Annotated in this window: 93 protein-coding genes, 4 tRNA genes, 3 rRNA genes and 1 pseudogene (2 of these 101 cut by a window edge); 43 read left to right on the forward strand and 58 right to left on the reverse strand. The window is 52.4% G+C overall.

The window, feature by feature from the left end; genetic code table 11:
* The 6 genes from UNDYM_RS26975 to UNDYM_RS27000 form a co-directional block, all read right to left on the reverse strand.
* Positions 1-169: the start of an acetyl-CoA C-acetyltransferase gene (locus tag UNDYM_RS26975; protein ID WP_162043907.1), read on the reverse strand. Its footprint begins 1,013 nt before the window's first position; only the first 169 of its 1,182 coding nucleotides appear in the window; it begins with the start codon at positions 167-169; its stop codon lies off the left edge, out of view.
* Between the two features lie 75 nt (positions 170-244).
* The gene (gene aceK / locus UNDYM_RS26980; RefSeq protein WP_162043908.1) at positions 245-2,026 is read right to left on the reverse strand and encodes a bifunctional isocitrate dehydrogenase kinase/phosphatase; all 1,782 of its coding nucleotides are present in this window, start codon (positions 2,024-2,026) and stop codon (positions 245-247) included.
* Between the two features lie 10 nt (positions 2,027-2,036).
* The gene (locus UNDYM_RS26985; RefSeq protein ID WP_162043909.1) at positions 2,037-2,966 is read right to left on the reverse strand and encodes a pyridoxal-phosphate dependent enzyme; all 930 of its coding nucleotides are present in this window, start codon (positions 2,964-2,966) and stop codon (positions 2,037-2,039) included.
* 30 nt (positions 2,967-2,996) lie between these two features.
* Positions 2,997-4,181, reverse strand: coding sequence for an isovaleryl-CoA dehydrogenase (locus UNDYM_RS26990; protein WP_162043910.1), 1,185 nt, complete (start codon positions 4,179-4,181; stop codon positions 2,997-2,999).
* A gap of 85 nt (positions 4,182-4,266) precedes the next feature.
* A complete protein-coding gene (locus UNDYM_RS26995; protein WP_162043911.1) occupies positions 4,267-4,737 on the reverse strand; it encodes a PaaI family thioesterase in 471 nt (156 codons plus the stop codon).
* A gap of 182 nt (positions 4,738-4,919) precedes the next feature.
* A complete protein-coding gene (locus UNDYM_RS27000; RefSeq protein WP_162043912.1) occupies positions 4,920-5,315 on the reverse strand; it encodes a MerR family DNA-binding transcriptional regulator in 396 nt (131 codons plus the stop codon).
* Positions 5,316-5,482: 167 nt separating this feature from the next.
* Between UNDYM_RS27000 and UNDYM_RS27005 the strand changes: the two genes are divergently transcribed.
* A complete protein-coding gene (locus UNDYM_RS27005; RefSeq protein WP_162043913.1) occupies positions 5,483-6,556 on the forward strand; it encodes an MBL fold metallo-hydrolase in 1,074 nt (357 codons plus the stop codon).
* 65 nt (positions 6,557-6,621) lie between these two features.
* On the opposite strand, the gene UNDYM_RS27010 is transcribed toward UNDYM_RS27005, so the two are convergent.
* From UNDYM_RS27010 to UNDYM_RS27050, 9 genes are all read right to left on the reverse strand, one after another.
* Complete coding sequence (locus UNDYM_RS27010; RefSeq protein WP_162043914.1) at positions 6,622-7,095, reverse strand: nuclear transport factor 2 family protein; 474 nt, start codon at positions 7,093-7,095, stop codon at positions 6,622-6,624.
* Between the two features lie 12 nt (positions 7,096-7,107).
* Positions 7,108-7,458, reverse strand: a complete 351-nt coding sequence (locus tag UNDYM_RS27015; protein WP_162043915.1) for a GFA family protein — start codon at positions 7,456-7,458, stop codon at positions 7,108-7,110.
* 30 nt (positions 7,459-7,488) lie between these two features.
* A complete protein-coding gene (locus tag UNDYM_RS27020; RefSeq protein WP_162043916.1) occupies positions 7,489-7,920 on the reverse strand; it encodes a VOC family protein in 432 nt (143 codons plus the stop codon).
* A 110-nt stretch (positions 7,921-8,030) separates the two neighbouring features.
* The gene (locus UNDYM_RS27025; RefSeq protein ID WP_162043917.1) at positions 8,031-8,540 is read right to left on the reverse strand and encodes a hypothetical protein; all 510 of its coding nucleotides are present in this window, start codon (positions 8,538-8,540) and stop codon (positions 8,031-8,033) included.
* Between the two features lie 8 nt (positions 8,541-8,548).
* Complete coding sequence (locus tag UNDYM_RS27030) at positions 8,549-9,364, reverse strand: glutaminyl-peptide cyclotransferase (protein ID WP_162043918.1); 816 nt, start codon at positions 9,362-9,364, stop codon at positions 8,549-8,551.
* A gap of 173 nt (positions 9,365-9,537) precedes the next feature.
* Entirely contained in the window at positions 9,538-10,356 is an 819-nt protein-coding gene (locus UNDYM_RS27035; protein ID WP_162043919.1) for an anti-sigma factor, read from the reverse strand.
* A 13-nt stretch (positions 10,357-10,369) separates the two neighbouring features.
* Positions 10,370-10,885: a sigma-70 family RNA polymerase sigma factor gene (locus tag UNDYM_RS27040; RefSeq protein WP_162043920.1), complete on the reverse strand. Its 516-nt coding sequence runs from the start codon at positions 10,883-10,885 to the stop codon at positions 10,370-10,372.
* 43 nt (positions 10,886-10,928) lie between these two features.
* A complete protein-coding gene (locus UNDYM_RS27045) occupies positions 10,929-11,303 on the reverse strand; it encodes a hypothetical protein (protein WP_162043921.1) in 375 nt (124 codons plus the stop codon).
* A 216-nt stretch (positions 11,304-11,519) separates the two neighbouring features.
* Entirely contained in the window at positions 11,520-12,359 is an 840-nt protein-coding gene (locus UNDYM_RS27050) for a hypothetical protein (protein WP_162043922.1), read from the reverse strand.
* Positions 12,360-12,668: 309 nt separating this feature from the next.
* Between UNDYM_RS27050 and UNDYM_RS27055 the strand changes: the two genes are divergently transcribed.
* The 5 genes from UNDYM_RS27055 to UNDYM_RS27075 all read left to right on the forward strand — a co-directional run bounded on the left by UNDYM_RS27055 (position 12,669) and on the right by UNDYM_RS27075 (position 17,793).
* Positions 12,669-14,525 carry a glycoside hydrolase family 13 protein gene (locus tag UNDYM_RS27055; RefSeq protein WP_162043923.1) on the forward strand — a complete coding sequence of 619 codons (1,857 nt, stop codon included), beginning with the start codon at positions 12,669-12,671 and terminating at the stop codon, positions 14,523-14,525.
* 207 nt (positions 14,526-14,732) lie between these two features.
* A complete protein-coding gene (locus UNDYM_RS27060) occupies positions 14,733-15,866 on the forward strand; it encodes an aspartate-semialdehyde dehydrogenase (protein ID WP_232063613.1) in 1,134 nt (377 codons plus the stop codon).
* Between the two features lie 57 nt (positions 15,867-15,923).
* Positions 15,924-16,817, forward strand: a complete 894-nt coding sequence (locus UNDYM_RS27065) for a DMT family transporter (RefSeq protein WP_232063614.1) — start codon at positions 15,924-15,926, stop codon at positions 16,815-16,817.
* Positions 16,818-16,960: 143 nt separating this feature from the next.
* On the forward strand, positions 16,961-17,182 hold the full coding sequence (locus tag UNDYM_RS27070; protein WP_162043924.1) for a hypothetical protein: 222 nt from the start codon (positions 16,961-16,963) through the stop codon (positions 17,180-17,182).
* 20 nt (positions 17,183-17,202) lie between these two features.
* Positions 17,203-17,793, forward strand: a complete 591-nt coding sequence (locus tag UNDYM_RS27075; RefSeq protein WP_162043925.1) for a hypothetical protein — start codon at positions 17,203-17,205, stop codon at positions 17,791-17,793.
* Positions 17,794-18,035: 242 nt separating this feature from the next.
* Here the strand turns inward: UNDYM_RS27075 and UNDYM_RS27080 are convergent, their stop codons facing one another.
* From UNDYM_RS27080 to UNDYM_RS27110, 7 genes are all read right to left on the reverse strand, one after another.
* Positions 18,036-20,438: a TonB-dependent siderophore receptor gene (locus UNDYM_RS27080; protein ID WP_162043926.1), complete on the reverse strand. Its 2,403-nt coding sequence runs from the start codon at positions 20,436-20,438 to the stop codon at positions 18,036-18,038.
* 164 nt (positions 20,439-20,602) lie between these two features.
* On the reverse strand, positions 20,603-21,409 hold the full coding sequence (locus UNDYM_RS27085) for a helical backbone metal receptor (RefSeq protein WP_370529415.1): 807 nt from the start codon (positions 21,407-21,409) through the stop codon (positions 20,603-20,605).
* Positions 21,406-22,188, reverse strand: coding sequence for an SDR family oxidoreductase (locus UNDYM_RS27090; protein WP_162043927.1), 783 nt, complete (start codon positions 22,186-22,188; stop codon positions 21,406-21,408). Before UNDYM_RS27090 ends, UNDYM_RS27085 begins: the two co-directional genes overlap by 4 nt.
* Positions 22,189-22,244: 56 nt before the next feature.
* Complete coding sequence (locus tag UNDYM_RS27095) at positions 22,245-23,015, reverse strand: thiol:disulfide interchange protein DsbA/DsbL (protein ID WP_162043928.1); 771 nt, start codon at positions 23,013-23,015, stop codon at positions 22,245-22,247.
* 61 nt (positions 23,016-23,076) lie between these two features.
* The gene (locus UNDYM_RS27100) at positions 23,077-23,715 is read right to left on the reverse strand and encodes an SPOR domain-containing protein (RefSeq protein WP_162043929.1); all 639 of its coding nucleotides are present in this window, start codon (positions 23,713-23,715) and stop codon (positions 23,077-23,079) included.
* A gap of 52 nt (positions 23,716-23,767) precedes the next feature.
* Positions 23,768-25,480 (reverse strand): arginine--tRNA ligase, encoded by a 1,713-nt coding sequence (gene argS / locus UNDYM_RS27105; protein ID WP_162043930.1) that lies wholly within the window; start codon positions 25,478-25,480, stop codon positions 23,768-23,770.
* Positions 25,481-25,638: 158 nt separating this feature from the next.
* Entirely contained in the window at positions 25,639-26,169 is a 531-nt protein-coding gene (locus UNDYM_RS27110; protein ID WP_162043931.1) for a DUF6622 family protein, read from the reverse strand.
* Between the two features lie 207 nt (positions 26,170-26,376).
* Here UNDYM_RS27110 and UNDYM_RS27115 point away from each other — a divergent pair, with 207 nt between their 5' ends.
* Complete coding sequence (locus UNDYM_RS27115) at positions 26,377-27,285, forward strand: recombination-associated protein RdgC (protein WP_162043932.1); 909 nt, start codon at positions 26,377-26,379, stop codon at positions 27,283-27,285.
* Positions 27,286-28,186: 901 nt separating this feature from the next.
* On the opposite strand, the gene UNDYM_RS27120 is transcribed toward UNDYM_RS27115, so the two are convergent.
* The 7 genes from UNDYM_RS27120 to UNDYM_RS27150 all read right to left on the reverse strand — a co-directional run bounded on the left by UNDYM_RS27120 (position 28,187) and on the right by UNDYM_RS27150 (position 34,075).
* Positions 28,187-28,263: transfer RNA gene (locus UNDYM_RS27120), tRNA-Asp, on the reverse strand.
* Positions 28,264-28,295: 32 nt separating this feature from the next.
* A tRNA-Val gene (locus UNDYM_RS27125) sits at positions 28,296-28,371 on the reverse strand.
* Positions 28,372-28,571: 200 nt separating this feature from the next.
* Positions 28,572-28,684, reverse strand: a 5S ribosomal RNA gene (gene rrf, locus UNDYM_RS27130).
* A gap of 256 nt (positions 28,685-28,940) precedes the next feature.
* Positions 28,941-31,812, reverse strand: a 23S ribosomal RNA gene (locus UNDYM_RS27135).
* Between the two features lie 427 nt (positions 31,813-32,239).
* Positions 32,240-32,315: transfer RNA gene (locus UNDYM_RS27140), tRNA-Ala, on the reverse strand.
* A 42-nt stretch (positions 32,316-32,357) separates the two neighbouring features.
* A tRNA-Ile gene (locus UNDYM_RS27145) sits at positions 32,358-32,434 on the reverse strand.
* 112 nt (positions 32,435-32,546) lie between these two features.
* Positions 32,547-34,075, reverse strand: a 16S ribosomal RNA gene (locus tag UNDYM_RS27150).
* The 16S, 23S and 5S rRNA genes sit together here with 4 tRNA genes alongside, the layout of an rRNA operon.
* 979 nt (positions 34,076-35,054) lie before the next feature.
* On the opposite strand from UNDYM_RS27150, the gene UNDYM_RS27155 reads away from it, so the two are divergent.
* Positions 35,055-35,975, forward strand: a complete 921-nt coding sequence (locus UNDYM_RS27155) for a cation diffusion facilitator family transporter (protein WP_162043933.1) — start codon at positions 35,055-35,057, stop codon at positions 35,973-35,975.
* A 185-nt stretch (positions 35,976-36,160) separates the two neighbouring features.
* Here UNDYM_RS27155 and UNDYM_RS27160 read toward each other — a convergent pair whose 3' ends face one another.
* The 5 genes from UNDYM_RS27160 to UNDYM_RS27180 all read right to left on the reverse strand — a co-directional run bounded on the left by UNDYM_RS27160 (position 36,161) and on the right by UNDYM_RS27180 (position 44,604).
* Positions 36,161-38,953: a DUF1631 family protein gene (locus UNDYM_RS27160; RefSeq protein WP_162043934.1), complete on the reverse strand. Its 2,793-nt coding sequence runs from the start codon at positions 38,951-38,953 to the stop codon at positions 36,161-36,163.
* 122 nt (positions 38,954-39,075) lie between these two features.
* On the reverse strand, positions 39,076-41,676 hold the full coding sequence (locus UNDYM_RS27165; RefSeq protein WP_162043935.1) for a DNA topoisomerase III: 2,601 nt from the start codon (positions 41,674-41,676) through the stop codon (positions 39,076-39,078).
* A gap of 167 nt (positions 41,677-41,843) precedes the next feature.
* Positions 41,844-42,308: a DUF494 family protein gene (locus tag UNDYM_RS27170; RefSeq protein WP_162043936.1), complete on the reverse strand. Its 465-nt coding sequence runs from the start codon at positions 42,306-42,308 to the stop codon at positions 41,844-41,846.
* Positions 42,309-42,384: 76 nt separating this feature from the next.
* Positions 42,385-43,494 (reverse strand): DNA-processing protein DprA, encoded by a 1,110-nt coding sequence (gene dprA / locus UNDYM_RS27175; protein WP_162043937.1) that lies wholly within the window; start codon positions 43,492-43,494, stop codon positions 42,385-42,387.
* Positions 43,495-43,506: 12 nt separating this feature from the next.
* Positions 43,507-44,604 carry a LysM peptidoglycan-binding domain-containing protein gene (locus UNDYM_RS27180; protein ID WP_162043938.1) on the reverse strand — a complete coding sequence of 366 codons (1,098 nt, stop codon included), beginning with the start codon at positions 44,602-44,604 and terminating at the stop codon, positions 43,507-43,509.
* 161 nt (positions 44,605-44,765) lie between these two features.
* Here UNDYM_RS27180 and def point away from each other — a divergent pair, with 161 nt between their 5' ends.
* From def to UNDYM_RS27200, 4 genes are all read left to right on the forward strand, one after another.
* Complete coding sequence (gene def / locus UNDYM_RS27185; RefSeq protein ID WP_162043939.1) at positions 44,766-45,290, forward strand: peptide deformylase; 525 nt, start codon at positions 44,766-44,768, stop codon at positions 45,288-45,290.
* Positions 45,290-46,246: a methionyl-tRNA formyltransferase gene (gene fmt / locus UNDYM_RS27190; protein WP_162043940.1), complete on the forward strand. Its 957-nt coding sequence runs from the start codon at positions 45,290-45,292 to the stop codon at positions 46,244-46,246. The genes def and fmt overlap by 1 nt, the downstream gene beginning before the upstream one ends.
* 207 nt (positions 46,247-46,453) lie before the next feature.
* Positions 46,454-47,131, forward strand: coding sequence for a hypothetical protein (locus tag UNDYM_RS27195; protein WP_162043941.1), 678 nt, complete (start codon positions 46,454-46,456; stop codon positions 47,129-47,131).
* A 2-nt stretch (positions 47,132-47,133) separates the two neighbouring features.
* A complete protein-coding gene (locus UNDYM_RS27200; RefSeq protein WP_197740957.1) occupies positions 47,134-47,703 on the forward strand; it encodes a FlgO family outer membrane protein in 570 nt (189 codons plus the stop codon).
* Positions 47,704-47,790: 87 nt separating this feature from the next.
* Here UNDYM_RS27200 and nhaR read toward each other — a convergent pair whose 3' ends face one another.
* A complete protein-coding gene (gene nhaR / locus UNDYM_RS27205) occupies positions 47,791-48,702 on the reverse strand; it encodes a transcriptional activator NhaR (protein WP_162043943.1) in 912 nt (303 codons plus the stop codon).
* 163 nt (positions 48,703-48,865) lie between these two features.
* Between nhaR and UNDYM_RS27210 the strand changes: the two genes are divergently transcribed.
* Both UNDYM_RS27210 and UNDYM_RS27215 read left to right on the forward strand, forming a co-directional pair.
* A complete protein-coding gene (locus UNDYM_RS27210) occupies positions 48,866-49,549 on the forward strand; it encodes a Bax inhibitor-1/YccA family protein (protein ID WP_162043944.1) in 684 nt (227 codons plus the stop codon).
* A 3-nt stretch (positions 49,550-49,552) separates the two neighbouring features.
* Positions 49,553-50,509 (forward strand): TerC family protein, encoded by a 957-nt coding sequence (locus UNDYM_RS27215; protein WP_304941410.1) that lies wholly within the window; start codon positions 49,553-49,555, stop codon positions 50,507-50,509.
* A gap of 77 nt (positions 50,510-50,586) precedes the next feature.
* Here the strand turns inward: UNDYM_RS27215 and UNDYM_RS27220 are convergent, their stop codons facing one another.
* Positions 50,587-52,926 carry a DUF4214 domain-containing protein gene (locus UNDYM_RS27220; RefSeq protein ID WP_162043945.1) on the reverse strand — a complete coding sequence of 780 codons (2,340 nt, stop codon included), beginning with the start codon at positions 52,924-52,926 and terminating at the stop codon, positions 50,587-50,589.
* A 265-nt stretch (positions 52,927-53,191) separates the two neighbouring features.
* Entirely contained in the window at positions 53,192-53,830 is a 639-nt protein-coding gene (locus tag UNDYM_RS27225; protein WP_162043946.1) for a response regulator transcription factor, read from the reverse strand.
* A 404-nt stretch (positions 53,831-54,234) separates the two neighbouring features.
* Here UNDYM_RS27225 and metH point away from each other — a divergent pair, with 404 nt between their 5' ends.
* Positions 54,235-57,984 carry a methionine synthase gene (metH, locus tag UNDYM_RS27230; RefSeq protein ID WP_162043947.1) on the forward strand — a complete coding sequence of 1,250 codons (3,750 nt, stop codon included), beginning with the start codon at positions 54,235-54,237 and terminating at the stop codon, positions 57,982-57,984.
* A 76-nt stretch (positions 57,985-58,060) separates the two neighbouring features.
* On the opposite strand, the gene UNDYM_RS27235 is transcribed toward metH, so the two are convergent.
* Both UNDYM_RS27235 and UNDYM_RS27240 read right to left on the reverse strand, forming a co-directional pair.
* Positions 58,061-58,360 (reverse strand): hypothetical protein, encoded by a 300-nt coding sequence (locus UNDYM_RS27235; RefSeq protein ID WP_162043948.1) that lies wholly within the window; start codon positions 58,358-58,360, stop codon positions 58,061-58,063.
* Between the two features lie 185 nt (positions 58,361-58,545).
* Positions 58,546-61,419: a TonB-dependent siderophore receptor gene (locus tag UNDYM_RS27240; RefSeq protein ID WP_162043949.1), complete on the reverse strand. Its 2,874-nt coding sequence runs from the start codon at positions 61,417-61,419 to the stop codon at positions 58,546-58,548.
* Positions 61,420-61,705: 286 nt separating this feature from the next.
* On the opposite strand from UNDYM_RS27240, the gene UNDYM_RS27245 reads away from it, so the two are divergent.
* From UNDYM_RS27245 to UNDYM_RS27270, 6 genes are all read left to right on the forward strand, one after another.
* A complete protein-coding gene (locus UNDYM_RS27245) occupies positions 61,706-62,665 on the forward strand; it encodes a LysR family transcriptional regulator (protein ID WP_162043950.1) in 960 nt (319 codons plus the stop codon).
* Positions 62,666-62,721: 56 nt separating this feature from the next.
* Positions 62,722-63,741 (forward strand): transporter, encoded by a 1,020-nt coding sequence (locus UNDYM_RS27250; protein ID WP_162043951.1) that lies wholly within the window; start codon positions 62,722-62,724, stop codon positions 63,739-63,741.
* Positions 63,742-63,780: 39 nt separating this feature from the next.
* Positions 63,781-64,470: a nitroreductase family protein gene (locus tag UNDYM_RS27255; protein WP_162043952.1), complete on the forward strand. Its 690-nt coding sequence runs from the start codon at positions 63,781-63,783 to the stop codon at positions 64,468-64,470.
* Positions 64,471-64,505: 35 nt separating this feature from the next.
* Entirely contained in the window at positions 64,506-64,973 is a 468-nt protein-coding gene (locus UNDYM_RS27260) for a DUF4440 domain-containing protein (protein ID WP_232063615.1), read from the forward strand.
* A 197-nt stretch (positions 64,974-65,170) separates the two neighbouring features.
* Positions 65,171-66,454 (forward strand): HD-GYP domain-containing protein, encoded by a 1,284-nt coding sequence (locus UNDYM_RS27265; RefSeq protein WP_162043953.1) that lies wholly within the window; start codon positions 65,171-65,173, stop codon positions 66,452-66,454.
* Positions 66,451-68,847 carry a bifunctional diguanylate cyclase/phosphodiesterase gene (locus UNDYM_RS27270; RefSeq protein WP_162043954.1) on the forward strand — a complete coding sequence of 799 codons (2,397 nt, stop codon included), beginning with the start codon at positions 66,451-66,453 and terminating at the stop codon, positions 68,845-68,847. The genes UNDYM_RS27265 and UNDYM_RS27270 overlap by 4 nt, the downstream gene beginning before the upstream one ends.
* 80 nt (positions 68,848-68,927) lie before the next feature.
* Here UNDYM_RS27270 and UNDYM_RS27275 read toward each other — a convergent pair whose 3' ends face one another.
* Complete coding sequence (locus UNDYM_RS27275) at positions 68,928-69,689, reverse strand: tetratricopeptide repeat protein (protein WP_162043955.1); 762 nt, start codon at positions 69,687-69,689, stop codon at positions 68,928-68,930.
* 160 nt (positions 69,690-69,849) lie between these two features.
* On the opposite strand from UNDYM_RS27275, the gene UNDYM_RS27280 reads away from it, so the two are divergent.
* Positions 69,850-70,761 (forward strand): methylglyoxal synthase, encoded by a 912-nt coding sequence (locus UNDYM_RS27280; protein WP_162043956.1) that lies wholly within the window; start codon positions 69,850-69,852, stop codon positions 70,759-70,761.
* On the opposite strand, the gene UNDYM_RS27285 is transcribed toward UNDYM_RS27280, so the two are convergent.
* From UNDYM_RS27285 to UNDYM_RS27295, 3 genes are all read right to left on the reverse strand, one after another.
* Positions 70,758-71,528 carry a hypothetical protein gene (locus UNDYM_RS27285; protein ID WP_162043957.1) on the reverse strand — a complete coding sequence of 257 codons (771 nt, stop codon included), beginning with the start codon at positions 71,526-71,528 and terminating at the stop codon, positions 70,758-70,760. The genes UNDYM_RS27280 and UNDYM_RS27285 overlap by 4 nt on opposite strands.
* A 69-nt stretch (positions 71,529-71,597) precedes the next feature.
* On the reverse strand, positions 71,598-72,419 hold the full coding sequence (locus UNDYM_RS27290) for a YjfK family protein (RefSeq protein WP_232063616.1): 822 nt from the start codon (positions 72,417-72,419) through the stop codon (positions 71,598-71,600).
* Between the two features lie 4 nt (positions 72,420-72,423).
* Positions 72,424-73,290 (reverse strand): hypothetical protein, encoded by an 867-nt coding sequence (locus UNDYM_RS27295; protein WP_162043958.1) that lies wholly within the window; start codon positions 73,288-73,290, stop codon positions 72,424-72,426.
* A 116-nt stretch (positions 73,291-73,406) separates the two neighbouring features.
* Between UNDYM_RS27295 and UNDYM_RS27300 the strand changes: the two genes are divergently transcribed.
* Complete coding sequence (locus tag UNDYM_RS27300; protein ID WP_162043959.1) at positions 73,407-73,898, forward strand: phage regulatory CII family protein; 492 nt, start codon at positions 73,407-73,409, stop codon at positions 73,896-73,898.
* A 25-nt stretch (positions 73,899-73,923) separates the two neighbouring features.
* On the opposite strand, the gene UNDYM_RS27305 is transcribed toward UNDYM_RS27300, so the two are convergent.
* Positions 73,924-74,745: a DUF2314 domain-containing protein gene (locus UNDYM_RS27305; protein ID WP_162043960.1), complete on the reverse strand. Its 822-nt coding sequence runs from the start codon at positions 74,743-74,745 to the stop codon at positions 73,924-73,926.
* Positions 74,746-74,976: 231 nt separating this feature from the next.
* Between UNDYM_RS27305 and UNDYM_RS27310 the strand changes: the two genes are divergently transcribed.
* Both UNDYM_RS27310 and UNDYM_RS27315 read left to right on the forward strand, forming a co-directional pair.
* Positions 74,977-75,543 carry a chromate transporter gene (locus UNDYM_RS27310; RefSeq protein ID WP_162043961.1) on the forward strand — a complete coding sequence of 189 codons (567 nt, stop codon included), beginning with the start codon at positions 74,977-74,979 and terminating at the stop codon, positions 75,541-75,543.
* Positions 75,543-76,139, forward strand: coding sequence for a chromate transporter (locus UNDYM_RS27315; protein ID WP_232063617.1), 597 nt, complete (start codon positions 75,543-75,545; stop codon positions 76,137-76,139). Before UNDYM_RS27310 ends, UNDYM_RS27315 begins: the two co-directional genes overlap by 1 nt.
* Before the next feature lie 12 nt (positions 76,140-76,151).
* On the opposite strand, the gene UNDYM_RS27320 is transcribed toward UNDYM_RS27315, so the two are convergent.
* Positions 76,152-77,552, reverse strand: coding sequence for a DUF1501 domain-containing protein (locus UNDYM_RS27320; protein ID WP_174244968.1), 1,401 nt, complete (start codon positions 77,550-77,552; stop codon positions 76,152-76,154).
* Positions 77,553-77,615: 63 nt separating this feature from the next.
* On the reverse strand, positions 77,616-79,373 hold the full coding sequence (locus UNDYM_RS27325; protein WP_232063618.1) for a DUF1800 family protein: 1,758 nt from the start codon (positions 79,371-79,373) through the stop codon (positions 77,616-77,618).
* A 325-nt stretch (positions 79,374-79,698) separates the two neighbouring features.
* On the opposite strand from UNDYM_RS27325, the gene UNDYM_RS30885 reads away from it, so the two are divergent.
* Positions 79,699-80,556: a hypothetical protein gene (locus UNDYM_RS30885; RefSeq protein ID WP_162043962.1), complete on the forward strand. Its 858-nt coding sequence runs from the start codon at positions 79,699-79,701 to the stop codon at positions 80,554-80,556.
* A 16-nt stretch (positions 80,557-80,572) separates the two neighbouring features.
* Here UNDYM_RS30885 and UNDYM_RS27335 read toward each other — a convergent pair whose 3' ends face one another.
* Positions 80,573-80,887: a hypothetical protein gene (locus UNDYM_RS27335; RefSeq protein ID WP_162043963.1), complete on the reverse strand. Its 315-nt coding sequence runs from the start codon at positions 80,885-80,887 to the stop codon at positions 80,573-80,575.
* A 192-nt stretch (positions 80,888-81,079) separates the two neighbouring features.
* Here UNDYM_RS27335 and UNDYM_RS27340 point away from each other — a divergent pair, with 192 nt between their 5' ends.
* Positions 81,080-82,537, forward strand: coding sequence for a PLP-dependent aminotransferase family protein (locus UNDYM_RS27340; protein ID WP_162043964.1), 1,458 nt, complete (start codon positions 81,080-81,082; stop codon positions 82,535-82,537).
* Between the two features lie 158 nt (positions 82,538-82,695).
* Positions 82,696-84,017: pseudogene (locus UNDYM_RS27345) on the forward strand (dicarboxylate/amino acid:cation symporter).
* Between the two features lie 64 nt (positions 84,018-84,081).
* On the opposite strand, the gene UNDYM_RS27350 reads toward UNDYM_RS27345, so the two are convergent.
* Positions 84,082-85,308 carry a TCR/Tet family MFS transporter gene (locus UNDYM_RS27350; RefSeq protein WP_162043965.1) on the reverse strand — a complete coding sequence of 409 codons (1,227 nt, stop codon included), beginning with the start codon at positions 85,306-85,308 and terminating at the stop codon, positions 84,082-84,084.
* A 42-nt stretch (positions 85,309-85,350) separates the two neighbouring features.
* Here UNDYM_RS27350 and UNDYM_RS27355 point away from each other — a divergent pair, with 42 nt between their 5' ends.
* The 3 genes from UNDYM_RS27355 (at position 85,351) to UNDYM_RS27365 (ending at position 90,469) form a co-directional block, all read left to right on the forward strand.
* Complete coding sequence (locus tag UNDYM_RS27355) at positions 85,351-86,703, forward strand: hemolysin family protein (RefSeq protein WP_255456510.1); 1,353 nt, start codon at positions 85,351-85,353, stop codon at positions 86,701-86,703.
* Between the two features lie 114 nt (positions 86,704-86,817).
* The gene (locus UNDYM_RS27360) at positions 86,818-88,092 is read left to right on the forward strand and encodes an Hsp70 family protein (RefSeq protein ID WP_162043966.1); all 1,275 of its coding nucleotides are present in this window, start codon (positions 86,818-86,820) and stop codon (positions 88,090-88,092) included.
* Positions 88,093-88,237: 145 nt separating this feature from the next.
* Positions 88,238-90,469, forward strand: coding sequence for an EAL domain-containing protein (locus UNDYM_RS27365; protein WP_162043967.1), 2,232 nt, complete (start codon positions 88,238-88,240; stop codon positions 90,467-90,469).
* A 120-nt stretch (positions 90,470-90,589) separates the two neighbouring features.
* Here UNDYM_RS27365 and UNDYM_RS27370 read toward each other — a convergent pair whose 3' ends face one another.
* Positions 90,590-91,144: a Spy/CpxP family protein refolding chaperone gene (locus UNDYM_RS27370; RefSeq protein ID WP_162043968.1), complete on the reverse strand. Its 555-nt coding sequence runs from the start codon at positions 91,142-91,144 to the stop codon at positions 90,590-90,592.
* A gap of 295 nt (positions 91,145-91,439) precedes the next feature.
* On the opposite strand from UNDYM_RS27370, the gene UNDYM_RS27375 reads away from it, so the two are divergent.
* From UNDYM_RS27375 to UNDYM_RS27385, 3 genes are all read left to right on the forward strand, one after another.
* On the forward strand, positions 91,440-92,168 hold the full coding sequence (locus UNDYM_RS27375; RefSeq protein ID WP_174244970.1) for a response regulator: 729 nt from the start codon (positions 91,440-91,442) through the stop codon (positions 92,166-92,168).
* Positions 92,165-93,511: an ATP-binding protein gene (locus UNDYM_RS27380; RefSeq protein ID WP_162043970.1), complete on the forward strand. Its 1,347-nt coding sequence runs from the start codon at positions 92,165-92,167 to the stop codon at positions 93,509-93,511. The genes UNDYM_RS27375 and UNDYM_RS27380 overlap by 4 nt, the downstream gene beginning before the upstream one ends.
* Positions 93,512-93,691: 180 nt before the next feature.
* Positions 93,692-94,162 carry a DUF2721 domain-containing protein gene (locus UNDYM_RS27385; RefSeq protein ID WP_162044819.1) on the forward strand — a complete coding sequence of 157 codons (471 nt, stop codon included), beginning with the start codon at positions 93,692-93,694 and terminating at the stop codon, positions 94,160-94,162.
* 90 nt (positions 94,163-94,252) lie between these two features.
* Here UNDYM_RS27385 and UNDYM_RS27390 read toward each other — a convergent pair whose 3' ends face one another.
* The gene (locus UNDYM_RS27390) at positions 94,253-95,656 is read right to left on the reverse strand and encodes a hypothetical protein (protein WP_162043971.1); all 1,404 of its coding nucleotides are present in this window, start codon (positions 95,654-95,656) and stop codon (positions 94,253-94,255) included.
* A gap of 307 nt (positions 95,657-95,963) precedes the next feature.
* Here UNDYM_RS27390 and UNDYM_RS27395 point away from each other — a divergent pair, with 307 nt between their 5' ends.
* Positions 95,964-97,625, forward strand: coding sequence for a long-chain fatty acid--CoA ligase (locus tag UNDYM_RS27395; protein ID WP_162043972.1), 1,662 nt, complete (start codon positions 95,964-95,966; stop codon positions 97,623-97,625).
* Between the two features lie 12 nt (positions 97,626-97,637).
* Here UNDYM_RS27395 and UNDYM_RS27400 read toward each other — a convergent pair whose 3' ends face one another.
* The 3 genes from UNDYM_RS27400 to UNDYM_RS27410 form a co-directional block, all read right to left on the reverse strand.
* Entirely contained in the window at positions 97,638-97,877 is a 240-nt protein-coding gene (locus UNDYM_RS27400) for a hypothetical protein (RefSeq protein WP_162043973.1), read from the reverse strand.
* 443 nt (positions 97,878-98,320) lie between these two features.
* Positions 98,321-98,863, reverse strand: coding sequence for a PaaI family thioesterase (locus UNDYM_RS27405; protein ID WP_162043974.1), 543 nt, complete (start codon positions 98,861-98,863; stop codon positions 98,321-98,323).
* Positions 98,863-99,312: a PaaI family thioesterase gene (locus UNDYM_RS27410; protein WP_162043975.1), complete on the reverse strand. Its 450-nt coding sequence runs from the start codon at positions 99,310-99,312 to the stop codon at positions 98,863-98,865. Before UNDYM_RS27410 ends, UNDYM_RS27405 begins: the two co-directional genes overlap by 1 nt.
* 105 nt (positions 99,313-99,417) lie before the next feature.
* Between UNDYM_RS27410 and UNDYM_RS27415 the strand changes: the two genes are divergently transcribed.
* Positions 99,418-100,446: a GlxA family transcriptional regulator gene (locus tag UNDYM_RS27415; protein ID WP_162043976.1), complete on the forward strand. Its 1,029-nt coding sequence runs from the start codon at positions 99,418-99,420 to the stop codon at positions 100,444-100,446.
* 97 nt (positions 100,447-100,543) lie between these two features.
* Positions 100,544-101,128: a PilZ domain-containing protein gene (locus UNDYM_RS27420; RefSeq protein WP_162043977.1), complete on the forward strand. Its 585-nt coding sequence runs from the start codon at positions 100,544-100,546 to the stop codon at positions 101,126-101,128.
* Between the two features lie 17 nt (positions 101,129-101,145).
* On the opposite strand, the gene UNDYM_RS27425 is transcribed toward UNDYM_RS27420, so the two are convergent.
* Positions 101,146-101,895, reverse strand: a complete 750-nt coding sequence (locus UNDYM_RS27425) for a hypothetical protein (protein WP_162043978.1) — start codon at positions 101,893-101,895, stop codon at positions 101,146-101,148.
* Between the two features lie 557 nt (positions 101,896-102,452).
* On the opposite strand from UNDYM_RS27425, the gene UNDYM_RS31275 reads away from it, so the two are divergent.
* The 6 genes from UNDYM_RS31275 to UNDYM_RS27455 all read left to right on the forward strand — a co-directional run bounded on the left by UNDYM_RS31275 (position 102,453) and on the right by UNDYM_RS27455 (position 110,286).
* On the forward strand, positions 102,453-104,141 hold the full coding sequence (locus UNDYM_RS31275; RefSeq protein ID WP_162043979.1) for a methyl-accepting chemotaxis protein: 1,689 nt from the start codon (positions 102,453-102,455) through the stop codon (positions 104,139-104,141).
* 51 nt (positions 104,142-104,192) lie between these two features.
* A complete protein-coding gene (locus UNDYM_RS27435; RefSeq protein WP_162043980.1) occupies positions 104,193-105,044 on the forward strand; it encodes an HDOD domain-containing protein in 852 nt (283 codons plus the stop codon).
* Positions 105,045-105,220: 176 nt separating this feature from the next.
* A complete protein-coding gene (locus tag UNDYM_RS27440; protein ID WP_162043981.1) occupies positions 105,221-106,201 on the forward strand; it encodes an MBL fold metallo-hydrolase in 981 nt (326 codons plus the stop codon).
* A 78-nt stretch (positions 106,202-106,279) separates the two neighbouring features.
* Positions 106,280-107,518 carry a cytochrome P450 gene (locus tag UNDYM_RS27445; protein WP_162043982.1) on the forward strand — a complete coding sequence of 413 codons (1,239 nt, stop codon included), beginning with the start codon at positions 106,280-106,282 and terminating at the stop codon, positions 107,516-107,518.
* Between the two features lie 31 nt (positions 107,519-107,549).
* Positions 107,550-108,710, forward strand: a complete 1,161-nt coding sequence (locus UNDYM_RS27450) for an ABC transporter substrate-binding protein (RefSeq protein WP_162043983.1) — start codon at positions 107,550-107,552, stop codon at positions 108,708-108,710.
* 703 nt (positions 108,711-109,413) lie between these two features.
* On the forward strand, positions 109,414-110,286 hold the full coding sequence (locus tag UNDYM_RS27455; protein ID WP_255456559.1) for a BMP family ABC transporter substrate-binding protein: 873 nt from the start codon (positions 109,414-109,416) through the stop codon (positions 110,284-110,286).
* 73 nt (positions 110,287-110,359) lie between these two features.
* Here UNDYM_RS27455 and UNDYM_RS27460 read toward each other — a convergent pair whose 3' ends face one another.
* The 4 genes from UNDYM_RS27460 to xdhB form a co-directional block, all read right to left on the reverse strand.
* Positions 110,360-110,548, reverse strand: coding sequence for a 4-oxalocrotonate tautomerase (locus tag UNDYM_RS27460; protein ID WP_110254338.1), 189 nt, complete (start codon positions 110,546-110,548; stop codon positions 110,360-110,362).
* A gap of 60 nt (positions 110,549-110,608) precedes the next feature.
* Positions 110,609-111,928 carry a guanine deaminase gene (gene guaD, locus UNDYM_RS27465; protein WP_162043985.1) on the reverse strand — a complete coding sequence of 440 codons (1,320 nt, stop codon included), beginning with the start codon at positions 111,926-111,928 and terminating at the stop codon, positions 110,609-110,611.
* Between the two features lie 125 nt (positions 111,929-112,053).
* A complete protein-coding gene (xdhC, locus tag UNDYM_RS27470) occupies positions 112,054-113,187 on the reverse strand; it encodes a xanthine dehydrogenase accessory protein XdhC (RefSeq protein ID WP_162043986.1) in 1,134 nt (377 codons plus the stop codon).
* Positions 113,188-113,225: 38 nt separating this feature from the next.
* A protein-coding gene (gene xdhB, locus UNDYM_RS27475) for a xanthine dehydrogenase molybdopterin binding subunit (protein ID WP_162043987.1) crosses the window boundary here: on the reverse strand, positions 113,226-115,343 show its 3' portion. It continues 249 nt past the right edge of the window; the window shows 2,118 of its 2,367 coding nt (coding positions 250-2,367); its start codon lies off the right edge, out of view; its stop codon occupies positions 113,226-113,228.

A 115,343-nucleotide genomic window follows, 5' to 3' on the forward strand; every position in this document is an offset into this window, starting at 1 on the left:
AGTTACCGAACAAGACTTCTTCTACCAGCTCTGGCTTGACACCGGCGCGTTCAACAGCGGCCTTGATGGCAACTGCACCGAGCTGACTGGCTGTCAGGGAAGAAAAATCGCCCTGAAAAGCACCCATGGGGGTACGGGCTGCACCAACGATTACGATAGGATCACTCATCTTACTCTCCAATTAATATAGGCAACAAAATTGCCTGGCTAATGACGGGAGGCATGTCAACAAACATGCACAGCCTTAACTTGTTGTACTGGTCTGATTGCAAAAACGGATTTCCTGCGGATACGGAAACACATCATCCACCTTGCCATCGACTATGCGCTTCTTGCGGGCTTGCCAGTATTCGGCGGTCAGCAAGTCAGCGTGGTGCTTCATAAAATATTCTTTGACGTTTTTATTCCCCAGCAGGAAGGTACCAAACTGTTCGGGGAAGACATCATTTTTTGCAATCGGATACCATGGCTCGGCAGACATCTCGTCTTCTTCATTACGCGGCAAAGGTATCTTGCGGAAATTGCAGTCGGTGATGTATTCGATTTCATCATAGTCATAAAAGACGACACGGCCATGACGGGTGACACCGAAATTTTTGTACAGCATGTCGCCAGGGAAAATATTAGCGGCTACCAGATCCTTGATGGCGCTGCCATATTCTTTGAGACCATGCTCCATGCCTGCCATGTCACCACTTTGTTCGGCTTCAGTCAGCCAGATATTCAAAGGCGTCATGCGGCGTTCTATGTACAGATGCTTGATGACGACTTCATCATCATTCACTTCCAGCAGCGACGGTGCATATTGCCTGATCTCTGCCAGCAGTTCTTCTGAAAAGCGCGCACGTGGAAAAGCCACATCAGAATATTCCAGCGTATCCGCCATGCGGCCCACGCGGTCGTGGTTCTTCACCAGCAGGTATTTTTCCTTGATCAAGGCCTTGGTGGTTTCCTTGGGTGGCGGGAAACTGTCCTTGATCAGTTTGAACACATACGGAAAAGACGGCAACGCAAACACCAGCATCACCAGACCGCGTATGCCGGGTGCGGCTTCTATGCGGTCGGAGGAATATTTGAGGTGATGCAGAAAGTCGCGGTAAAACAGATTCTTGCCATGCTTTTGCAGGCCTATCATGGTGTAGATTTCACTGCGCGGCTTCTTGGGCAGGATGCTGCGTATGAATTGCACATAGGCCGATGGTACTTCCATATCGACCATGAAATAGGCGCGTGTAAAAGAGAACAGCACCGTGATGAGCATGGTGTCAAAAATCACGGTATCGAGTACCAACTCACCCTTGCGCTTGTGCATGACGGGAATGACAAAAGGATATTCCTTATTGCCATTGATGCCCTTGCCTATGATGTAAGCTGATTTATTGCGATAGAACAGGCTGGCCAATACCTGTATCTGGTGATTTGGCTCCAGCTTGGCGGGGCCAAAATTTTCACGCAGGCGTGCTTCTACCAGGGCCACATCACGGTCCAGGTCTTCAAACCTGGCATTCAGCTGAAAATTCGTGACGATGCGCTTGATGGTAAAACTCAGGCCATCGGTCGCCGGGTAATACACACGATAACTTGGTGGCGTATCTTCACTTTCCAGATACTCGGTCGAGGTTGCCGGGCGCACGAAAATAAAATCATTGTGATAGTAATTTCTGTGCAAAAGCTTGGTGCAAACGGTATTGAAAAACGTCTCAGCCAGCTCAGGGCGCAGATGATCGATCAGCATGCCCATGTAATGCAGTTTGACTTCGCGCCAGACTTCGTCGCTGAGGTCTTCTTCTGCGTATTCATCTTCCAGTGCCTGCACGCATTCGCGCACGCGCGTGTCGTAATACCCTATGCGCTCGCGCGCGGCGATTTGTGCGGCGCGCCAGTCACCCGTTTCAAATTGCTGCTTTGCTCTTTGACTACTGGCCCTGAACAAATGGTAATGCCTGTCAAAACCATCGAGTATCGTCCTGGCGATATCAAAGGCGATTTGTGAAGACAGCAATTTGGGGAAATGGGTGTGGGGCATGGTAGGTGGCTCAGATCAAATGGAACTGGTTTTTCCAAGCCTGTAGTTTACCCAAATCCACGGCGATCCCACCACAAACCACGATCAGCGGTTTTTTATACTCAGCCAGTACTGGCAAGTTCTGATAAGCAACTGCCAGGGCTGCGCCGCAGGCCGGTTCCACCAGGGTACGCATATCGTCGGCAAAAGCCAGACAAGCCTGCACAGCCTGGGCGTCGCTGACGGTCACAGTGTGCACGGTGCGTTTGCGCGTCCAGTCAAATGCCTGTTGTGCAACACGTCTCGCGCCGAGGGTGCTGGCAATCGAGGTAATCGCTGGCAAAGTCACCAGTTCACCTGCCTGCACGGCTGCATGCAGGGAAGCTGCGCCTTCAGTCTCTGACGCGATGATGGGGATATGGCCGAGGCCATTGCGCTCCAGACCGAGGGCGATGCCACTCAGCAATCCGCCGCCGCCGACGGAACAGATGACGACATCAAAGTCGAGCTTGCCCGCCACTTCATCTATCGTTGTGGCATTGCCATCCCAGATATCAGCATGGTCAAACGGCGGGATATACACGGCACCCGGCTGCTCGCACAGGCGCAAAGCTTCCTGATTGGCTTCATCCCAGACGCTGCCCGCGACAATGACTGTCGCGCCTATTGCCCGTATTGCCGCACGCACACTTTCATGCGTGGTTTGCGGCACGACGATCGTGGTTTGCAAACCCAGGGCCACGCCTGCAACGGCGGCAGCAAAACCGGCATTGCCACCAGAAGGGCAGACAAAGTGTTTTGCCCCCTGCTCTGCCGCACGCTGGCACATCAGGCCTATGCCACGCAACTTGAAAGAACCGGAAGGCTGGTTGTTTTCCATTTTCAGCCAGACTTGTTTGCCCAGGCTGGCTGAAAGAGCGCGGTGTTCCAGCAGCGGTGTAGTGATATGCAAATGTGTCATATAAATTGACTCAGTTTACAACAATCCCTGTTACTTGGTTTCAGCAAACAATTCGCGGCCTATCAGCATGCGGCGTATCTCGCTGGTACCGGCGCCGATTTCATACAGCTTGGCATCGCGCCACAGGCGACCTACCGGGTATTCATTGATGTAGCCATTGCCACCCAGGGTCTGTATCGCTTCGCCAGCCATCCATGTAGCTTTTTCTGCGGAATACAAAATCGCACCGGCAGCATCCTTGCGCAGGGCGCGCACTGCTTCTGGCGTGGTGGCGCGGTCGCAAGCCTGACCAACTGCATACACATACGCCTTGCATGCCATCATGGTGGAATACATATCCGCCAGTTTGCCCTGCATCAATTGGAACTCACCAATAGGCTGGCCGAATTGCTTGCGGTCATGCACATAAGGTACTACTGCATCCATACAGGCTTGCATGATGCCCAGAGGGCCACCAGACAAGACGGTACGTTCAAAGTCAAGGCCAGACATCAGGACATTAACGCCCTTGCCCAGGCCACCGAGTACGTTTTCTGCCGGGACTTCGCAATCCTCAAATACCAGTTCACCTGTGTGCGAGCCGCGCATGCCGAGTTTGTCGAGCTTTTGCGCAATGCTGAAGCCTTTAAAGCCTTTTTCTATGAGGAAGGCTGTCATGCCGCGCGGGCCAGCTTCCAGGTCATTCTTGGCATACACGACCAGGGTGTCGGCATCGGGACCATTGGTGATCCACATCTTGGTGCCGTTCAAGACCCAGCGGTCACCCTTCCAGTCGGCCCTCAGCTTCATGCTGACGACGTCGGAACCGGCATTTGGCTCGGACATGGCGAGCGCGCCTATGTGTTCGCCGCTGATGAGTTTTGGCAGGTATTTGGCTTTTTGTTCTTCTGTACCATTGCGCTTGATCTGGTTAACGCACAGGTTGGAATGCGCACCATACGACAGGCCAACAGAGGCAGAAGCGCGGGAAATTTCTTCCATGGCAATGATGTGGGCCAGATAGCCCATGTTGGCGCCGCCGTATTCTTCACTGACTGTCACACCCAGGATACCGAGCTCACCCATCTTGCGCCACAAATCCATGGGAAACTGGTCGCTACGGTCTATCTCGGCGGCACGCGGGGCGATTTCTGCCTGGGCAAATTGCTGCACGGCTTCGCGCAAAGCGGCGATGTCTTCGCCGTGATCAAAAGTCAAACCTGGTAAATGGAGCATGTCGTCCTCACACTTTTATAAAATTAAAATTTGCTGGCTTATGTTGACTTGTGATCAAGCATGCCAGCCTTGTTAAGCCTGTAGCCTACATCCTGGATTCTGCCTTGGGTATCACAAACAAGGTCTGTTGCATGATGGCACAGAGTTTTTCCTGGCCCTTGTCCACCACAAACACTTCTGCACTGGATACCACCAGGGTTTTACCTGCCTTCAAGACCTTGCCACGGGCAATCAAAGTGTCGCCTTTGCCGGGTGCAACGATATTGATCTTGTATTCTGCAGTTAAGCACTCACTCACCGGCATCAGTTGCGTATTCGCGGCATAGCCACCTGCCGCATCGGCTATCGTACCAATCACGCCACCATGGAAATAGCCATGCTGCTGGCTGACTACCTCACTGAAAGGCAGGCTGATTTCACATGCGCCAGGGGTGATGCTGGTCAGGCGGGCATTCCAGGCCATCAAAGCGCCCTGTGCATTGAAGCTTTCCAGCAAGCTCAGGGCCAGTTTGTGATCCAGTGTCGCTGTGCTTTGCTGCGTTGCCTGATTGCTCATAAAACCCTCAATAACCAAGGAAAAACCATCTCAGGCAAAAATAATACGTCTAATTGACGTTTACGTAAACGTCAATTCAATCATTTGATGCTTTTCGTCCGCAAGCCAGGCATGAACATTATCAAAATGCCCATATAGCCCATGACGTTCTTGTCAATCTTATTAATCTTATTAAGCAGGATTTATTTTTCTGCATGATCAAGTTGACCCAGCAAGCTGCGGCTTTTTTCTTCATGTGCGCTGATTTCTGCCAGCATGATCTCTATATCTTCCCGCTGTTGTTCCAGCGCCGCCCTGTGCCTGGCCAACACCACCAGGAAACTCTGCAACTGTACTTCGGTATCCTTGGGAGAACGGTACATATCGACCAGGCTTTTGATATCCGACAGGCTCAGGCCCAGGCGTTTGCCGCGCAGGGTCAGCTTCAGATGAGTGCGTTCCCGCGTTGTATAAACACGGTTGCGGCCACCCGGCCCTTCACGGCTGGGGCTCAGCAAGCCCTGGTCTTCATAAAAGCGTATCGCCCTCGGGGTAATATCAAATTCGCGGGCAAGTTCGGTAATGGTATAGGTGGCCATGGTCAATCTGGTGAAAAACACAGAAACAGTTTTCTGATTACAATCTGCACTTGATGCAGTTGACGTTAACGTCAAATAGTTTTAAATCGCATTGTAGGCTATTCCAGTGCTTCTGGAGTCATCCATAATGAGAAAACATAGCCACCACAATAACAACAGAGACGACCATGAACTTACTGGAACAACAACTCCACTACCCTTTTGGCGAGACCTTGCCCGACACCGGCAAGACCATGGAAATCGCCCCAGGCGTGCTGTGGATACGCATGGGCCTGCCCTTTGCGCTGAATCATATCAATCTGTGGCTGCTGGAAGATGAGCTGGAAACCAGCCAGGGCAAGGTGCGTGGCTGGACAGTAGTCGATTGCGGCATCGCCAGTGACGCTACCCGCGATGCCTGGGAGATATTGTTCGGCGACCTGAACAACCATTTGCGCGGCTTGCCCATCATCCGCGTCATCGCTACCCACTGTCACCCTGACCACATAGGCCTGGCCGACTGGCTGTGCAGCCGCTGGAATGTACAACTATGGATGACCGCAGGCGAATATGCCTTTGCCCGCATGATGTCGGCCAGTTTGCCGGGTGCGGACGGCACGGCCATGTTCCCGCACTTTCGCAAGCATGGCCTGGTTGATAGCGACATGCAGGAACAGATACAGGAGAGAAAAACCCATTACACCAGACTGGTGCCTACCGTGCCAATCGCCTACCACCGCATGCAAGAAGGCCTGGATGTCATCATCAACCAACGTCACTGGCAAGTCATCACCGGTTTTGGGCATTCGCCTGAACATGCTTCGCTATATTGCGCAGAGCTGAATATCCTGATCTCGGGCGATATGCTGTTGCCGCGCATCTCTACCAATGTCTCGGTATTTGCGATAGAGCCGGAAGCCAATCCCGTGCAGCAGTATATGGATTCTCTGCAAAAATACCTGCCACTGCCAGAAGATGTGCTTATCCTGCCTTCGCATGGCAAACCCTTCAAGGGCTTGCATACTCGCGTACGGCAATTGCAAGACCATCATGCCGAGCGCCTGGAAGAAGTGAAGCTCGCCTGTGCCACGCCACAATCAGCGATGGACATCGTCCCCATCATGTTCCGCCGTCCGCTCGATTCTCACCAGCTGACTTTCGCTATAGGCGAAGCGTTGGCTCATTTGCACAAGCTCTGGTATGACGGTGTCTTGCGCAGGGTAACGGGGGATGATGGAATCTTGCGCTTCGTCATCAAATAAGCGTCAAGAAATGTCGCCCCGCCCACGCTCTCACACGTACTCACACGTAATCTGAGGCGATATTTTTATTGCTGCGGTATTCTACTGATCTGCACGCTAACTATCTGCCATTTGCCGTCGCGCTGTGCATAGATATCGATATAGCGGTAATGTAATTTGAAGGGCTTGCCATCGTATCGTCCCGTCATTTTTGTGCGGCCACTGAGCAGGGCGACATTACCATACAGGCGTATTTCAAAATCTTCTACCTTGTAGGGATCAATTTCCAGCTTGTCTGATACCAGGCCATTGACGAAACTGGTCTTGGTTTCAAGATCACCGTCGCCATCTATCTGGCGAAAATCTTCCGCCATATTGGCCTCTATCGCCGCCTTGTCCTTGCGGACGATGGCGGCATCCCAGTCGTCAGACAATTTCGTCAATTGTGCGACCAGGGCGGCGTTTTTTGCATCAGTGGAGTCGGCTGCATGTGCAGGCAATAATCCCGGACTGGCAATGGCCAGCAATACACTGGCCGCGCCCAAATATTTCTTGAACATCTTCATCCTTTTTTATAAAGCACGGCCATCATAGTGATGCACAGGTATGGCTGCCAGGTCTATGTCTTCCAGGCAACGCAGATTGATGGCTGCCACCTTGTTGCCTTTGGGATCGACGCCCTCGGCATATGGATGCATGCCGCAAGTGGGGCAAAATTTATGCTGTATCACATGCTTGTTGAAGATATAGGTACTGGCGGCCTCTTCCGGCGTCAGCAAGTGCAAATTCGTGAATGGTACAAACCACAGCAGCGAACCCTTGCGCTGGCAAATGGAACAATTACAGGCCAGCCCGCTGTCTATTTCACCCTCTACTTCAAATGCGATTTTGCCGCAGTGGCAGCTACCTTTATGCATGAGCATGTCTCCAAAAATGATAAATAAAACCGAGCTTCAGTTTGTCTGGGCCTGCCAGTATTCACCGGGCCGGTAATTGCCGAAATACCACAGATGCCCTTCGGGATCGAGCACCATATAACCCCTGGCACCATAATCCTCGGTTTGCAGTGGCCGCACCAGTTTGGCACCGGCGGCAATGGCCCGTGCATGATGGGCATCCGGGTCATCCACATAGACGCTGAGCGCCTGCGAAATACCGGTCAAGGATTTGGGGCTGACATGATGCGTCTCGGCCTTGGGCGAAGCCACCATGATGACGCCTGTGCCCAGGCTCAATTCTGAATGTTCTACCCGGTTGCCCTCGCCAGGCACCACAAAGCGGGAGGTAAAACCAAAGGCCTTGACCAGCCAGTCTATGGCGGCAGGCGCATCATCATAAATCAGGCTGGGATGGATATCAGACGGGGTACGGTAAGACTCAGACATGACGCTTTCCTTTCAGGATGGAAACGACGGGGCCGACGAGACTTACTTTATATACAAAAAGGCAATCATATACAAGCGATCAATACCCATGCAGACTAGTCTGCCCATATTTATTTTTGCGCATCCCGCTCACGGCAACTAAGTGAGGCGTAATCGGCTTTGGGTAACTTATGTCTGATGCCATAGGTTTTCAGGGTATCGAACACATCGGCATGTGGTTTGAAGGTACAGGCATTTTTCTCGGCGAAATCCTGCAGTGGACGCGTATCAGCTTCTACTTGCAGCACCAGGCCAAGGCCAGGGCTGACACAACAGCCTACATACTTATCCATGTATTCTTCTTCCAGCAAAATCAATGTATGTCCCATGAAGCTGGCTGGTTTTTGCAAGAGATAAAAATCAATGTAATCGGCACGCTGCTGCGGCTTTTTACTGATGATGGCCGCTTGCTGGTAAGCCCGTATCACAGGTCTGGATTCGGCCTGCCTGTCTTGCCCATCCGGTTTGATTTTGAGGGCCAGGATGAGCTGGTTTTCCAGCCTGGCATCAGACGCCAGACTATGCGACGAGGCTGCGCTCAGCAACAAACCGGACAGCAGGAAATACAGAATTTTATTCATCATCAGGTCTAGCGCTTGATCAAGCGGATTTCAAACAATTTGGGCCACAATTTACCGGTCACAAACAGCCTGTCTTTGGCCGCATCATAGGCGATGCCGTTCAGGACATCAGGGTTACCCATGATGCGGTCGCCCATGGAGAGCAAGCCGTTCAAATTGATCCAGCCTATGACCTTGCCGGTTTTGGGGTCAATACGGGCGATGTTATCGGTTTGCCAGATGTTCGCAAAAATCTCGCCCTTTACCCATTCAAGTTCATTCAACTGATCTACTGCCTTGCCGTCAGCGGTGACCTTGATGCGGTGGGTCTCGCGCAAAGTGAGCGGGTCAAGGAAACGCAATTCTGAGGTGCCGTCGCTCATGATGATTTCTTTATCATTGCGGGCCAGGCCCCAGCCCTCGCCTTTGTAGGTAAATTCTTTCTGGAAGGCGAAAGTGTCGAGATCAAGCACATAACCCGCCTGGGTAGTCCAGGTGATGCCTATAATGCGCTTGTCCCACCAGGTGATACCCTCACCAAAAATCTGTCTGGGCAGATCCATTTTTTGCAGGACTTCACCGGTTTCCAGCCTGACCTTGCGTACGGTAGAGCGACCTTGCAAACCCGTACTTTCATACAAGAAGCCATCCTTGATAAACAAACCCTGGGTGAAGGCATTCGGGTCATGCGGGTACGCATGCACCACTTCATAGGTATAACTTGGGATTGCCGATGCAGCCTGGGCACTTGCCACAGGCAAGAATACGGCGCTACTCCATAACAAGCCGGACAATACGCCTGAAAACAAGCCTGCCGATAATCCTGTCAATGTCCATTTACGCATGCAAATATCCCATCCTTGGCAGGCAACAACATTGCTGCCTGTCTTGCTGAATTTTACCAAGCACTGTCATTAAAGACCGCTTTGGCATAGAAGGAGGAAAGAATAGATATTTTCGGCAAGCCTGTCACCTGAATTTACTTAGCGTGACAAATCTCTTGGACGATGGAACTGGCTCAGGAAGGTTTTTCCAGTTGCTCATAGACGGCATTGGAAATGCGTGCGAGTTCTGCTTTGCTGATACTGCCCGACAAGGCATAGCCAAACTTGCCATCGACCCAGTAAAACACATTGACCTTGCCATCTTGCAGGAATTTGAAACCGGTATCCTTGTTTTGCACCTGGTCATTGCTGACGTACAGGGTCAGGCGCTGGCCGGTCGCATCCTGATACATGAACTGTGCGACCGGGCCAGTGCCGCCCGGCAAAAGGCGGCCACCAACCAGCTCATACGATAGTTTGCCGAGCTTGGGTGCACGCATGGGGCTGCCCATGCGTTTGGACAGCCAGGCAACCAGTTGTTCTTCCTGCTCTGCCCCCACTTCTACCGGGCGGCGCACGTCAGGACTATATACGAGATGCGCCACCGCAGCCTGATGGGCAAAGCCTGCCGCGCCATGAACACCATTTTTTTGCACATCAGCCTGAGCCAGTACCGCGCTGGCATCACTGCGTGCATGCAACCACCAGCCACTGCTGGCACTGACAAAGGCAATGGCGACACCGGCAGCCAGATGACGCCAGCCCCAGACAGGCTGGTTGGCTGCCGCAATAGCTGGTCTCAGTATTGAACTGAGCCGGGCGGGCACAGGTTCATCAACAACAGGATCAAACAAGGCATGGAGGCCAGCATTCTGTTTGCGCCAGGCAGACACTTTTTCCTGCTCAGCCGGGTTCGCCTGCAGATAGCCTTCTACCTCTGCCAGGCGGGCGGCAGATAACTGGCCATCGACATAGGCATGCAAGTCTGCTTCGCTGATGGGCTCGTGTTTCATGTTCTGGCCTTGTTCACTTGACGACTTTCAAGACTGTACTGGTAGCGCGCATTTCCATAATGGCACGCAGTTTTTCGCGGCCACGCGACAGCCGCGACATCACGGTTCCCAAAGGGATATTCAAAGTAAGGGCAATATCTTCGTAACGCATTTCTTCCAGCACGACCAGTAATAATACTTCGCGCTGCTCCAGCGGCAATTGCAGCAATGCTGCCTGCAGGTCGCGTAATTCCAGGCCATGACTCTGGCTGGCGGCCATGGCGGGCAAGGATGCGTCTTCATCATCGAGCTCTACCGTAGTCAGCGATGGCTTGCGCAGTTGATCCAGCCGCAGATTGTGCATGATGCTGAATAACCAGGCGCGCATATCGCCATCCGGCAGGAATGAGCCCAGCTTCAGCCAACCGCGTTCCATGGTGTCTTGCACCAGATCATCCGCGCCCGCCCTGTCACCCACCAGCGCACGCGCATAGCGGCGCAGGCGGGGGATGCAGGCCAGTAACTGGCTGCGGCTATCTGACTGACTCATTTGTCAGACATTAAGTGGCTTGAAATTTATCGCACGACACGCTTTATTCCTTGACCAGGTGCCAGACATTTTTAAAATTGTCGCCAGTACGCTCACCGGCTTTTTTATCAGCCGCATACAGGTACAGCGGCTTGCCGTCATACGCCAGTTGGGTGCTGCCATCATCGCGGGTGACGACAGAATATTTACCGGATGGCAGCTTGGCGGGTACGGCAACTGGCGGCCAGTTGGTTGCGCAAGGGCCGTTGCAAGTGCTTTTGCCACTACCAGCAACGTCCTTGTCAAAGCTGTATAAAGTCATGCCAGTATCACTGACGAGTATGCCATCTGCGACCTTGGGTGCGGACTGGGCTTGGGCCAACCCGGCGATGAATGTGGCGCTAGTCAGCAGGGCAAGGCAAATTTGTCTGGTTTTCATCAAAAGTCTCCTGAAAATGTAAATGAAGTATAGGTGGCTAAACGAATGTCAGCAGCATTTGACGCGCAAACTGCTTACACAGGGATATACGTAAGCTGAGCAGTCTTTATTCCAGCCGTTTGAAAATTATTTTTTTCAGGTGGTTTTGTGCAAGCACAAAGCAAAAACCCGCCAGATTAGCTGACGGGTTCCAGTGACTTTAGAACTTCAGTAAAACTAGGCGGGTGCCCTGGTCGGGTCAGCCAGCATAGCCTGATAAAAAGGATCGGTTTGCGCTGCCAGATTAACCGCACCGGTAGTAGTAACAAATGCTGCATAAGGTGAAGCCGCCAGTGTCTGGTTACGCATTTTTATGTTTTTCTGGTTCCAGTCATTATTTTCTTTGCTTAATTTTTCATAAGCGACTTCATAGTTTTTAAGTTGATCACCCCATTCAGCCGAACCTTGCTCTGCTGTCGGGCGCTTGATCGAATTCACTGAATCCGGCCTTGGGTCAGTATTAAAGACCAGGTCTGCCGCCAGCAGATTGGGGCCACCGCCGGGATTGGATGGCGAGACAAAAGCCGATGGATTGGCCGGGTCATACACCCTGTAAGGGGCATGAGTAGGGTTGACTGCGGCAATGGTCGTGGTGGGAGCAGCTGGCGGCGTGGCAGCAGGTTTACTTGCGGCAGCCGTGGTTTTACTGCTGGCAGTTGTATCGCTGACACTGGCTACTGCTGTTGAACTCGCTGACGCGCCAGTGACTGCTGCCACCGTGCTTGCCGCCGCAGGAGGCACAGCAGGCGGCGGCGCCTGCAATTGCTCGCGCAAGGCTGTCAGTGTCGCCTGTATTTGCGCTGCCAGGTCGGTGGTCTTGGTATCTGCACCAAGGTCAGCGGCTTTCTCCTTGATAGTACTCACCAGTTCAGCTTTGGTTTCTGGCTTGACTGCTGCCTGCAATGCCGCCTTGAACTTGTCGGCACCCTGTTCTGCATCAGCCAGTCTGGATTTGAACTTGCTTTGCAAAGCCTGCACATCACCAAAAATCGAATTTAAGTTTGAAATATCCTGCATACATCCTCCCGGGATTGGGGCTGCGCTTTATATGCGCTAACGCCCTTGCTTTTGCTGAGACCACTCAGCCTGATTTGATAAGCTAGAAAATATCAAACAAAGTGACTGGATGAAGCTCAAAAAAGAGGCAATTTCTCGTTCTAGTTCCGGCTTTGTGGCCAGCATGCTTGCGACGGGCAAAAAGAGAAATGTAATCAAAATACATTTTCATCATGAATAAAATCCCTTAATAAACCGTAATAACTTAGAATAAGCATAAAAATGTAGTTTAAATACATAAAATACCAAACTTATTCATCAGGAGACGAGATGAAAACCCATGCCCTTGCAGGTCTGCTCATTAGTTTGTTTACCCTGTCAGCAGGACTGGTACAGGCCCAGCCAGCCATGGAACATGCGGAGCCCGCCTTCTGGTGGGTAGGGATGAAGAGTGACAAGCTGCAAATCATGCTGCATGGCAAACAAATTGCCACCTATACAGCACGTATCAATTATCCAGGCGTGCACATCAAGGGCATGCACAAACTCAGCAACCCCAATTATCTGTTTCTGGATTTACAGATTGCGTCAGCCGCCCGCGCAGGCAAATTCGAGATACGCATGCAACAGGGCACTCAGCAATTTTCCATTCCTTATGAACTCAGAGCGCGTGAGCCAGGATCGGCACAAAGGCAGGGATTTGGCCCAGCAGATGCAATCCTGAATCTTATGCCAGACCGCTTTGCCAATGGCGACACCAGCAATGACAGTCTGCCCGGCTTTGCCGACAAGCTGGACCGCAATGATGCCAGCGCTGGCCGCCATGGTGGCGACCTGAAAGGCATACGTGACCACTTGGATTACATTGCTGGCATGGGTTACACCATGCTCTGGCCTACGCCGGTCGTAGAGAATAATCAGCACGCTTATTCTTACCATGGCTATGCCGCCACCGATTATTACAAAGTCGATGCCCGCCTGGGCAGCAATGAAGAATATCTCCGGCTGGTAGCCGAAGCAAAAAAGAAAGGCATAGGTGTGATCCAGGATATCGTGCTGAATCACATAGGAGACGGCCACTGGTGGATGAAGGATTTGCCCGGCAAAGATTGGCTCAGTTACAACAGTGAATTTGTACCGACCTACCATGCGCGTACTACGGTCAGTGACCCGTATGCGTCTGCCATCGATAAAAAGAATTTCACCCAGGGCTGGTTTGAAGTGCACATGCCGGACATGAACCAGCGTAACCCGCTGGTGGCGAACTACCAGATACAAAATACCATCTGGTGGATAGAGTATGCCGGGCTGGCAGGCATACGGGCAGATACTTATGGCTATTCTGATCCAGCCTTTTTAACAGAGTGGTCGCGCCGTGTCATGCAGGAATACCCCCACCTGACACTGGTAGGTGAGGAATGGTCAGACAACCCCAACCTGGTGGCGCACTGGCTGCGCGGGCACAAGAATGCGAATGGCTATGTCTCGCATATGCCCAGCATGATGGACTATCCCTTGCACGATACGCTGCGCAAAGCTTTGGTCGCGCCAGAAAACCTGCATTCCGGCTTTGCCACTTTGTATGAAGCCCTGATCAATGACCAGCTCTACCCACAACCATCAGCGATGGTGCTGTTTGAGGGCAATCATGATGTCAGCCGCCTGTACAGCGCACTTGATGAAGACCTGGATTTATTCAAGATGGCGATCACCTATATCGCCACCATGCCGCGCACGCCACAGTTTTATTATGGCACCGAGATTTTAATGACCAGCACCAAACACAGGGATGACGGTGCATTCCGAAAAGACTTTCCCGGTGGCTGGACAGGGGATGCAGTAAATGCGTTCACCGGTGCAGGTCTGAATGCCAGACAACTGGAAGCACAAGCCTTTATCAAAAACCTGCTGAACTGGCGCAAGACCCAGCGCACTATCCACCAAGGCAAGCTCATGCACTTTGCGCCGCAAGATGGCATCTATGTGTACTTCCGCTATGACCAGAAGCACAAAATCATGGTGGTGATGAACAAGAATACGGCTGAGACAGAATTGGCGACAACACGCTTTGCAGAAATCTTGCCTGCAAACGCCAAGGCCAAAGATGTGATCACTGGACAGGAATTTGAACAGACGCAACAACTCAAAGTGCCTGCGCGTGGCGTCCTGCTGCTGGAAATTATGTAGGCTTGAATCGGCAAAACCGACGGCTTGATCGTCTTTATCAAGTCTGTTACCATCAATTTATGAAAAGCCACTTTGCATCCACGCTGAGCATTAAGACCACCATTATCGCAATGGTGGGTTAGCGCTTTTTCATTTTTTCGCAACCCGCCTACGAGGCGGGTGCATCTAGCTTGATACCTGTCTCCTGGCCACTTTAAGGAGATTTACATGGCATCAAATTTTAATCATCAAGATCATCAGGCTTCCGTTGCCAGTCCAGCGCGACCGTCACGCTCTGCCTTGTCGCTCGAACATTACCCCCATGGCATGCATGTAGGTGTCGTCGGCGCAACTGGCCTGGTCGGTGAATTCATGCTCAAGCTGCTGGAAGAACGCGATTTCCCGGTACGCTCACTGCGCCTGTTTGCGTCTGCGCGTTCTGCCGGAAAATCACTGAACTGGAAAGGCAGCCAGATCGTCGTTGAAGATGCGGCGACGGCTGATTATGCTGACCTCGATATCGTGTTTTTCTCGGCGGGTGGAGAAACCTCCTTGCGCCTGGCACCGGTAGTCGCGGCTGCGGGTGCGCTGGTCATCGATAATTCCTCGGCATGGCGCATGGACCCTGCGGTGCCGCTGGTGGTGGCAGAAGTCAATCCTTATGGCCTGGCAAATATCCCCAAGGGCATCATCGCAAACCCCAACTGCACGACCATGGCTGCCATGCCTGTGCTGAAGCCCCTGCATGATAAGGCTGGCTTGCGGCGTCTGGTCGTCAGCACTTATCAGGCTGTGTCTGGTGGTGGTGTTGCGGGCGTCGAAGAGCTGGCAAACCAGATGCAAAAAGCAGGTGAGGATTGCACCAGGCTGGTCAATGATGGTGCTGGCATAGACTTTCCCGCACCGAAGAAATGGCAGGTGCCGATTGCCTATAATGTCGTGCCCTACAACTATCAAGTTGTTGAAGATGGTTATACCGAAGAAGAGATCAAGCTGCGTAATGAAAGTCGCAAGATACTTGGTATCCCGGAATTGAGCATCTCCTGCACCTGTGTGCGTGTGCCAGTCTTTACAGGACATTCACTGTCCATCAATGCAGAATTCGAAAAAAGCATCTCAGCAGATGCAGCGCTTGAGTTACTGAGCTGTGCTGCCGGTGTGGTCGTTACTGAAGTGCCCAATCCCTTGATGGCGACTGGCCGCGATCCTGTATTCGTTGGCAGGGTGCGCCCTGACCCTACGGTAGCACATGGCCTGGCGCTATTCGTCAGTGGCGACAATCTGCGCAAGGGTGCCGCCCTGAATGCAATACAGATAGCCGAAGTGATCTATGAACAAGGTTTGCGCAGCATGCACAAGTGAAAACCAGGGGCTTGATTTTGGTGTAGGCTAACAGGCTTTTGCATTGCCTGGATTATCGTGAACAAAGCCCCTGTCTCTACCTATCTGAAACTTGTCTGTGTCGCCCTGTTCTGGGGTGGCACTTTCATTGCCGGACGCCTGGTCGCCAAAGAGATACCGCACATGATTGCGGCCTTTATCCGTTTTGCTGTTGCCTGCGTTTTATTGTTATTGCTGGCCTGGCGTCTCGAAGGTGGCTTGCCCAAACTCAGCAAGCAGCAAATGCATGCGACCTTTGCACTCGGTGCGACCGGCATCTTCTTGTATAACCTGTGCTTTTTTGCAGCGCTGGAAAACATGCCCGCCGGGCGCACTGCCCTGTTTGTGGCATTGAACCCGATAGTCACCGCGCTGGCACTGGCGCTGCTATTTGGAGAAAGGCTCAGCAAAATACGCTGGCTGGGCATCATGGTGGCCTTTGCCGGTGCGGCAGTGGTGATTACCCGTGGTGACTTGATGAGTGCCATGCATGATTTATCGCAATCGCTGGGCAAGGGTGAGCTGTTTATGCTGACAGCGATTTGCGGCTGGGCCGCCTACACCATCATAGGGCGTCACGCCCTGAAGGGACTGTCACCGATTGCAGCCACTACTTATGCGTCACTATGGGGTCTGCTCTTGCTGGGCCTGGGTGCAGTACTGGAATTACCGCGCTTTGAACCCGCCCGCCTGAGCTGGCAAGTACTGGCTTCGCTGGTATATCTGGGTGCGTTTGGCACAGTCATCGGTTTTGTCTGGTACTACGAAGGCGTGAAAAGCATAGGCCCGGCACGCACGGCGGTGTTCAATAACCTGGTGCCGGTATTTGGTATCAGCCTCGGTGCGCTGATACTGGGTGAACCTATTTTGCCATCGATGATAGTCGGTGGCTTGCTGGTTATTGCCGGAGTAACGCTGACCAACAGGACTTGAGTAAAGAGCGAGTAAAAACCTGAATAAGCAGAACTGAATATCATTTCATTTTTTGACATTGCAACCCTACTGACAAACTGTTCATTACCATAGATAGCATCGTTGTAGATATAGATGCTTTCAGCAAAGGCTTAACTACTGACTTGACATTTGGTCTGACTGGCACCATGGTTACTGGTGACTACATCACGAATGCAAGTTATGTCAGCCCCGGCAAAGATGAAATCAAACATAGCTACAAGCACGCGATTCATACCATGGTAAGTAATGCTGACGGTCCCAAGGGATTGCAGCCTGTACCCAAGGTTGAGGCAATACGCGGGGTTACAGAGGGATTGCTGCTAAATTTTCGGAATGACATGTAAAAAAATGGGGAACTGAATAAATGAAAACAACATGTGCCACGGTAACAAACAAGGGACAAACATGGCTTGCTTCGCTCGCCATATTGCTATTTTCTTTGATGCTGACTGCATGTACTGCAATAGCGCCGGCTTACCAGGCCACCGTAGATAATGTCAAGATACTGCAAACCATGCCAGACAATGCCTGGGCAGAGCCTGGTCACTTTAGCGTCGTGGACGAAAGCATGAATCAACTTCGGATACGCGGCAATCCATATAATTCACCGTTCAATAATTCATATGCAGAATATATCAAAGAAGCTTTGCGTACTGAACTACAAAGTGCCGGCAGGTTGGGAAACAAGACCAATGCTGTTATCAGTGGGCTAGTATTAAAGAATGACCTTGATGGTTCATTCGGAATTGGAAAAGCCAGTGTTATTGTACGCTTCACCGTTACAAAGAGCGGCAAACCCATTTATGAAAAAGTAGCCATTGGCGAGACCAAATGGGACTCTTCATTGATGGCTGCATTGGCTATCCCGGACGCACAACGCAATCATGCTGAAGCAGTGAAGCAAATGTTAGGCAAATTATTTGCAGACCCCAACTTCCAAAAGGCAATTCAATGAAATTGAGGGTCTGAAAAAGTCTGACGGATGCATGTAAAAATTCTTGCCTGAAGCTAGGCTGGACGCTATCACCAACGTCCAGCCTTTTTTATTGGCTTGCGCATTGCTTGAAATATGCTCAGGCAGTCAGCTTCGGAATTTGCCTGAGCAGTTAGTCCTGATATCTCATTTCCTCATAAAAAACGGCCTGACATGCAGACCGCTTTTTTATTCAGGAGATACTAAGCCTCCATATCGCTGGATCAGAACTTTTTCCAGAGTTTCAGGAAGTAAGAAGCACCACCGAGACCAAACTGTACGCTGTCATAGTAGAAACCATTGTCGGTTTCATTCGGGTCCTGACGAGTCGGTTTGACGTTGAACACATTATTGCCGCCTATGGTCAGCTTGGTGGTGTCATTGAAGGCATAAGTCAGAGCCACGTCTGCCGAGGTTTTAGGTTCGTAATAGGCATTTGGTACACCAGCGGCTGTGCCTGAGAAAGTACCCAGGGTTTGTGAGCCGTAATGGATGACCTTGAACTCGCCTGCCCATGGCCCCTGCTCATAATTGAAGGCCAGAGTGGCTTTCATTCTTGGGCCGCCTTGCTCTATGAAAAGGCGCTCACGTTCAGACAGCAAGACATCTTCATAGCCTTTCAGGGATGCCGGAGCCTGTACCTTGGTGACTTCAGTCTTGCTGTAGTTCAAACCCAGATAAGTCGATAATTTGCCCGCACCCAGATTGGTTTTATGGGATGCCGTCAAATCCAGTCCCTGGGTCTTGGTATTGATGGAATTGACAAAGAACTGTGCCTGACCCACACCCAGTGCTTGCAGAGTAGTACCCAGAGCAGGGTAATTGTCAGCATCAAAACGACCTGACAAGACGATGCGGTCAGCGATGTCTATGCGGTACAAATCGGCTGTCATGGCAAATGCACTATTCGGTTTGAAAGTCAGGCCGAATGTGTAGTTTTTCGAAGTTTCATCTTTCAGTTTAGGTATGCCTGCGGCATTCGCCACTGCACCGCCATTCGGTGCCAGTACGACGTCCATAGGCTTGCCGCTGATGAAGTCGGTAAAGGTGGAAGAGAAATACACTTGTTGCAGCGACGGTGCGCGGAAGCCTGTGCTGATGGAACCGCGCATCAGGACATCATCAGACACCTTGTAACTGCCTGCCAGTTTGCCAGTCAGGGTAGAACCAAAGTCGCTATAACGCTCGCCACGGACCGCTGTCTGCAGCTTGAAGAGTTTGGTGACGTCGGTTTCTACATCGACATAGGCAGCGACACTGTTCCTGTTCTTGTCGGTACGGTCACCAGGCTGGAAGCCGGGGAAGCCCTGGCTACCGGCATTACCACCAAAACCCAGACCATCAACATCATTGTAAGAGCCTGGTTCACCAGCGTTAATTTTGTAGTTTTCACGACGGTATTCAGCACCGAAGGCGACGTTGACGCCATTCATGAAGCCATCAAAGAAGCGGCTGAAGTCCAGATTGGTCGTCGCTTGCGAGAAAGAAAAACCACCGGCATTAAAACTGCTGGGGCTGATACCCTTGCCACCGGCCAGCAAGTCCTTGTTGGCGATGGAGGCGTTCAGGGTATTGCTGATGTTGTATTTGAGTTCGTTGAAACCATAGGTCTGCGACAGGTCAGCACGCCATTCGCCGATATCCCATTTATAGCCTACGGTGCCATAGATGTCATTGATATCGCCATTGATGTAGGGTACAAAGCCATTCGGATACATGGCAGCAGAATTGCGGGAAGGGATGTCGTCAGAACCTATACCACCGCGTGCCCAGGCAGCAGAAGATGCCTTACGTTGTTGTGTACCCAGGGTGAAATACAGTTTGTCATTGCCGCCGTTGGGTACTTCACCGTTAAGGTAAACGGTAGGGCCAGTGACCTTGGTGTCGCCAATAGTACGTGGGTTACCTGGGTCAGCGCGATTCGAGCGGCCACGGTCGGTATATTCCACCGTGATGCCCAATACGCCTTTTTCACCGAGGGCGATACCGCAATAGGCGGATGGCAGATAGTTTTTACCATCGCCGACAGAGTACTGGCTGTAACCAAAACTGGCTTCGCAACCGAGGTTTTTCTTGAGGGTGATGTCCATGACACCGGCAATCGCGTCAGAGCCGTACTGGGCGGCTGCACCATCGCGCAAGACTTGCACATTGCTGATGGCCATGACGGGTATCGCATTCAGGTCAGTACCGGTATTACCACGGTTGCGGGCGCCAAACAGGTTAACCAGCGATACCGTGTGACGACGCTTGCCGTTCACCAGTACCAGGGTCTGGTCTGAACCCAGGCCACGCAAGGCAGCAGAATCCACCAGATCGGCACCATCAGCACCGGTCTGGCGGGTGGAATTGAAGGAAGGCGAGATATTGGCCAAAGTCTGTGCCAGGTCAAACTGACCACCCTGCTCTGCTGCTTTGGATACCGAGATAAAATCCACAGGCAGTGGCGTATTGGTGGCGCTGGTATTGGCACGGCGCGAACCAACGATGGTCATGGTTTGTATGGCTGGGTCTGTGGCTTTTTCTGCTGCGGGAGCAGTTTGCGCACTCACCATGGCGGGAGTGAAAACAGTTGCTGCACTTGCACCATACAGGGCAAGTAAAATCGCTTTGCGCATCTTACTCATAACAAACTTCTCCAAGAATATATAGAAAACCTTAACTGGTATGCCCAGAAGTATGGTTGTCGACATATTAGAGTGTCAATTATTGTGCTATGCAGTGTGGCATTTTTGTGTAAATTGTATAGACGTATTTCGAATTTGGGGCGGATACGCAGAATTGCATAACCTTATTGCACAGACAATTGCTTCAGGTATTGCAAACCTGCAATTGCCCTGCTGCCATACCATGACAGCATTTCACCATCGACCAGTTGCACTGGCAGGCCCAGCTGCTTCTCCAGCGCATCAACATGGCTTTCAGTAAAGCGGTAAGGTTCGGTAGACAGCAAAACCCTGTCGATGGGATGCTGCATTGCACTAGTCCACTGAAAACCCGGGTAACGCAAGATGCTGTTGGGTGGCGACCAGGTTTGCCAGCCTATCAGCGCCAGCATGGCGGCGATGTAGGTGTCGCGGCTGACGGTCATCCACGGGTCTTGCCAGATGCAGTAGACGACTTGCTGAGAACTGGCCGGTGCAGGGTCCAGGGCAGCATAGGCAGTTTCAAACTGGTTACACAACTCCTGCGCTCTTTCCTGCGCAGCAAATATGCCACCCAGCAATTGATACAAGGCCAGATTGTCACGTGGCACCAGTGGGTGAGTGACGATGACATGGGGAATGAATTTTGCCAGCGCTTCTACTGTTGGTTTTTCATTTTCATCAATATTGACGATGAGGTGGGTAGGCGCCAGCTTACGGATTTTTTCTATATTCACATCCTTGGTGCCGCCTATCTTGGGGATAGTTTGCACTACGGACTTGGGATGTATGCAAAAACCGGTGCGGCCAACCAGACAAGGCGACAGCCCCAGCTCACAAACCAGTTCTGTGATGGAAGGCACCAGGCTGACGATACGCGGCTCAGCCGCAGCCCCGGCATTGACTACGTAGGGCTGATGCACGGTACCTAGCGCATCAATCAACATGCTCATGTCTGGTCTGCGGCACGCGGTTTGCGGCGTGCCCTGGCGAAAACTGCGTCGTACAGCCAGTTAGGCAAGATGCGCATTATCTTGGCGACCACGCCCATTTGCCAGGGGATCACGCGGTAAGTATTGCCGGCATCAATGGTCATTAGGGCAGAGGCACAAAAGGCCTTGACCGGCATCAGGAAAGGCATGGGGTAAGGGTTGCCCTTGGTCATGGGCGTATCGATATAGCCCGGCGCAATCGTCACAACGCGTATGCCACTATCGCGCAATTCTACCCGCAGCGATTCGCAATAACTGATGACCGCCGCCTTGGATGCACAATACGCACCCGCCCCCGGCAAGCCACGTATGCCAGCGACGCTGCCTATGCCGACCAGACGGCAATCAACATTGTGCGCGTAAGTTTTCATGGCATTGATGAAAGGTGAAAAAGTCGCCACTGTTGCTATCAGATTGGTTTGCAAGACGCTGTCAAACACCTTGATGTCGCCTGCATATTCACTGAGCGTACCGACCGAAATACCGGCATTGGCGATGACGATATTGACTTGCCCAACGGCTTGCATGAAATCATTGGCAGCCTTTGCCAGGGCCTCATGATCGGTGACATCCACGGCATAGATATGATGCTGGCCGGGATTAGGCAGGCTCTGCCGCAGTTCTTCCAGCACTTCCTGGCGGCGTGCCAGCAAGCCCAGGGTAACGCCTTGCTCAGCATACGCTCTGGCCAGCGCGGCACCTATGCCAGAAGATGCACCAGTGATGAAGACTGTTTTCATGTTATCCAATGAAAAAGTCCGCCGGGATGGCGGACTATCTATAACTCTATTGCTACTTATTTCTTTTTGGCTGCTGCCTTGGCTGAAGCCGCTGAACTGGCCGAAGCTGCAGAACTGGCTGAGGCTGCCGCAGGTGCCGCTGCTGGTGCGCCACTCTTCTCTTTTTGTATTTTGGCGATCAGACTATCAAGCACCTGTATGACTGCGTGGTTCTGTATGTCTTCTGTCACCCTGGTCATGGTCGAGACGGCCAGCACTGGTGAAGTCACAAAACGGCCATCAATGGCAATCGACGGTACACCGTCGATCTGGTAGGCATTTGCCAGTTGGGTGGCACGGCTGAGCTTGCTGGTGATAGAGAAAGAATTGTAGATGTCGGAGAATTTTTGCTTGTCCAGGCCGGACTTGGCAACGAATTCCATGATGTTGGCATCTGTTTGCAAGCGGTTGCGATCAACATGGAAAGCGTTGAAAGCCTTCATATGGTATTCATCTGCCTTGCCCATGGCTTCCATGGTGAAGTAGAGTTTTTGCTGTGGTACCAGGTCATGGAAATTCACGTGGATGCGCTTGAAGGAGATATTGTCGCCCTGCTTCTTCACCCATTCTGCCAGCAAAGGTTCCAGCGCATAGCAATGCGGACAAAAATAGCCAAAGAATTCAATGACTTCAATTTTCTTGCCACTATCAACAGGTTGAGGGCGTTTCAAGACCTGATATTCAACGCCAGGCTGAGGTGCAGTCGGGCTGGCATTGACGGCACCAACCACGAGAGACAGGCCAGCCAGCATGAACATGCGGCGTTTGATTTGACTGAAGAATTGCATCACGTTTCCTTTATTGATCGCTTTTTGTACGCTCATTGCACGTTGATTATTTACCGGTCTGTTATTTGACTGTGCGAACCACGGCAACATCCACACTATTCTCAGACAAGCGGGAACGGGTACGGTTCATTGTTTCGAGTTGGGTGTATGGGCCAAGGCGCACATGGTACATGGTGCCAGCGTCTGAATTTTTTTCCACAATACGTGCTTCAAAACCGATCAATGCCAGCTTGGCACGGCTGTTTTCTGCTGCCACCTGTTCCTTGAACGCACCAACCTGCAAAAAGTAAATATATTTTTCGTCAGTATTGTCGGCCTTGGCTGCAGCGGCAGCTTCTGCCCTCTCTGCTTTTTCGGCAGCTTTTTCTGCTGCCGTTTTTTCTGGCGGTTTGACTTCTACGGGTTTAACTGGCGGCGCTACTGTTTCAGCCGGTTTGCTGGCAGTCAGTTCCTTATTGGCCTCTTTGGCAGCATCCTTGTTGCCATACAGGGGCTTGTTAGGGTCCTGCAATTGCGTCAGCGGAACATCGGGTTTATCTGACTTGCCACCTTTATTGGTGAACGGCGTTGATGACTTGGTAATCACCATGGCCACGCCCACTGCAATAGCCAGACCGATTACCAGGCCGATGATGATGCCAGTCAGGGTGCTGCCGCGCTGGCTATTCTTTTGTTTTGGGGCGTTCTGTTGAGATTTCATGCGTCTCCGACGTGTTTTATGAGCTTGTTTGATTAGCTGAATATCTACTGGCTTACATCTTGTTAGGTGCGGATACACCTATCAATGCGAGACCATTACGCAAGACCTGGCGGGTTGCCAGCATCAGCGCCAACCTGGCCAGTTTGGTTGCTTCGTCATCCACCAATACCCGTTCGGCATTGTAATAGCTATGCAATTCACCTGCCAGATCACGCAGGTAAAAAGCAACCTGATGCGGGCCCAGTTCATCCAGAGCTTTTTCCAGGGCTTCAGGATACTCTGCCAGCTTGGCCAGCAAACTGGCTTCGCGCGGTGCGGTCAATGGTGACAGATCGACATTGGCCAGCGGTGCAAAAGCGGCTTCGTCCGTCGCATATTGCGCCAGTACCGAGCAGATACGGGCATGGGCATACTGTACGTAATACACCGGATTCTCATCTGAACGAGCGAGAGCGACATCGACATCAAACACGAATTCAGTATCCGCCTTGCGCGAAATCAGGAAGAAACGTACGGCATCACGGCCACGCTGTTCATCACCGCCGCCTGACCATTCAATCAGATCACGCACGGTCACGTAAGAACCGGCACGCTTGGAGATCTTGACCTCGGCACCATCCTTCATGACGGTGACCATCTTGTGCAGGATATAGTCGGGATAGCCTTGTGGTATACCTACATTCAAAGCCTGCAGGCCGCCACGTACACGGGCTATGGTGCCATGATGGTCACTGCCCTGTATATTGATGGCCTTGCGGTAACCACGCTCCCATTTGGTGACGTGATAAGCCACGTCCGGCACGAAATAGGTGTAAGTACCATCTGACTTTTTCATGACGCGGTCTTTGTCGTCACCATAGTCGGTCGTACGCAACCATAGTGCGCCATCCTGCTCATAGGTCTTGCCTGCCGCTTTAAGCGCAGCAACGGTGGTCTCTACCTTGTTGTCTTTGTACAGCGAAGTTTCAAGGTAGTAATTGTTAAACTTGACGCCAAAGGCCAGCAAGTCTGCGTCCTGCTCACGACGCAGGTAAGTCACACTGAACTGGCGTATGGATTCAATATCATCGACATTGCCACTGGCTGTGACGGGTGCGCAATCACCGGCAGAAACGGTTTGTTTCGCCAGGAAATCCTGTGCAATATCGGCGATGTAGTCGCCGTTATAGGCAGACTCTGGCCAGCCAGCCTCACCAGGCGCAAAGCCTTTGGCGCGCGCCTGTACTGACAAAGCCAGATTATTGATCTGTACACCGGCGTCGTTATAGTAAAACTCGCGGCTGACATCGTAGCCTTGTGCATCCAGCAAAGCAGACAGGGCATCGCCCAGAGCGCCCTGGCGGCCATGGCCTACATGCAGAGGGCCAGTGGGATTGGCGGAAACAAATTCGACCACCACTTTTTCCCCTGCACCACGCTGGCTTTTGCCGAACTCGGCACCCTTTTGCAGGACAGTCGTAACCACAGCCTGCTTCGCAGATGCTGCAAGACGGATATTGATGAAGCCTGGACCGGCAATTTCCACGCTGGCAACCAGCGGGCTATTTTGTGCTTCTACTGCTGCAACAACAGACTGTGCCAGTTCGCGCGGATTCTTGCGCAACGGCTTGGCGATCTGCATGGCGATATTGCAAGCTGCATCACCATGGGAAGGATCACGCGGGCGCTCCAGTGCTATCGTAGGCTTGAGCTCGGAACCGGCCAAGATAGGTTCAACCGCATTCTGGAATAGTTTCAGTAATTCTTGTTTTTGTTCAGCTAGCATGGCACGCAATTTTTATTGTATTTTGACAATAAATAAAATAAGGACAGGGGACATTATACTGTCTCACCCTGCCCCTGTCTGAGATGCCGCAAGCGAATCTTGCATCTTCTTGTTACGAATTACTACTCATCCTCCTGCTTTTGCTAGCCGATTGCCTTTTAAACCGTAGCAGAGCGGGTAAATACTGTGCTGGAAGACATTGCTTGTTTGTACATGATCAGGACACGCAGCATTTTGCCAAGGAACAAACCGTTGAACAGGCCGAACAATGCAGTGCTGATAACAGCGAACAACATGTTGCTATGCAGGGCAGGATTCACGTGCAAAGCTACATTGACAACATACTTCATGACAAAGATGGACATCATCATGACCAGCGGGCCCCAGCTACCACGGTAAAACACGGTGCCCTTGTCAGCCAGGATACGCACGTTCTTGTCGCTGACCATGTTCCAGGACACTGCCGCACCTGCTGTCATGGTTGCCAGCCACGCTGCCAGTACCAGAGGATCAGCACCGAAGCCAGACAATATGCCTTGTACCGACAAGGCCAGCATGACCAGAGGAATGATGACCACTGCCCTGACTGTCAGTTCGCGATCGACGCTGGACTTGATGCCACGGTAAGCCAGAAAGCCCAGGATTGCCCATACATACATTGGTGTGCCGCTGATGATTTGGTTCAACATGATGATCTCCTTGAATACTGTTTAGTAGGGTTTAGCGTTATTTCGCCGGTTTGTTTTGCTGCGATGGAAGAAGTATTGCAAAGCTGATCTGCCATGTATGCCAGAAAGCGACGAAGCGTTGGTTCTTGCCGCGAAAGAGGTGTTTTTGGTCGTGAGTGGCCCAGCGCAGACGTGTAGAATGCTAGGTTTTCTTCGTCTGGATACGCTATGTGGTTCAAGAATCTGCAAGTTTTTCGTCTGACAACTCCCTGGAAGATCACTGCTGAGGAGTTACATGCACAATTGTCACGTATTTCATTTTCGCAATGCGCTTCGAATGAAATGCAAAGCCAGGGCTGGGCACCACCACGCAATAATGATCAACTGGTGCATTGCGTCAATCAGCAATTCCTGATCTCGCTGGCAACAGAAAAAAAACTGCTGCCCTCCAGCGTGATCAACCAGGTCACCAAGGCACGTGCGCTGGAAATAGAAGAAGAACAAGGCTTCGCACCTGGTCGCAAGGCCATGAAAGACTTGAAAGAGCGCATCACTGAAGAATTGTTGCCACGCGCCTTTGGCGTCAAGCGCAATACCAATGTGTGGATAGACCCGGTGAACCGCTGGCTGGTCATCGATGCTTCGAGCCCATCCAAGGCTGATGAAGTCATCAAGCTCTTGCTGAAATGCTGCGACAAGCTGCCACTGGAAGGCCTGCGTACCAAGACTTCCCCACAGGCAGCCATGACAGGTTGGCTGGCCGGCAACGAGGCTCCGAAGGGCTTCACTATCGACCAGGATACCGAACTCAAGTCTTCGACTGAAGACAAGGCCACCGTGCGCTATGTACGCTACACCCTGGAGCCGGATGATATCCAGAAGCATATTACTGCTGGCAAACAATGCACCAAGCTGGCCCTGACCTGGGATGACAAAGTCAGCTTTGTCCTGACCGACACATTGACAATCAAGCGCATCAAACCGCTGGATGTGCTTGATGAAAGCAAGGACAAGGGTAGTAATGAAGAAGAGCGCTTTGATGCAGACTTTGTGCTGATGACTGCGGAGCTGGCCAGTTTGCTCAGTGATGTGGTATTTGCGCTGGATGGTGAGATGGAAGGTGCGCTGGCAGCTTGATAGCCACATGTGGTCACGGCAAGCTATGGCGTATGTGCTTTTTATTATTTGTCCAGTGATGGTGGACAAGGAAGACCTCCATAGCTTGCTTGTTAACATCGGAAAAACCACCGCTTGCAAACTCCGGTTTGCCCGGATTTGTTAAAATACTTCTAATTAGTGCAGCGACGATAGCATGTTCGGGATGACTGCAAAATTGCTTATTTTTTCAGCGGGAAGTTAGCATGCAATGTACTAAATGCCATTCAGACAACACTCAGAGACTGGAAGTAATTTTTGACCACGGTACTCAAAACATCAGTACGACCAGCCATACCAGCGGGACCGTCGCAGGAAATACTCCCGGAGTCGTAACTGGTACCACGTTTACCCAAGGCGTCTCACAGTCCAACATGGCCGCCAAAGCTGCACCGCCTTACAGAAAATCATATAGGGCGGGCGCCTTTCTCATTTTCATAGGTTTCGCCTGTCTCAACACCAGAGATCATCCTGCCCTGTTTTTTCTCTTATTTGCCGGTGCCGGTGGCTATTTGGTCCACAGGGCCAGAACTTACAATAAAACGGTATGGCCTGGTCTGTACAAGCACTGGGAAGAGTCCTGGTTGTGCAATAAATGCGGCAATATTTATCATCAAGCTTGAAATGCATACCTGAACAGGCACAAAAAAACGGAGAGTAATAGCGATTACTCTCCGTTTTTTGTATGTATTTCTTCCTGACTTATCTCAGTATCCCGCAGACTTTATATGAGACTGTACTGTAGCAATTGCACACCGCAGCGGATTGATAGCAGTCTGCTTCAATCCTGACATTGACTTCTGGTTTTTGAATAGCAAGCAATAAAAAAAGAAAGCCGTAAACGAAAAAAAGACAAGCATCGCTTGTCTTTTTCCTTTATAACTGGCGGAGCGGACGGGGCTCGAACCCGCGACCCCCGGCGTGACAGGCCGGTATTCTAACCAACTGAACTACCACTCCGAAACTACTTAACCGTTCTTGCTGTTTATCTGTGGTGGGTGCTGAGAGGCTCGAACTCCCGACCTACGCCTTGTAAGGGCGCCGCTCTACCAACTGAGCTAAGCACCCATATTCTTGCCTAGTCAGATAAACTTGATGTGTGTCACCACATCAACAGAAGCAAAATTATACTTCACAATCATGCTTCTTGTCTAGTCTTTTCATCTGTTATTTCGCTAATTTCTGCGAAACCACTTACAAAATCGACTATTCTCACTTAAAAGCAAAACCCCCACACAATTGCTTGAGTGGGGGTCTGCGGAATAAAAGCCTGACGATAACCTACTTTCACACTGGTTGCAGCACTATCATTGGCGCGTAATCGTTTCACGGTCCTGTTCGGGATGGGAAGGGGTGGTACCGATTAGCTATGGTCATCAGGCATAACTTGTTGATTCGTTGAGGGTCACGTTGTTTTGTGGCCTGCAACAAATCCAATTCAGAAGAAGTGTCGTAGAGTGTGCGATCTTATTCGCACTAATCAAGAGTTACTTAATTTTCACAGTAAGCGAGACCATCGCTTACTGTGGTGGTTGTGACTGCTGTCGAACTTGCTCTCTGTTCTATTGATTTTCACAGAGGCACATTTCGCAAACACTTCACAATACTTGTCGTAGCCTATTACCTGCTAAGGTTATAGGGACAAGCCTTACGGGCAATTAGTACTGGTTAGCTTAATGCATTACTGCACTTCCACACCCAGCCTATCAACGTCCTGGTCTCGAACGACCCTTTAAAGAGATCAAGTCTCTGGGAAGTCTCATCTTAAGGCGAGTTTCCCGCTTAGATGCTTTCAGCGGTTATCTCTTCCGAACATAGCTACTCGGCAATGCCACTGGCGTGACAACCGATACACCAGAGGTTCGTCCACTCCGGTCCTCTCGTACTAGGAGCAGCCCCCTTCAAACTTCCAACGCCCACGGCAGATAGGGACCAAACTGTCTCACGACGTTTTAAACCCAGCTCACGTACCACTTTAAATGGCGAACAGCCATACCCTTGGGACCGGCTACAGCCCCAGGATGTGATGAGCCGACATCGAGGTGCCAAACTCCCCGTCGATATGAACTCTTGGGAGGAATCAGCCTGTTATCCCCAGAGTACCTTTTATCCGTTGAGCGATGGCCCTTCCATACAGAACCACCGGATCACTATGTCCTACTTTCGTACCTGCTCGACTTGTCAGTCTCGCAGTTAAGCACGCTTATGCCATTGCACTATTAGCACGATGTCCGACCGTACCTAGCGTACCTTCGAACTCCTCCGTTACACTTTGGGAGGAGACCGCCCCAGTCAAACTGCCTACCATGCACTGTCCCCGACCCGGATAACGGGCCAAGGTTAGAACCTCAAATAAACCAGGGTGGTATTTCAAGGATGGCTCCACGCAAACTGGCGTCCACGCTTCAAAGCCTCCCACCTATCCTACACAGATCGATTCAAAGTCCAATGCAAAGCTACAGTAAAGGTTCATGGGGTCTTTCCGTCTAGCCGCGGGTAGATTGCATCATCACAAACATTTCAACTTCGCTGAGTCTCGGGAGGAGACAGTGTGGCCATCGTTACGCCATTCGTGCAGGTCGGAACTTACCCGACAAGGAATTTCGCTACCTTAGGACCGTTATAGTTACGGCCGCCGTTTACTGGGACTTCAATCAAGAGCTTGCACCCCATCATTTAATCTTCCAGCACCGGGCAGGCGTCACACCCTATACGTCCACTTTCGTGTTTGCAGAGTGCTGTGTTTTTATTAAACAGTCGCAGCCACCAGTTTATTGCAACCCCTTCGTCCTTCTGCCGCAGGGCAGTCAAACTACAAGGGCGTACCTTATCCCGAAGTTACGGTACCAATTTGCCGAGTTCCTTCTCCCGAGTTCTCTCAAGCGCCTTAGAATACTCATCTCGCCCACCTGTGTCGGTTTGCGGTACGGTCTCGTATGACTGAAGCTTAGAGGCTTTTCTTGGAACCACTTCCGATTGCTTCGTGAATAAATTCACTCGTCTCAACCCCTTGAATTACGCTGCCGGATTTGCCTAACAGCCTTCTCCAGGTTAAAAACCGACTATTCCAACAGTCGGACAACCTTCCGCGATCCGTCCCCCATCGCATCATACGACGGTGCAGGAATATTAACCTGCTTCCCATCAGCTACGCATCTCTGCCTCGCCTTAGGGGCCGACTCACCCTGCTCCGATGAACGTTGAACAGGAAACCTTGGGCTTACGGCGTGGAGGCTTTTCACCCCCATTATCGCTACTCATGTCAGCATTCGCACTTCTGATACCTCCAGCAACCTTTACAAGTCACCTTCGCAGGCTTACAGAACGCTCTCCTACCATATCCTTACGGATATCCGCAGCTTCGGTGTATAGCTTAGCCCCGTTACATCTTCCGCGCAGGACGACTCGATCAGTGAGCTATTACGCTTTCTTTAAAGGGTGGCTGCTTCTAAGCCAACCTCCTGACTGTTTTAGCCTTCCCACTTCGTTTTCCACTTAGCTATACTTTGGGACCTTAGCTGGCGGTCTGGGTTGTTTCCCTCTTGACACCGGACGTTAGCACCCGATGTCTGTCTCCCAAGCTCGCACTCAACGGTATTCGGAGTTTGCAATGGTTTGGTAAGTCGCGATGACCCCCTAGCCATAACAGTGCTCTACCCCCGTCGGTGATACTTGAGGCACTACCTAAATAGTTTTCGGAGAGAACCAGCTATTTCCAAGTTTGTTTAGCCTTTCACCCCTACCCACAGCTCATCCCCTAATTTTTCAACATTAGTGGGTTCGGTCCTCCAGTGCGTGTTACCGCACCTTCAACCTGGCCATGAGTAGATCACTTGGTTTCGGGTCTACACCCAGCGACTGATTCGCCCTATTCGGACTCGATTTCTCTACGGCTTCCCTATGCGGTTAACCTTGCCACTGAATGTAAGTCGCTGACCCATTATACAAAAGGTACGCAGTCACGGAACAAGTCCGCTCCTACTGTTTGTATGCACACGGTTTCAGGTTCTATTTCACTCCCCTCCCGGGGTTCTTTTCGCCTTTCCCTCACGGTACTGGTTCACTATCGGTCGATATCGAGTATTTAGCCTTGGAGGATGGTCCCCCCATGTTCAGACAGGATTTCTCGTGTCCCGCCCTACTTGTCGCAAACTTAGTTCCACACCGATGATTTCATATACGGGGCTATCACCCTCTATGGCCGGACTTTCCATTCCGTTTTATTATCAAAGATGCTAAATCTTGCAGGCTCTTCCCATTTCGCTCGCCACTACTTTGGGAATCTCGGTTGATTTCTTTTCCTGTAGCTACTTAGATGTTTCAGTTCGCCACGTTCGCTTTGCAACCCTATGTATTCAGGTTGCAATGACCTTACGGCCGGGTTTCCCCATTCGGAAATCTGCGGATCAATGTGTGTTTGCTCACTCCCCGCAGCTTATCGCAAGCTACTACGTCCTTCATCGCCTGATATCGCCAAGGCATCCACCATGTGCACTTAGTCACTTGTCCCTATAACGTTAGCCTCTGGTGTCTGTCATTGAATCTCTTCAACTTCAGGTTCATCACCAAAAACCGGTTATAGTTCTTTACTACTTATGAGTATTACTTTAGCGTTTGCCGTATCTCAAGGAATTTGATATTTCTAAAACTTGTCTTTCGACAGCTTTTTCAAACTCGCTTTTAATACTATGTTTGTTCGATACAATCACAACCCTTCCATAATTTCCATCAACACTGTCATTACTGACTGCGCTGACTTCTCTTTACAGAAATAATTTTGATTATTTCTACTTTACTTCTTCTAAATTGTTAAAGAACGAGAACTACTTATTACTATGTCTTTCGCTTTGAAAGTACAAACCTAAATCTCAACGTTTTACTTTTTATCAGTACTTAACTACTTACTGATATTCGCTGACTTAGGTTTGCGATTTCTTGGTGGAGGATGACGGGATCGAACCGACGACCCCCTGCTTGCAAAGCAGGTGCTCTCCCAGCTGAGCTAATCCCCCATATTCAAATAAAAGCTTTATTCCACTTTTATTCAATCAACCTGGTGGGTCTGGTTGGGCTCGAACCAACGACCCCCGCGTTATCAACACGGTGCTCTAACCAACTGAGCTACAGACCCGCTACTGAACCTTCAGTCGCTGTCCGGTCATTGCTACCCCGACGCAAACCGTTCTCTGTTCATTATCATTAACAGTCAATAAGTGTGGACACTTAACTACGCGCTACTCTAGAAAGGAGGTGATCCAGCCGCACCTTCCGATACGGCTACCTTGTTACGACTTCACCCCAGTCACGAACCCTGCCGTGGTAATCGCCCTCCTTGCGGTTAAGCTAACTACTTCTGGCAGAACCCGCTCCCATGGTGTGACGGGCGGTGTGTACAAGACCCGGGAACGTATTCACCGCGACATGCTGATCCGCGATTACTAGCGATTCCAACTTCATGTAGTCGAGTTGCAGACTACAATCCGGACTACGATACACTTTCTGGGATTAGCTCCCCCTCGCGGGTTGGCGGCCCTCTGTATGTACCATTGTATGACGTGTGAAGCCCTACCCATAAGGGCCATGAGGACTTGACGTCATCCCCACCTTCCTCCGGTTTGTCACCGGCAGTCTCATTAGAGTGCCCTTTCGTAGCAACTAATGACAAGGGTTGCGCTCGTTGCGGGACTTAACCCAACATCTCACGACACGAGCTGACGACAGCCATGCAGCACCTGTGTAAAGGTTCTCTTTCGAGCACTCCCAAATCTCTTCGGGATTCCTTCCATGTCAAGGGTAGGTAAGGTTTTTCGCGTTGCATCGAATTAATCCACATCATCCACCGCTTGTGCGGGTCCCCGTCAATTCCTTTGAGTTTTAATCTTGCGACCGTACTCCCCAGGCGGTCTACTTCACGCGTTAGCTGCGTTACCAAGTCAATTAAGACCCGACAACTAGTAGACATCGTTTAGGGCGTGGACTACCAGGGTATCTAATCCTGTTTGCTCCCCACGCTTTCGTGCATGAGCGTCAGTGTTATCCCAGGGGGCTGCCTTCGCCATCGGTATTCCTCCACATATCTACGCATTTCACTGCTACACGTGGAATTCTACCCCCCTCTGACACACTCTAGCCTTACAGTCTCCAATGCAGTTCCCAGGTTGAGCCCGGGGATTTCACATCAGACTTATAAAACCGCCTGCGCACGCTTTACGCCCAGTAATTCCGATTAACGCTTGCACCCTACGTATTACCGCGGCTGCTGGCACGTAGTTAGCCGGTGCTTATTCTTCAGGTACCGTCATTAGCAGTCCGTATTAGGAACCACCGTTTCTTCCCTGACAAAAGAGCTTTACAACCCGAGGGCCTTCTTCACTCACGCGGCATTGCTGGATCAGGGTTGCCCCCATTGTCCAAAATTCCCCACTGCTGCCTCCCGTAGGAGTCTGGACCGTGTCTCAGTTCCAGTGTGGCTGGTCGTTCTCTCAAACCAGCTACTGATCGTCGCCTTGGTAGGCTTTTACCCTACCAACTAGCTAATCAGATATCGGCCACTCCATGAGCACGAGGTCTTGCGATCCCCCGCTTTCCACCTTAGTGCGTATGCGGTATTAGCGTAACTTTCGCTACGTTATCCCCCACTCTAGGGTATGTTCCGATATATTACTCACCCGTTCGCCACTCGCCGCCAGGTTACCCCGCGCTGCCGTTCGACTTGCATGTGTAAGGCATGCCGCCAGCGTTCAATCTGAGCCAGGATCAAACTCTTCAGTTTAATCTCTGTTTTTCGACAATTTCTTGTCTATGTCACATACGTGACATGTCGCTCACTCAAAATACTGACAGTTCAATGATCTATTACTAAATCATCGTCTTGCTTTGTTATTTCTTGTGAACACTTGCTATATTATTTAAGCATTCCAAACAACCTAAGTTGCTTGGTGCGCTTCACCAAGTGCCCACATTTATTGACTGTTAATTGTTAAAGAACCGAAATCTTTTCTACCCTGCCAGACCATCTTCTGATCCAGCTTTGCGTCGCAGCGTTGTGTGCGTCAGCAGCAGAGAAACGAGATTATGAAGCACTTTACTTTCGCTGTCAACACCTGCAACTCATTTCGTTTTGTTTCGTTCTTGCGAACTAGCTAAACCGTTGCAAACTATTCACAGCAACCAGATCTTTCCGCAGCCTTTACTTCTCCGCTCAATCTCCGGCTTTGCTTCATTTCTCACCCGCTCTTCAGCGGGAGGCGAACTATAGCAAACTTCCCCTCCCCTTTGCAAGCCTTTGGCGTAAATTATTTAGGGAATTGTTGGGGGAGGTGTGTTGGGGGGGGGCTGATTTTGTAGGGTGCGCGCTTGGATTACTGTTCATCGACGGACGACGCTGGGCTCCTGCCTGCGCAGGAGCGACGATTCCGGGGGCTATCTATATACGCTGATTTCGCTGATCGACCGGAACCCATATCCCAACCCCTGCCACTCCACCGTGCCGCTCATAGGAGGCTTAGATTCTGTCGGCACAAAGCAGGCTTTGTGAAACCCGACGCCATCCCCTTGAAGGGGTAGGAGTTTTACGGCTTTGCGACATATCTGCATCGCCTCATGACTGAAAGAATTTATCGGGACAAACAGCTCTCTATATATGTATCCACCAAAAACAAATTCTGCAAAGGCAAACATTCAGAATACCTGATTGATTATTTGCAGAGAAATCAAGTAAGGTTAGGTTTTTCTTACTTTTAATTATTCTCATGTCTGCGAATTCAGAAGGTTCTACCAAGGCGATTTTTTATGCGCTGGGTGCCAATGGCGGTATTGCCCTGGCTAAGTTTGGCGCGGCCATCTTTACGGCATCGGGGGCCATGCTCGCAGAGGCGATCCATTCTACGGCTGACTGTATCAATCAGGTGTTCTTGCTGGTGGGTTTGAAGGAGGCCAAGCGGGCACCGGATGCATCTCACCCCATGGGCTATGGGCGGGTGGTGTATTTCTGGGCCATGATGGTGGCTTTACTGTTGTTCTTTTTGGGTGGTGCATTCTCTGTGATGGAGGGTGTAGAACGCCTGAAACATCCTGAACCACTGAAGAACCCTATCGTTGCTCTGGTGGTGCTGGGTATTTCTGTCGCCCTGGAAGCATTTTCACTGTATGGGGCGATGCTGGAGATACGCAAGATAGCTGGCGGCAAGTCTTTCTTCCGCTGGTTCCGTGAAACCCGTCAGTCTGAATTGATGGTAGTGGCGGGTGAAGATATCGCTGCCCTGGCTGGCCTGGCTGTGGCTTTTGTTGCGGTGGTGCTGTCAGTAGTAACCGGCAACCCGATCTGGGATGCGATAGGCTCTATCATTGTGGGTGTACTTTTAATGGCGGTGGCATTCTTTGTCATCAGGGAAGTCAAGGCCATGATTACCGGTGAGTCTGCTGCGCCAGAAGTCAATGATGCGATTCGTGCCCATATAGAGAGCCACCCACATGTTGATCACGTCATCAATCTGATTACCTTGCAATGGGGTGAACAGTTGATGATCGCAGTACAGGCAAAAATGCGCCCGCAGGGTTCTGACCAGGCGCTGATTACTGCCATCAATGAAGTGGAAGACGGCATACAAAGCAACTGGCCACAAGCGAAGTGGTGTTTCTTTGAGCCTGATATCGATAGTACCGATGACTAAGAACATGCTTACGATCTTACTGCGCGAGCGCAATTTGTATCAATGCGGGGCCTCATGCGCTGCTCAAAATGCTCATGTACTAGAGTACATTCCGCTTTTTGCGCTGCTCTTCAACCCGCTGACGCACGCTCGCTACAGATCGTAAACACGTTCTAAGCAAAGCGATCAGTCTGAAATGTGCGGGTCTATACCCGCACATTATCAACTTCATCAGCAGACCTGAGCAGCGTATGGATGGCGCGTTCAAACAGGGGTTCATCTTCGACAAAACGCAGTCTGGCTGTATCCAGCAACTGGCACAGCACGCGTATGCTGAGTACCGCAGGGAAGTCCTCCCCTTTGAGACTCAGCACGACATACATCAGATTCGGATCTACCCAGCGCAAACAGGCTTTGGCATTGAGCTTCTCAGTTTTGATATCGATCAGAGCACCGCAGACTATACGCTCAAGATAAGCTGGATTGAGTTCAGGCTCAGCTGGTGCATCAGCAACAATCGCCGTCTCAACAGGCAGCTCAGGCCTCTGCACTTCCTTGTCCAGCATCCTGGTATGCAAACCCAGTTCCGCGAACACGCCTTGCTGATAAATCTCCCTGGCGAATTCATAATGATGAACTTCGGAATGTTCTATCGTATCTGGTTGATTGGTAAATTGTTCAAAGCGTTCATGCATGGCAGGCAGGCTCAGGCCTTGCGGTTTTTTGCTGTCTGCTGCCGGGCGCAGGGCCTGGGCATGGGCTTCTGCCAGCCAGTTCAATAGTTTTTGTTGCCTGGATTTTTCCAGTTCCATCAGGTCCATGCCATGACGCAGTGTACCCACCATGGTAGGCAGCATGGACGAGAGCAGGTTGCGGTCGTCGTTATCGAGTTTGGGGAAAACACTCCACAACAAGTCCGGTACCAACAGGCGATAACGCCTGGCCAGCAGAGCATCGGTTCTTTCAGCCGCCTCTATCGCCCTGACCCATTCTTTCCTGAGGAAGCTGCGGAATGACATCTCCACATTCACTTTGGGCATGGCTTTGTTGATCGCCACAGCGATGCAGGCAAAGCGCATGAAACGGATCTCGGCTTCACCCAGGGCTTTTACGGTGCGGTGTATGTGCTGGTTATTGGTACGCAATTCACGGGAAATAAAGGTTTCAAACCTGTTCTGTATGCGTGAAAACAATTCTGGTACATCACTGTCATGGCGCATCAGTGTCTTGATGATGCGGGCAATTTCTTCTGTTACGTGGTTATCGACATCACCGATTTGCTGGGCACTATAGGCAATCGAGCAAATCCGGTTCAATAAAAGGCGGGCCGGATGTTTGCCATCACTGAGCAGGTTCTTTTCTTTCAGGGCCAGTTGCAGGATCAGGAACTGCAGGCGTCCGAGGCTGATACGTATATTAAAGGGCACCAGTTCATCACAGAGCATGACTTCAAACAGCATGGCAACCAGGTCTATGCACATCTGTTCTTCAGTATCCTTGGCCAGGCTGTACAAGGCGTCCTTGTGCTCGCGTATCAGGTTACGGATTTCGCCATTTTCATCCTTCATGGCAGCACTGTCAGGCACCATAACCTTGTGCATTTGCCCCAGGACTTTGGACAAGCCCATGCTCATTTCTGGTGGCAGCGCCTGTGCTTCCACCCTTTGCTTCAACTGGTTTTCTATATTCTGCAGATGCGAGGCGATCAGGGCGGCTGGTACCTGTATAAGGTCATTGCTACCTGGGCCTGCCGAAGCTGACAAGCCTGAATGGGCAAATTGACCAGCGCGTGCCTGAGCACCTGCCTGGGCTGAACTGCTCTGGGGATTTTCTCTGGCAGTAAACGGAATAGCGCCTTCGCTATGTTTATCCCTGTGCTGGCTGACGGGAGAGACTTCGCCAAAAGCCTGTCTCAGTACACCGCCCAGTGCCCTGTCGCCACTCAGCCAGGCTGGCCCGGCATTGGCGGGGGCAGTGCCCGGAGATGGCATGTCAGCATAGGGATTGGGTCCTGCCGCCTGCATGCCGCCTGCATGTTGTGCAAGTATGGGAGTCGCGGCAGGCAGTGACAGCGGTTTGCCGCGCACGGTCTGGAATAATTGCTCAAGGCGCACGCCGGGGCTGGCCATGGATGTTTGTTGCGCCGCCGGGAATGCGCCCTGGTTCTTTACCTGGGCCTGTCCCTGACCTGCCTGCGCACCAGGGAACACACCGGCCTGCATGGTGGAGTAAGCACCTTGCCCACCTCCAGCTCCGGCACCGCCGGGGCCACCGGGACCAGCACCACCACCTGTACCACCATAGCCACCTTGCCCGCCAGCGGCCGGGCTGCGTGTCTGCAGTGATTCAGGTGCCTTGCTGATCTTGAGTGCCAGGTTAGCACTGATACCTTGGCGTTCGAGTGCAGAATTGGCCGCTTCATAAATGGCAGCCATGGTGGCGGCAAAGGTTTCACCGAGTTGCTCGATGAGGATGGCTTCGTTTTCTTGCGATAATTTCTGTTCTTCTACCGCCAGGAAAATACAGCGTGCCAGCAAATAAGGCCGGAAAGGGTTTTCCCTCTCGCGTATGTCATCCTGCCCAAACAAGACTGCAATACGTATATTCAAATCCAGCAAGGCTTGTCCTGCCTTGTCGCGGAAATTCTGCGTCATTTCATTAAAGCGCAGCGTGGTCTCGAAGGTGGAAGAGTCGAGCAGGGCCAGCTCAGTCGCCTTGCCCAAGGCAGAGGCGGGTCGGAAAGTGCTGTAAGCCGTGGTAATACTGCGGTCCAGTAATTGCTCCAGGTGGACAGGCATGGCACGGGAAATGGCATCCCATTTTTCTGGCAGGATGGCACGCGCATTGACAATGCGGCTTTTGTCAGCCGATGAAGTACCGCTGTAATTCGCCTTGGTCAGCAATGCTTCCAAAGCTTCGGGCAGAATGCCGGGTACTGCATGATTAAATGCATGAGTAAATTCAGCGCGAGCACTGGATAAAGACTCGTTTGCGGCCATGTGCACCCTATATCTAGAAAATCACCTTTTAACAATACGCGAAAATGACGGACTCTGCCAGGAAAGTGCCAGGTCAGACACTTTCGGCGTGGCACTTACCCTGATTCAGGCAAGATCAAAGTTCAGGCTGCCTTCTTTTTCCTGACTACGGCTTTTTTTGCCGGGGCTGCCTTGGCTTTCACTGCAACTGCGGCTTCTGCATCTGGCTCGGCCTTGGCCTTGGATTTGCCAGCAGCCGGGGCCTTGGCCTTGCGCTCTTCAAATTCAAAACTGACCTTGCCATCCTTGCCGCGCACCAGGAAAGCCTTGAACGGGCGGCGGGTACGTTGTGAAATAAAGCCTGGCAACAAGTCTGTCTTGCCATCATTCAACAATTTACCCATTTGCTCAGGCAGTATCTCTTGTTGCAGGATAATACGGCCACTGCGGAAATCGCAAGCCTTGGGTTTGGCCATGGTTTTTTCGCAGACATAGGCCAGGCCCATTTCATAAACTCCGCTACCGCATTTTGGACAAGGTCCGAGCGAAGTTTGTTCGGAAAAATCGACCGCTTCCCCATCTTCTCCTTCGTCCTGGTTTTGGCCAAAATCAAATTCCAGCTTCAGATTACTGTGCTCAGTGTCTGGCACGATCTTCAGAATGGCTGCAAATGGGCGTCCCATCTTGGAGCGGAAACCTTGCAGCGGGCCGATTTCACGCTTGGCCAGTAGTTCTTCCACTTCAGCCACTTCAAACTGGCGGCTGCCTGGTGTCTTGCTCATCGAGAATTCGCACTTGGTACAGGCAAAGCGACGGTAATTCTCTTTGACCACGCCACCACAGTGAGGGCAAGGTGTATGCAGGGTCGCATAGTCACCAGGGATGGTGTCGTTGTCGTATTCCTTGGCGCGCTTGACGATGATCTGGGTCATCTGGGCAATTTCGCGCATGAATTCTTCACGGCTGATCTTGCCTTTTTCCATTTGCGACAGCTTGTATTCCCACTCACCCGTCAATTCTGGTGAAGTCAGCTCATCAACCCCGAGACCGCGCAGCAAGGTCATCAACTGGAAAGCTTTAGCGGTAGGCATCATTTCACGGCCTTCGCGCAGCAGGTACTTCTCGTTCAGCAAACCCTCGATGATCGCAGCACGGGTGGCTGGCGTACCCAGTCCCTTGCCTGCCATGGCTTCACGCAAATCACCGTCATCAACCAGTTTGCCAGCGCCTTCCATGGCAGACAACAAGGTCGCCTCGCTGTAGCGGGCAGGCGGTTTGGTGACCAGGCCATTCGCAGTAATCTGCTCTGTCTGGACCTTCTCACCTTTGGCCACCGGTACCAGGGTGCCTTTGCTCTCGCCATCTTTTTCTTCCAGGCCATCCTTGCCGTAAATCGCCAGCCAGCCAGCGCTGGTCATGACCTTGCCTTCAGTCTTGAACTGATGGCCAGATACTTCAGTGATACGGGTCGTTACCTGGAATTCTGCCGCTGGGAAGAACACCGCAAGGAAACGGCGCGTTACCAGGTCATACAGCTTTTGCTCAGGTTCAGACAAATTCTTTGGTGCCAGGCCGGTAGGGATAATCGCAAAGTGATCACTGATCTTGGTATTGTCAAAGATGCGTTTGTTCGGCTTGACCCAGTTGTTTTTCAATATCTGAGAAGCAAACTGGTGATAATTATTGGTCTCAGAGATCGTGCTCAGGGTGTCTTTCACCGTAGGCAGATAATCTTCTGGCAAATGGCGCGAATCAGTACGCGGGTAAGTCAGGACCTTGTGCTTTTCATACAGGGCCTGTGCCAGACCCAGGGTATTCTTGGCAGAAAAGCCGAAACGGGCATTGGCCTCGCGCTGCAAACTGGTCAGGTCAAACAGGGCTGGCGCGATTTGCGTCGCTGGTTTGGATTCTTCGGTGACACTCCCCTGGCGGTTACGGCAGGCGGCCACGATGGATTCGGCAGCGGCCTTGCTCCACAGACGCTCCGCCTTTTTCTCAGGATCGTGTTCGTCTTTCTTGAACTGGTGGTCTTGCCAGCGGCCTTCATAAATACCGGCAGCACAGACAAATTCTGCTTTTACTTCCCAATAATCGCGGGAAACAAATTTTTTGATCTTTTCTTCGCGCTCTACCACGATAGACAAGGTTGGCGTCTGCACGCGGCCAACGGTAGTCAGGTAAAAGCCACCTTCCTTGGAATTGAAGGCCGTCATGGCGCGGGTACCATTGATGCCGATCAGCCAGTCTGCCTCGGAGCGGCAACGGGCTGCATCGGCCAGAGGCATCATTTCTGCATCGCTGCGCAATTTCTGGAAACCGTCACGTATCGCACCAGTGGTCATGGACTGCAGCCACAGACGGCTGATTGGCTGCTTGGCCTTGGCATTCTGGGCAATCAGACGGAAAATCAACTCACCTTCGCGGCCCGCGTCACATGCGTTGATCAGGCCGGTCACATCTTTGCGCTTGATCAGCTTATTCAATACCTTCAGGCGTGATTCGGTCTTGGCAATCGGGTTCAGGGCGAAATGCGGCGGTATCATAGGCAGATGGGTAAAGCTCCATTTGCCACGCTTGACATCGTATTCTTCTGGAACGGTGATTTCCAGCAAATGACCTACGGCTGACGACAGTACATAATTGTCTGATTCAAAATAATCATCATGCTTGGTGAAGCCACCCAGCGCTTTCGCTATGTCATTAGCGACAGAGGGTTTTTCGGCAATGATGAGCGTTTTTGTCATTTCGGGATTCTCGAATAGTGTAAAGCGTGGTTGCCAATGTCTAATAGGCAACATTTCGCAAAATAAGCGTAAGACTAACCTAAATTTGCGGGGAATGTTAAACGTGATAGACGAAAAACCGCAATCTAAGCGCGATTTTTGTCATAAAAATTCCATTTAGGAAATGATTAGTGCAAAAGCCTGCCTGTGTTGTCGTCATCTGACAACAATAATTCATCAAACATCAGCATGTCAGGCTCGGCGCCCTGGCTCCACAACATCATCAAGACAATAATGCGCAGCTTATCCAGCGGCAGGGGTGACTCATTGACAACTAATGCCCTCTCAATCACGATTTCGCGTTGATTGGCATTCAGCAGCCCGGCAGATTCAAGAAATTGTATAAAACCCAGGGCTGGCGTACCCAGGGCAACAATTTCTTGCTCGGCATAAATCCTGAAGCCCTTGGAAACGGGGGCAGCCGCAGCTGGCTCTGCCGTATTCACGGCCAGACCAGTGAGCCAGTTCAGGGCTTCGGAAATTTCATCCTCAGGAAAGCCGACAGCCGACAATTTTTTAGTCAGCGCGGCCGTATCAGGACAGGCATCCGGACGGTAATAAGTTTCGTAGAGGTAAACAAGAATATCAAACATGCTGCTACTGTAGCCTTTGCAGCGATTTCAAACAAGCCCCTGCCAATTTGTCATCAGTGGGATTTTCAACTAACTATCAGGCAAGCCGGCGGTAGTAGCCGCCTGGCAAGGCTTCCAGTTGCCCGTTCAATTCCAGGCTCAGCAACTCTGTCGTCAGGCTCGCAATGTCTATACCTGTGCGGCTGGCCAGCACGTCCATGTGGACAGGGTCAAAACTGATTTCCTTTAACAGTCCTGCTTCAGATGCTTCCATAAAGCTGGCTTGGGGCTGAGCCTGGCTGATCGCAGTTTTTGTGTGGAATTGCAATTCTTCCAATATATCCTGCGCAGACTCGACCAGCTTGGCGCCCTGCCTTATCAACTGGTGACAACCTTTGGACAAGGGTGAATGGATGGACCCAGGAATGGCAAATACTTCCCGTCCCTGCTCTGCAGCCATACGCGCCGTAATGAGGGAGCCGGATTGTGCTGCCGCCTCTACCACCAGCACGCCTTTGGCCAGGCCAGAGATGATGCGGTTACGTCGCGGGAAATTGGGAGCCAGAGCTGGCGTGGAAAGTGAGTATTCACTGACAATACAACCGCCCTCGGCTATCAGATGGGCCAGATTCCGATTGCGCGCCGGATAGACTATATCAGCCCCTGTGCCAATGACGGCAATCGTGGAGCCAGGGCCAGTCAATGCTCCTTGATGGGCAGCAGCATCAATACCGGCAGCCAGACCTGAGCTGATGCACAGGCCAGCACTGCTTAAAGATGCAGAAAATTGCTCGGCATTGCGTATGCCTTGCACGGTAGCATTGCGGCTGCCGACCACGGCAAGCGTAGCTGCCTCCAGCAAGGCAGCACGGCCTTTGACATACAGCATCAGGGGTGGATCAGGGATTTCCAGCAAAGAGCGTGGGTAGCCAGCGTCTGCCAGTGTCAAGACAAGATTACCCGGCTGCTCCTGCCATGCCAGTGTCTTATCTATTTGCTCTTGAAAGCCAGGTGGACTGGCTAAAAGTGCTTTAGCCAGTCTCGGTGAAACCAGCTCACTGAGCGCGGCATGACTAGCAGCAAAAATCTGCGCAGGCAAACCAAAACGGGCGAGCAAACGGCGCGCTGTTTCATTGCCTACACCAGGCGTTTGCTCCAGCCTTAACCAGGCAATCAAGTCCTGGTGTGCATCCGGCACATGCTCCATCTACAAACGGTATTATCGTGGTGATTTGGCTGCGTCGCCCACTTTGACGATATCTTTTACCTGCATGATCAGACCATAAGATATATTGCTGAACACGCGGAAGATGAACAGATCACCAATAGGCTCATCGGGCAATTTGACCGATTTATTCGCATCTGTTTTGTCCTGTATCACTCTGCCGTAGTTATACAGAGTCAATACCGTACCCAGATTCAGACCATCATTCTTGCCACGGTTGATAGCGACAATCTGGTTTTGTCCAGCAGAACCGACGCCGCCATAGACAGACACGATACGGGCATCGACATCTTCCTTGGGGGGATGAGGTACATAGTTCAAAATTGGGGACGGAGGAATAGGCATCAGACGGTCACCTACTGCCATTTCCTGTTTTGAACGGACTACAGAGAAAGTATGTACATCACTTTCGTCATTGCCTTCACGTTCCAGTTTGACGGTGCCCAGATATTCCGCCTCATAAGCGATAACGGCCTTGGTGACAGGATCGTGCAATGGTTTGCCCGGACGGAAAACCTGGAAGGAAGTACCGCCATCAAGCTCACCACGGACATAAGCCTGTTCATACAGACCCAGGTTAACCCTGCCTTCTTTGGTAGCAATAATGCGTGGCGCTACTGCCAGGTCATTATCTTCCAGGATCAGCGGCTGGGACAGGAAAGGTTCAATCACGGAAGCAGGGATAGCCGGTATCGCATTCTCACCCAGACCCTGTACGCGTGATTTTGGATTCCACTTGACTGTTGGCACACCGCCGGGGTTGCCAAGGCGCAAACGGCCATTGACGCGGTCAAAATAAACGATCTGACCAGGATAAATCCAGTGCGGGTTCTTGATGTCTTCCTGGTTCATGCCCCAGACTACTGGCCAGCACCAGGGGTTTTTCAGGAACATGCTGGAGATTCCCCACAGTGTGTCGCCCTTGACGACGACATGCTTGTCCGGCGCTTCTGGCAAGAATTCGCACTTGGTTTTGCTGGCAACAGCCTGGGCCTGTGCGGTGGTTGCCTGTCCACCAGCAGCAAGCGCCCCGGTAGAAATCAGGGGAAGACTGACAGCGAAGATGGAAGCGATTGTGCTAAACTTTTTCATGAATAATATCCGATGCAAAATACTGCAATACCGCAAGTGAAGGCGCGCAGGCAGGCGCAATCTTGCAAAACTTGCCAAATTGAATCAAATTCTGCCCATAAATCCTTGAACTAGCAAGAAAAACTGCGCAATAAGCATCAAAGCTTGTTGTGAAAAGTCTTATGACGATACTAAATATACTGCGCTACCCAGATGCGCGCCTCCATAAAGTGGCAAAACCGGTAACACAATTTGATGAACGCCTGAAAACCCTGGTGGCCGATATGGCAGCCACCATGTATGACGCGCCCGGCGTTGGCCTGGCGGCTTCCCAGGTCGATGTGCACGAGCAACTGGTGGTCATCGACGTGTCAGAAACCAATGACCAGCTCCAGGTCTTCATTAATCCTGAAATACTCTGGGAAAGCGAAGAACGCAAGGTGTATGACGAAGGCTGCCTGTCGGTACCTGGCATTTATGATGGCGTAGAGCGCCCGGCCGAAGTCAAGGTGCGCGCCCTGGATGCCGATGGCAAATCTTTTGAAATCCATGCAACCGACTTGCTTGCAGTCTGCATACAGCATGAAATGGATCACCTCAAGGGCAAGGTGTTTGTCGAATACCTGTCTCCACTCAAGCGCAACCGCATCAAGACCAAGATGCTCAAGGAAGAACGCGAAGAGCAACGCAAGCGGGCTGAACGCTAATGCGCGTCATCTTCGCCGGCACGCCGGAATTCGCCGCCACCGCCTTGCAGGCCATTCATGCGGCCGGTTTTGAAGTACCACTGGTACTGACACAGCCAGACCGCCCGGCTGGCCGCGGCATGCAATTGCATGCTTCTGCTGTCAAGCAATTTGCCCTGCAGCACGGCATCCCTGTGGCACAGCCACAATCGCTGCGCCTGGATGGCAAGTATCCCGATGTTGCCAAAGAAGCACACGATTTGCTTAATAACACGCCGCACGATGTCATGGTAGTGGCGGCTTATGGCCTGATCCTGCCGCTCTCTGTATTAACTATACCGCGCCTGGGCTGCCTGAACATCCACGGCTCACTGTTGCCACGCTGGCGTGGCGCTGCACCTATCCACAGGGCGATAGAAGCAGGCGACACTGAGACTGGCATCACCATCATGCAAATGGAAGAAGGCCTCGATACTGGCCCCATGTTGCTGAAGCAAAGTATTGCCATTAAAGACACAGATACCACAGGCATCCTGCATGACAAACTGGCTGTCATGGGTGGTGAAATGATTGTTGCTACATTGCAACAACTAAAAGACGGTAAGCTCTCGCCTGTCGTTCAGCCCGAGGCTGGTGTCAACTACGCATCCAAAATCAGCAAGGAAGAAGCTGCACTGGATTTCAGCTTGCCTGCAGAAGTACTTGCAAGAAAGATACGTGCCTTCAATCCTTTTCCCGGCACCCATGCTCAATATGCGGAAACCACCCTGAAAATCTGGGGGGCGAAGCTGTTTGAAACAACTGGTAACCATAAACCTGGGCAAATACTATCGGCGAATGCAGAGCAAGGTGTTATTGTTGCCTGTGGCCAAGGCTCGCTCAGCTTGACCGAATTGCAAAAACCCGGCGGTAAACGACTTTCGGTAGCAGATTTCCTGCAAGGCCATGCTTTAAATGAAGGAAATTTTTTCAGTTAGCTGAAAAAATGAAGCAAAAAAGCTACAACTTTCCTTAATAAACAGTGGTCTGTGCACGATATCTGCGGGAATAGTTCAATTAATGCCTTGATGCAAGCAAAATCTTTGTTGCCTGCGGCTACTTGTTGTATTCTCTTACACTGAATTATTGCCATTTTCGTTTTCGATAACAAAAACTCTGACTAAGACCTAAAAAAAGGTGAGCTCATGAAGAAATTTCTTCCCATTGCCCTGGCAGCCGCGCTGTTGGCAGGTTGTGCAACTCCATACAGTGAAACGCCATTAGCAGGCAATTTCCCGACGACCACGCAAAACAAATTGCAAGCGGCGTCGCACTGGCTCGTCATCGCAAAAGATGTAGCAGAGCAGATCAAACTCGGAACCGACAAGATAGGCGCACCGGTTTATGTCGTACCACCAGAGAAAGACAGCCAGTTTACCCAGGCTTTCTATACCCAGATCATCACCTCCCTGGTGAATCAGGGCGTGGTTGTCAGGAAAATCAATGACGGTACAGCCCAGGTGATCAATATTGAAACACAGCTGGTACGTTTTTCTCCTGACCGCCATCAAAACAAACGCTTCACCAGCGTGACTGCGATAGGTGCTGGTATTGCTGCCGTGCATGGCCTGGGCATACCGGTCAAGACAGATGCGGTCCTTGGCGGCCTCGCTCTGGCAGGTGCTTATGACTGGACCAGCTGGGTCAATCAGGAATATGCCAGAGGCCGTACGCCTCAGCACGAGTTGATCGTAACGACATCTTTGGTAAAGAATTCACAATATATCGCCCGTCGTACTGACGCGTACTATGTTTCGGATTACGACTGGACGCTTTACAATAAAGACACTGATTTCAACTTCCGTGTTGTTGGGGGCCAATAATGATGAAAAGTGCAGCTCTCGTCATCGCTTCAGCCATTGCACTCAGTGCTTGTGCCAATCTGGGCCTGGGTAATACACCACCGCCTGCGGCAGCATCGCCAGTGCCAACCTGGAAAGATGCTGAATCCAATGAATTCATTCCGGCTAACCAGCGTGCAGCAGATGCACTGATCAACAATGCCGGTTTGAAGCTTGATCCTTCGCGTCCATTGATTATTGCTACTCTTGCCAATATCAACTTCCTCGAAGAGTCTTCTACCTTTGGCCGCATCATTGCTGAACAACTTTCGGGTCAGTTCACCCGTCGTGACTACAAAATGGTGGAAATGAAATTCCGCGACAAAGTATTCATGAAACAAAATGTCGGTGAATTGCTGTTGACACGTGAAATCAAGGATGTCGCGCAAAACCACAGCGCTCAGGCAGTGATCGTCGGTACTTATGCCGAAGGCGACAAACTGGTTTATGTGAACCTGAAACTGGTCAGGCCTAGTGACAATACCGTGATCAGTTCCGTTGATTACGCTATTCCTATGGATAAAAACGTCAAGACTCTGCTGGGTCGCCGTTAATCCAGGGCAGCTTCTTCAGGCATAAAAAACGACAGCATTGCTGTCGTTTTTTTTATTTCCAGCGCATTGCCACCAACATGGGGGACCTCATTCTTCCCCCATGGCAAACAGATCAATACGCGCCGCGCGGCTAATTGCCAGTACGGCAGGGTGGGTCAGCTTGCGCTGTACTGAAATGGCATAAAACTGTTCCCTGATTTCATCCGTCTGCCCCAGCAACTGCAGGTCATACTGGCGCATGATCATGTCGGCAACCACCGTCGGTGCGGCAAAAATCCCTGCCCCGGCCTGGCCAAAGGCGCTCATGAGCGCACTGTCATCAAATTCACCGGCGATACGCGGATGCAAACCCTGCTGGTCAAACCATTGCAGCAAACGGGCGCGCAAGGCCGCATCCTCACCCGGCAATAAAAACGGGGCTGCGTCCAGGTTTGCAGGAAAAGCCTGCGGATATTGCTGCAACAAAGTCCCGGTGGCAAAAAAACTGATGCCGCACTCCCCCAATTGATGGCTATAGCCGCGCACATTGGCACTGGCGGGCATGGGGCTGTCCGACATGACGACATCGAGCTTATGAGTAGCCAGGTCGGCCAGCAAGACTTCCAGCTTGCCCTCACGGCAATTGATGCGCAGGGTTTGCTCCAGCTTCAGGGCAGGTTCGAGCAAGCGGTAAGCCAGGGTCTTGGGCAAAGCGTCTGAGACACCCACCCTTAACTGCACGGTGCGCGCGGTGGGCCGGTGATGCAAGACCTCTTCCAGCTCCTGCCCCAGTGCAAAGATATCATCGGCATAGCTCAGGACCAGTTGCCCGGCCTCGGTCAGTTCCAGATTGCGCCCGCTCTTGCGGAATAAGGCTTCTCCCTGGATTTCTTCAAACAGACTCAACTGACCGCTGATGGTTTGCGGCGTCAGGTGTAATTGCTCACTGGCGCGGGAAATACTGCCAGTCTTGGCAACCATCCAGAAATAATGCAGATGCTTGTAATTAAGCTTGGACATATAGATTCATTCTTTATGACAATACATCGGTTTTTACGAACATATTTTCAATTATATTCGACTTTTCTTGTTTATCAGCAAGGCCTACACTATCGTTACCTTCTGTTGAGAAGGTGCAGCCATTTTGCACATATGCATGGCTTCAACATTTCAGGAGAAAAGCATGAAAATCTTGAGTCGTTCTGCCACAGATGCACAAACCGTCGCCTATAGAGACAGTAATGTCAGCTCTGGCCATAAAGTCTTGCGCAACACTTATATGTTGTTGTCCATGACGCTATTGTTTTCTGCAGTGACTGCGGCAGCAACGGTTGCCTTCAATATTCCCGGCCCTGGCATCTTGTTGACACTGGTCGGTTACGTTGGCCTGCTGTTTGCCACCACTAAACTACAAAACAGCGGCTGGGGTATTGCCTCTGTATTTGCTCTGACTGGTTTCATGGGCTATACCCTGGGTCCTATCCTGACACGTTACCTGGGCATGCCTGGCGGTACAGGTATCGTCATGACAGCGATGGCCATGACAGGTCTGATCTTCATGGGCTTGTCTGCTTACGTACTGATCAGCAAACGTGATTTCAGTTTCATGGCGGGCTTTTTGATGGTGGGCATGCTGGTGGCTTTTGTTGCCAGCCTGGGTGCGATTTTCTTCCAGATCCCTGCCCTGTCGCTGACGATTTCTGCCGTCATGGTCTTGCTGATGTCAGGCATGATCCTGTTTGAAACCAGCAACATCATTCATGGTGGCGAAACCAATTACATCATGGCGACTGTCAGCCTGTACGTCACCATCTTCAACCTGTTCACCAGCCTCTTGCAGTTGCTGGGCTTTATAGAGAAAGAATAAGAAATGATCCATTCCGTCGCTCAGCCCTGGATGTGGGCAGTATTTATCGCTTTTGTTCTACTCATGCTGGCAATTGACGTGTTGGCCCTCGGTGGCTCGCGCGCCCATAAAGTCAGCGTCAGGGAAGCGGCGGCGTGGTCATTGGTCTGGGTCAGCCTGGCCCTGATATTCGATTTTGGCTTGTGGATTTATTTATCTGACACGGTAGGCCGGGAAGTCGCGACGGCCAAGGCCATGGAGTTCCTGACCGGCTATGTCATAGAAAAGTCCCTGTCGGTAGATAATGTCTTTGTCTTCCTGCTGATCTTTGGTCACTTTGCCGTACCGCCGCAGTATCAGCGCAAGGTCTTGCTGTACGGCGTACTGGGTGCCATCGTCATGCGCATCATCATGATACTGGCTGGCAGCTGGGTGGTTACCCAGTTCTCCTGGGTACTGTATCTGTTCGGTATATTCTTGCTGGTCACAGGTTTTCGTATGCTGGTGGCGGCTGAAAAGGAACCTGACCTGGAAGCCAACCCGGTCTTGCGCCTGGCAAAAAAACTGCTGCCTTTCACCAAAGAGTTTCACCGGGAAAAATTCACCGTCAAGGTAGATGGCAAGCGCTTTTTCACGCCACTGTTCCTGGTGCTGATCCTGATAGAAATATCCGACGTCGTGTTTGCTGTGGATTCAATACCGGCGATTTTCGCGGTGACGACAGACCCATTCATCGTCTTCACTTCAAATATCTTTGCCATCATGGGCTTGCGTGCACTGTACTTCTTGCTGGCAGACATGGCTGACCGCTTCCATCTGCTGAAGTTTGGCCTGGCATTTGTGCTGATGTTTGTCGGTATCAAGATGCTCATCGTGAAGTGGATGCATGTACCGACCAGTGTTTCACTGATTGTTATCGGTCTCCTGCTCGGCAGCTCGATTATTGCCAGCCTGCTCACCAGCCGCAAAAAGGCTGACTGAACACCAAACCACTTCACTTAATTACGATTCCCCTTGGCACATCACAGCAAGACCGTGATGTGCTTTTTTTATTTATGTCAGAGCGCCACCAGTTCGTAGCCATGCTGGGCATGAGACTGTCCTACAATATCCACCACTACAGCACCGGGGGCAGGAGTTACTTGTGTATGTTCGTTTGCAAGTTCAGAATTGTCCGTTGCCAGAGCAGATGCAGACGTAAAATTGGTCGTCAGGTAAAGATTGCCCGAGCTTTCGATTGCCTTGCCATTTCTGTCCATCATAACGACAGAGACAATACCGCCTGATTTCACAATCGCCTGCAGTTGTGCAGAGTCTGCGGCACCCAGATCAAAGTCCACACTTGTGTCCGTCGACGAAATATAAGTGTCGCTGGCGACTATCTGTCCATTAATTTTTAAAAACGCTTTCTGACCAAAATAGTCCATCCCATTCATCGTCGCCTTGACCATTAAATTGGTGTTGGAACTATTGACGGTATTTGCGACTACTGTTCCACCAACGGGTGTCAGGCTGATGTTGGTCGCAGGTGTTCCATCCTTGTACCTGGAGTCATAGCCTATCTTATACTCATCCAGACGACTGGTAATCGAATATCCTGAAGCATTTGTCAGCACCAGACTCAGATTATGATTGGTAAAGAAATCTTCATAGACTTGCTTCGCAAGTGCTGTATCAAATACAAAATCCAGCATTTTATCGTTAGCACCAATGTAAGGAATCTTGGCAAGTGCAACACCATTTTCCATCAATACCGCAGAGCCACCAACATTGTGGCCTGCCACGATGGAATACTGGATTTCGTTGATGACAAAAGCAGCACCGGAAGGTGTATTGGCATAAGAGCGGATGTAAAGACCTTTGGTTGGCAACTCCAGGGGTACAGCCGCCGAACTCAATACCGTATGGCTTCCAAACTGATTGCTGCCCAGGCTAGGATTGTTGATACTGGGAATGACAGTGCCATTCTGATCTACCATATCGACCGAGACGACGCCGCCAGCATTGATCAGGTTTTGCACCTGTACACTGTTGGCGAAAAAGACATTAAAGTCGACAGAACGGTCCAGCGAAGAAATTGTATCGTCGATCGCCACGACCTGGCCGTTGACTTTCAAATACGCCTTACTTAAAAAATACTCAAGACCGTTTATGTCTGCCTTAACGTATAAATTAGCATTCCCTCCCGTGGAAGAAATACTTATATTAGTGGCAGGCGTACCGACTTTTCGATTCAGATTATTAAAAATTTGATAATCACTTAATTTGCTGGTCGTGGAATTCCCAGCCTGATCTGTCAGGACCAGGCTCAAATTTCTGGCAACGTAGTAATCGTTGTAAACCTGCTTCGCTATCGCAGGATCGATAAAGAAGTCCAGTGAACTCGCATTGGCACTAATATTGGAAATTTTGGCAACAACAGTATTATTTTCCAAAATAGCGGCTGTTCCCCCGGTCATTTGACCCGGAAGTATAGGGTAATGAATTTCCCCCATCACAAAGTCCAGACCTACAGGTGCCTGATTGACCCAGGTCGTTGTATAAAGACCGGTAGTTGGCAGTAAGGGTGGCGTAGTATCAAGTACCACAGGTGTTTGTGCCCCTACCTTGCCAGAGTTTCCAAAAATATCTGTTACCTTGATACCCAGAGATTTAGCACCATCTGCACCCCAGTTAATACCACCTGGAATATGCAAAACTGCTTTTTGTGCTGTCACCTCTGCCGTCGTCAAAATATGCGTCACCGGAATAGAGAAAGAGCTATTCCCGTTCATCAATTCGAGTTTGTAGCCCGTGGATAACTGTACGCCTTTCAGATCAACCACCACATCCATGCCCAGCATTCTCTCCATATCACTAATGCCGTTTGTCGCTTCTGCGATCTTCAGCGGCAGACTTGGGACCAAGCTGGGGGGCAATCCAGTTGCAGTCACACCAGACAAGATGCCACGCATGACTTCGAAGGTATAGGCGGAGCTATACAGATTGGCTTTTTCTACAGTGTTCAGGCTCGCCGTGAAGTTGGCAGAGAAATTAAGTTTATTTTGTATCGTGATGCCGTCAAGGCTGTCTGGTGTCGCGCCATTCAGGATGGCCAATGCTGCCGTACCCATATTGACGGCACGCGTATCGATTTGGGTTGCCCAGTATGTCAGACCAGCCGCATCTGGTGCCCGACCAAACAGGTTTTTGTACAAGGCAGTGACAACATCTGCGGTACTTTTCCCACCATAAGTCGCGACATATTCAACTTGCTCACTGAATGACTGGGCCAGGCCAGCAAGAGAAATCTTGTTACCATCCAATTGCCCTTCCCAGTAAGTCAAACCAGCCACATCGGCTGGACGGTTAAAGTAAGCGATATACAGTTTTTGTATGGTGCTGGCATTGATGCCCATGAGACGGCCTTTTCGATAAAAGATAAAAATACGGAAACGTGCTTGTGTCAGTTCCTGAGCGTGTGTTCTCTGGCTTTGCAAGGCGCGCAAAATCCCTGCCGCTTGGTGAATACGGCCAGAACGGAGGCAACAACGGAGAGCCAGGCTATGAACATCAGCCAGGATAGACAATGGCTTTGCCAAGCAGGCAGGACCAAATCAGCAATACCCTACATCTTGTTACTTACATATTGTAACAACTTTTGAAACAGTTGAAAGTAAGTACTCAGTTTTGATCTGGCGTGTATAAGCCAAGGCTGCGGGCGGCCAGTACGGCCTGGGTGCGGTTGACGACATTCAGTACCCGGAATATCGAGGTCACATGCATTTTCACGGTGATTTCTGCCAGGTCCAGGCGCAGGCCTATCTCTTTATTTGACAGGCCCTGGCAAAGCAGGATCAGGGTTTCTTGCTGCCTGGGTGTCAAAGCCAGCAGGGGTTCTTCCTTGTTGGCCTGTTTGCCACGCAAAGTGATCCATGGAGTCTCCAGCGCTTCATTGGCCAGTATCTTGCGCACCACTTCTATCATCAGATCCGTGGAGACTGCTTTGGAAATAAAGGCCTTGGCTCCGGCACGCAGGGCAGCATCGACCTCGCGCCTGTCTTCAGATGCGGAAACCACGACGATAGCAGCGTCGGCATAATGTTTACGTAGCGAACAGATGGCTTCTACCCCATTCATGCCTGGCAGACGCAGATCCAGCAAAATCAGGCGCAAACTGGTGTGAGTGGCCGACTGTGCCAGGGCCTCTTCTGTAGAAGTGACCGCCGCCACTTGTGCTTCCCCCAGCAGGTGACGCATGAATAGCAGCAAGGCATCACGATAAATCGGGTGGTCTTCAATAATCAGGGCAGAAATTTTCATCTGATTTATTGGCAGGAAGGCAAAAAGTAAACATCGTACACAGGTATTACCTTTAATTAATAGTGCAGACAGAATATTGATGCCGTCACTGCAATTCGGCAAGTAAAAACTGTTAGTTCAGATACGGTGTGGCTTGCAAACACGCTTCAATCAGTCTCCAGCCTTGGCCTCCGTGGTCTTTTTACCATCTCAATTGGCTTTTGCCAGGTCGTTTGTCTTGACAAAAAACCGACAGCGCCATGACCCGCCATACCCAAGCCCTTGATTTGACGTATAATTTACGCTTTCTTGCGCCGATTTGAGATTCAGATTGCGGGCGCGTAATAAGTGCTGCTAAAAGGACGTCGCCCGATCCGCCTGCACACACAAGCTGATCGGGTTTTGTTTTATTGCGAGTAAACATCATGACTACGACCCTGCCTGTATCTGCCCTCGAAACCCGTTTGCGCGAGATTTTGCAAAAGCGCATCCTGATACTCGATGGTGCCATGGGTACCATGATACAACGCTATAAACTGACTGAAGAAGATTATCGTGGCGAGCGTTTCAAGGACTTTACCGGCCCTGAAACCGTGCGTGAACTCTTCGTCAAGGGTAATAATGAATTGCTGTCGCTGACACAGCCGCATGTGATTGCCGAAATCCATGAGCAATACCTGGCTGCCGGTGCCGACCTCATAGAAACCAATACCTTTGGTGCGACGACCGTCGCGCAAGATGATTACCACATGGCGCACCTGGCCTATGAGATGAATGTCGCCTCAGCCAAAATTGCGCGCGCTGCCTGCGATAAATATTCAACGCCGGACAAACCACGCTATGTCGCCGGCGCGCTGGGGCCGACGCCAAAGACAGCATCTATTTCACCAGATGTGAATGACCCGGCTGCACGTAACGTTACGTTCGACCAGCTGGTGGCAGCTTACCTTGAGCAAACCCGTGGCCTGGTGGAAGGCGGTGCCGATGTGCTGCTGGTCGAAACCATTTTCGATACGCTGAACTGTAAAGCAGCGCTGTTCGCCATCGACCAGTTTTTTGAAGAAACCGGCACCCGCCTGCCCATCATGATTTCTGGCACAGTGACTGATGCCTCTGGCCGTATCCTGTCGGGCCAGACCGTACCAGCATTCTGGAATTCGGTGCGCCATGCAAAACCGCTGACCATAGGTCTGAACTGCGCCCTCGGTGCTGCCCTGATGCGCCCGTATGCAGAAGAATTGTCGAAGATTGCTGACACCTTTGTCTGTATTTACCCGAATGCCGGTTTGCCCAATCCCATGAGTGACACCGGCTTTGATGAATTGCCAGCCGATACCTCAGCCCTGCTGAAAGAATTTGCCGAAGCCGGTTTCATCAATATCGCCGGTGGCTGTTGCGGCACCACGCCTGACCATATCAAGGCGATTGCCGACATCCTGCAAAGCAAAACCCCACGCGACATCCCGACTGTACCGCCAGCGATGCGCCTGTCTGGCCTGGAGCCGTTCACGATTGATGAAAGCTCATTGTTCGTCAACGTGGGTGAGCGTACCAATGTCACCGGCTCAAAAGCCTTCGCCCGCCTGATCCTGAATGAACAATACGATGAAGCGCTGGCTGTCGCACGTCAACAGGTAGAAAACGGCGCGCAAGTCATCGACATCAACATGGATGAAGCCATGCTGGATTCACTGGCAGCGATGACACGCTTCTTGAATCTGATCGCATCTGAACCTGATATCGCCCGTGTACCCATCATGATCGACTCGTCGAAATGGACAGTCATCGAAGCAGGCCTGAAATGCGTACAGGGCAAGGCCATCGTCAATTCGATTTCCATGAAAGAAGGCGAAGCAGAATTCCTGCGCCAGGCCACGCTGTGCAAGCGTTATGGCGCGGCTGTCATCGTCATGGCCTTTGATGAAAAAGGCCAGGCGGATACCTATGCGCGCAAGGTGGAAATTTGCGAACGTGCCTATCGCCTGCTGGTCGACAAACTGGATTTTGATCCGCAAGACATTATCTTTGACCCGAACATTTTCGCGGTCGCGACAGGTATCGAAGAACACAATAATTACGCCGTCGACTTTATCGAAGCCACGGCCTGGATACACAAGAACCTGCCCGGTGCCAAGATCAGCGGCGGTGTCTCAAACGTGAGTTTTTCTTTCCGTGGCAATGACCCGGCACGTGAAGCGATACACACGGTATTCCTGTATCACGCCATCAAGGCGGGCATGACCATGGGCATCGTGAATGCCGGCATGGTCGGTGTGTATAGCGAGCTGGATGCGGAATTGCGCGAGCGTGTCGAAGACGTGGTGCTAAACCGTCGTGAAGACGCGACCGAGCGCATGATAGAATTTGCCGCCACATTGAAAGCTGGTGGCAAGAAAGAAGAAGCCACTCTGGAATGGCGCAATGACCCGGTAGAAAAACGCCTGGCCCATGCGATGGTGCACGGCATCACCAACTGGATCGTCGAAGATACCGAAGAAGCCCGTGCTGCCATCATGGCCGACGGTGGCCGCCCTATCCAGGTCATTGAAGGCCCGCTGATGGCGGGCATGAATATCGTTGGTGACCTGTTTGGCCAGGGCAAGATGTTCTTGCCGCAGGTGGTCAAATCTGCCCGCGTCATGAAGCAGGCAGTGGCCCATCTTATCCCCTTCATCGAAGAAGAAAAGAAACGCAGCGGTGACAACAAACCCAAGGGCAAGATCGTCATCGCTACCGTCAAGGGTGATGTGCATGACATAGGCAAGAACATTGTTACCGTGGTCTTGCAGTGTAATAATTTTGAAGTGGTCAACATGGGCGTGATGGTGCCCTGCTCAGAAATCCTGGCCAAGGCCAAGGCAGAAAATGCTGACATCATAGGCCTGTCCGGCCTGATCACACCCTCCCTCGAAGAAATGGCTTATGTCGCCAAAGAGATGCAGCGCGACCCGCATTTCCGCATGCTCAAAATCCCGCTGCTGATCGGTGGCGCGACCACCAGCCGCGCCCATACTGCGGTGAAGATTGCGCCTAATTATGAAGGCCCGGTAGTGTATGTCGCCGACGCCTCGCGCTCAGTGTCGGTTGCTCAATCACTGCTGACACCGGAAAGCCGTGACCAATACGTCGCTGAACTCGGTAGTGATTACGACCGCATCCGTACCCAGCATGCGAATAAAAAAGCCACGCCCATGGTCACGTTGGCACAGGCACGTGCCAACAAGATGAAAGTGGATTTCACTGGCAGCAATGCACCAGTCAAACCCAAATTCATAGGCCGCCGCCTGTTCAAGAATATTGATCTGGCGACGATAGCCAATTACATAGACTGGGGCCCGTTCTTCCAGACCTGGGACCTGGCTGGCCCTTTCCCGGCGATATTGACTGATGAAGTCGTCGGCGAAGCTGCCACCAAGGTATTTGCCGAAGGTCAGGCCATGCTGAAGAAAATCATCGAAGGCCGCTGGCTGACGGCGAATGGCGTGGTATCCCTGCTGCCTGCCAATACCGTCAATGACGACGATATAGAAATCTATACTGACGACACCCGCAGCCAGGTAGCGCTGACTTATTACGGCACCCGTCAGCAAACCGAGAAACCCATCATCGATGGCGTGCAAAGACCTAACCAGTGCCTGGCTGACTTCATCGCGCCAAAAGACAGCGGCATCAAGGACTATATAGGCATGTTCGCAGTCACCGCTGGCCTGGGCATAGAAAAGTATGAAAAGCGCTTTGAAGATGCGCATGATGACTACAGCAGCATCATGCTGAAGTCACTGGCCGACCGCCTGGCCGAAGCCTTTGCCGAATACCTGCATGAACGCGTGCGTAAAGATCTGTGGGGTTATGTCGCTGATGAAGCCTTGAGCAATGAAGAGCTGATCAAGGAAAACTATAAAGGCATACGCCCCGCCCCTGGCTATCCGGCCTGCCCGGAACATACGGTCAAGACTGAGATGTTCAAGCAGATGCAGTGTGAAGAAATCGAGATGTACATCACCGAATCATGGGCCATGATACCGGGTGCGGCAGTATCGGGCTTTTACTTTGCCCATCCTGAGTCGAAGTATTTTAGCGTGGGCAAGATTGCTGATGATCAGGTCACCGATATGGCAAAACGCCGTGGTGTGCCCAAGGAGGAAGTGGAACGCTGGCTGGCACCGAATTTGTAAGCACCAGGGGACCGGAGTCTGGCCCTGATTCCCTCAACTAGCATCCTGTGGCCTGCTGCAGGATGCTGTATAAAACTTAGCCCATTTCCCTGACTACTATCGTAGTCAGTTCGCTGGCAACCTCGGGGTCAAAGCCCTCTTCCAGCAAGCGCCACTTGAAACTATTGCCGAGCTGCGCTTTTTTATAGACGTTCAAACGGTGATCCCGTTTAAATTCCAGTACTTTGATTGCCGCCTGCTGCATGACTTTCTGGCGTTTGGCCACGGTCTTGTCTTGCTTTTTTTTGGCCATTTCCAAGGGTATTTCCTTGATGACAAATTCAGCAAGCTGCAGACCGAACGCTTTTTCTTCTTTTGTACTGAACCAACTAAACATGGCGTGCTTTCTACTTGTATAAAAATCCAGCCCATTGCCACGCTGCCTTGCCTGCGTGCGCGTGTAAGCTGGTTTACCAGAGACAGATGTCTTAAATGCCCTGATTATACTGAAACTTTGTCAGGCTTAATAAAAAACAGGGGCCTAGGCCCCTGTTCTTATATTACGTCTTGCACTATTGCAGATTACTTGAATACGTAACCTACGTTCAGACGGAATGCACGGCCATAAGCATTGTGCAGGCTGTCGTTGTAACCACTGGTTGTGTAGCTGGAGCTTGGATCATAAGGTGCTTTGGAATCCAGAGCATTCAATACACGCAGACCGATAGTCAGGTCTTTGATACCTTTGTAGGTGTAACCCAGATCCACTGTAGTCCAGCTGGCGACTGCGCATTCAGGTACATAAGTCAGGTATTTCGCAACGCCACCCAGGGATGTCGCTGTGGAAGGCTGGCCAGTACCGTAGTGGCAGTAAGACACTGGGTAAGTTTCAGCCGCGTTGGTGTAACGCATCAGGGATACGCCACCAGTGAAGTTGATTGCACCATTGACTGTGTGGTTTGCCTTGGTCCAGGAAGAAGACAGGCTTGCACGCAGACGTGGAATGTCGCCAACGCTGGTAGAGAAGTTGGAGATGCCGCCACGTGTACCAACCAGGTTAGTTTCTGGATCACCCGGTTTTTCTGCACGACGGAATTCTATCGTGTAGGAAGTACGGAAACGTGTATCCAGTTTACCGTTGTCGCCGAGGTTATTGCGCAAAGCCATTTCGACGTCAACACCACTGACTACGGTACTACCCTGGTTGACGTAGTTACGCAACAGGGAGATCAACGGGCCAGAATTAGGAACGACGTTACCATTCTTGTCTTTAACGAAATTGACAGGATTGGTGTCACGGATCACTGTGCCTGGATAAGCATCTTGATTATTCAGGATCAGAGTGGATGACAGGGCTGCAACTTCATCTTCCTTGCGGATATTGTAGTAGTCAACCAGGATGTCAAAGTCACGTGTAGGTGACAGAACCATACCCAGGGAGAAGCTGCGTGATGTTTCTGGCTTCAGGTTAGGGTTTTGACGGATCAGGGTAGAAATACTTCTGGAGCAATCTGTATTGTCTGCGCCTGTCAATGGTGTTTTACCATCCGGGCAGCGGATAGGATCAGCCAGGCCGTTCAGGAAAGTCTGCGTACCACCTGCTGTAACCTGTACCAGTGCTGGTGCACGGAAACCTTGTGCATAAGTGGAACGGAAAGCCAGGGAATCATTGACTGTCCATTTTGCGCCGATTTTTGGTACGAAATTGGTTTTGAAGCTAGGGTATTTGTCGATACGGCCAGCGAAATCCATTTCAAAGTTTTTCAGGAACGGTGTACGTACTTCAACGAAAGCAGAAGTAACGTTACGCTGACCCTGGATGAACTGGTTAGCCAGACCCAGAATCTGACCAGAGCTGGTCAGGTTGTCTGGTGTCAGTGTCATTTTTTCCTGACGGAATTCAACACCGGAAGCAAAACCGATAGCGCCGCCTGGCAGGCTGCCGAATTCTGTGCTGGCCTTGAAATCAGCCTGGGCGATTTCAGCTACGCCAACGCTCTTCAGTGGGCGGCTCAGGTTAGGCTGTTTGGCAACATCAGCCAGAGACATGTTCTGGTTGATCAGCTTTTGCACTTCTGGCAGCAACAGGAAGCCGTTAGCGATATCAGTACGCTCGGAACGGTTCCACAAAACGCCAGTTTCCCAATCCCAGGTCTTGTATGTGCCTTTCAGGCCAGATGCAAAACGCAGGGCTTCATTGGTCGTGTTGCTGCCACCAGCGATGTTTTCAAAGCGGTAGACAACAGCGGCACGGCTGGTTGGGAATGGATTGTCAGGATGACCGACCGGCAAGATAGCCTGGAATGGTGTACCTGCGCCTGACAGGGCAAATGCTGTGGATGGCGTACGGCCATCGATAGTACGTGAACCACCTGTGTAGTCACGGTCTGTCTTGGTGTAGGCAACTTCAGCAAATGCGGACAGGGTATCGTTGATCTGGTAGATACCACGTGACATCGCGCTGATGTCCTGGCCTGCGCCTTGTACTTCAGCAAAGTCGTCGAGGTTGTAGTTACAGAACTGACGGCCATACAGAGCACTTGTCGTAGCGATATTGTATTGGGAACCACCTGTGATCAAACGGGATGGGTCGCAATTGGTGCGGTTGACGACGTTGGCATCATTGGCTGAGAAGAATGTGCCGCTACCTGGAGTACGCTCACGGTAGAAGAAAGGCTGGTTACTCGCGAAGCTGGAGTAAGGTGACAGACGGCTGTTGAGCACGCTGTACAGGTCTTTTTCTACGTCGTTGGCATCCTTGATGGCAACGCGGTCACGCTTGGATACTTCAGCACTGACAGTGATGTTGTAACCGTCTTGTGCGTAGTTACCAAAACCGGCAAAACCACTGATGCTTTTTTTCTTGAACTGGTTGTTGTCATTAGCACCAATGCTGGCATTCATTTGTATGCCCTGATAATCGCTCTTGGTGATGAAGTTGATAACACCGGCGATAGCGTCAGAGCCGTAAACTGCAGATGCACCATCCTTGAAGATCTCTACGCGTTCCAGCATAGACAAAGGAATGCTGTTGATATCGTACAGTGTCGATTGACCTTGATTAGGATTGGCATAAGCCGATGGCGTCATACGACGGCCATTCAACAAAATCAGCGTGGAACTGGAACCGAGGCCACGCAGGGATGCTGTCGCTACGCCGCGGGAAAAGCCGCCATCAACTGCATCGAATGCGCTGCCGCTGCCCAGGGCAGGGATAGTGCGCAGCAATTCAGCAACAGATGTTGCACCGCTCTGGCTGATATCTTTTGCCGTCAGAGTCTGGATAGGAGAGGTACCTTCTTTATCAATACGCTTGATGTGGGAACCAGTGACTTCAATTTTTTGAATTTTTTCTGCTGGCTCTGTCTGCGCGTGAGCATTGACGAGCATACTGCCAGACAACATTGCCAGTGCCAGCTTGACAGCATAAGCACATTTCTTCTCTTGATAAAACATCCAGAATCTCCTTGGTGGAACATGAACAGGTAAAGCCTGCAAAGACGGCAACAATCGCTTAAGTCTCTTGAACTGACTTGAGGTTTCGCGGTCGAACCTAAACGTTGCTTAAACAATGTGCATATCGTCTTGTTTTTACGCGACAGGGTTTTGCAAAAAGCCTGTGGTTTTCCACAGTCCGCGCAACACTAACAATTCGATACACTTTGTTGCATCTCAGAATGATCCCATTACAATTTCATTACCGTCCAATGAGAATTTCACAAAAACGTATATAATTATCGTTATGATTGATACCTTACCCATAGAAAAGTACTTCGCCCGGCAACTCAAGATCAAGCATCTGCGCCTGCTGGTAGAACTGGCGGATAAGCAGACGGTTGCTCAGGTTGCGGCGACTTTGCATGTCAGCCAGCCGGCTGTTTCCAAGATGCTGGGTGAAATGGAAGAAGGAATAGGTGTCAAGTTATTTGAGCGTGCTGGCCGTGGTATAAAACCAACACCCTCTGGCGAATGTCTTATCAGACATGCCAGAGAAGTTTTATTTAATTTACAAAAAGCACATCAGGAGATGCGTTCGCTGGCTACCGGCACGGTCGGCAAAGTCACGGTAGGCATCCTCAGTGTGGTCTCGACCACCATCATTCCCAAGGCGGTGAAGATACTCAAGGCCAGCTGGCCCAATGTCACCTTATGCATCATGGATGGCACGGTCGATCAGCTCTTGCATGAACTGCGCGAAGGCAAGATAGACATGGTCATAGGCCGTGTGTTTTCTGAACGTGCGGCAGAACACCTGCAGGAAGAAGTCTTGTATGACGATCCCCTGGTCATCGTCACCTCCAGCAAGAACCCGCTGGCAAGACGCGATAACCTGACCTGGATGGATTTGAATAACCTGCCCTGGATTTTGTCGGTAGAAGAATCACCGACGCATCAGCGCATGATCAACCTGCTGGCCAAGAACGGTTTGAACAAACCTACCGACGTCATTGAATCGGTATCGCGCTCAGTCAACGTGCCTTTGCTGATGGAGCCACCACGCCTGGGCTTGTTGTCGCTGTCGGCGGCCCGTCAACTGGTGGCGGAAGGTGTCTTGCAAATCCTGCCCCTGAACCTGGGTCACCTGCCCAGTCCGGTAGGCATGATATGGAACAAGACCCGGCCTTTGTCACATGCCGCCCTGACCTTCCAGGATTGCATACGCCAGGCTTCGCAATCCTACAAAAACATGCTGGTAGGCTAAGCATGAACATGCTTGGCTGATTTACAATGTGTCCAGTTTCTTCGCCTGGACAGCAAATGCAAACAGATCACTTGTCGTATGGTTCAGATCAGTCGGGGCTGATTTGTGGCTATGTTTTTGCACATGAACAGCCAGGCAAGCCCCTGGACACCAAAGAGGCAGTCGAATGGCTGCAATCGCGGCACAGCAGCCGCGATGATTCTTTCATCTGGCTGCATTTCAATTTATCCAATGTCGCTGCGGAAAAATGGCTGCGCGAACATGCGTCCCTGCCGGACGAGTTTTTCGAAACCCTGCATGAAGGCTCACGTTCTACCCGCATAGAACACGCTGACCATAGCCTGATCGCGGTCGTCAATGATGTCTTGCATGATTTTGCCTTTGAAGCCTCGGACATCGCCACCCTGTGGCTGAATGTCAGCAGCAATGTCATGATCAGCGCCAGGCGCAAACCCCTGAAGTCGGTAGACCGGTTGCGCAATGCGGTGAACCAGGGTGAACATTTCAGCTCACCGACAGAATTACTGACCCATTTATTGCGTGACCAGGCTGATGTGCTGATAGGCATAGTGCGCAATGTCATCAAGAAAATCGATGACATCGAAGATCACCTGCTGGCCGACCGCCTGAATCACAAGCGTGCGAATCTCGGCGAGTTGCGCCGTGTACTGGTGCGCCTGCAAAGATTGCTGGCACCTGAGCCTGCCGCCCTGTTCCGCCTGCTGCAAAGACCACCAGTCTGGGTGGCTGAGCGTGATGTACAGGAGTTGCGTCAATCGACAGAAGAATTTGCCGTGGTGCTCAGTGACATGGCTTCTTTGCAGGAACGCATCAAGCTCTTGCAGGAAGAAATTGCCGCCAGCGTCAATGAACAGAATAACCGCTCATTGTTCGTGCTGACGATCGTCACCGTGCTGGCCCTTCCCATCAATATCATCGCCGGCCTGCTCGGCATGAATGTGGGTGGCGTGCCCTTAGCGCAACATGAAAATGGTTTCTGGATCGTCGTTGCCATCGTGGCGACGTTTACTGCGATTGCCGGTTGGCTTGCATTCAGGAAAAACCGCAACGATTAAAGCTGCCCTTCCCTTCCACCAGTATTGCAAGGAAAAGCCATGAGCAAACTTTCATTCAATCAGGGATCGCCACAGTTCATTCCGCTATCGACTTATCAGTCCTACCCGGAAACTGAAATGCTGGCACGTGCGCAAAGCTTTTACGAGGACATGAAAAGGCGCAAGACCATACGCGAATTTTCTGACAGCCCCGTACCACGCGCCGTCATAGAAACCTGCTTGCTGACAGCAGGTACAGCACCATCAGGTGCCAATCACCAGCCCTGGCATTTTGCCGTGGTCACCAACCCCGCCCTGAAGCACAAGATACGCATAGAGGCAGAGATAGAAGAGCGCGAGTTTTATGACAGGCGCGCGCCACAGGAATGGAAAGATGCGCTGGCGCCGCTGGGCACGGACGCAGACAAACCTTTCCTGGAAACTGCCCCTTACCTGATCGCCATCTTTGGGCAAAAAGCCACACTCATGGATGACGGCAGCGCTGTCAAAAATTATTATGTGCCTGAATCTGTATCGATTGCGGCTGGCTTTCTGATCTCAGCCCTGCATCAGGCTGGCCTGGCAACACTGACCCATACTCCCAGCCCCATGGGATTTTTGAACCAGTTGCTGCAAAGACCAGACAATGAAAAACCGTATATTTTGCTGGTAGTTGGCTATCCGGCAGAGCATTGCCTGGTGCCGAATATACAAAAGAAGCCACTGGAGCAAATTGCCAGCTTCTTTTAAACCTGTAAGCTGATGTCCATCTGAAGGGGTTTCTTATGACTGCCATTTATTCACGCCTGCTGCTGGCCGCCAGTCTGCTTGCCGGCATGGTTATCAGCCTGGATACCCATGCCGCTGATGATCATGCAGAACTGGTCAGACAGGTCATGCAAACTGAGACCGCCTTCGCCAGGACCATGGAAGTGCGTGACCACAAGGCTTTCACTGAATTCCTGGCGGATGAAACCATCTTTTTTTCGACCAAAAAAGTCTTGCACGGCAAACAGGAAGTAGCAACAGCCTGGAAACGCTTTTATGAAGGCCCTGCCGCCCCTTTTTCCTGGGCACCGGAAACAGTAGAAGTGCTGGAATCGGGCAAGCTGGCACTCAGCAGCGGGCCGGTACGTGACCCGCAAGGCAAACTGGTGGCGAGCTTTACTTCCATCTGGCGGCAAGAAAGCCCTGGCGTCTGGCGCATCATTTTCGACAAGGGAAATGATGTCTGTGATTGTGCCAAGCCTTGAATATGGCAAGACCCCTGTTTTTGCATCAAAACCAGCACAATTTGAGCATAAAACCCACATTCAAGCCGGAATTGTAGGCAGACACACAAAAAGCTGATGTAACATGCAGAATAGTGCTGCGCGGAATGCATGCCGCGCCCAGGCAGCATATAGGCTGAAAAACGAGCTCAAGCGTCACATTTCCGGACACCGGTGTCATGACTGATATTCATACACAGTTTATTGAGCTTGGCCAGCTGCGCATAGGCATGTTTGTCTATCTGGACGTGGGCTGGATGGATCATCCCTTCCCGGTTTCAAATTTCAAGATCAGCAATCAGTCGCAAATCGATACCATACGTTCGCTGGGTCTGGAGCGCATACGCTATGCGCCGGACAAGAGCACGCCCGAAGCAGGCAACACTGAGGAACAACAGCCCGCCCAGCACGAGATCAAGGCCACCGAAAGCCCGGCGGCCTTTGCCGCCCGGCAAAGAAGGGAATTGCTGGCCAGCCAGCAAGCCAGCCTGCAAGTCTGTGAGCGCCAGTTTGCCCATGCGGCACAAACCTTCAAGCAGGTCACGGACCTGCTCCATTCCCAGCCGTCCCAGGCCAAAGAACTGGCCGAACAATTGATACAAGGCTTTTTGGGCGAGATACTCGGTGAAGATGAAGCAGCAATACGTCTGCTGTCAGAAAAAGCAGGTGAAAAAACCTCATTGCATTCCATCAATGTGACTGTCATTTCACTCTTGCTGGGCCGGGCCCTGCATTTGAGCAAGGCCGAGATGCTGGACCTGGGTGTCGCCACCATCCTGCATGACATAGGCAAGATGGAATTGCCAGACCGCCTGCGCTGGCAGGATGAACATTTCAATCATGCCGAGCGTGAGCTTTACCACGAGCACGTCGTGCACAGCCTGGCGATGGCGCGCAAGATGGGCTTGTCGGCGAATGTCATGCTGGCCATCGCCCAACATCATGAACATGCCGATGGCACGGGTTATCCCAGCAAGGTACAGGGTGACAAGCTGAGTACCATCAGCCGCATTGTTGCCCTGGTCAATCATTACGATAATCTGTGTAATCCGGCCAACCCGGCATTTGCAGTCACCCCGCATGAAGCCCTGTCGCAGATTTTTACCCAGCACAAGCCGCGCTTTCACGCCCCTACCCTGACCGCCTTCATCCGCATGATGGGCATTTACCCGCCGGGCTCAGTCGTGCAACTGACCGATGAACGTTATGCCATGGTGGTATCGGTCAATTCTGCGCGGCCCATCAAACCCAAGGTTGTCATCCACAACTCTGCGGTGCCGCGCGAAGAAGCACTGGTCATCAACCTGGAGCATGAAAGTACGCTGTGCATACACCGCAGCCTGAAGCCACTGCAACTGCCTAAGGCGGCTTATGATTATTTGTCACCACGCAAACGCCTGTGCTATTTCTTTGAACGTGGCCTGGAGGCCGAGGCTCGTAGCGAAGACGGGGCAGCCACATGAAAGCCCATCCCTGGCAATCACTGATAGAAGGCTTGCTGGAAGCAGTGATACTGGTCGATCCCATACAGCTACGCATAGTCGCTGCCAACCGGGCCATCCATCAATTGCTGCAAGTCCCGCCTGGTAGCCTGTTTGGCAGGGGCATCGTTGATCTGGCCGCGGCACCTGAAGATGTGTTCTTCTGGGAAGATGTGGCGGCTGGCCTGTCAGAAAACATCCATTCCGAAACCCTGCTGAAACGCGCTGATGGCAGCATAGTCCAGATAGAAAGACGGGTGACCCTGCTCAGGACAGGCCTGGACAGTTCGGTCTATGTGGTCGCCATCAATGACCATTCCAGCCAGCGCCAGGTCGAGAATGAACTGGAAAAACTGATTGCCGAACTGCGCGCGACACTGGAATCTACCGCTGACGGCATACTGGTCACCGATCTTGATGGCGCCATACGCAGTTACAACCATTTATTCGCTGAGCTGTGGGGGCTGCCGGACGACTTGATGACGCAGCGGAATGACAAGGCCATCTATGCCTGGATGGATAAAAGCATGCTTGATGCCGGCTTGTATGAAGAAAGACTGGGCACCATCACCCGCTCGCCTCTGATGGAAGCGACTGATGTACTGACTCTGCGCTCAGGCAAGATACTGGAGAGAGTGACGCTGCCGCAATATGCACGGGGACGCCCGATAGGCCGGGTTTATTCTTACCGCGATATCACCCAGCGTCTGGCAGACGAGGCACGCCTGCGCCTGGCCGCCAAGGTATTTGAATCGAGCACCGACGCGATTTTCATCACCGATGCCGAACAAAAGATAGTCACCACCAACCCCAGTTTCGAACGTCTCAGCAGTTACACCGAACAGGAAATGCTGGGCAAGACTCCCAGGGAATTTTTTTCCATGGAAGGCAATGCTACCCAGGTCGAGAACCTGCTCAAGGAGCTCGAAAATCTCGGTTTCTGGGAAGGAGAATTGTGGAACCGCCGCAAGAATGGCAATGCCTACCTGTGCATGATTTCGCTGGTCAGGGTCCCGGATGCCAAGGGTGGTGCACTGAACTACATAGGCTTTTTCAAGGACAGGACAGAAACCCATACGGCGAAACAGAAAATCGAAGAACTGGCATTTTCTGACGTGTTGACAGGCTTGCCCAACCGGCTGTTGCTGGATGAGCGCATACGCCAGGCGATCACGATTTCCAGCCGCAATCATTCGACCTTTGCCCTGCTCTTCCTCGACCTTGATCATTTCAAGCAAATCAATGATGCACTGGGCCATCCCTTTGGTGACCGCGTACTTTTGCAAGTCACTGAACGTCTGAAGAAGTGCATACGCCAGGTGGATACTGCTGCCCGCCTGGGCGGGGATGAATTTGTCTTGCTCCTGCATGAAGCCGATGCCGAAGGTGCAGAGATTTGTGCCAGGAGGGTGCTGGAAGAATTGTCAGCGCCGTTTTCACTCGACGGCATGAATTTCACTGTGACCGCCAGCATAGGCATTGCGCTTTATCCAGCAGACGGACAAAGCATGGCTGACCTCATCAAGAATGCCGACAGCGCCATGTATCATGTGAAGGAACGCGGGCGTTCTGACTTCCGTTTTTACCAGCGCCAGATGAATATTGGCCTGTTGTCACGCATGAAGCTCGACCATGCCATGCGGCAGGCTCTGGAACATGAGTTATTCCGCTTGCATTACCAGCCTCAGATAGAGCTGGCTACCGGCAGGCTGATGGGCGTCGAAGCCTTATTGCGCTGGACGGACAAGGACCTGGGCGAAGTCAGTCCTTCACAATTCATACCGGTGGCCGAAGAATCGGGCGTCATCGTCCCCATAGGTAACTGGGTCATGCAAACAGCGATACGGCAGGCCGCCTCATGGAACCGTGATGGCAAGTCCATGCGGGTGGCAATCAATGTCTCTGCACTGCAATTCCAGCAAACCAATTTTGTCGATAGCATCGCAGCAGCCTTGCAGGAACATGGCTTGCAACCGCAATGCATAGAACTGGAATTGACAGAATCGATACTCATCAAGGATGCAGAAGATGCGCTGAGAAAACTGGAAGCCCTGGCAGCCCTTGGTGTCAAACTGGCGATTGACGACTTTGGTACCGGCTATTCCAGCCTCAGCTACCTGAAACGTTTCCCTATCTACAAACTCAAGATAGACCGCTCATTCATTGATGACTTGCCCGGCAATGAAAGCGATATCGCGATAGTCACTGCCATCATCAGCCTGGCCCATGCCCTGAAATTACGCGTGATTGCCGAAGGCGTCGAAACCCGGGAGCAAAGAGATTTTCTCCAGCAACTGCAATGCGAGGAAATGCAGGGCTATCTGTTTGCCCACGCGATGTCGGCACAGGAATTTGAACAACAATATTTGCGCTGAAAATAAGCTAAATTGCCGGGCACATAAAAAAATGCCGCTAAAAAATGAGCGGCATTTTTTCATTTGAGCATCAGGGCAAATCAAAGATGCGTTTTCCAATAGCGCGAATCATCGCGAATCTCTGCAATCTGTTCGCTGGTCAGCTCATTGCTGACCAGTTCACGGCTATCCATCGCCATGCTGCCAACCTTGACACTGGCTTTCAGCAAATAGCGATAGCCTGTCATCATGTCACGCTCTACCCCATCACCATGCAGGTAGCGCAAGCCCATCTGGAACTGGGCGCTTGACAGGCCCTGCTCGGCCGCCAGCATCTCCCAGTGGGCTGCCTGGACTACATTTTTTTCTACGCCCTCACCTTCCTGCAAAGCCAGTGCCAGATGATGTTGGGCACTGGCATTGCCCTGCTGGGCGGCCTGTTGATACCAGAAAACTGCTTCTTCATCGTTTTCTTCTACACCCTTGCCGTTCGCATACATATAACCAAGAGCAAGCTGGGCAGAAGTCAGCCCCTGCAGTGCAGCGCGGCGGAACAGGCGGAAAGCCTGACCCTCATCCGTTTCCACGCCCTCACCGGTCAGGTACATGACACCGAGATTAGCCTGGGCACCGGCATGGCCCTGGTCTGCCGCCTGCTCCAGCCAGTAAGCAGCTTCCTGCGCATTTTGCAAGTTATCACTGGGTTCAAGATAGAGCAGGCCCAACATATTCTGTGCCTGGGTGTCCCCTAGCAGGGCCCAGCGCCGGACTTGCATTTCATCATCAAAATCATCATCACCCAAAGCCGAGGCACAGGTCGTCATGATCATGAGCACCATCAGCAGATGCCGCCATTTTTTCATTTTATCCTCACCTGTTTTACTTCATGTACAGAATGCTACGCCTGTCCTGCCTTTTTCGTGTGTCTCGACTGTTGGATTAGGTAACAAAATGTAGCCCCCAGTCAGCAAGTGCGGCCACTCTGAGAGTAAACTACGGGGACAGACAATTTTCCCACCAGCCATGAAAGCAGATGCCGTGACCTCAGCAAAAAAGCTACGCATAGGATTGATTGCCAACCGATCTCACCAGGACGCCCCCAATTCTGCACTGGTGCAGCTACTACATGGTGGCGGGCCCGCGCTACAGCATCTGCAGGCAGAACTCGTGATAGTCGGACGTACCCTGGATGCCATTATTTCACATGGGTTGCTGGAAAGCTGCCCTGCGGTCGAGCGTTTTCCCTATGGCCGCGAAGGTGGCCTCATGAAACTGGTATCCAGAGTGGTCGATAAAGACCCGGCCAGGGCAGTCGATGCGGTGATCTACCTGATAGATCCGGTCGATCCTTCTTCGGTTTTCCCGGAAGCCCATGCACTCAAGCGCCAGTGTGTGATACACCGCAAACCTTTTTTGGCGACGCTGGCCAGCGCCAGGGAATGGCTGGAACTCGAAGCCACCGCAAGCGGTGCAGCAACAGACCTCAAACTGAACCCGACTTTTGAATTGCAAAATGAAGGTATTGCCCTGATCGCGCATGATGCGATGAAAGACAGCATGCTGCTCATGGCGGAGAAACACTTTGCGTTGCTCGACAGCTTTGGCCAGCGCTATGCAACCGGCACGACAGGTGGCCTGCTGAACAAGCTGGCACAAAAAATCAAGGGAGAAGAAGCCGGCAAGAACTGGGTCACCCCTTATCTTTCCGGCCCCCTCGGTGGGGATGCACAGCTAGCAGAGCTGGTGCTCGACCGGCAGATACGCCGCATCCTGTTCCTCGAAGACCCGCATGTGGCACGCCAGCATGAAGCCGACATACAGTTACTCGAAAGAGCGGCCCGCACCGTCTGTGACTTTTCGCAAGTCATCAGCGAAGTCACCGGTGCAGACCGCTGGCTGACACTGCTGACCCAGAGAGTCAGCAGGCAGTCTTAGGCCGCTGTTGCGGTCTGGCTGGACAGACGTTTGAGCCTTTCCAGCGTGCTCTCACCTGCAGTATCTGCCTGCGCCACCGATTTGCGGATGGCGTCAATCTCTGCCGCCTGGTCCAGCGGTTTTTGCGCGATATCGGCAACGATGCGCAAACCTGCCGCTTCGTTACTGACTGTCTGCGCACGACGTGTCAGGGCATTCAAGGCACTTGAATGGCTGGCCATGCTGGACAGGCTGCTGAGTTGCTCCTGCCTGTCCATGCGCAGTTGCTGCAAGTCTTTTTGTGCCTTGGCCGCAGCCAGGCTTTGCAGGGCTTTTTTCGCAGCAGCATCAAAGTCTGCCAGTTGTCTGGAGAAGGCATCGACGATCTTCTGCAATTCATCCATGTATTCTCTGGCATCTGCTTCTTCCTGAATTTCCAGTGGCAGGCGTGCCTTGTTGGCTTCGAGCTCATCACAGAACAGGCTGACCGTTGCTTCAGAAATCTTGCCTGCAGCAAGACGGTCTGCCAATGTTGCCGAGGCTTTTTCATCGTTCGCAATCAGCTCACGCAAACGCACTACATCATTATGTTCCTTGTCGAAAGAAGCGCGGGCCGCAGCCAGTTTTTGTGCCGTATCGCGCAGGGCGGCTGCCAGGCGGTCACGGTCGGCTTCGGTCGCTGTCTCTGGATCAAAGTTGGCGATCGCTTCAGATATCTTGTCGCCGAGTGCACCAAAGTGTTTGGAAATCAAACGTGCGGTCAGGCCCCAGCCATTCATATTGCTCATGGTAATCCTCTCAGTGTGTGATGCGGTAATGGTCAAATACTGTATTACGGGTACTACATCAAAACGGTGCTATTGCACCAGCAGCCTTTCCGCTTCCAGGGGTAGGGCAATCATAAAATCAACATGGATGTCGCGCTTGCTGCTGCCATCCTTGCTACGTAAAATCTCAGTGCTGATCAACAGTAATTCAGACTGCTCACCTGCCTCATTCAAACTCCTGCGGTAAGGCATGAAGACCACATCCTGCTGCAAACCGAGTTTGCCTGCTGCATCATCGATGCGGGTTTCGACACCTTTAAAAGGGACGACAAATTCCTGCGCCGGGTCACCGGCATCGCGTTCATATTGCAGGCTGTCAGCATCACCAAATACACTGTCGAGACTGGCCTCATCCCAGCCTATGCCCGCCAGTTGCTCACGCCACAGGGCGTAGTTGCGGTCACCCAGCCCGGCACCGTTTTCACCGAGAAAGGCTTGCTGGTCTTCGACGGTTTCTGGTATCAGCCTTGTCAGGTGGCTGCAATACAAGAGCTCTTGCAATTCACCGCTGGCATCACAATACAACTGCAGGAATTTCTCACCGCCATTGTTACCATCAGCGTCGCGGTTCAGGTAATAGCGGTACATCTTGCCGCTGATCGGCAGTTGCACACGGCTGATGGCGACGATGCGGGTCTCCGCTTCATCCGGCATGGCGATCAACGAACCCTGGCTGATGGCGCGTATCAACGGTGTCTTTTGCAGATTGACGACACTGCCTATACGCGCGCCCAGTGGCAAAGCCGCATCCTGCCTGCCGCTCTCTGCATGCATCTCGTCGGCGACGAGTTCATCCTTGTTATGCTTGTTGAACAGCTTGCCTACATACTGATATGCATCTTTCCAGGCCATGGTATTAATTTCCTCCTAAACTGTAATGAACTGCACTGTCTTGCTTGTTGCGCCTGTTGCGTCTGCTGAGCAGGAATTGCCAGCCTGCCCAGGCCAGCGCAGCGAACAGCAAGATGACGAGAACGGTGCGCAACAATTTAAAATCACCGTTCTCCTGTGCCACTTTGGTCGCTGTTATTGTTGCCGTCGTATTTTCTGCATCTGCACTGCTCAATGCAGGCGTCTTGCCATTCGCTTCAGTTGCTGTACTACCTGCCGCTTCGTCCTTGCTACTGCCAGTACCCACGTTGGCAAGCGGTTCCAGTTGCTGCGACTGACGGTTTTCTGCTGCCTGTGGGTGACTCATCACACTACCCAGTATCACGCCACCGACGACAGCAGGCAAAATGCCACTACCTCTCTGCACTACCTGCGGCTGCATCATGACCGGTGCGGATTGCGTCACAGGTGGTGTTGCATATGTAGACTGATTGGCAGGCTGGTTGGCAGCCTGTTGATTGCCGCTGTTATTAACACCGTTGTTGCCACTGGCACTATTACCAAAGCCCCGCTGGCTTCGCTGTGCTGTCTGCTGGCGTGCATCCATGCTCTTTTGTGCATTCGCCTGCGCCTGGTTTTTTTCCAGGTCACGGTTCAGTGCAGAATCAGACTTCTTGCTTGTATACGCAGGCTTGCTGGTATTGAAGCTGCCAAATCCTGTCTTTGAGGGCGCCGATGGTGCAGGCTTGCTGACACTTCTTTGCGAAGAGAAGCCACCACGAAAACCGCCAGAAGACCCGGATGAACGCCCGGCAGCATGCGCAAGGCTGGCCGAGAGTGGCAAGACCAGCGCCAGCATGACTGCTATTAATTTGTTATTAAAACTGTTCATGGTTCTCATCTATAGAAATATGGTTAAGCTATCTGTACAATCCCTCAACGCTTGATGGATGTCATCATAGTGAGCAAAAACACAAAGATCATCGGTAATAAATTGGGGAATTCACCATGACACGCAAATATTCAGACATGAACCAGCACGACGCCTTGTACAAGATTGCGCGCGCCTATCCTGGTGGACTGGAGGCTCTGGCGGGCCGCATGGAGGTCTCGGTGAATGTCTTGCGCAACAAGCTGGCACCGGGCATAGAGTCACACTATCCTTCGTTTGAAGAACTCTCGCTGATCGTTGAACTGTGTCATGACGCTGGCGTCAAGGATGCTCATCTGCCACTACATGCGCTGTTAAGCCGTCATGGCATGGCTGCGTTTGTGATACCTGAGCCTGACCAGGTCAGTGAAGATGATTTGTCGCAAACGGTCTGCCGCGTCATGAGCCGCGTTGGCGACGTGGCAGAGGCAGTATCAACTGCCCTGATCGATGGTGTGATTACGGATGCCGAAGCCGACCTGATAGAAAAAGAATTTCAGAGTGCACTGACCGTGCTGGGTGAATGGCGTGCGCGCATACGCGCGCACCATAAGCAAAGAGAATCGTGATTTTTTCGTGAAGTAAAAAAACTGCTCAATGCAATTTCTTTTCGAGCAAAGCGATAATCCTCGGCCAACCCATCTTGCGCGCCAGATCCAGTGCTGACTCACCTTTGGGATTGAGAGCATTTGGATCGGCACCATGTTTGACCAGCAAACTCACCGGGGCCAGATTACCTGCCAGTGCATCTCTCTGCAACAGGGTCCAGCCATCTTCATCGACGCTGCGGGCAAATGCCGGTTCGTCCCGCAGACCCTGGTCCATTTTCTCTGCCATGTTTTCACTCATGGGATGCTCAGGCAAATCTTCTGTACTGAGGATAATGGGCTGTTCCTTTTTGCCAAACAAGCCGGATAAAAATCCCTGTTTTTCCTGGGTCGCCGCTGGCACGATCATGACTTCACCGGGCTTGCCAAAATCCAGGCCCCAGGCCTGATCATGTTCTTCGCGCTCGGCTTTTGACATATCACTGCGCATGACGTCGATACTGTAACCGCCATAGACCTTGCCGTTGATAGTGTACATCCAGTCCCCAATTTCTGCCAGCGGCACACTGACAGGATCACCCGCAGCAATGCTGTCCAGCCATTGCGGATTGTTCAGCAAGACACCTGAGACGGTGTCACCATCGAACTGTATTTCATTGATCCACATGTGCTCAACTTCTGGCCCTTCACTATCCGGGTCGGTAGCAAACGCCACCTTGACCGCAGCCAGGCCCAGGCCGGGAATGATGCGGCGATATTCCCATGACAACTCGCGCCAGAAATACTTGAAAGTCTTGCGCGCCTGTTCAGCCGCTGCCTGCATGGCAGGGCTGGCACCTTCAACCATGACTATCTTGTCTTCGCTCATGATCTTGACCAGTAAAATAAAAACACTGTAGCGCAAAGCTGGCTGACAAATAAGCAAGTGCAGAACTTCTTTCAAATGATACAAGTTCTTACTGTTTGTCGATGATGCGCGCACTGGGCAATGCCGTGTAAGAGGAAATTTGAACAGGTGAAATATTTGCCCAGCAGCATTTTCACTCCTGCTTTACAATGTAAGCCTGCCCCAACGCCTAGCTGTCAAGCTGCCAACATCATGTCCACAGAACTTCCAGGCCAGCGCCCTACCTCCCTTGCGGATTTGTATATTTCATTTACCTTATTGGCATTGCAAGGATTTGGCGGCGTACTCGCGGTTGTACAGCGCGAACTCGTGGAAAAGAAACGCTGGATGACGATGGAAGAATTCGTCGAAGACTGGGCCGTTGCACAGATTTTGCCGGGGCCGAATGTGGTGAATCTGTCGCTGATGATAGGTCACCGCCATTTCGGTTTTGCCGGGGCTATAACAGCGCTGGCTGGCATGTTGTCAGTGCCCTTGCTGATCGTCGTGTTGCTGGCGGTGGTGTATGCGCAATTTTCCCAGTATCCTCAGGTTGTCGGCGCGCTGCGTGGCATGGGTGCGGTGACGGCGGGGCTGATCATTGCGACGGCGCTCAAGCTGGTACCTGCCCTCAAAAATAATCCTGTTGGCAGGCTTACTGCGCTGATCTTCAGCGCCCTGTGTTTTGCCGGTATCGCTCTCTTGCGCCTGCCGCTGGCCTATGTCCTGTTCACCCTCGGCACCATCACTTGCGCACTGGTTTACCGGAGGCTGAAATAATGCCTGATACTCTGCATGGTGCCCTGCACATCACGATGAACTGGCATGACTGGCTGCAGTTGTTCCTGCATTACATGATGCTGTCGCTGTTGTCGATAGGCGGAGCGATTTCCACTCTGCCTGACATGCACCGTTACCTGGTCACGCAACAGGGCTGGCTTAGCGATGCACAATTCAATGCCTCGGTGTCGATTGCCCAGGCTGCACCGGGCCCGAACGTCTTGTTCATTGCCCTGATGGGCTGGAACGTGGGCATGAATGCTGGCGGCATGTGGACGGCGCTGATCGGTGTTTTCGTCGCCATGACAGGCATACTCTTGCCCAGCACCACCCTGACTTATGTCGCAGCAAGCTGGGGCCATGCCAACCGTGAGTTGCGCAGTGTGCGCGCCTTCAAGCTGGGTATGGCACCAATAGTTATCGGCCTCTTGCTTGCTACCGGCTGGATCATGGCAGCATCGCATGACCAGGCCAGCAGGGACTGGCCTTTATGGCTGATGACCGTAGTCTGCACCATCGTAGTCTGGTGCACCCGCCTGCATTTGCTGTGGCTGCTGGCGGGTGGTGCTGCACTGGGCTGGTTTGGTCTGATCTGAAGACAAAAACAGTCAGACAAATCCAAGATAACGCTGGCTCGCATCGTAATACTTGAGGTTGGGCAGCAAATCCAGCATGTCCGTATCTGATACACCCAGCCATTTGCCCAGAGTGGCGGCATATTGATCGACCGAGGTGGTCGGCAACAGACGGCCCTGCCCTACATCGTCATCACTATCGGTCGCCACCAGCGGCGCGGTACCGTAATAACGCTTGCCGTTGACTGCACCACCAAGCATGAAATGCATGCTGCCCCAGCCATGGTCAGAACCATCATTATTACCTGTCAGGGTGCGGCCAAAATCGGAAGCGGTGAATGCGGTAACCTTGCTATCGACCTTCAATTCCTTCGTCGCTTCATAAAATGAATTGAGAGCTTCGGCGACACTGGCCAGCAAACCTGGATGAGTGCTGACCAGGCCATCATGGGTATCAAAGCCACCCATGGAAACAAAGAACACCTGGCGTTTTGCGCCCAGCGCACCGGCACAGGAAATCATGCGCGCCACCATCTTCAATTGCATGGCCAGGTTGTTGGCTTCATTGAATGGCGTGTTGATTGCTGGTGCCCCCGCCAATGCGGTGGTCAGGACATCATTCGCATCTATCGAGCGTTTGCTGACGCGGGTATATTCATTTTCAAACAGATGCGTACGGGCCTGCGTGACGAGGTTTTGCAAGGCCGTGGAACAGGCCGCAGAACCAAACAGCGGTGCCTGCAAACCTGCGAGTGGCACGGAACCATTGGTCGAGACCTGGTATTGCACTGCCGTATTACCCGACAGATAAACCGCATTGCCCGAGACATTCACGCATGTGAACGTCGCATTGCCATTGCCCGCCACAAAGCGATCCCCCATGCGCCCGCCCCAGCCAGATGTCGCTCCTTCGGCTGCAGATGATTGCCATACCGATTGCTGGTCATTATGGGAAAACAGCTTGGGTGGCAGCATGGCCGTCTTGTTCGTGTATTCCAGCTTGGTGGTTGGCCGTATCAGGGTACCGACATTAAGCATGATGCCCATCTTGCCAGTATTGAAGATGGGCAGCAACGGGGCCAGCTCAGGTGCCAGTGCATACTGATGGCTGACACCGTTTCTATCGACCGGCACATTCAGGCCCTGCAAGGCAGTCGCATCGAGTTTGTCGCGTCCATAGGCCAGCGTGGGGCGCAGGCGGGAATACGCGGCGTAGTTGGCGCTGTCGTAAGGCACCAGCGTATTGGCGTAATCATTACCGCCATATAGAAATACACAGACGATGGCTTTGTAATCGTCCGCCGTGGCGGCTGAGGCTTCGGCCATGGCGGCGAGATTCAATGCCCAGGGAGTGGCGACACCGGCGATGGAGAGTGCAGAAGCACGTTGCAAGAATGCGCGGCGTGAGGCATTCATCGTGTTTGAATTTTTCATGATGCTTTCCTGTAGTGATGGCAGCAAATTATTATTGGCGCGGAAGCAGGCTTATTTGCCGGCTCATTTGAGAACGATGAACTCAGGTGCAGCCAGCACCAGGGTTAGCGCTGCATAGATTCTTTGTTTGCGGCGGGTATCTGTACCACGCGGCATGCTATCGACAGCCGTACTGAGGTTTTGCAGGGTTACTGTACTTAACTGCCCGGCCGCCAGCACCAGGTTGATTTCGTCGAGCATGGCTGACGCGGTGTCTGCCAGCGGCATCAGGCTGCTATAGTCAGGCACGAGATCACTGATGCCGCTACTGATAGCGCGCTGCATGTAATTCACATAGCCAACGACTGAAGATTCATTGGTGATCTGGAACTCGGGCGCGACCAGGCTGGCCGCTGCGATAGCGGTATTGGGCGGCACATAACCGGGACGGAAGTAATTGAATACCGAGGGTGAACGCAAGGGGCTTTGCCCCAGCCTGGTAGCAGGATCACTGGTGTTGCCCAGGTTCCAGATATCATTGGTTGCCGTGACATTGTAGGCACGCGCCCAGGCCAGGAAACGCAGCATGGGTTCACGCAATTTGCCAAACTGCGGGTCACTGAGATTAGCTGGCTTGCGCGCCTCGTCATCCAGCAAGATGGCTTTCAATACGGCTTTCAGATTGCCTTTCTTGCTGGCCGTGCCGCTGCCATCATCATTGAATACGGTGGCAACTCTGGAGACATAGCCAGTTGAGGGATTGCTGGTCACCAGTCTTTGTATGAGCTGGCGGCTGATGAAGGGTGCCACATTGTCATGGGCAAAAATGATGTCGAGTGCGGCACTCAGTGCATCGGCTCCATTGAGCCCTTCGCCTACGGTTTTATCAAGAAAAGTGGAAGCACCGGTTTCATGCCTGACCGGTACCTGAGTCATGGGCCTGTGCAAGAAGTCAGGCTTGTCAGCCTTGCCACCAGCGAGGTCAAAATCCCAGCCTGTGAAGATGCGTGCCAGACCTGTGATATCGGTCAGGTCATAGGTTTCTATATTCTTGCCATCTTGCTGGCGTGGCGTGCCATTGAGTTTGAGTTCCAGCAAACCTATGCTGAACAACTGCATCAGTTCACGCGCATAGTTTTCATCTGGCATGGCACCGGTTTGCGCATTGTATTTGGCATTGCCACGGAAGGTCAGGTATTGCCCCATGGCCGGGCTGGTCGAGACCATTTGCAGCAGATCGCGGTAATTGCCAAAACAATTTGCTTCCAGCATGTCCAGCCAGCCCGCTGCACCAAATGCCTTCCAGCCGCCACCGATAAGGCCATCGATGGAAACCACGATAATTTCTGACAATACCAGGGTGAAGCGCTGGCGCAGGGTGTCTGGCGAGCTGATCAGTTTGCGCCAGGCGGTGGAATCAAAACCTGCCTGACTGTTACGGTAGCTGATATCGTTAAAACCCTTGGACACCAGCCAGTCCCAGCGCGTGCCATTACCAGGCAGGCTCAATTGTTCATCTATCCAGCCTGCATAACCCAAGCTTTGTACCCTGGCGATCTGGGCACGGCTGGCACCCATGCTGGCCTGAGCCAGGAAGCGCGCCGCCTCAGGGGCAGTAATCGCTGCGGCACTGGGGTCAGGCGCCGGTGCTGGCGGTGCAGCCATGGCTGTATTGTTGCTGCCCGTGTCATTTTGCGCCGTCGTATTGCTGCCACCACAGGCGGCCAGCAAGGCCGTCGATGCCAGCAGCGCCGCTGCCTTTAATTCTGCCTGCTGATTGAACGTATCCTGATCCGCTGCGGTCTGAGTATTCAAGTCCGCGACGCTTGGCTGGTCTTCCATGTCCTGTCTCCCTAGATTTGGTATGTGATATGAATTGTTCATTCTTGCGACCCAGGCTTGCAGAGTAGGACAGTCATGTAAATTACTTATTACCTATTTGTAAGCAGTTGTCAGGAGTTAGGCTAATTTTCTATATAGTTTGTTACTTGCAAATGTAAATAGCATTAAAGATTCAAAAACCGGGCGCGTCATTTGTTACACTTTCGTTTTTTATCAGCATGCGCCGGTTTGCCGATTCAGCGACAGACAATCTTTGTTACAGGGAGAGACATAGTTTGAGGTATCCTTGCCACCTTGAAATTCTGCACACCGGTTCATATAGTCCATGAAGTTGAGCATAGAAGCGCCTGAGGATGAAGTTGCCCTGCCGGGCGAAATTCATTTGCATATCCGGTTTCGCCCTGCGAATATGTTCGGCATCTTGCTGGCTTTGCTGGTCCACGGGCTCTTGCTGTACTTCCTGCTGCACATGAATGTGCTCAAGAAGAAGCTTGACAAGGCTGGTTCCAGCGAACCCATGGTCTTTATCATGGACAAGGTGGCCAAAGCCCCCAAACAGGCGACTGCGCCGCAAAAGCAAAAAGCTGAATCCAAGCCGGTGCGGGTGCCACCATCCAAAAACGCAATCACCCGGCCCAAAATACCGCCACCGCCAGTCACAGACTCGCCGGTAGCACAACCACCGCCGCCACAAGCCAAAGAGACCCCGCCAGAAATGGATATGATGGCCCTGGCCAATGCTGCGCGTGAGCGCCGCCGTGCGGCAGAGCAGGCCGCCGCCCAGGAAAATGACGGTGCACGTCAGGCAGGCCGTGGCATGACCCCGCAGGAAGTCGCCGAAGCCAATGTCAAACGCAGCATGCAACAGGCGGCCAACCGTGGTGGTGGCAGTGGTGTGTTTGAACTGGGGACTGTAGGCACGCGGGTAGCCAGCTTTACTTTCCGTGGCTGGAACACCCGTGTCATTGCTTCGAATGGCAAGCAATCCTTTGAAGTCGATGCTGGTCTTGGTGGTGACGTACGCCTGGCAGTAGTGCGCCGCATGATAGAAATCATACGTATGGAATACAAGGGCGACTTCAACTGGGAATCCCGCAGGCTGGGCCGCGTGATCGTCAAGTCGGCCCGGCCAGAAGATTCTGCCGAGCTGGAAAACTTTTTGCTGAAAGAGTTTTTCCCTTAATTTCTCTTAATTTTCCTTAGTGCGGCTGGTGACCACGCCAGCCCGCCCACAATGATTGCCAGGCCTGTACCAACGCTTGCCACCAGCGCACAGGCTCTGGCTTTTGCAGCAGGACATCACTGGTCTGCAACGCCCGCAATTCTACCCAGCCATCATTTGGCACCTGATACACACAGCCTGTGTCCAATACCGTATCCGCCTGCCATGCCAGCCCCTCGACAAATTGCGGCCAGGCGATTAAACGCAGTTTCCCTGTCTTCACATATAAGGTGCTGCCTGCCGCCAACAGGCAGTGCATGCTCTGGTCTTGCCTGATGCTGTTGCTATGCATGGTAATGCTCCTGAAAATGACCCAAAAAGAGCTTTGGATACAGGTATCAGGATAGGCCTGGTCAGCAAACCTGCACAGACACAGAAAACACACATCTGTATCGCATCAGACAGCGAATTCATAATCTGTTATTGTATCGTTAGCCCTGAACTGTATCTGTGCAGGCCCTGAGCATCTTTACATCGTCAAGCTATGCAAACCTTACCTCTCTACAGGCAACTGGCCGACCATTATCTGAATGCGATCCGTTGTGGCACGCTCAAGCTCGGTGACCGCATGCCTTCGGTGCGCAAGCTCATGCATGTACACGGGGTAAGTCTATCGACGGCCCTGCAGCTGTGTCGCCAGCTGGAGACCGAGGGCTGGCTGGAAGCGCGCCCGCGGTCCGGTTATTTTGTGCGACAGCCACGCCGGGTGCGCCTGATACCGGCGCAGGAACCAACCATAGGCAAGATCATCGACCCGGCACAGTTTGTCGGTATTCATGAAAAAGTGTCTGAAATCATCGCCCAGGGCCAGCGCCAGGTGAAATGCAATCTGGCACGTGCCACCGGTGGCCCTGCCCTGTACCCGCACCAGCAATTACGCAGCCTGACTGTCAGCACCTTGCGCCGTTATCCAGAACTGCTGACCAAGGCAATATCGCCGGGTGGCAACCGCGAACTCAAAGCAGCGCTGGCCAAGCGTGCGCTTGATTCTGGCATCAGCACCTCGGCAGAACAGGTCATCATCACCAATGGCTGTATCGAAGCCCTGAACCTGGCCTTGCGTGCGGTGGCGCAAGCGGGTGATGTCATCGCCGTCGAATCACCAACCTTTTATGGCCTCTTGCAAGTGCTGGAAAGCCTGGGCATGAAGGCGCTGGAAATACCGACCAGCCCCAGCACTGGCATGTCAGTCGAAGCGCTGGAGCTGGCGATGCAGACCTATGACAATATCAAGGCAGTCGTGGTGGTGCCGCATTTGCAAAATCCGCTGGGCAGCATGATGCCTGACCAGCACAAGCAAAAACTGGTGGCACTGTGTGAAAAACAAGGCATACCGCTGATAGAAGATGACTCCTACAGCGCCCTCGCCGATGGCGACAAAATCCCAACTGCACTCAAACAATGGGACCATAGCGGCAACGTGATTTACTGCGCATCGGTACACAAGATACTTGCGCCCGGCATGCGCGTAGGCTGGATACTGGCAGGCCGCTGGCAAGAACGGGTCAACATGCTGAAGTATGCGCACACACGTTACAACGAAGAATTGTCACAGATAGTCACAGCAACTTTTTTGCTGTCATCAGCTTATGACAGGCACCTGCGGAAACTACGTAGCAGCCTCGCCACGCAAAGAGAAAAAATGGCTGAAGCGATTGCCACATATTTTCCCGAAGGCACGCGCGTGACCATGCCAGCCGGTGGTGTTTCCTTGTGGGTGGAGATGCCGACAGGCACTTCATCACGCGCTGTTTTTGATGCCGCTCTAGAGGAGAGTATCCTGGTTTCGCCAGGTTTGATGTATTCCAATTCAAATCGTTTTGATCATTTTTTGCGTATCAATTGCGGCATGCCTTACACCCAGGATCTGGATGATGCGATGCGTTTACTGGGTCGCATTATTCAACATCAGGCTTCTTCAAGACAACACATTGCTGCGTAAATTTCTGCATAAAAATTAGGCACTGTGGAAAGCCACAATTGTGGCTGTTCCACGCATTTCCCATAATGGCTGCACTGACGGAAAAAAATATTCCGCAACGTGCTCGCCATGATGATGTGATACAGGCGAGACTTTCTACCATCCAATGGAGACCAAGGATGAAAGCTCAAGCCTTCTACAAATCCCTGTATTTTCAAGTCATCACCGCCATCATTCTGGGTGTGATGCTTGGCCATTTTTATCCTGAATCCGGCGCTGCCATGAAGCCTCTTGGTGACGGTTTCATCAAGCTCATCAAGATGATGATCGCACCGATTATTTTCTGTACCGTGGTCGTTGGAATAGCGGGTATGGAAGACATGAAAAAAGTCGGCAAAACCGGTGGCATGGCACTGCTGTATTTTGAAGTTGTCAGTACCCTGGCACTGATCATCGGCCTCATCATCGTCAATCTCGTGCAACCTGGTGCTGGCATGCATATCGATGTGCATACGCTCGACACCAAGGGCATCGCTGCCTTTGCTGGTCCCGGCAAAATGCAGACCACGACAGAATTTTTGATGGCCATCATCCCTACTACGTTCACCGATGCGTTTGCCAAGGGTGAGATATTGCAGGTATTGCTGATCTCCATCTTCTTTGGCTTTGCCCTGCATCGTTTTGGTGGTCGTGGCACGCTGGTATTTGACCTGGTCGAAAAATTCTCCCACGTGCTGTTTGTCATCGTTGGCTACATCATGAAAGTAGCTCCTATCGGTGCCTTTGGCGCGATGGCTTTCACGATAGGTAAATATGGTGTCGGCTCGCTGGTGCAACTCGGCTTCCTGATGGCGACTTTCTACGCAACCTGCCTGATCTTCATCTTCGGAGTACTTGGTGCTATCGCTAAAGTACATGGCTTCAGCATCTGGAAATTCGTCAAATACATCAAGGAAGAATTACTCATCGTACTCGGCACATCGTCTTCAGAATCAGTGTTGCCACGCATGATGGCCAAACTGGAAAACCTGGGTGTGAAAAAATCCGTGGTTGGCCTGGTGATCCCTACTGGCTACTCTTTCAATCTGGATGGCACGTCGATCTACCTGACCATGGCTGCTGTTTTTATCGCCCAAGCCACAGATACACCGATGACGCTGATGCAGCAAATCACTTTGCTGGCAGTCTTGTTGCTGACATCCAAAGGCGCAGCCGGTATCACAGGCAGTGGCTTCATCGTACTGGCAGCAACATTGTCTGCGGTTGGCGGCGTACCGGTTGCTGGCCTGGCGCTGATACTTGGTATAGACCGTTTCATGTCAGAAGCACGCGCATTGACGAATCTGATCGGTAACGGTGTTGCCACTGTCGTGGTTGCCAAATGGGGAACGATGTGGATACCGTCAAGATGCAAAGACGTTTGAATAATGAAACCGTGGAAGAGGCAGAAGACCCGGAACTCTTGATGGATACGGCATCCATGCATACAGCAGTGCGCTAAGCTTAATGCAGATTGCAGGCAAAAAAAGCGGACCTTGCGTCCGCTTTTTGCATTCCGGCTGCAACTATTTTTTCAGATGCCGCAGTGCCAGGGTCAGTGCCATCAACTGTATGGTCGCCGCCAAAAAGAAAGGTGCACCCAGCAAGATACTGCCTTTAGGGAAATGACTGACTTGCCCAACGATGGATGTACCTATCAGCGTGGCAAACACGCTCATGATACTGGCCAGCGCTGTCAGCGAACCCATGGCCAGGCCTTGCGAACGTGCATCGACGGCACGCGAGAAAAAACCTTGCAAGGCAGGCCCGGCAGCAAAGGCCAGCACATTGCACAGGATCAGCACATACATCATCCAACCCTGGTTCGCCAGGCCATAACAGGTCAGTGCTAGCGTCGATGAGGCGAGGCCAATCAGGACTGCATTGGCATCGCCAACACGTTTGATATAAGACCCCAAGAAAACGCCCTGCATGAGTACGCTGGAAACACCAACCATGAATAGTGAAAAACCATTTTGCATGGGCGTCCAGCCAAAGCGCAATTCTGTCGATAAAACCCAGGTGGTTTGCAGCGTAAATTGAGCAAACATGGTCAATGCATATACCCACACCAACGCGCCGACGCCACGCAAATGCGCAAGCCCACGCAAACCGGCAAAGGGATTGGCGGAAGAAATATGAAAGTCCTTGCGGTGATCCGCAGGCAGGGATTCTGGCAGTGAAAAATAACCATACACCACGTTGCCCAGCGACACCGCTGCTGCCAGATAAAACGGATAGTGGATATGCGCCTCACCCAGCAAGCCACCAATGACGGGACCACAGATAAAACCCAGGCCAAACATGGCGCCTATCTTGCCCAGCGCCTTGGCACGGTTTTCCGGGCTGGAGACATCCGCGATATAGGCATTTGCCACGGATAAATTACCTGCGGTAACGCCACCGATAGCACGCACCAGCAGCATCCAGTAAATAGTCGTGACCTGGGTCAGCAAGAGGAAATTCAGGCCCAGGCCAAATACACATATCAACAAGACCGGGCGGCGGCCATAACGGTCACTGAGTGCGCCTATCATCGGTGCAAAGATGAATTGCATGACACCATAAATGGCGACTATCGCACCATACCAGTAAGCCTGGCTGTCTGCCTGCAAGGTATAACTCGCCACCAGCCGTGGCAAGACCGGGATGATGAGACCTATGCCAAGGATGTCGAGGAATACCGTGATCAATACAAAACGTACATTGGTCGGCAGCGGCTTGGGAGCATCTGCCTGTTCAGAACTTGTCATACCAGACATCCTTTTAGCGGAATCTTCAAAGCCTAATAGTATATGATTACTACTAAGTACATTCGCATAGAGGGCAATATGGCTTTGTTTGATCACTTTCTCATCATTGCCTTGCTGGTCGCCATCAGCGCATTTTTTTCCATGTCAGAGATTTCGCTGGCGGCTGCGCGCAAGGTCAAATTGCAGATACTGCATGCCGAGGGCGAGCAGCGTGCAGGCAAGGTACTGGCCTTGCAGCAAGAGCCTGGGCATTTTTTCACGGTGGTACAAATCGCCCTGAATGCGGTGGCCATACTTGGCGGTATACTCGGTGAACAGGCTTTGACGCCGTATATCCAGAAAGCCCTGGTCGCTGTGTTTGGCCTGGTGAGCTGGATAGAAACTGTCAGCTTCGTGACATCCTTTTTATTCGTGACCTCGATCTTCATTTTGTTTGCTGACCTGCTGCCGAAGAAGATCGCCATGATTTCGCCAGAGACCGTGGCCATGCTGGTGGTCAGCCCCATACTCTTGTGCGTGCGCCTGTTCAAACCCCTGGTCTGGGTCTTCAATGGACTGGCCAACCTGTTCCTGCGGCTGTTCAATTTGCCAACGACACGCAATGAACAAATCACTTCAGATGAAATTTATGCGATGTTTGATGCCGGGGCTGAAGCCGGGGTAGTGCTGGAAAGCGAGCATCACATGATAGGTAATGTGTTCGAGCTGGAAAGCCGCACCGTGCCATCGGCGATGTCGCAGCGCGACAGCATCGTCTACTTCACCCTGCAGGACAGCGATGTGGTGATACGCCAGAAAATCGCCGAGCACCCACATACCAAGTTCCTGGTCTGTGATGGCAATATCGACAATGTGGTCGGCTATGTAGAATCCAAGGATATCTTGAAACGGGTGCTGACCAACCAGGCTTTCACCAAGGTGCAGGAGTTATCAATACGCACAGCTCTTGCCGTGCCTGATTCGCTGACCCTGTCTGAAATGCTGGAACAATTCAAGGGCACGCGCGAAGACTTTGCCGTGATCTTCAATGAATATGCGCTGGTGGTGGGTGTCATCACCCTCAATGATGTGCTAAGTACCCTGATGGGCAACCTCGTTCATCCTTTCCTCGAAGACCAGATCGTCCAGCGTGACGCCAATTCCTGGCTCATTGACGGTGCGACAACAATCGAGGATGTCTGTCGTGCGCTCGACATCGATAGCTTGCCTGAGCAGGGAAGCTATGAGACCATTGCCGGTTTCATGATGACGATGCTGAAAAGGATACCCAAGCGCACTGATTTTGTCATGCTGGGGACTTACAAGTTCGAAGTCGTCGATATTGACCACTACCGCATAGATCAATTGCTGGTCGTCAGACTCGATGATGCGGCCGATACCAGCAAATCACCATAATTATTACTGTTTTGCTATCTGGTTTCTTCAGCATCAGGCCTTAACCCATTTTTTATCATCGTCAACAGCAGCTCACCGAATGCTGCTGGCTTACCCGTTTTTATCAGGATTTTCATGTCGCACGCTTGTGGAGTAGATTTTGGCACCTCGAATTCAACCGTTGGCTGGCACAGGCCGGGCCAACCTGCGCTGCTGGCGCTGGAAGAGGACAAAGTCACGCTGCCATCGGTAGTATTTTTTGATGTCGAGGATGACCAGGTCAGTTATGGCCGGGCGGCACTCGGCAATTACCTGGCTGGCCATGAAGGCCGCCTGATGCGCTCGATGAAAAGCCTGCTGGGCACCAGCCTCATGGACGGCCAGACGGAGGTACAGGGCAAGGCCGTGTCTTTCCGTCACTTGCTGGCGCAATTTATCCGTGAACTCAAGGTACGTGCAGAAAAATCTGCAGGCACACAATTCACCCAGGCTGTCATGGGGCGCCCTGTGCATTTTATCGATGATGACGGCAAGGCCGACAAACTGGCGCAAGACACCTTGGAAGAAATTGCCCGTGCTGCCGGTTACAAGGAAGTGCAATTCCAGTATGAACCGATTGCTGCCGCGTTTGATTATGAATCACGCATCAGCAAGGAAGAACTGGTACTGATTGCCGACATAGGTGGTGGTACCTCAGACTTTTCACTGGTGCGCCTGGCACCGGAACGTGCCCACAAAATAGACAGGAAAGACGATATCCTCGCCAATGGCGGCGTGCACATAGGTGGCACTGACTTTGACAAATACCTGAGCCTGAACCACGTCATGCCGCTGCTGGGCCTGGGTGGCCGCCTCGGCAGCCAGATCGAAGTGCCTTCGAGTTATTATTTCAACCTGGCGACCTGGCACACGATTAACCTGACGTATACCCAAAAAGTCTGGCGTGAATTGCAAGAAGTTTACCGCGATATCAATACGCCGGAATTGCGCCTGCGCTTTGAACGCCTGCTGAACCTGGTCGAAGAACGCGATGGTCACTGGCTGGCCATCAAGTCGGAAGAAGCCAAGATATTATTATCGGATCAACAAGCGATAGATTTGCCACTAGAGCGTTTGCGCAGCAAACAAGCAAGCCCCGTCTGCCATCTGGCACTGGACCAGCAAGGTTTGCAGGCCTCGATTGCCCACCTGACCAGCAATATCGGCGACACCGTCAATACCGTACTGAACATGGCAAACCTGAAACCGGAACAGGTAGATACCGTGTTTTTCACCGGTGGCTCCAGCGGTGTACGCGGCTTACGCCAGCAAATTGCCAGCATCGTACCGAATGCTACGAAGGTCGAAGGTGATCTTTTTGGCAGCATAGGATCAGGCCTGGGCCTGGATGCCGCGCGCAGATTTGCATGAAAATTGCGCTTGCAAGCCTCATGTCAGTTTTGACTAATATATTTCACTTAAAGTCACAATGTCGGTGAGCCACGGCCACGCCCGGCACCAAAACTTAAACTATACTTGTTGCATCAATTAGCAGGCTTTTCTACCCGGAGAAGGCATGTCGAACGAACAAGACGATGATGATGAGCTGTTCCTGGTTGAGGACGCGGAAGAAGAAGCCGCGACTCAGCAAGCAGGGCGCAGCTGGAAAATCGCCATCGTCGATGATGATGAGGACGTACACCGCACCACCTGCTTTGCGCTGCAATATGTGCATATCCTGAACCGCCCCCTGGAATTTATCCACACTTACTCCAAGAGTGAAACCCGCAAGGTATTCGCCACTGAAAGCGATATCGCCGTGGTATTGCTGGACGTGGTCATGGAAACCGAGCATGCCGGGCTGGAGCTGGTCAGTTTCATCCGCGATGAACTGGGCTGGACCGATACCCGCATCATCCTGCGTACCGGCCAACCCGGTTATGCGCCGGAAGAAGAAGCCATACGCGACTATGACATCAATGACTATAAAACCAAGAATGAGCTGACCCGCAAAAAGCTGCTGACATCTTTGACCGCAGCCGTACGCTCGTATGAGCAAATACGTACCATTGATGCCAGCAGGCGCGGCCTGCACCAGATCATCAGCTCCAGCGCAGCCTTCACTTTCGAGCATGGCATACAGTCTTTTGCCAGCGGCGTGATTACCCAGATCGCCGCCTTGTGTGGCGTACCGCCTGAAGGCTTGCTGTGTGCCCAGGGTGAGCTCAATGAGCTTGACGAAGAAATCCCTGAGACCTTCAACGTCATCGCTTCTGCCGGGCATTACAGCAACCTGATGAATTGCCCGATTGATGATATCCACAATGCCCGCGTGCGCGACGCCTTGCGGCATGTGTTGACAAACCGGGAGTCATTGTTCACCGATCACAGCATGACGCTGTATTTTTCTGGCCGGGGTAACCGCCCTCTGGCGGCCTTTATCGACTTGCCGTTTTCACTGTCAGAAATCAACCAGCATTTGCTGGAAGTATTTTGTTCCAATCTAGGCGTTTGCCTTGATAACCTGAGCCTGGTCAACCAGCTCAAGAACCATGCTTACCGCGACCAGTTGCTGAAACTGCCCAACCGCCTGAAGTTCATAGAGCAGATCAGTGCGACACTGGCCAATGAACTGCCAGGACAAATGGTCGCTCTCATGGACATTGATGATTTTGCCGAAATCAATGACGTGCTCGGCCATCATTATGGCGACCTGATACTCAAGGCCGTGGCCGACAGATTGCGTGAAAAGCTCGGTGCTCCCATCTTCCTGGCGCGCATTTCCGGTGACGTATTTGGTCTGCTCGGTAGCAGGGAGTTGCTTGAACCGGAAACACTGAAGCTGATGTTTGTACAGCCATTCACGATAGCAGAAACTGCCCACGCAGTCTCAATGTCGATAGGCATGGTAGCACTCGAAGGCTATGTCGGTGATGGTGCCGAACCGCTGAAAGATGCGAGTATCGCCTTGAAGCGTACCAAGATACACCAGCGCGGCAGTTGCACCTTGTTCACCCGTTCCATGGGTATAGAAATACGCGAACGCGCAACGCTGATGCAGCATTTGCACAAGGCTTTTGATGCCGAGCGCCTGTTCCTCATGTATCAACCGCAAATCGATCTGGAGACTGGCAAATTCACCGGGCTGGAGGCACTGATACGCTGGCGCAATGATGATGGTGTGCTGATACCACCGAATGATTTTATTCCGCTGGCAGAATATTCCGGCCTCATCATCAGTCTCGGTGCCTGGGTATTGCGTACCGCCTGTTTCATGATGGTCAGACTGCAAAAGGCCGGGATTGCGCCGCAACGCATGGGGGTGAATGTCTCGGTCGTGCAATTCCGTCAGGATGACTTTATCGCCATCGTTGAATCAGCATTGAAGGATACTGGCTTGCAGCCAGAAAACCTGGAACTGGAAATCACTGAGTCAGTCACCATGACCAGCGCCATCCTGTTTGAAAGCAAACTCGCCAGCTTGAAAAAACTGGGCGTCAAAATCGCCATTGACGATTTTGGCACCGGCTTTTCTTCGCTCAGCTACCTAGACAAATTACCGGTCGACAGACTCAAGATAGACCGTGCCTTCGTCAACCAGATCGATACGCCAGAAGGGCCACGTATCGCTGAACTGATTACCCAGCTGGGTAAAAAACTAGGCCTGCAAGTCATCGCGGAAGGGGTAGAACATGAAGCCCACTGGAAGACCTTGGCCGCCATGGGTTGCCATGAAGGACAGGGCTTTTACATAGGCCGCCCCATGCTGGAAGAAAACCTGATCAGCTGGATCAATCTCAGAAAATAAAAGGCTGTCACAAAACGGGCAAGATGCTTCACTCCCACGTCTCGCAACAGCCTTCTATCACAACATCTAAGCCAGATACTGCGCGCAGCATCTGGCTTCTTAAAGCTTACTTGCTACAGCTTACTTCTTGTCCATCATTGCCGGACGATCACCCATTTTATGCTCAGGGCCATGTTCACCCATGGATTTGCCCATGCGTTCACGCATGTGCGACGCCATGCGGCGATGGCTGTCATCAAAAATCTTTTGCTGCTCAGGTGTCAGCACAGCATAGAAGGTTTTCAGGGCGGTCAGGCGTGTTTGCATTTTCGCCAGATGCTCTTTCATTTTTTCCAGGCCTTTTTCCATACGCTCTGGCGTCGTCAGTTTTTCCATTTCCTTGCGGTCAGGACGGGCTGGCATGGTGCCTGGATTCATGGCATCAATGAAGGTTTTCCAGGCTGGTTCTTGCGCAGCCGTGATTTTCAATTTGTCATGCAGTTCAGCCTGGTGCTTGGCCATGCGCTCCTTCATTTTTTCTGCCCATTTGGCAGGGTCACCAGGTGGCTGGCCATGACCAGCATGGGCAGAGGCAGATGCCGGAGCAGAAGATTGCGCCAGGGCGCTGCCTGCACTGGCAACACCGAGACTGATTACTGCCAGAGCCATGCAGAATTTTCTTTGTAAGGTTTTCATATTTTTTCTCTTTCTGAACACTAGAACAAGCTCACACATCTGCTACATGCATTCCACAAAATGGTGGGCTAACCTGGCTGATTGCTTTTTTTGGACTTTCATCAAGCCCCGTATTGCTGTCTCAGACATGGATCGTATCTTGCAGCAGGCTTGTAACGTCGAAATGTCCATCTGCTCTCGCTTTGTATCGACGTGTAACAGTGAAGAATGATAAGGTGGTATGTTACGGTTTAAGATAACAAGACGATACAAAATCAGGGTTTTCATCGACTGGATCGGGCTCATAATGAAGAACATGGACACACCAAATAAAATTCTCATCGTTGACGATGACCGCGACATCCGCAACCTGCTGGCCGATTATCTGGATAATAATGGCTACAGCACCATCATGGCTGCCGAAGGCAATGCCATGTGGGCCGCCCTGCAAAATCACCAGGTCGATCTGGTCGTACTGGATTTGAATTTGCCCGGCGATGATGGGCTGACACTCTGCCGCACCTTGCGCAGCAAATCAACTTTGCCCGTCATCATGCTGACTGCACGCGGCGAGCCGCTGGACCGCATACTGGGCCTGGAGATGGGGGCAGATGATTACCTGCCCAAGCCTTTTGAACCACGCGAATTGCTGGCCCGCATACGCAGCGTATTGCGCCGCACCCAGACCAATGCCAACACACATTCTGGTGAGGCCTTGCAAAAACTTAAATTTGCCGGCTGGACCCTGGACCTGACGGCACGCCACCTGATCAGCCCTGACGGCATGGTGGTGTCCTTGTCGGGTGCAGAATTCCGCATGCTGAATATCTTCCTTGAGCACCCCAACCGCGTACTGAACCGTGACCAGTTGCTGAACATGACGCATGGCCGCGATGCCGACCCGTTTGACCGCTCCATTGATATTCAGATCAGCCGCTTGCGGCAAAAACTGCGCGAAGATGCGCGTTCACCTCAGATTATCAAAACCGTCAGGAACGGTGGCTATGTACTGGCCGTGACTGTCGTCGTGGAGCAAGATGCATGAAAATCCTATCGTCGATGTGGGGCAGAGTATTTGCCATCCTGCTGTTAGGCGTCATCGCATCGGCGGTACTGACCTGGTCGCTGGCTTTTGGCGAAAGACAGAAAACCATATCGCAATACCGGGATTCTCATGCCGTTGAACGGGCTGAACAATTGGTGCTGGCACTTGATGCCCTGCCAGCAGAGAACCGCGAAAAATTCCTGGCGACAGCACCGCGCCTGGGTTTGAAAGTAGCTACCCTGCCTGCCGAAACCACCGACCAGGCCCCCCGTTCAGAATATGCGGCTGCCGTCAGCGAAAGGCTGGGCAAGACTTTTCGTGTGATGTCATTGGCACAGGACCCGGCATCCTGCCCGCGCAACCCGCAAAACATACAGACCAACCGCCTGCCCTGCGAGGCGCTGGGCATCACCCTGCATGATGGCACTGCCCTGCGCCTGACGGTCTTGCCACCGCGCAACCCGGCACCACCATTGCGCCCTGACTTTTTGCAATACCTGTTCCTGTTCCTGGCCAGCATCGCTGTGCTGGCTTTCCTGATCGCCCGCATGACCATGCGTCCCTTGCGGCAAATGGCACAGGCAGCCACCGCACTGGGCCAGGATATCAACCGCCCGCCACTGCCGGAAAAAGGCGCGACAGAAATTTTGCAAGCCACCCGTGCCTTCAATGCCATGCAGGCCAGGATACGCCAGCACATTGCCCAGCGCACCCACATGCTGGCAGCCATTACCCATGACCTGCAAACCCCGCTGACGCGCCTGCGCCTGCGCCTGGAAAAGGTCAAGGATGAAGAATTGCGCGACAAGCTCATAGAAGACCTGTCAGGCATGCAGATGATGATACGCGAAGGTCTTGATCTGGCGCGCAGCATGGACAGCAATGAAGCCCTGAAACCGCTGGACCTCGATTCCCTGCTTGACAGTGTCTGTGCCGACGCTGCGGATGCCGGGCAAAATGTCAGCTTTGAAGGCAAACCCGGCCTGACCGTCATGGCCAGGCCACAGGCCCTGCGCCGCTGCCTGACCAACCTCATCGACAATGCCGTCAAATATGGCCAGTATGCGACAGTCAGCCTGGTGGCAGGCAAGGATGCTGCCAAGGATGTCTTGCATGTGCTGATACGCGATGGCGGTCATGGCATACCGCCTGAATTCCAAAGCAAGGTATTTGAACCCTTCTTTCGCATGGAAACTTCGCGCTCCAGGGAATCCGGCGGTACCGGACTGGGCCTGACGATAGCCCAGAATATCGCCCAGCAACATGGCGGTAAATTACAGTTAAGCAATCTGCCCGAAGGTGGCCTGGAAGTGCGCCTGACCCTGCCCCTGCAAACGGCCTGAGTCCCTCTTTTCTGCCCCTGCCCCGCAGGCTATGCCAGCCCTGCCGGGCAGTGGTGCCGCCTGCTTTGCACAATACTGAGCTGTTGCTGGCATCAGCAATACTCAAAAAGTCTGCCACACCCTGTCCAGGCAAGCCCACGTCCCTGTAAAATCCGGGGAAAACCTGAGGACTTGCCCATGATTAATCTACAATTAAGTGATGTCAGCCACATCATACAACTCTCGATCGCCCCGGTATTCCTGCTGACCGGTGTTGGCACCACGCTCTCTGTGCTGACCAGCCGTCTGGCACGCATCATAGACCGCTCCAGGGTGGTGGAAGACCTGCTGCACGGCGAGAACAGCCCAGCAGTCAGCCCTCCCGGCGTGGAAGAAGAATTGCATGAACTGTATGAGCGTTCGCACCTGATCAACCGTGCCATCACCCTCAGCACCTCCTGCGGTCTGCTGATCTGTCTGGTGATTGCCACCCTGTTCATGGGGGATGCGACCAGCCTGAACCTCGACAAGCTGATCGCCACACTGTTTGTAGGTGGGGTGTTTTCCCTGATAGGCAGCTTCATTTATTTCATGCGCGAGATTTTTGTAGCGACCAAGACTTTGACGCGTCAGCGCAAACTGGGCAGGCGCAAAATCATAGAACGCGAATAAATCTGTGCATCCAGCAAAAAGCCCCGCATCGCAAGATGACGGGGCTTTTTGCTGGCTGACTGCCTTATTCAAGGCTGCTATTTCAAGATATTACTTCACTACCGCCGGTGCCTGTACCGTAACGATGACATCAATCGAAGCAGAACCTGGATTGGCCACGGTAATTGGCTGGTAGCTGCCCGTAGCACGGAAAATCAGGGTACCCGGTGTGGCTGGCGCGATGAACCCGGCATTGCTGGTACCTGCACCAGCCAATGCAACAGTAGGGCCGGCAATCTGCGTCCAGCTGTAATAGATGATATTGCTGGTGTTCGACGGTGCATCCACCTTCAGGGTCACAGCGCTGCCGGTCAGCACTACCTGTACCGGGGTATACGACACCAGCGAGATAGGTGGCAGCGGATCGACATAAAACACTACATCCAGTTGCACCAGCGGGTCCAGCGAGAAACCACCGGGCTGGATAACGGAATTGGACGCATTGAGGGTGAATACAAAAGGTGTACGGGTATCGACAAACTTGGGTAAAGCCGCGCTGGCGACACTGCTGAAAGCATTGAAGATTTCTACCGAAGGACCAGATTTCTGCTTCCAGTAATAATAGATAGGCGTACTGCTGTCGACCTTGCCATTCGCATCGTATTTGACTGACTTGCTGCCATCCAGCGTGATGGTTGAGCCTGCTGCAACCACGCCGCCACTGTAAGAGATAGGCACGACCGTAGGTTTGACAATAGGCGTCACTGTCACGGTCTGGGTTGCGGTACCGACTTTTTGCTTGTCATCAGTGACGCGGCACTGGATTTTCAAAGCCGTGGATTCTTTCACTACCGGCGCGGTAAAGCTGGTCGCGGCAGCATCTGTCGGTGCCAGGGTGATAGTGGTACCGGCAGCATCGCTGACTACCCATTGATAAGAGTAGGGCTCGCCTGTGGCGGCTGGCGTACCACCGCTACCGGCACAACTCAAACTGACCTTGTCACCTGACGCAGCTGTTGTGTTACCGCTGACCTTGGCTACCGGATTGGCCGTGGCAGAGGCTTCCTGCTTGACCAGCAAAGTTGTGGATGCCTTGACAGTATTGCCTTTGGCATCAACCGCATTGAGCGTGAATTTATAGGTATAGTCCGCCGTCAACAAGGTAGGCGGTGTCACTTGCAGCACGCAACTCGCATCCGCCCCTGTACTGCTCTTGCTGATGGTCTTGCAGTCAGCATTCGTCACCGCTGCCAGCGGGTTGGCCGACAAGGTCAGGTTTTCTACCTGCCAGTACATATTCGTGATGACACCCGCAGTGCTGCTGGCCTGGCCATTTAAGCTCAGGGGCGCGCCGCTGGTCACGGTCAGCGCATCAGGGACGGCAATTGCCATGGGGGCGGCAGTCGAACCGCCACCTGTACCCGCGGTACCACCACTACCGCCACTGCCTCCACCACAGGCCACCATAGCCAGGCTGGAAAAAAAGATTAGGGCTGTTTTGATTTGCTGAACCACGCTGACTCCGATGTCTTGCTGAATAGGGGAATGCTTAACATTGTAGCTTCATGCCAGCGTTTGCAATACCTTTCAGCCGAATGTTGACAAAATGTTTCAAGTTTTTGGAAAACATCAATATTTTGCGAACGATCGTGCAAAAAATAATTAGGTATGGCACTCTAATCAAAAATAATCAAAAACAAATAAGGGCTTGCACAAAATTGTCCCAGCAAGGCGTAGCGACGAAGACAGTACTTCAGTACGGCTAGGCGCTGCAACGCAGCTGGGGCGGTTTTGTGAAAGCCCGTCCAAATGGAGACTGACGATGAATACCCTGCACTATGCCCACTGGCCGCAAGGCTTGCCGCATCACCTCATCGCGCCGGAAGCCAGCGTGTATACAAATCTGCAGGTGTCAGCGCTGCGTTACCCGGACAAGGCGGCGATCATCTTTTATGACACTGTCATCACTTACCGGCAATTGCATGAAGAAGTGCTGGCCCTGGCTGGCTATCTGCAAGAAGTATGCGGCGTGCAAAAAGGCGACCGGGTTTTGCTGAACATGCAAAACAGCCCGCAATTTGTCATCGGCTTCTACGCCATCATGCGTGCCGATGCCATGGTCGTGCCAGTCAACCCCATGCTGATGACCGATGAACTCGCGCATTACATCGATGACAGCGGTGCCAGAACCGCGCTGGTCTCACAAGAAATTTTTGCACGCCTGCAACCTCTGCTGGGCCACAGCATCTTGCAACATGCGGTAGTAGCTACTTACTCCGATCATCTGACTGCGGCGACGACGCTGACCATTCCCGACTTTGTGAAGGCAGAACGCCAGGTGGCTGAGCAAGCTGGTGTCAGCAGCTGGCAAGCCGCCATTACCGCAGGCCATCAGCCGCGCCCCCATGCTGCCGGGCCGGATGACCTGGCCTGCATGCCCTATACCTCGGGCACGACCGGCAAACCCAAGGGTTGCATACATAATCACCGCTCGGTCATGTTCAATATCGTCGGCAGCCCGACCTGGTCAGGCGCCATCGTCGCCACCCATGTGGCACTGGCAGTACTGCCCTTCTTCCATGTCACCGGCATGCAGTCTGTCATGAATGCCATGATTTATTGCGGCGGTACCCTGGTCATCCTGCCACGCTGGGACCGTGATGCTGCGGGACAACTGATCACCCGTTATGCCGTCAGCAACTGGACCCTGGTGCCATCGATGATGATCGATTTTTTGTCGAATCCACGACTGGCCGAATATGATATTTCCAAACTGACCCGGGTATCTGGTGGTGGCGCGGCCATGCCTGCCGCCATCGCACAGAAGCTGCTGGAATTGTCAGGACAGGTGTATATGGAAGGCTATGGCCTGTCAGAAACCATGGCCCCGTCCCACCTGAACCCGCCACAACGCATGAAGCAGCAGTGCCTGGGCATGCCCTACTTCAATGTTGATTCCCGCATCGTCGATCCAACCACGCTGCAGGAAGTCAAACAGGGAGAAACCGGCGAAATCTGGATACACGGCCCGCAAGTCTTCCAGGGTTACTGGAAAGACCCGCAAAAAACCGCCGACTCTTTTGCTGAACTCGATGGCAAAAAATTCTTCCGCTCCGGCGACCTCGGCTATATGGACCCGGAAGGCTTCTTCTTCTTCACCGACCGCCTGAAACGCATGATCAACGCCAGCGGCTTCAAAGTCTGGCCCGCCGAAGTCGAATCCATGATGTACCAGCACCCATCAATACAAGAATGCTGCATCATCGCCGCCCACGATGCCTACCGAGGCGAAACCGTCAAAGCCGTGGTTGTCAAAAAACCGGGCAGCGATGTCACTGCCGAAGACATCATGAACTGGGCACATGAAAAAATGGCCGCTTACAAAGTGCCCAAATTTGTCGAGTTTGTAGATAGTCTGCCGAAATCGGGGACGGGGAAAGTGATGTGGCGGACACTGCAGGAGAAGGAAGCGGCGAAGAAATAGGTTTGAAGTAGCTCAGGTCGTGGTGTCGTTGGTTTTGACGTTGATGTTGTTTTTGACGTCGATGTTGTTTTTGACTTTTGCAGTTCCCATGTGTAGCCGCCGATTGTGCAGTACAGAAAATGGAAACAGAAGAGCCGCTGTTTGAGGTGTAGCAGGGGTTTCGGACAGTATGCTGTCCGCCTGCGTAACGGCATGCGCTTGCAAGCGCATGTTCCTAAGGGCAAGGCCGAAGCGAGTTTCGGATCTTCCCATTTTCTGTACTGCACAATCGGGAACCCCGCAGGGGCGGCTACGCCTGGGTCGCCTTTCTTTGAATTCTTTCTTTGGCGACGCAAAGAAAGAATTTCGGCCGCCGGGCCGAGACCCGGCCTGGTTCCACGAAGGGTAATCGCTTTAATCAAAGTACGACAATGCAACAAACGACGCTAGGCTCCTGCCTGCGCAGGAGCGACGAATCTGAGATTGCCGCGTATCTTATGATTGCCGTTCATCGACAGAACCCCATCCTCATCCCAACCTTCTCCACCGCGCCGCTTGCAAGCGGCTTAGAGATTCATGGCACAAAGCTACGCTTTGCGAATTCCCACGAATCTCCTTGAAGGAGAAGGAGCAAAACCTATGCTGCCAATATAAAGAAATTGAACTTGCCTCAATTCAATTAAAGTTTGACCTCGACCAGTGCAATGAGCCTTGGCTCAAGGCAAAGGAAAAATCAAACATGTCGTCGTTGCATGCGCATAAACCTTCCCCGCCGCATCCACAATGCGCCCCTCAGCAGTGCCTACCTGCTTGCCCACCTGAATGACCTTGCCCTCAGCCCGCACAGGCCCGGTCTTGGCGCTCATGGCACGGATCAGATTCACCTTGATCTCCAGCGTGGTATAACCCACACCTGCTGGTAACATTGATTGCACGGCACAGCCAACGGCAGAGTCCAGCAGGGTACAGAAATAGCCACCATGCACACTGCCCAGCGGGTTGTAATGCTGCAAACCCGGCGTACCCTGGAACACGATGCGGCCAGCTTCACCTTCTACCGGGATGAAATCCAAAGTCTTGCCTATGTGGGCGACCGGGTATTTCCCTTCGAGGATGCCACGCAAGAAATCGATACCGCTGACGGCTTTCAATTGATCCAGCCCTAGCACGCCGGGTTCTGCCATGCGGGCGCGGACTGTAGCTTCCTGTTCCTGCCATTGTTTCAAAATCGCTGCTGCATCACTCTTTGCCTCACTCATCATGCATCCTTCCGGGGAAATAAAATCATTTGGGTACAACGGAACAGGGCAATCGTCTTCCCCTCATAACTGACTATGGCATCCCAGACCTGGGTCGTGCGGCCCAGGTGCACGGCAGTGGCGACCACGCTGATGGTGCCGGCGCGGGCGGTGCCCAGGTGATTGGATTTCAGTTCAATTGTCGTAAAACTCTGTGCCCCTTCAGGCAGGCTGGCGACGCAACCATAACCGCAGGCGGTGTCGGCCAGGGTCACCACGCTGCCTGCATGCAGATAGCCATTTGGGGCCAGCAGATGTGGCAGAACCGGCAACTCCGCCGTGACTTTGCCTTTTTCTACCGCCAGGATATTGATACCAAGGTGACCGGGCAAAAATTTGGCACCAAACTGGTTCAGGCGTTGTGCCTGTTCTTCTGCTGCTGTATTAGTGGCAGTATCTGCTGAGGACATCATTTTTCCTTTGCTCATATAAACTACTTTCCAGGCTACATTCTAGGTATTGCAGGAAAGCGCTGACAGTGTCAGTATTGACTCTTTTGATGCAGATTACGACAAATGGCACATATCGAAGTCTGGCTTTACCCTCAATGCATGGCATCTGCGGTCACTGGCCCGCTGGATGTGTTTGCGGTCGCCAATGCCATCTGGTCGCTGAAGAACGTCGATGATGTAGATCCCCTGTTCACCTGGAGCACCCATTCCATCGATGGCAAGCCTGTCATGACACCTGCCAGGGTCAGCCTGGGTGCCGATGCCTGCATACGTGCTGACAGCAAGGCTGACATCATTTTATTACCCGGTCTGTACATGGAAAACGGTGTTACCGGCCTGACCAGCAGCATGCATGCGATGCGTGAACTTTTCCCCATATTGCGAACCAGACACGCACAGGGCTGTGTACTGGCCGCCAATTGCAGCGCCACCTTCTTGCTGGCAGAGGCTGGTTTGCTGGATGGTGGCCATGCAACAACAACCTGGTGGCTGGAAAGGGCATTCAAGACCCGTTACCCAGAAGTCAGCCTGCGCCTGTCCGAAGTACTGGATGAATATGAAAATATCCTGACCAGCGGCGCCGCTACCAGCTTTTTGAATCTTGCCTATCACCTGGTGGAGCGCTTTGGTGGCCAGGATATCGCCAGCGGTGTCGCCAAGACTTTGCTGATAGATGCCAACCGCACTTCGCAAATGCCGTATATGCAAATGCTGAGCCTGACCCAGCAAGATACCCACCAGCATGAAAACATCCTGGTGCAGCGTGCCCAAAAATGGCTGAGCCTGCATCATCACCTGCCTTTTCGCCTGCCTGCGCTGGCCCGGCATCTGGCAGTCAGTGAACGCACTGTGATACGTCACTTCCATCAGACGCTGGATACCACACCAGCCACCTACGCCCAGCAAGTCAAGATGGACATCGCCAAGCGTCTGCTGGAAACCACTACCCTGACACTGGAACAAGTGGCAGAACGCACAGGTTATAGCGACCCCAGCTCATTCCGCCGTCTGTTTAAAAAACACTCAGGCCTGTCACCAGCCAGTTATCGCGAACAATTCAGGCCAGCAAGACGCCTGGCAACCAGCACCTGAGAGCCAGGCTACAAATTTCATACAAAAAAGTTAAGGAAATTCGCTTTAATTTCCATGGGGAAATTATTACTGAGGCTTTTCTGGATATAATCTTTGCATGCACAAGCTACCCGGAAAAAGAAAAGTCTCGTATGGCGCTGAAACTATAGCGCCAGAAGCGCCCGTTTCCCTGAAGGATGTGGCCCCTGAAGAAGGCCTCCTGACACCGCCCCTGACGGCCCCGGACTTGGCTGATACCATCCTGGTGCAGGATACTCCCCCGTCAGAAAACCCGGTCATCTCGGATACGCTGGCCAAGTTCAATGTGGTAAAAACGCAGTTATTGCGTTCTCACACCCGCTATCTGGTCAAATGGGAAGTGACACTGACGCATGAACTGGGCGGTAAAAAACTGAGCTATTACGGCAGGGTCAATGATATTTCCGAGAATGGTCTCAGCATGTTCTGTGACTACAATGTCTTCTTCAACGGGAAAGTGAAGCTGGTCATGACGCTGCCACCGCTGAACGTGGGCATGCAGGCGCAGAAAATAGAAGTCGAGAGCAAGATGGTTTACACCATACTCTCGCAATTCTCATTCCGCATCGGCCTGGAGTTCCTGAACTTCCATGCCGGTGAAAAGAAAATCCTGATGGACAGGCTGGAAAGCAGCAATGCCGCACTCAGACCCGGCAATGCTTAAATAGCAAAACACAAACGCTAATCGCCACCTCCACCACAACCGCCGCCGCAACCCCCGCTACAGCCCGAACTGTCACCGCCGCTGTCGCCACCACCACTGTCTGCATGACTGCCATGGCTGCTGTGGTTACTTTGGTGGCTGGAATCACCAAAATCATAGACCGGGTCGCTGCTACTGCCGCCATCACTGCCTGCATAAAAGTCACCACCGCAATACACCGTGCCATCCCCATTCTTGCGCAGGGCGCTGCAATCGGGTGCGTAGCGGAAACCATCGGCGATATTCCACTTCGCATCAAGTGCAAACAGTAGTGGCAAACGTGTCGCCCGGCGCGGATTGATATTTTCTTCGAGACAGGCAAACCACCAGGTACGGCGCAAACCTTCGTTGCCACGCTGGCTGGCACCCAGGACCGCAGCCGGGGTGTGATGCATGTAGCGGCCAAAAGCTTTTTTACAGAATTGCTCGTAGTTTTTTGTATAAAGTATAAATTCATGCCAGAGATCATCGACCACTTGTGATGGCATGGAAATATGCTTGAAACCGGATTTCAGATACACCAGGAAAAACTGTCTCAAGGCACGGGCGACCAGTTGCTGGTCTTTGACGTTCAGATCGGGACGTTGTTTGTGTAGTCTTTCCAACAGTCCGGGCGGAAACATGTAGGTACGTATATAGTCAGCCTGCGCCGCCCGGCGCCAGCGTATCCAGACAAACATCAGACTGGCAACCAGCACAAGTACAACAACGCCAAATAGTAAGTGCATCGGGCTTGCCCTCAATCAATAGAATTTAACAAAATCTTGTGCCATGCATGCTTTGCGGCAAAGCAATTTTGGCATAGTATGGATACAAAGGTATATCGTACCGGCAAGCCAGACAGCACCGTAGCTTATTCCAAGAGCGGTAAGAGATACCAGATTTTCTCTTCCCCGATCTCTGATATGTTGTTTTATGAAAAATATTTTTTCTAAGAACCTGCTTACGATCTGTAGCGAGCGTGCGTCAGCGGGATGAAGAGCAGCGCAAAAAGCGGAATGTACTCTAGTACATTAGCATTTTGAGCAGCACATGAGTCCCGATCACGCTCGCGCAGTAAGATCGTAAACAGGTTATAAGGGGCTGATCTGAAATCTTGTACTTCATTCACATGATTGCCTGGAGTGACACAAGCCATAAATGGCATGATGAAATCAAGGCTGTCGCTGGCATACAGCTTGCATATTGCCATTCAGCCTGATCATCACAGTAAGCGCAATACCAGGCAAAGATTTTATATAGGCACGACCTCGTAGTAACTGAACTTCTTTGTGGGAGATTCACTATGAATTTGCGTCACTTGCGCATAGGTACCCGACTTGCTGTGGGCTTTGGTGTGATACTGGCTAGCCTGGTACTCATCCTCATCATCGATGGCATCTTCAGTGCCAACAACCGCAAGGAAATGGTTGCAGGCCTCGAACTCTCCCACAGTAAAAGCGAACTTGCGGCCACCATGAAAAGCAGCATGCTGGAAGGCGGTATCGCCATACGCAACATAGGCTTGCAAACCGACCTCGGGGAAAGCGACAAACAGAATGTCATCTCCAAAAAACAGCAAGCCCGCTTTGCTGAAGCCAGGGGCAAACTCGTCGCCCTGGGCCTGAGTGCCGAAGAGAAAAAAATCATTGATGCAGTTTCTGAACTCGACAAGCAAATTGATTTTCCCATCAAGGAAGCGATGAAGATGTTGCTGGCCTTCAACGGCGAAGATGCCGTCAAGCTGATCGCCACCCAAGTTGATCCATTGCAACAAAAAGCCATTTTGGAAATCAACAAGCTCGTTGAAATCCAGAACAAAGCGGCCTCTGAACTGTCTGCCACGGCAGAGAGCAAGGGCAAGCAACTGACCTTTACCCTGTTTGCCATTGGTGCGGTCATCCTGTTATTTGGTGCAGGCTTTTCCATCTTCATGACGCGCAGTATCACCACGCCCCTGCGCGATGCAGTTTCCATCGCCAAACGTGTGGCCGCAGGCGAACTGTCTTTCCGTGAAGCGGCGGACGGTACCGATGAAATCAGCGAGTTGCTCAATGCCCTGAAGGAAATGAGTGATAACCTGCATAACATCGTCAGCGAAGTCAGGCAGGGTACAGACGCTATCGCCATTGCTGCGGTAGAAATCTCTACCGGCAATTCCGACCTGTCTTCCCGTACGGAGACCCAGGCCGGGGCGCTAGAAGAAACCGCCAGCTCCATGGAAGAAATCACGGCCACCGTCAGGCACAATGCCGACAATGCCAGACAGGCTAATGGCCTGGTCACCTCGGCGTCAAACTTTGCCATCAAGGGTGGTGAAGAAGTCGGCAAGGTGGTGCATACCATGAACTCCATTAAGGAAAGCTCACGCAAGATTGTTGATATCATCAGCGTGATTGACGGCATTGCCTTCCAGACCAATATCCTGGCCCTGAATGCAGCGGTGGAAGCTGCCCGCGCCGGTGAGCAGGGCCGTGGCTTTGCGGTGGTGGCCTCAGAAGTGCGCAATCTCGCACAGCGCAGCGCCAGTGCCGCCAAAGAGATCAAGACCCTGATAGGTGACTCGGTAGAAAAAGTTGATGCCGGTGGCAAGCTCGTTGATGCAGCGGGCAAGACCATGAATGAAATTGTCAGCTCGGTCAAACATGTGGCCGACATCATGTCCGAGATCACCGCAGCCGGGCTGGAACAAAGTTCAGGTATAGAAGAAGTCAACCGAGCCATAACCCAGATGGATGAAATGACGCAACAGAATGCCGCCCTGGTAGAACAGGCAGCCGCAGCGGCAGAAAGCATGGAAGAACAGGCCAACAACCTGGCCAGGGCAGTATCGGCCTTCAAACTCGATAATTCCAGCAATACCGTGCGCAGGGTACAGCAAGTGCAGCACGTACAAGCGACTCCCGTGCGTAACGACTATACTGAAGACGAACCCTCCTTAATCAAGGCAACTGCTGGTAAACTAGTGAGGGCACTGGGTTTCAATAAAAATTAGCGGATTGTGGGGAGCAGCACCCTGCCTGAGGTCTGCTCCAACAAACACATTATGAATAAGACGGCAGCATTAAAGAGTATTGTTGAACAAGCGAGCAAGGGTGACCTGGTCTTTCCGACCAATGTCAACGCCTCGCTAAAGATACAACAGGCTCTGGACGACCCGGACTGTGGTATAGAGACAGCCGCCAAACTGGTCATGACTGAACCCCTGATGTCAGCCCGCGTGGTTGCCATTGCCAATTCTGTTGCCTATAACCGCTTTGGCGGTGGCGTCACCAATATCCGCACCGCCATTACCATCCTCGGTTTCAATACCCTGCGCTCTGTCACCGCTGCTGTGGTCATGCGCCAGCTCAGTGCAGCCGTTTCTGACCCAGCCATACGTGCCAAGATGGAAGCCCTGTGGCGGCATTCTGCCTATGTAGCGGCACTGGCTCACCTGATTGCGCGCAAGGTCAGCAAGGTGGATGCCGAAACTGCGCTGTTCGCTGGCATCGTGCATGAAGTTGGCGGTTTTTACCTGTTGTCACGCGCGCAGGAATTCCCGGCCCTGCTGGAAATCGATCCCAGCCCGCCCCCGTCAGATGCGCTGGCAGAAACAGATGAAACCTTCATAGGCCGCGCCGTTTTGAATAAATTGCTGGTACCCAAACGCGTGGTCTCGGCAGTAGAAGCCCTGTGGTATGGCATGCGCGTCATGCCGCCAGAAACTCTGGGCGACACCCTGTTGCTGGCCAATGAGCTGGCCGCAGTGCCGTCACCGCTGGACCCGCGCTCACCTGAGAGCATACGGCAGTCAGCCTCGGAAATTGATTTTGCCGTAGGTGAAGGCACCCTGACCTCCATCCTGTCAGAATCGGCAGAAGAAGTTGATGCACTGACTGCCTCACTGATCAGCTAGCAGCTAACATCTAAATAGCTAACAACTAACACTTCGCCCTGCAGTTTTGCTCTCCAACGAAGTTGGCAGAAATTCGGCATAATAGCTGTCGCATTTGCAATTTTTGCCCATCACAGCTTGCTGTCCGACGAAAGCCCGCAGCCTGCTGCGCCCCTGCCATCTTCCAAGGAAAAACCATGCAATTGAAAAGTTTGCTCCGCTCCGGCTTGTTCAGTTCTTCCATCCTCGCTGGCATTGCCGTGTTTGGCATTCCCGCCATCAGCGCCCATGCTGCCGCACCTATGGTAAAAACCAGCGCCCCCGGCTTTTACCGCACGATGCTCGGTGATTTTGAAGTCACTGTCCTGTCTGATGGCACTGTATCCCTGCCTGTCGATAAGTTGCTGACCAATACTACGCCAGAAAAAGTTGGCAAGGCACTCGCCAAATACCATCAACATAGCCCACTCGTAACTTCGGTGAATGCATATCTGATCAACACCGGCAGCAAGCTGGTATTGATAGATAGCGGCGCCGGTGTTTTCTTTGGCCCTACTCTGGGTAAACTGCAGGCCAGCCTCAAAGCATCCGGCTACCAGCCTGAGCAAATCGACGAAATTTACATCACCCACATGCACGCCGACCACATCGGTGGCCTCGTAGATGGTGACAAGGCAGCGTTCCCAAATGCTATCGTGCGCATAGACCAGCATGACACCGATTACTGGTTGAGCCAGGCCAACCTGGACAAGGCGACTGGTGATGCCAAGGGTAGCTTTGAAAAGTCCATCGCCATCCTGAAGCCCTATGTGCAGACTGGCAAGCTGAAATCTTTCGAAGGTGACACCGAACTGGTACCCGGCGTCAAGGCAGTAGCCTCCCATGGCCATACCCCTGGCCACAGCATCTACAAGGTAGAGAGCAAAGGCCAGACCCTGGTTTTGTGGGGTGACCTCATGCACGTCGCTGCAGTGCAGTTTCCAGATCCGTCTGTCACCATACAATTCGATAGCGACAGCAAGGCAGCCTATGCGCAAAGACAAAAAGCCTATGCTGATGCAGCGCAGCATGGCTATCTCATCGGTGCCGCTCACCTGTCCTTCCCTGCCCTGGGTTATGTACACAAAGAAGGCAAGGGTTATGCCTGGACACCACTGAATTACGCACCCCTGCCATGATCTGAATTGTCATCTGCCTGATTGACAGTACCCGGCAAATCGGACACAGTGCAAACTCTGTCCTTTGCCGGGATTTTTATGCCTTCTCAGTATCAGAATACCGTCACATCAGCGCCGCTTATCACTGATGATTTTGACCTGCGCCACCTGCCCGCAGACTTTTACCAGAACCCCTACCCTTACTACCGCGCCCTGCGCGAGCAAACACCCGTGCGCAAGATGCCGGATGGCTCTTACTTGCTGACGCGCTATGCCGACCTCGTGCATGTGTACAAAGATGCAAAAACCTTTAGCTCGGACAAAAAGCAGGAATTCAAACCCCGCTATGGTGATTCGCTGCTGTATGAACATCACACCAATAGCCTGGTCTTCAATGACCCGCCACTGCACACAAGAGTACGTCGCCTCATCATGGGTGGCCTGACACCTGCGGCCATGGCCGAAACCGAACCCGGCCTGATCAAACTGGTGGATGGCTTGCTGGATCAGATGGAGAACAAAAACGAAGTCGATCTCATCAGCGATTTCGCCTCCGCCATACCGGTAGAAATCATCGGTAATCTGCTGGCTGTGCCGCATGATGAACGCGAACCCTTGCGTGAATGGTCACTCGCCATCCTCGGTGCACTGGAGCCAGCCATCACGCCAGAATTTTTTGCCTATGCCAATCAGTGTGTCGCTGAATTTTTGGACTATCTAAAACAATTGGTGGCACAACGCCGCCTGCATCCCGGTGACCCCAAAACCGATATGCTGACCCGCCTCATAGAAGGCGAAGCCAATGGCGAAAAGCTGACTGAAACCGAGCTTTTGCAAAACTGTGTGTTCCTGCTCAATGCCGGACATGAAACCACCACCAACCTGATCGGCAATGGCCTGGTCGCCCTGCAGGAATGGCCAGAACAAAAAGCCCGCCTGATCGCCCAGCCAGAAATGATCAACACCGCCATAGAAGAATTCCTGCGCTTTGAAAGTTCCAACCAGTTGGGCAACCGCATGACGACGGCAGATACGTACATCGGTGACATCGCTATCGCCGCTGGCAGCCGCATCAGCCTGGGCATAGGCGCGGCCAACCGCGACCCCTTGCAATTTCCTGAGCCCGACAAACTCGACATCAGCCGCAGCCCGAACCGTCATCTAGCTTTCGCCTCCGGCATACACCAATGCGCGGGCATGTTTCTGGCGCGACTGGAAGGCAGGGTGGCGATTTCGCGCCTGCTGGCACGCTTCCCGGATTATGAATTGAGCGCCACACCCATCAGGGGTGGACGCGCACGCTTCCGCGGTTTTTTATCTGTACCCTGCAAACTATAAAACGACTCACAACAAAAAATACGGAGACAAAATGAAGACAAATACCAACATCAAGAAAAGCCTTCTGGCACTGGCAGCAGGCCTGCTCAGCATCAATGCCCAGGCACAGATCAAGATAGGCGTCACCATCTCATCGACAGGCCCGGCAGCATCACTGGGTATCCCCGAGAAAAATGCGATTGCCATGCTGCCCAAGGAAATCGCAGGCAAAAAAGTCGACTACATCGTCCTCGACGATGCCTCCGACACCACCCAAACCGTGACCAATACCCGCAAGCTCATATCGGAAGAAAAAGTCGATGCCATCATAGGCTCGACCACCACGCCCAACTCCCTCGCCATGCTGGGCGTCATCGGTGAAGGCAAGACCCCGGCCATCAGTCTTGCATCCAGCAACCGCATCATAGAACCCATGGACGCGAATAAAGCCTGGATGTTCAAGACACCACAGACCGACACCATGATGGCGATTGCGATTGCCGAAGACATGAGCAAAAAAGGTGTCAAGACCATGGGCTTCATCGGTTTCTCGGACGCCCTCGGTGAAGCCTTCCTGGTCGAAGTGACGAAGTATGCCGAGCTCAAAAAGATCAAGATCGTGGCGACAGAGCGCTTCAGCCGCAATGACAACAGCGTGGTCGGCCAGGTCTTGAAGCTGATGTCTGGCAACCCTGATGCCATCGTCGTCGGCGCCTCCGGCACACCCGCCGCCCTGCCCCCCAAAACCCTGGCAGAACGCGGCTACAAAGGCCGCGTCTACCACAACCACGGCGTCGCCAACAGCGACTTCCTGCGCGTCTGCGGCAAAGACTGCGATGGCACCTTCCTGCCAACTGGCCCGGTCATGGTCGCCAGACAACTGGCCGACAACAACCCTGTCAAAAAAGCCGCCCTGGATTTCTCCAACAAATTTGAAACCACCTACGGCGCAGGCAGCCTTGCAGCATTCGCCTCCTATGCCTGGGACGCTGGCCTGCTGCTACAACAAGCCATCCCCGTCGCCTTGAAAAAAGCCGCGCCGGGTACAGCGGAATTCCGCGCAGCCTTGCGCGATGCCCTCGAAGCGACACAAGGTCTGGCGACTACCAACGGCGTTGTCAACATGAGCAAATCCGATCACCTGGGCCTTGATCAAAGGGCGCGTGTCATGGTGCAGATCAAGGGTGGGAAGTGGGTTTATCAGGCGGAGTAAAAGCTGAGAACTCTGAATTGATCAGTCTCGAGTCATTACAGCAATAGTCGCGTTGACGTTGCCGTTGACTTTGCCGTTGTTTTTGACTTTTGCAGTTCCCATGTGTCGACGCCGTTTGTGCAGTACAGAAAATGGAAAAAGAAGAGCCGCTGTCTGAGCGAAGCGAGTTTCGGATCTTCCCATTTTTTGTACTGCACAAACGGGTACCCCGCAGGGGCGACGACGCCTGGGTCGCTTTTCTTTGAATACTTTCTTTGGCGACCAAAGAAAGTATTTCGGCCGCCGGGCCGAGATCCGGCTTGGTTCCACGAAGGGCAATCGTTTTAATCAAAGTGCAATGCAACGAACGCCACTAGAGCGCTGGAGCGACGTTAATACTATTGCAGTTCATCGAGTTCAAAACTCAATCCCAACTAACACAAGCCCCCTCCCCCACTATCCCCCAAACCCATATCCAATATTACCCTCAACCCTCTGAAAAAATACAATTTCCCTCCAAGATAAAACCTCATGCTGACCCCGAAGCCAGCAATAAAAATACCCGGAGGACGACCATGCAAACCCGCATCAGCAATAACAAAATTATCAGGGCAGCGCTACTGATCACGAGCCTCATGATCAGCATGACAAACAACCCAGCCCACGCCGCAGAGCCACAAAAAATTTTCTACATACGCCCCGTCCCCGACAATGATGACCCTACCTGCAACAAGGCAGTGATGGCATCAAGCAGGCGGCGCAGATGTACCAGATGCAGGCAACTACCCTTGCCAGCCAGGCCGACCGTACAGGCAGGCAAAAGCAGTTGGAAAATGCCATCAGGCTGGGGGCGAATATCATCGTCATGATAGGCTATGAATTCAGGGAATTGCTCGATACCGTGCCGCGTGCTGCTCCCAACGTGCGTTTCGTGATACTGGAGCAATGCATCAGTAATCCACCACCGAACCTGCTTTGCATCAGCTTTCGCGAAAGCGAAGCTACCTATCTGGCGGGTATGGAGGCAGCACTGATATCGACCAGTGGCAAGTTAGGTGTCATCGGGGCGGTTAAAACGTCATTGAAACAAAAGCCAGTTGATGCCTTCGTCGCTGGTGCCAAGTCAGTCAGGCCGGATGCTGACCTTAGCCATGTCGTCTGGATCGAAGGCAGCCAGCCCTTCAATGACACAGCACGAGCCGAGGCGCTGGCGAAGAGCATGCTGGCGGACGGCGTGGATATGATTTATGCCGCCGCTGGCAGCAGCAATAATGGGGTATTCAAAGCGCTTGCTGGCAGCAACAAGGCACGGGCCATAGGCAGCTATGTCAACCAGTGCCCCAAAACTGGCGGCAAGGTCATCGACAATATGCAGGTGCATGGTGATACGGCCATCAGCCTGGCGGTCGCTGCCATCCTGGGTGGATCAACTGCCACCAGGATTGAATATGGCTTGAAAGAAGGCGCAGTATCACTGACCGGTATCAGCACTGATGCGGCCTATTCTGATTGCGATATCCTGCGCCAGCGGCCTGTGCTGCAAAAACTGCGTGAAGCGAGTCAGGCGATTATCAAGGGTAAATTGAAAGTGGAATAAGAAGCTGTATGGAAAAGTGCGTGTGCAAGAGGCGCACCCTACCAAGACTTCTTGACTTGAATTTATTCAGATTTTATTTTTTGTCTGACCATAAAGTCCCGCCAGAAGCCCAGTCTTCCCGCTTGATTTCCTGAATGATGATATCCACAGCGTCGAGAGAACAACCCAGAGTCTGGGCGCTGGCTTCGGTGACGGCTTTGACGAAGGCACGTTTTTGCTCGAGCGTGCGGCCTTCAAACATTTGTACATTGATGGTGGGCATGGTTTTTCCTTGAAAGGTGTTGAACAATACCCACCATCATAAATCAGTCAGACAAGATTTTCACAACTGTCGCTGATGTACCATTTTACCTGCAGCATAAGTGGCAGCCACTGTCCTGTCATCGCCCAGCAAGGCCAAGGCAAACAACAATTCATCCAGGCTCTCGGTATGCCCGGTACGGCGTGCCAGCAAAGGTGTGGCTTGTGGGTCAAGCACGATGAAATCAGCTTCTGCATCCTTGACGAAATTGCCTATCGTGCCTTCCAGCTGCATGCTGCGTGCGCCACCCAGGGTTGCCAGGTAAAACATGCGCAAGGCTGGCAGGTAGGTACCACCAAGACGTGCCATTTTGTAGGCTTCATTCATGGTGCGCAACATCGAGAATGAAGTACCGCCACCGACATCGGTGGCCAGTGACAGGCTGACTTGCTGGGCGTCGGCACGCTCAAAATTGAACAGGCCACTGCCAAGAAAGAGATTGGAAGTCGGGCACATCGCCACTGTTGATTGCGTCTCTGCCATGCGCGCACGGTCCACATCATCGAGCCATACGCAATGACCGTACATGGCACGCGGGCGCAGCATGCCGTACTGGTCATACACATCGAGATAGCTGCGTGCTTTTGGATACAGCGCTTTAACCCAGGCCACTTCATCGGTATTTTCTGCGACGTGGGTCTGCAGGAAAGTATCGGGATAAGCCTGCGCCAGTTCACCTGCGAGCTGCATTTGTGCGTCGCTGGAGGTAGGTGCAAAGCGCGGGGTGATTGCATACAACTGGCGGCCACGTTTATGCCATTTCTTGATCAGGGTTTCGCTGTCGCGTATGCCGCCCTCGGCAGTGTCACGCAAGAATTCAGGACAATTCCTGTCCATCAAGACCTTGCCTGCCACCATGCGCAGATTACGCGCTTCACTCTCGGCAAAGAAGGCTTCGACGGATTCTGGATGGACGGTGCAATACACCATGGCTGTCGTCGTGCCTGAGCGCAGCAATTCATCAATGAAGAAATGCGCAACCTGGGCGCTATGGTTGATGTCTGCAAACTGGCGTTCAGTCGGGAAGGTATAAGTCTCCAGCCAGGGCAGCAAACCGGGCGCTGGCGACGCGATCATGTCGGTCTGGGGGTAATGGATGTGGGTGTCGATAAAACCCGGCACAATGAGTTTGCCGCGGTAATCGATGACTTCTGTCCCCTCAGGCAGGCTGGCATGCAATTGCGCATATTCGCCAGCGGCGACTATCTTACCGTCTTCAACAATCAACAGGCCGTCTTCATGCCAGGCATAAGCCTGCGCATGAAAGGCAGGGTCGTGCTGGAAATGCAGCACACTGGCGCGGTAGGCTTGCAGCGTGTTTTTACTTGAAATATTGCTCATCGTGGTCTTTCTGAATTCTGTCTTGCAGGCGCAATCAAGCCAGACCACGACTTGTGCATCAAGTCTGCCGGTCTGGCGTCACATTCGCATTGATCTGAAGGGTGCTAAGCGCTAACAGCGAGAGTTTAACGCTTAGCCAGCAAGTGTCGTTCATCTGGGACCATTTTTTCTGTCTGTGCGGCAGCAGAAACATGCTGCCCTGCCTGTGTACCTATGCGTGCAAGTACGCGGTTCAGTTCTTTTTGCTGATGAATGTCATGCTCTTCCCAGACCTGCAAGAGCTGGGCGACGACAGAGGCGGCAATCACTGCCGGTTGCTTGCCATGTATGCCGGGCAAGCCTATGGGGCAAACCATGTCATTGAGGCGGGTAGCCGGTATACCACGTTCACGCAGGCGGCGCTCAAACTGTACGCGCTTGGTTTGCGAGCCTATGAGGCCAAACCAGCCTACATCGGGCAGGCGCAGGATATGCTCGGACAGTTTTTGATCCAGTGCATGACTATGCGTGAGCACCAGGAAGGATGTGCCCGGGGCAGCTTTGGCGATCAGAGCCTCTGGCGTATCCGTCGCTTCTACTGTGACATTGGCGGCCAGCCGGGTCGGGAACATATCTTCGCGTTCATCGACCCAGGTGATACGGCAAGGCAGGTCAGCCATGGCACGCACGATAGCAGCACCAACATGGCCAGCGCCAAACAGCATCAGGTGAGCGCGGTAAGCGAGGCAGGAATCGAGCAGCCAGCGCTGGCCTGCTGCATCAGTCAAGACCTGACAGGGATTGCTGGTATCGATTTGCACTGGCAAACCCGTGGGCCAGGCAGGGCCTGTCAAATAGGTACCATTGGCATCGCACAGGCTTGGCTCTTGCGCACTGTCCAGCGCCAGCAAACGCCAGCTATCCTGCCCCAGACGCCAGCGCTGGTTCAGGCAATTCAAGTAAGCCAGACTATCAGCCTGCACGCGTTCAAAGGCCAGGTGTACGACACCGCCGCAGCATTGGCCCAGGCTGGGGCCTAGAGGGAAACGTTCAAAGCGGCGCTGGGCGGCAAGCTGGCTTTCGGGCATGGCCAGCATGCTGCGGGCAATTTCTGTTGCCTTCATTTCCAGATGGCCACCACCTATGGTATCGAATAATTCATCTGCGGTGACCAGCATCTTGGCACCCGGCTCACGCGGGCCGGAACCCAAGACCGTGGCAACCGTCACCAGTATCTTTGGGGCGGATTGTGTGGCAATTGCATTTAACCAAAGCTTCATGATGAACTCGCTTGTCTCACTTTATGTCTGACTTTATCTTAGCTGGCAGCAGCCATGGCTGTTACGCCATTGATGGCCGACAGAATCGCTTCACTGGTTGCCGGTGCATTCAGTGGCGGGTTATAGCGGTAGTCTGCCACGCTGGCAATCGCATCACGTATGGCGAAGAAAACAGAAAACGGCAACAACAGCGGTGGCTCACCGACGGCCTTGGACCTGTGTATGCTGTCTTGCACATTGCGGTTCTTGAACAGGCTGACGCGGAAGTCTTCAGGACAATCAGAAATAGCCGGTATCTTGTAAGTCGAAGGTGCATGCGTCATCAGCTTGCCGCCCTTGTTCCACCATAATTCTTCTGTCGTCAGCCAGCCCATGCCCTGTATGAAAGCACCTTCTACCTGGCCGATATCGATGGCGGGGTTCAAAGAATTGCCAGCATCGTAGAGCGCATCGGCACGCAGGAGTTTCCATTCACCAGTCAGGGTATCAACAATGACTTCAGATACCGAAGCACCGTAGGCATAGTAAGAGAAGGGATTGCCACTCATGGTCTTGGGGTCCCAGTGTAAGCCCGGTGTCGCATAAAAACCGTCAGACCATAATTGCACCCGCGCCAGATAGGCTTTTTGCACCAGGGCTTCAAACGGAATATCGAGGCCATTGACACTGACCAGGCCCGCCGCAAAGCGGATGTCTGCCAGCTCACCACCGTAAGTCTTCACTGCAAATTCAGCGAGGCGCTGGCGCAGGGTATGCGCGGCATTTTGCGCGGCCTTGCCGTTCAAATCTGCGCCAGTTGAAGCAGCCGTGGCTGAGGTATTGGCGACCTTGCTGGTGTCGGTGGCGGTAGCACGCACCTTGTCCAGATTCAGGCCCAGCTCGTGCGCCACCACCTGGCACACCTTGGTATTGACGCCCTGCCCCATTTCACAACCACCATGATTGACCAGTACCGAGCCATCGGTATAGATATGTACCAAAGCACCAGCCTGGTTCAGGTGGGTGACGTTAAACGCGATACCAAATTTAACTGGCGTCAGTGCCAGACCTTTTTTGAGGACGGGGCTGCTGGCATTGAAAGCCTTGATGTCAGCACGGCGTTGTTGGTATTCACTGCTGGTTTCAAGTTCTGCCACCAGTTCATGAATGACGTTATCGACCACCTTCTGGCCATACTGTGTAACGTTGCGCCCCTCTTCATCATTGCGGCCATAGAAATTGATCTGGCGTATTTCAAGCGCGTCCTTGTTCAGGTCGCGGGCGATATTATCGACGATGTATTCAATCGCAATCGCCCCTTGCGGGCCACCAAAGCCACGGAAGGCGGTATTCGACTGGGTATTAGTTTTGCCGCACATGGCGCGGATATCGACATCACCAAGATAGTAGGTATTATCGAAATGGCAGACGGCACGGGTTGCCACTGGTGCTGACAAATCGGCAGAAAAACCGGCACGCGACACCATCTCTACCCTGGCGGCGATGATGCGGCCTTCATCGTCATAACCGACTTCATAATCGTAATGGAAGCAATGGCGCTTTCCAGTGACCATCATGTCGTCATCACGGTCAGCACGCAGCTTGACCGGGCGTTTCAGGTGGACGGCAGAAATCGCTGCTGCCGCTGCCCACAAGGCAGACTGCGATTCCTTGCCACCAAAACCACCGCCCATGCGGCGGCATTCAACCACGATGTTGTGGCTGTGCACACCCAGTGCGTGTGCGACCACATGCTGCATTTCGCTCGGATGCTGAGTCGAGCACAATACCAGCATGCCACGGTCTTCCTTCGGTATCGCGTAAGAAATCTGGCCTTCGAGGTAGAACTGTTCTTGCCCACCCACATACAATTCACCCTTGACACGGCGCGGTGAACGCTCGAACGCAGCCTGTGCATCACCACGCTGCAAACGCATGGGCGGCAAGACGAAGGACTGGGCTTTTTTCGCTTCTTGTGGTGTCAGTATCGCAGGCAATTCTTCATAGACTATTTCGGCCTTGCGCACGGCACGGCGCGCATTGTCATGCGTGTCGGCGACGACGATGAAAATGGGCTGGCCTACATATTCAACCAGGCCTTCTGACAGGATGGGGTCATCATGGATGATGGGGCCGCAGTCATTGGTACCAGGGATATCCTTGGCGGTATATACCGC

It is taken from the genome of Undibacterium sp. YM2 (assembly GCF_009937975.1).
Lineage (GTDB): Bacteria > Pseudomonadota > Gammaproteobacteria > Burkholderiales > Burkholderiaceae_D > Undibacterium.

What these genes read in the sequence shown, in the direction of transcription:
- UNDYM_RS27310 (WP_162043961.1), top strand. Translation starts at nt 74,977, where the DNA reads ATGTCCACAGAACTTCCAGGCCAGCGCCCTACCTCCCTTGCGGATTTG.
- fmt (WP_162043940.1), top strand. Translation starts at nt 45,290, where the DNA reads ATGCGCGTCATCTTCGCCGGCACGCCGGAATTCGCCGCCACCGCCTTG.
- UNDYM_RS27350 (WP_162043965.1), bottom strand. Translation starts at nt 85,308, where the DNA reads ATGACAAGTTCTGAACAGGCAGATGCTCCCAAGCCGCTGCCGACCAAT.
- UNDYM_RS31275 (WP_162043979.1), top strand. Translation starts at nt 102,453, where the DNA reads ATGAATTTGCGTCACTTGCGCATAGGTACCCGACTTGCTGTGGGCTTT.
- UNDYM_RS27215 (WP_304941410.1), top strand. Translation starts at nt 49,553, where the DNA reads ATGATCCATTCCGTCGCTCAGCCCTGGATGTGGGCAGTATTTATCGCT.
- UNDYM_RS27235 (WP_162043948.1), bottom strand. Translation starts at nt 58,360, where the DNA reads ATGTTTAGTTGGTTCAGTACAAAAGAAGAAAAAGCGTTCGGTCTGCAG.
- UNDYM_RS27240 (WP_162043949.1), bottom strand. Translation starts at nt 61,419, where the DNA reads ATGTTTTATCAAGAGAAGAAATGTGCTTATGCTGTCAAGCTGGCACTG.
- UNDYM_RS27335 (WP_162043963.1), bottom strand. Translation starts at nt 80,887, where the DNA reads ATGCATAGCAACAGCATCAGGCAAGACCAGAGCATGCACTGCCTGTTG.
- UNDYM_RS27275 (WP_162043955.1), bottom strand. Translation starts at nt 69,689, where the DNA reads ATGAAAAAATGGCGGCATCTGCTGATGGTGCTCATGATCATGACGACC.
- UNDYM_RS27015 (WP_162043915.1), bottom strand. Translation starts at nt 7,458, where the DNA reads ATGCTCATGCATAAAGGTAGCTGCCACTGCGGCAAAATCGCATTTGAA.
- metH (WP_162043947.1), top strand. Translation starts at nt 54,235, where the DNA reads ATGACTACGACCCTGCCTGTATCTGCCCTCGAAACCCGTTTGCGCGAG.
- UNDYM_RS27285 (WP_162043957.1), bottom strand. Translation starts at nt 71,528, where the DNA reads ATGAGCAATATGAATGGCTGGGGCCTGACCGCACGTTTGATTTCCAAA.
- UNDYM_RS27460 (WP_110254338.1), bottom strand. Translation starts at nt 110,548, where the DNA reads ATGCCCACCATCAATGTACAAATGTTTGAAGGCCGCACGCTCGAGCAA.
- UNDYM_RS27445 (WP_162043982.1), top strand. Translation starts at nt 106,280, where the DNA reads ATGCCTTCTCAGTATCAGAATACCGTCACATCAGCGCCGCTTATCACT.
- UNDYM_RS27260 (WP_232063615.1), top strand. Translation starts at nt 64,506, where the DNA reads ATGACTGCCATTTATTCACGCCTGCTGCTGGCCGCCAGTCTGCTTGCC.
- UNDYM_RS27250 (WP_162043951.1), top strand. Translation starts at nt 62,722, where the DNA reads ATGCAAACAGATCACTTGTCGTATGGTTCAGATCAGTCGGGGCTGATT.
- aceK (WP_162043908.1), bottom strand. Translation starts at nt 2,026, where the DNA reads ATGCCCCACACCCATTTCCCCAAATTGCTGTCTTCACAAATCGCCTTT.
- UNDYM_RS27320 (WP_174244968.1), bottom strand. Translation starts at nt 77,552, where the DNA reads ATGAAAAATTCAAACACGATGAATGCCTCACGCCGCGCATTCTTGCAA.
- UNDYM_RS26995 (WP_162043911.1), bottom strand. Translation starts at nt 4,737, where the DNA reads ATGAGCAATCAGGCAACGCAGCAAAGCACAGCGACACTGGATCACAAA.
- UNDYM_RS27155 (WP_162043933.1), top strand. Translation starts at nt 35,055, where the DNA reads ATGTCTGCGAATTCAGAAGGTTCTACCAAGGCGATTTTTTATGCGCTG.
- UNDYM_RS27045 (WP_162043921.1), bottom strand. Translation starts at nt 11,303, where the DNA reads ATGAAAACCAGACAAATTTGCCTTGCCCTGCTGACTAGCGCCACATTC.
- UNDYM_RS27435 (WP_162043980.1), top strand. Translation starts at nt 104,193, where the DNA reads ATGAATAAGACGGCAGCATTAAAGAGTATTGTTGAACAAGCGAGCAAG.
- UNDYM_RS27420 (WP_162043977.1), top strand. Translation starts at nt 100,544, where the DNA reads ATGCACAAGCTACCCGGAAAAAGAAAAGTCTCGTATGGCGCTGAAACT.
- UNDYM_RS27450 (WP_162043983.1), top strand. Translation starts at nt 107,550, where the DNA reads ATGAAGACAAATACCAACATCAAGAAAAGCCTTCTGGCACTGGCAGCA.
- UNDYM_RS27090 (WP_162043927.1), bottom strand. Translation starts at nt 22,188, where the DNA reads ATGAAAACAGTCTTCATCACTGGTGCATCTTCTGGCATAGGTGCCGCG.
- UNDYM_RS27405 (WP_162043974.1), bottom strand. Translation starts at nt 98,863, where the DNA reads ATGAGTGAGGCAAAGAGTGATGCAGCAGCGATTTTGAAACAATGGCAG.
- UNDYM_RS27415 (WP_162043976.1), top strand. Translation starts at nt 99,418, where the DNA reads ATGGCACATATCGAAGTCTGGCTTTACCCTCAATGCATGGCATCTGCG.
- UNDYM_RS27100 (WP_162043929.1), bottom strand. Translation starts at nt 23,715, where the DNA reads ATGAAATCTCAACAGAACGCCCCAAAACAAAAGAATAGCCAGCGCGGC.
- UNDYM_RS27060 (WP_232063613.1), top strand. Translation starts at nt 14,733, where the DNA reads ATGGCATCAAATTTTAATCATCAAGATCATCAGGCTTCCGTTGCCAGT.
- UNDYM_RS26985 (WP_162043909.1), bottom strand. Translation starts at nt 2,966, where the DNA reads ATGACACATTTGCATATCACTACACCGCTGCTGGAACACCGCGCTCTT.
- xdhC (WP_162043986.1), bottom strand. Translation starts at nt 113,187, where the DNA reads ATGAAGCTTTGGTTAAATGCAATTGCCACACAATCCGCCCCAAAGATA.
- UNDYM_RS27280 (WP_162043956.1), top strand. Translation starts at nt 69,850, where the DNA reads ATGAAAGCAGATGCCGTGACCTCAGCAAAAAAGCTACGCATAGGATTG.
- UNDYM_RS30885 (WP_162043962.1), top strand. Translation starts at nt 79,699, where the DNA reads ATGAAGTTGAGCATAGAAGCGCCTGAGGATGAAGTTGCCCTGCCGGGC.
- UNDYM_RS27055 (WP_162043923.1), top strand. Translation starts at nt 12,669, where the DNA reads ATGAAAACCCATGCCCTTGCAGGTCTGCTCATTAGTTTGTTTACCCTG.
- UNDYM_RS27265 (WP_162043953.1), top strand. Translation starts at nt 65,171, where the DNA reads ATGACTGATATTCATACACAGTTTATTGAGCTTGGCCAGCTGCGCATA.
- UNDYM_RS27425 (WP_162043978.1), bottom strand. Translation starts at nt 101,895, where the DNA reads ATGCACTTACTATTTGGCGTTGTTGTACTTGTGCTGGTTGCCAGTCTG.
- UNDYM_RS27035 (WP_162043919.1), bottom strand. Translation starts at nt 10,356, where the DNA reads ATGAAACACGAGCCCATCAGCGAAGCAGACTTGCATGCCTATGTCGAT.
- UNDYM_RS27085 (WP_370529415.1), bottom strand. Translation starts at nt 21,409, where the DNA reads ATGAGCATGTTGATTGATGCGCTAGGTACCGTGCATCAGCCCTACGTA.
- UNDYM_RS27395 (WP_162043972.1), top strand. Translation starts at nt 95,964, where the DNA reads ATGAATACCCTGCACTATGCCCACTGGCCGCAAGGCTTGCCGCATCAC.
- UNDYM_RS27440 (WP_162043981.1), top strand. Translation starts at nt 105,221, where the DNA reads ATGCAATTGAAAAGTTTGCTCCGCTCCGGCTTGTTCAGTTCTTCCATC.
- UNDYM_RS27315 (WP_232063617.1), top strand. Translation starts at nt 75,543, where the DNA reads ATGCCTGATACTCTGCATGGTGCCCTGCACATCACGATGAACTGGCAT.
- UNDYM_RS27200 (WP_197740957.1), top strand. Translation starts at nt 47,134, where the DNA reads ATGAAAAGTGCAGCTCTCGTCATCGCTTCAGCCATTGCACTCAGTGCT.
- argS (WP_162043930.1), bottom strand. Translation starts at nt 25,480, where the DNA reads ATGCTAGCTGAACAAAAACAAGAATTACTGAAACTATTCCAGAATGCG.
- UNDYM_RS27180 (WP_162043938.1), bottom strand. Translation starts at nt 44,604, where the DNA reads ATGAAAAAGTTTAGCACAATCGCTTCCATCTTCGCTGTCAGTCTTCCC.
- UNDYM_RS27220 (WP_162043945.1), bottom strand. Translation starts at nt 52,926, where the DNA reads ATGGGCATCAATGCCAGCACCATACAAAAACTGTATATCGCTTACTTT.
- UNDYM_RS27050 (WP_162043922.1), bottom strand. Translation starts at nt 12,359, where the DNA reads ATGCAGGATATTTCAAACTTAAATTCGATTTTTGGTGATGTGCAGGCT.
- UNDYM_RS27365 (WP_162043967.1), top strand. Translation starts at nt 88,238, where the DNA reads ATGTCGAACGAACAAGACGATGATGATGAGCTGTTCCTGGTTGAGGAC.
- UNDYM_RS27020 (WP_162043916.1), bottom strand. Translation starts at nt 7,920, where the DNA reads ATGTCTGAGTCTTACCGTACCCCGTCTGATATCCATCCCAGCCTGATT.
- UNDYM_RS27355 (WP_255456510.1), top strand. Translation starts at nt 85,351, where the DNA reads ATGATTACTACTAAGTACATTCGCATAGAGGGCAATATGGCTTTGTTT.
- UNDYM_RS27245 (WP_162043950.1), top strand. Translation starts at nt 61,706, where the DNA reads ATGATTGATACCTTACCCATAGAAAAGTACTTCGCCCGGCAACTCAAG.
- UNDYM_RS27165 (WP_162043935.1), bottom strand. Translation starts at nt 41,676, where the DNA reads ATGACAAAAACGCTCATCATTGCCGAAAAACCCTCTGTCGCTAATGAC.
- UNDYM_RS27080 (WP_162043926.1), bottom strand. Translation starts at nt 20,438, where the DNA reads ATGAGTAAGATGCGCAAAGCGATTTTACTTGCCCTGTATGGTGCAAGT.
- UNDYM_RS27380 (WP_162043970.1), top strand. Translation starts at nt 92,165, where the DNA reads ATGAAAATCCTATCGTCGATGTGGGGCAGAGTATTTGCCATCCTGCTG.
- UNDYM_RS27300 (WP_162043959.1), top strand. Translation starts at nt 73,407, where the DNA reads ATGACACGCAAATATTCAGACATGAACCAGCACGACGCCTTGTACAAG.
- UNDYM_RS27030 (WP_162043918.1), bottom strand. Translation starts at nt 9,364, where the DNA reads ATGCGTAAATGGACATTGACAGGATTATCGGCAGGCTTGTTTTCAGGC.
- def (WP_162043939.1), top strand. Translation starts at nt 44,766, where the DNA reads ATGACGATACTAAATATACTGCGCTACCCAGATGCGCGCCTCCATAAA.
- UNDYM_RS27255 (WP_162043952.1), top strand. Translation starts at nt 63,781, where the DNA reads ATGAGCAAACTTTCATTCAATCAGGGATCGCCACAGTTCATTCCGCTA.
- UNDYM_RS27270 (WP_162043954.1), top strand. Translation starts at nt 66,451, where the DNA reads ATGAAAGCCCATCCCTGGCAATCACTGATAGAAGGCTTGCTGGAAGCA.
- UNDYM_RS27005 (WP_162043913.1), top strand. Translation starts at nt 5,483, where the DNA reads ATGAACTTACTGGAACAACAACTCCACTACCCTTTTGGCGAGACCTTG.
- UNDYM_RS27290 (WP_232063616.1), bottom strand. Translation starts at nt 72,419, where the DNA reads ATGGCCTGGAAAGATGCATATCAGTATGTAGGCAAGCTGTTCAACAAG.
- UNDYM_RS27110 (WP_162043931.1), bottom strand. Translation starts at nt 26,169, where the DNA reads ATGTTGAACCAAATCATCAGCGGCACACCAATGTATGTATGGGCAATC.
- UNDYM_RS27160 (WP_162043934.1), bottom strand. Translation starts at nt 38,953, where the DNA reads ATGGCCGCAAACGAGTCTTTATCCAGTGCTCGCGCTGAATTTACTCAT.
- UNDYM_RS27360 (WP_162043966.1), top strand. Translation starts at nt 86,818, where the DNA reads ATGTCGCACGCTTGTGGAGTAGATTTTGGCACCTCGAATTCAACCGTT.
- UNDYM_RS27325 (WP_232063618.1), bottom strand. Translation starts at nt 79,373, where the DNA reads ATGGAAGACCAGCCAAGCGTCGCGGACTTGAATACTCAGACCGCAGCG.
- UNDYM_RS27295 (WP_162043958.1), bottom strand. Translation starts at nt 73,290, where the DNA reads ATGAACAGTTTTAATAACAAATTAATAGCAGTCATGCTGGCGCTGGTC.
- UNDYM_RS27010 (WP_162043914.1), bottom strand. Translation starts at nt 7,095, where the DNA reads ATGTTCAAGAAATATTTGGGCGCGGCCAGTGTATTGCTGGCCATTGCC.
- UNDYM_RS27040 (WP_162043920.1), bottom strand. Translation starts at nt 10,885, where the DNA reads ATGAGTCAGTCAGATAGCCGCAGCCAGTTACTGGCCTGCATCCCCCGC.
- guaD (WP_162043985.1), bottom strand. Translation starts at nt 111,928, where the DNA reads ATGAGCAATATTTCAAGTAAAAACACGCTGCAAGCCTACCGCGCCAGT.
- UNDYM_RS27000 (WP_162043912.1), bottom strand. Translation starts at nt 5,315, where the DNA reads ATGGCCACCTATACCATTACCGAACTTGCCCGCGAATTTGATATTACC.
- dprA (WP_162043937.1), bottom strand. Translation starts at nt 43,494, where the DNA reads ATGGAGCATGTGCCGGATGCACACCAGGACTTGATTGCCTGGTTAAGG.
- UNDYM_RS27375 (WP_174244970.1), top strand. Translation starts at nt 91,440, where the DNA reads ATGGACACACCAAATAAAATTCTCATCGTTGACGATGACCGCGACATC.
- UNDYM_RS27400 (WP_162043973.1), bottom strand. Translation starts at nt 97,877, where the DNA reads ATGGGAAGATCCGAAACTCGCTTCGGCCTTGCCCTTAGGAACATGCGC.
- UNDYM_RS27410 (WP_162043975.1), bottom strand. Translation starts at nt 99,312, where the DNA reads ATGTCCTCAGCAGATACTGCCACTAATACAGCAGCAGAAGAACAGGCA.
- UNDYM_RS26990 (WP_162043910.1), bottom strand. Translation starts at nt 4,181, where the DNA reads ATGCTCCATTTACCAGGTTTGACTTTTGATCACGGCGAAGACATCGCC.
- UNDYM_RS27305 (WP_162043960.1), bottom strand. Translation starts at nt 74,745, where the DNA reads ATGAGCGAAGACAAGATAGTCATGGTTGAAGGTGCCAGCCCTGCCATG.
- UNDYM_RS27225 (WP_162043946.1), bottom strand. Translation starts at nt 53,830, where the DNA reads ATGAAAATTTCTGCCCTGATTATTGAAGACCACCCGATTTATCGTGAT.
- UNDYM_RS27025 (WP_162043917.1), bottom strand. Translation starts at nt 8,540, where the DNA reads ATGAATAAAATTCTGTATTTCCTGCTGTCCGGTTTGTTGCTGAGCGCA.
- nhaR (WP_162043943.1), bottom strand. Translation starts at nt 48,702, where the DNA reads ATGTCCAAGCTTAATTACAAGCATCTGCATTATTTCTGGATGGTTGCC.
- UNDYM_RS27170 (WP_162043936.1), bottom strand. Translation starts at nt 42,308, where the DNA reads ATGTTTGATATTCTTGTTTACCTCTACGAAACTTATTACCGTCCGGAT.
- UNDYM_RS27195 (WP_162043941.1), top strand. Translation starts at nt 46,454, where the DNA reads ATGAAGAAATTTCTTCCCATTGCCCTGGCAGCCGCGCTGTTGGCAGGT.
- UNDYM_RS27370 (WP_162043968.1), bottom strand. Translation starts at nt 91,144, where the DNA reads ATGAAAACCTTACAAAGAAAATTCTGCATGGCTCTGGCAGTAATCAGT.
- UNDYM_RS27115 (WP_162043932.1), top strand. Translation starts at nt 26,377, where the DNA reads ATGTGGTTCAAGAATCTGCAAGTTTTTCGTCTGACAACTCCCTGGAAG.
- UNDYM_RS27210 (WP_162043944.1), top strand. Translation starts at nt 48,866, where the DNA reads ATGAAAATCTTGAGTCGTTCTGCCACAGATGCACAAACCGTCGCCTAT.
- UNDYM_RS27075 (WP_162043925.1), top strand. Translation starts at nt 17,203, where the DNA reads ATGAAAACAACATGTGCCACGGTAACAAACAAGGGACAAACATGGCTT.
- UNDYM_RS27340 (WP_162043964.1), top strand. Translation starts at nt 81,080, where the DNA reads ATGCAAACCTTACCTCTCTACAGGCAACTGGCCGACCATTATCTGAAT.
- UNDYM_RS27095 (WP_162043928.1), bottom strand. Translation starts at nt 23,015, where the DNA reads ATGCAATTCTTCAGTCAAATCAAACGCCGCATGTTCATGCTGGCTGGC.